115 protein-coding genes (2 of these 115 cut by a window edge) are annotated in these 112974 nt (G+C 73.9%); 83 read left to right on the plus strand and 32 right to left on the minus strand.

Annotated features, from left to right (window positions below):
* From JOE68_RS16875 to JOE68_RS16890, 4 genes are all read right to left on the minus strand, one after another.
* Positions 1-388, minus strand: the start of a protein-coding gene (locus JOE68_RS16875) for an LOG family protein (protein ID WP_204843295.1). 707 nt of this gene lie to the left of the window's left edge; only the first 388 of its 1095 coding nucleotides appear in the window; its start codon is at positions 386-388; its stop codon lies off the left edge, out of view.
* Positions 389-466: 78 nt separating this feature from the next.
* Entirely contained in the window at positions 467-1342 is an 876-nt protein-coding gene (purU, locus tag JOE68_RS16880; RefSeq protein ID WP_204843296.1) for a formyltetrahydrofolate deformylase, read from the minus strand.
* A 94-nt stretch (positions 1343-1436) separates the two neighbouring features.
* Positions 1437-2246, minus strand: coding sequence for a class I SAM-dependent methyltransferase (locus JOE68_RS16885; protein ID WP_204843297.1), 810 nt, complete (start codon positions 2244-2246; stop codon positions 1437-1439).
* Positions 2225-2722: a DUF2505 domain-containing protein gene (locus JOE68_RS16890; RefSeq protein ID WP_204843298.1), complete on the minus strand. Its 498-nt coding sequence runs from the start codon at positions 2720-2722 to the stop codon at positions 2225-2227. The genes JOE68_RS16885 and JOE68_RS16890 overlap by 22 nt, the downstream gene beginning before the upstream one ends.
* Between JOE68_RS16890 and JOE68_RS16895 the strand changes: the two genes are divergently transcribed.
* Entirely contained in the window at positions 2709-3842 is a 1134-nt protein-coding gene (locus JOE68_RS16895) for a UDP-N-acetylmuramate dehydrogenase (RefSeq protein ID WP_204843299.1), read from the plus strand. The genes JOE68_RS16890 and JOE68_RS16895 overlap by 14 nt on opposite strands.
* 15 nt (positions 3843-3857) lie before the next feature.
* Here the strand turns inward: JOE68_RS16895 and JOE68_RS16900 are convergent, their stop codons facing one another.
* Positions 3858-4589 carry an SDR family NAD(P)-dependent oxidoreductase gene (locus JOE68_RS16900; protein WP_204843300.1) on the minus strand — a complete coding sequence of 244 codons (732 nt, stop codon included), beginning with the start codon at positions 4587-4589 and terminating at the stop codon, positions 3858-3860.
* Positions 4590-4669: 80 nt separating this feature from the next.
* On the opposite strand from JOE68_RS16900, the gene JOE68_RS16905 reads away from it, so the two are divergent.
* The 6 genes from JOE68_RS16905 (at position 4670) to JOE68_RS16930 (ending at position 10761) form a co-directional block, all read left to right on the plus strand.
* Entirely contained in the window at positions 4670-5815 is a 1146-nt protein-coding gene (locus JOE68_RS16905) for a L,D-transpeptidase (RefSeq protein ID WP_204843301.1), read from the plus strand.
* 21 nt (positions 5816-5836) lie between these two features.
* Positions 5837-6118, plus strand: a complete 282-nt coding sequence (locus JOE68_RS16910) for a hypothetical protein (protein WP_204843302.1) — start codon at positions 5837-5839, stop codon at positions 6116-6118.
* On the plus strand, positions 6115-7368 hold the full coding sequence (mshA, locus tag JOE68_RS16915) for a D-inositol-3-phosphate glycosyltransferase (protein WP_204843303.1): 1254 nt from the start codon (positions 6115-6117) through the stop codon (positions 7366-7368). Before JOE68_RS16910 ends, mshA begins: the two co-directional genes overlap by 4 nt.
* Positions 7365-7844 (plus strand): type III secretion system chaperone family protein, encoded by a 480-nt coding sequence (locus tag JOE68_RS16920; RefSeq protein ID WP_204843304.1) that lies wholly within the window; start codon positions 7365-7367, stop codon positions 7842-7844. The genes mshA and JOE68_RS16920 overlap by 4 nt, the downstream gene beginning before the upstream one ends.
* A gap of 90 nt (positions 7845-7934) precedes the next feature.
* The gene (locus JOE68_RS16925; RefSeq protein ID WP_204843305.1) at positions 7935-8795 is read left to right on the plus strand and encodes a DUF4349 domain-containing protein; all 861 of its coding nucleotides are present in this window, start codon (positions 7935-7937) and stop codon (positions 8793-8795) included.
* Between the two features lie 403 nt (positions 8796-9198).
* Positions 9199-10761, plus strand: coding sequence for a 4-coumarate--CoA ligase family protein (locus JOE68_RS16930; protein WP_204843306.1), 1563 nt, complete (start codon positions 9199-9201; stop codon positions 10759-10761).
* 350 nt (positions 10762-11111) lie between these two features.
* On the opposite strand, the gene JOE68_RS16935 is transcribed toward JOE68_RS16930, so the two are convergent.
* The 4 genes from JOE68_RS16935 to JOE68_RS16950 form a co-directional block, all read right to left on the minus strand.
* The gene (locus tag JOE68_RS16935) at positions 11112-13733 is read right to left on the minus strand and encodes a tetratricopeptide repeat protein (protein WP_204843307.1); all 2622 of its coding nucleotides are present in this window, start codon (positions 13731-13733) and stop codon (positions 11112-11114) included.
* Positions 13730-13993: a hypothetical protein gene (locus JOE68_RS16940; protein ID WP_204843308.1), complete on the minus strand. Its 264-nt coding sequence runs from the start codon at positions 13991-13993 to the stop codon at positions 13730-13732. The genes JOE68_RS16935 and JOE68_RS16940 overlap by 4 nt, the downstream gene beginning before the upstream one ends.
* Positions 13994-14226: 233 nt before the next feature.
* Positions 14227-16689: a tetratricopeptide repeat protein gene (locus tag JOE68_RS16945; protein ID WP_204843309.1), complete on the minus strand. Its 2463-nt coding sequence runs from the start codon at positions 16687-16689 to the stop codon at positions 14227-14229.
* Entirely contained in the window at positions 16686-16862 is a 177-nt protein-coding gene (locus JOE68_RS16950) for a hypothetical protein (protein WP_204843310.1), read from the minus strand. The genes JOE68_RS16945 and JOE68_RS16950 overlap by 4 nt, the downstream gene beginning before the upstream one ends.
* Before the next feature lie 285 nt (positions 16863-17147).
* Between JOE68_RS16950 and JOE68_RS16955 the strand changes: the two genes are divergently transcribed.
* The 15 genes from JOE68_RS16955 (at position 17148) to JOE68_RS17025 (ending at position 30740) form a co-directional block, all read left to right on the plus strand.
* Complete coding sequence (locus tag JOE68_RS16955) at positions 17148-17342, plus strand: hypothetical protein (protein WP_204843311.1); 195 nt, start codon at positions 17148-17150, stop codon at positions 17340-17342.
* Between the two features lie 156 nt (positions 17343-17498).
* Positions 17499-18245, plus strand: coding sequence for a phosphoglyceromutase (locus JOE68_RS16960; protein WP_204843312.1), 747 nt, complete (start codon positions 17499-17501; stop codon positions 18243-18245).
* 881 nt (positions 18246-19126) lie between these two features.
* Positions 19127-19942 (plus strand): oxidoreductase, encoded by an 816-nt coding sequence (locus JOE68_RS16965; RefSeq protein WP_204843313.1) that lies wholly within the window; start codon positions 19127-19129, stop codon positions 19940-19942.
* A gap of 108 nt (positions 19943-20050) precedes the next feature.
* Positions 20051-21244 (plus strand): sensor histidine kinase, encoded by a 1194-nt coding sequence (locus JOE68_RS16970; RefSeq protein WP_204843314.1) that lies wholly within the window; start codon positions 20051-20053, stop codon positions 21242-21244.
* Complete coding sequence (locus JOE68_RS16975; protein WP_184689154.1) at positions 21241-21921, plus strand: response regulator; 681 nt, start codon at positions 21241-21243, stop codon at positions 21919-21921. Before JOE68_RS16970 ends, JOE68_RS16975 begins: the two co-directional genes overlap by 4 nt.
* 27 nt (positions 21922-21948) lie before the next feature.
* Positions 21949-22971 (plus strand): Ppx/GppA phosphatase family protein, encoded by a 1023-nt coding sequence (locus JOE68_RS16980; RefSeq protein WP_204843315.1) that lies wholly within the window; start codon positions 21949-21951, stop codon positions 22969-22971.
* A complete protein-coding gene (locus JOE68_RS16985; protein WP_204843316.1) occupies positions 22971-24359 on the plus strand; it encodes an Rv0497 family membrane protein in 1389 nt (462 codons plus the stop codon). The genes JOE68_RS16980 and JOE68_RS16985 overlap by 1 nt, the downstream gene beginning before the upstream one ends.
* Entirely contained in the window at positions 24356-25141 is a 786-nt protein-coding gene (locus JOE68_RS16990; protein WP_204843317.1) for a sugar phosphate isomerase/epimerase family protein, read from the plus strand. The genes JOE68_RS16985 and JOE68_RS16990 overlap by 4 nt, the downstream gene beginning before the upstream one ends.
* 40 nt (positions 25142-25181) lie before the next feature.
* Entirely contained in the window at positions 25182-26102 is a 921-nt protein-coding gene (locus tag JOE68_RS16995) for a proline dehydrogenase family protein (protein ID WP_204843318.1), read from the plus strand.
* An 8-nt stretch (positions 26103-26110) separates the two neighbouring features.
* Entirely contained in the window at positions 26111-26917 is an 807-nt protein-coding gene (locus JOE68_RS17000; protein WP_204843319.1) for a thioesterase family protein, read from the plus strand.
* A gap of 112 nt (positions 26918-27029) precedes the next feature.
* Entirely contained in the window at positions 27030-27839 is an 810-nt protein-coding gene (proC, locus tag JOE68_RS17005) for a pyrroline-5-carboxylate reductase (protein ID WP_204843320.1), read from the plus strand.
* A gap of 120 nt (positions 27840-27959) precedes the next feature.
* Positions 27960-28169 carry a helix-turn-helix domain-containing protein gene (locus JOE68_RS17010; protein ID WP_015105423.1) on the plus strand — a complete coding sequence of 70 codons (210 nt, stop codon included), beginning with the start codon at positions 27960-27962 and terminating at the stop codon, positions 28167-28169.
* 123 nt (positions 28170-28292) lie between these two features.
* Positions 28293-28394 carry a 30S ribosomal protein bS22 gene (locus JOE68_RS17015; RefSeq protein WP_015105422.1) on the plus strand — a complete coding sequence of 34 codons (102 nt, stop codon included), beginning with the start codon at positions 28293-28295 and terminating at the stop codon, positions 28392-28394.
* Between the two features lie 148 nt (positions 28395-28542).
* Positions 28543-29580: an NAD-dependent epimerase/dehydratase family protein gene (locus JOE68_RS17020; RefSeq protein ID WP_204843321.1), complete on the plus strand. Its 1038-nt coding sequence runs from the start codon at positions 28543-28545 to the stop codon at positions 29578-29580.
* Positions 29581-29600: 20 nt separating this feature from the next.
* Positions 29601-30740 carry a lysophospholipid acyltransferase family protein gene (locus JOE68_RS17025; RefSeq protein ID WP_307819716.1) on the plus strand — a complete coding sequence of 380 codons (1140 nt, stop codon included), beginning with the start codon at positions 29601-29603 and terminating at the stop codon, positions 30738-30740.
* 25 nt (positions 30741-30765) lie between these two features.
* On the opposite strand, the gene JOE68_RS17030 is transcribed toward JOE68_RS17025, so the two are convergent.
* From JOE68_RS17030 to JOE68_RS17040, 3 genes are all read right to left on the minus strand, one after another.
* The gene (locus JOE68_RS17030; protein ID WP_204843322.1) at positions 30766-31659 is read right to left on the minus strand and encodes an HAD family hydrolase; all 894 of its coding nucleotides are present in this window, start codon (positions 31657-31659) and stop codon (positions 30766-30768) included.
* Positions 31660-31697: 38 nt separating this feature from the next.
* A complete protein-coding gene (locus JOE68_RS17035; protein ID WP_204843323.1) occupies positions 31698-32777 on the minus strand; it encodes a DUF5667 domain-containing protein in 1080 nt (359 codons plus the stop codon).
* Positions 32778-32862: 85 nt separating this feature from the next.
* The gene (locus JOE68_RS17040; protein ID WP_204843324.1) at positions 32863-33516 is read right to left on the minus strand and encodes a sigma-70 family RNA polymerase sigma factor; all 654 of its coding nucleotides are present in this window, start codon (positions 33514-33516) and stop codon (positions 32863-32865) included.
* A gap of 171 nt (positions 33517-33687) precedes the next feature.
* On the opposite strand from JOE68_RS17040, the gene JOE68_RS17045 reads away from it, so the two are divergent.
* The 24 genes from JOE68_RS17045 (at position 33688) to JOE68_RS32255 (ending at position 56792) form a co-directional block, all read left to right on the plus strand.
* Entirely contained in the window at positions 33688-35157 is a 1470-nt protein-coding gene (locus JOE68_RS17045) for an AMP-binding protein (RefSeq protein WP_204843325.1), read from the plus strand.
* Between the two features lie 52 nt (positions 35158-35209).
* On the plus strand, positions 35210-35446 hold the full coding sequence (locus JOE68_RS17050) for a glutaredoxin family protein (protein ID WP_204843326.1): 237 nt from the start codon (positions 35210-35212) through the stop codon (positions 35444-35446).
* Between the two features lie 228 nt (positions 35447-35674).
* Positions 35675-37165, plus strand: a complete 1491-nt coding sequence (locus tag JOE68_RS17055; RefSeq protein WP_204843327.1) for a molybdopterin-dependent oxidoreductase — start codon at positions 35675-35677, stop codon at positions 37163-37165.
* Positions 37166-37245: 80 nt separating this feature from the next.
* Positions 37246-37908 carry a fasciclin domain-containing protein gene (locus JOE68_RS17060; protein WP_204843328.1) on the plus strand — a complete coding sequence of 221 codons (663 nt, stop codon included), beginning with the start codon at positions 37246-37248 and terminating at the stop codon, positions 37906-37908.
* A gap of 480 nt (positions 37909-38388) precedes the next feature.
* Positions 38389-39171, plus strand: a complete 783-nt coding sequence (locus JOE68_RS17065; RefSeq protein ID WP_307819717.1) for a redox-sensing transcriptional repressor Rex — start codon at positions 38389-38391, stop codon at positions 39169-39171.
* A gap of 46 nt (positions 39172-39217) precedes the next feature.
* Positions 39218-40540 carry a glutamyl-tRNA reductase gene (locus tag JOE68_RS17070; RefSeq protein WP_204843329.1) on the plus strand — a complete coding sequence of 441 codons (1323 nt, stop codon included), beginning with the start codon at positions 39218-39220 and terminating at the stop codon, positions 40538-40540.
* Entirely contained in the window at positions 40537-41478 is a 942-nt protein-coding gene (hemC, locus tag JOE68_RS17075; RefSeq protein ID WP_204843330.1) for a hydroxymethylbilane synthase, read from the plus strand. The genes JOE68_RS17070 and hemC overlap by 4 nt, the downstream gene beginning before the upstream one ends.
* Positions 41479-41492: 14 nt before the next feature.
* On the plus strand, positions 41493-43025 hold the full coding sequence (locus tag JOE68_RS17080; protein WP_204843331.1) for a bifunctional uroporphyrinogen-III C-methyltransferase/uroporphyrinogen-III synthase: 1533 nt from the start codon (positions 41493-41495) through the stop codon (positions 43023-43025).
* Positions 43026-43209: 184 nt separating this feature from the next.
* A complete protein-coding gene (gene hemB, locus JOE68_RS17085) occupies positions 43210-44187 on the plus strand; it encodes a porphobilinogen synthase (protein WP_204843332.1) in 978 nt (325 codons plus the stop codon).
* A complete protein-coding gene (locus JOE68_RS17090; protein ID WP_204843333.1) occupies positions 44169-44714 on the plus strand; it encodes a hypothetical protein in 546 nt (181 codons plus the stop codon). Before hemB ends, JOE68_RS17090 begins: the two co-directional genes overlap by 19 nt.
* A gap of 42 nt (positions 44715-44756) precedes the next feature.
* A complete protein-coding gene (locus JOE68_RS17095; RefSeq protein ID WP_204843334.1) occupies positions 44757-45407 on the plus strand; it encodes a hypothetical protein in 651 nt (216 codons plus the stop codon).
* A 198-nt stretch (positions 45408-45605) separates the two neighbouring features.
* Entirely contained in the window at positions 45606-46142 is a 537-nt protein-coding gene (locus JOE68_RS17100; protein ID WP_204843335.1) for a hypothetical protein, read from the plus strand.
* Positions 46139-46537, plus strand: coding sequence for a hypothetical protein (locus tag JOE68_RS17105; protein ID WP_204843336.1), 399 nt, complete (start codon positions 46139-46141; stop codon positions 46535-46537). Before JOE68_RS17100 ends, JOE68_RS17105 begins: the two co-directional genes overlap by 4 nt.
* Positions 46538-46571: 34 nt before the next feature.
* Positions 46572-46850 (plus strand): hypothetical protein, encoded by a 279-nt coding sequence (locus JOE68_RS17110; protein ID WP_204843337.1) that lies wholly within the window; start codon positions 46572-46574, stop codon positions 46848-46850.
* Positions 46847-47374 (plus strand): hypothetical protein, encoded by a 528-nt coding sequence (locus JOE68_RS17115; protein WP_204843338.1) that lies wholly within the window; start codon positions 46847-46849, stop codon positions 47372-47374. The genes JOE68_RS17110 and JOE68_RS17115 overlap by 4 nt, the downstream gene beginning before the upstream one ends.
* The gene (gene mce1N, locus JOE68_RS17120; RefSeq protein WP_204843339.1) at positions 47374-47814 is read left to right on the plus strand and encodes a transport-regulating membrane protein Mce1N; all 441 of its coding nucleotides are present in this window, start codon (positions 47374-47376) and stop codon (positions 47812-47814) included. The genes JOE68_RS17115 and mce1N overlap by 1 nt, the downstream gene beginning before the upstream one ends.
* A gap of 206 nt (positions 47815-48020) precedes the next feature.
* Entirely contained in the window at positions 48021-48353 is a 333-nt protein-coding gene (locus JOE68_RS17125) for a hypothetical protein (protein WP_204843340.1), read from the plus strand.
* Between the two features lie 11 nt (positions 48354-48364).
* Positions 48365-49654 (plus strand): glutamate-1-semialdehyde 2,1-aminomutase, encoded by a 1290-nt coding sequence (hemL, locus tag JOE68_RS17130; RefSeq protein ID WP_204843341.1) that lies wholly within the window; start codon positions 48365-48367, stop codon positions 49652-49654.
* Positions 49655-49659: 5 nt separating this feature from the next.
* Positions 49660-50307 carry a histidine phosphatase family protein gene (locus JOE68_RS17135; protein WP_204846145.1) on the plus strand — a complete coding sequence of 216 codons (648 nt, stop codon included), beginning with the start codon at positions 49660-49662 and terminating at the stop codon, positions 50305-50307.
* Positions 50304-50873 (plus strand): TlpA disulfide reductase family protein, encoded by a 570-nt coding sequence (locus tag JOE68_RS17140; RefSeq protein WP_204843342.1) that lies wholly within the window; start codon positions 50304-50306, stop codon positions 50871-50873. The genes JOE68_RS17135 and JOE68_RS17140 overlap by 4 nt, the downstream gene beginning before the upstream one ends.
* Before the next feature lie 1024 nt (positions 50874-51897).
* On the plus strand, positions 51898-52677 hold the full coding sequence (locus JOE68_RS17145; protein WP_204843343.1) for a cytochrome c biogenesis CcdA family protein: 780 nt from the start codon (positions 51898-51900) through the stop codon (positions 52675-52677).
* Entirely contained in the window at positions 52677-54215 is a 1539-nt protein-coding gene (resB, locus tag JOE68_RS17150) for a cytochrome c biogenesis protein ResB (RefSeq protein ID WP_204843344.1), read from the plus strand. Before JOE68_RS17145 ends, resB begins: the two co-directional genes overlap by 1 nt.
* On the plus strand, positions 54215-55162 hold the full coding sequence (gene ccsB / locus JOE68_RS17155) for a c-type cytochrome biogenesis protein CcsB (RefSeq protein WP_204843345.1): 948 nt from the start codon (positions 54215-54217) through the stop codon (positions 55160-55162). Before resB ends, ccsB begins: the two co-directional genes overlap by 1 nt.
* A gap of 100 nt (positions 55163-55262) precedes the next feature.
* Entirely contained in the window at positions 55263-56792 is a 1530-nt protein-coding gene (locus tag JOE68_RS32255) for a nucleotide-binding protein (RefSeq protein WP_204843346.1), read from the plus strand.
* A gap of 42 nt (positions 56793-56834) precedes the next feature.
* Here JOE68_RS32255 and JOE68_RS17165 read toward each other — a convergent pair whose 3' ends face one another.
* Both JOE68_RS17165 and JOE68_RS17170 read right to left on the minus strand, forming a co-directional pair.
* Entirely contained in the window at positions 56835-57029 is a 195-nt protein-coding gene (locus tag JOE68_RS17165; protein WP_204846398.1) for a hypothetical protein, read from the minus strand.
* Between the two features lie 31 nt (positions 57030-57060).
* A complete protein-coding gene (locus JOE68_RS17170) occupies positions 57061-57279 on the minus strand; it encodes a BldC family transcriptional regulator (RefSeq protein WP_307819718.1) in 219 nt (72 codons plus the stop codon).
* Between the two features lie 150 nt (positions 57280-57429).
* Between JOE68_RS17170 and JOE68_RS17175 the strand changes: the two genes are divergently transcribed.
* Both JOE68_RS17175 and JOE68_RS17180 read left to right on the plus strand, forming a co-directional pair.
* Positions 57430-57897, plus strand: coding sequence for an Lrp/AsnC family transcriptional regulator (locus tag JOE68_RS17175; RefSeq protein WP_204843348.1), 468 nt, complete (start codon positions 57430-57432; stop codon positions 57895-57897).
* A gap of 11 nt (positions 57898-57908) precedes the next feature.
* Complete coding sequence (locus JOE68_RS17180) at positions 57909-58166, plus strand: DUF4229 domain-containing protein (RefSeq protein ID WP_307819719.1); 258 nt, start codon at positions 57909-57911, stop codon at positions 58164-58166.
* On the opposite strand, the gene JOE68_RS17185 is transcribed toward JOE68_RS17180, so the two are convergent.
* From JOE68_RS17185 to JOE68_RS17195, 3 genes are read right to left on the minus strand one after another with little or no spacing between them, the layout of a single operon-like run.
* Positions 58163-58456: a hypothetical protein gene (locus JOE68_RS17185; protein ID WP_204843349.1), complete on the minus strand. Its 294-nt coding sequence runs from the start codon at positions 58454-58456 to the stop codon at positions 58163-58165. The two genes, JOE68_RS17180 and JOE68_RS17185, sit on opposite strands and share 4 nt — an antisense overlap.
* On the minus strand, positions 58453-58773 hold the full coding sequence (locus JOE68_RS17190; protein WP_204843350.1) for a PadR family transcriptional regulator: 321 nt from the start codon (positions 58771-58773) through the stop codon (positions 58453-58455). Before JOE68_RS17190 ends, JOE68_RS17185 begins: the two co-directional genes overlap by 4 nt.
* A gap of 46 nt (positions 58774-58819) precedes the next feature.
* Positions 58820-59812 carry an ADP-ribosylglycohydrolase family protein gene (locus JOE68_RS17195; RefSeq protein ID WP_204843351.1) on the minus strand — a complete coding sequence of 331 codons (993 nt, stop codon included), beginning with the start codon at positions 59810-59812 and terminating at the stop codon, positions 58820-58822.
* A gap of 23 nt (positions 59813-59835) precedes the next feature.
* Here JOE68_RS17195 and cds1 point away from each other — a divergent pair, with 23 nt between their 5' ends.
* Both cds1 and JOE68_RS17205 read left to right on the plus strand, forming a co-directional pair.
* The gene (cds1, locus tag JOE68_RS17200; RefSeq protein ID WP_204843352.1) at positions 59836-60930 is read left to right on the plus strand and encodes an L-cysteine desulfhydrase Cds1; all 1095 of its coding nucleotides are present in this window, start codon (positions 59836-59838) and stop codon (positions 60928-60930) included.
* A 119-nt stretch (positions 60931-61049) separates the two neighbouring features.
* The gene (locus JOE68_RS17205) at positions 61050-61442 is read left to right on the plus strand and encodes a hypothetical protein (protein ID WP_204846147.1); all 393 of its coding nucleotides are present in this window, start codon (positions 61050-61052) and stop codon (positions 61440-61442) included.
* Between the two features lie 13 nt (positions 61443-61455).
* On the opposite strand, the gene JOE68_RS17210 is transcribed toward JOE68_RS17205, so the two are convergent.
* From JOE68_RS17210 to JOE68_RS17230, 5 genes are all read right to left on the minus strand, one after another.
* The gene (locus tag JOE68_RS17210) at positions 61456-61956 is read right to left on the minus strand and encodes a hypothetical protein (RefSeq protein ID WP_204843353.1); all 501 of its coding nucleotides are present in this window, start codon (positions 61954-61956) and stop codon (positions 61456-61458) included.
* 651 nt (positions 61957-62607) lie between these two features.
* Positions 62608-63480 carry a 1,4-dihydroxy-2-naphthoate polyprenyltransferase gene (locus JOE68_RS17215; RefSeq protein WP_204843354.1) on the minus strand — a complete coding sequence of 291 codons (873 nt, stop codon included), beginning with the start codon at positions 63478-63480 and terminating at the stop codon, positions 62608-62610.
* 49 nt (positions 63481-63529) lie between these two features.
* Complete coding sequence (locus JOE68_RS17220) at positions 63530-64771, minus strand: DUF8814 domain-containing protein (protein WP_204843355.1); 1242 nt, start codon at positions 64769-64771, stop codon at positions 63530-63532.
* A 132-nt stretch (positions 64772-64903) separates the two neighbouring features.
* On the minus strand, positions 64904-66013 hold the full coding sequence (gene menE / locus JOE68_RS17225) for an o-succinylbenzoate--CoA ligase (protein ID WP_204843356.1): 1110 nt from the start codon (positions 66011-66013) through the stop codon (positions 64904-64906).
* 7 nt (positions 66014-66020) lie between these two features.
* Positions 66021-66932, minus strand: a complete 912-nt coding sequence (locus JOE68_RS17230) for a 1,4-dihydroxy-2-naphthoyl-CoA synthase (protein WP_204843357.1) — start codon at positions 66930-66932, stop codon at positions 66021-66023.
* Between the two features lie 162 nt (positions 66933-67094).
* Between JOE68_RS17230 and menD the strand changes: the two genes are divergently transcribed.
* On the plus strand, positions 67095-68723 hold the full coding sequence (menD, locus tag JOE68_RS17235; protein ID WP_204843358.1) for a 2-succinyl-5-enolpyruvyl-6-hydroxy-3-cyclohexene-1-carboxylic-acid synthase: 1629 nt from the start codon (positions 67095-67097) through the stop codon (positions 68721-68723).
* A gap of 57 nt (positions 68724-68780) precedes the next feature.
* Complete coding sequence (locus JOE68_RS17240) at positions 68781-70274, plus strand: M1 family metallopeptidase (protein ID WP_204843359.1); 1494 nt, start codon at positions 68781-68783, stop codon at positions 70272-70274.
* A gap of 70 nt (positions 70275-70344) precedes the next feature.
* On the opposite strand, the gene JOE68_RS17245 is transcribed toward JOE68_RS17240, so the two are convergent.
* Genes JOE68_RS17245 through JOE68_RS17255 form a run of 3 tightly spaced genes read right to left on the minus strand, consistent with a single transcriptional unit; the run spans position 70345 to position 73294 of the window.
* Positions 70345-71457, minus strand: coding sequence for a CU044_5270 family protein (locus JOE68_RS17245; RefSeq protein WP_204843360.1), 1113 nt, complete (start codon positions 71455-71457; stop codon positions 70345-70347).
* Positions 71454-72002, minus strand: coding sequence for an RNA polymerase sigma factor (locus JOE68_RS17250; protein ID WP_307819720.1), 549 nt, complete (start codon positions 72000-72002; stop codon positions 71454-71456). The genes JOE68_RS17245 and JOE68_RS17250 overlap by 4 nt, the downstream gene beginning before the upstream one ends.
* Before the next feature lie 44 nt (positions 72003-72046).
* On the minus strand, positions 72047-73294 hold the full coding sequence (locus tag JOE68_RS17255) for an isochorismate synthase (protein WP_204843362.1): 1248 nt from the start codon (positions 73292-73294) through the stop codon (positions 72047-72049).
* Positions 73295-73306: 12 nt separating this feature from the next.
* Here JOE68_RS17255 and JOE68_RS17260 point away from each other — a divergent pair, with 12 nt between their 5' ends.
* From JOE68_RS17260 to JOE68_RS17290, 7 genes are read left to right on the plus strand one after another with little or no spacing between them, the layout of a single operon-like run.
* Positions 73307-73807, plus strand: a complete 501-nt coding sequence (locus JOE68_RS17260; protein WP_204843363.1) for a DUF3592 domain-containing protein — start codon at positions 73307-73309, stop codon at positions 73805-73807.
* Positions 73808-73849: 42 nt separating this feature from the next.
* Positions 73850-74794 (plus strand): 1,2-phenylacetyl-CoA epoxidase subunit PaaA, encoded by a 945-nt coding sequence (gene paaA / locus JOE68_RS17265; RefSeq protein WP_204843364.1) that lies wholly within the window; start codon positions 73850-73852, stop codon positions 74792-74794.
* Entirely contained in the window at positions 74791-75075 is a 285-nt protein-coding gene (gene paaB, locus JOE68_RS17270; protein WP_204843365.1) for a 1,2-phenylacetyl-CoA epoxidase subunit PaaB, read from the plus strand. Before paaA ends, paaB begins: the two co-directional genes overlap by 4 nt.
* Positions 75072-75953, plus strand: coding sequence for a 1,2-phenylacetyl-CoA epoxidase subunit PaaC (gene paaC / locus JOE68_RS17275; RefSeq protein WP_204843366.1), 882 nt, complete (start codon positions 75072-75074; stop codon positions 75951-75953). Before paaB ends, paaC begins: the two co-directional genes overlap by 4 nt.
* On the plus strand, positions 75947-76441 hold the full coding sequence (paaD, locus tag JOE68_RS17280; protein WP_204843367.1) for a 1,2-phenylacetyl-CoA epoxidase subunit PaaD: 495 nt from the start codon (positions 75947-75949) through the stop codon (positions 76439-76441). The genes paaC and paaD overlap by 7 nt, the downstream gene beginning before the upstream one ends.
* On the plus strand, positions 76442-77476 hold the full coding sequence (paaE, locus tag JOE68_RS17285) for a 1,2-phenylacetyl-CoA epoxidase subunit PaaE (RefSeq protein ID WP_204843368.1): 1035 nt from the start codon (positions 76442-76444) through the stop codon (positions 77474-77476).
* A gap of 18 nt (positions 77477-77494) precedes the next feature.
* The gene (locus tag JOE68_RS17290) at positions 77495-78121 is read left to right on the plus strand and encodes a hypothetical protein (protein WP_204843369.1); all 627 of its coding nucleotides are present in this window, start codon (positions 77495-77497) and stop codon (positions 78119-78121) included.
* A 140-nt stretch (positions 78122-78261) separates the two neighbouring features.
* On the opposite strand, the gene JOE68_RS17295 is transcribed toward JOE68_RS17290, so the two are convergent.
* Positions 78262-79086: an inositol monophosphatase family protein gene (locus JOE68_RS17295; RefSeq protein WP_204843370.1), complete on the minus strand. Its 825-nt coding sequence runs from the start codon at positions 79084-79086 to the stop codon at positions 78262-78264.
* 155 nt (positions 79087-79241) lie between these two features.
* Between JOE68_RS17295 and JOE68_RS17300 the strand changes: the two genes are divergently transcribed.
* From JOE68_RS17300 to JOE68_RS17390, 19 genes are all read left to right on the plus strand, one after another.
* Positions 79242-80345: a glycosyltransferase family 4 protein gene (locus JOE68_RS17300; RefSeq protein WP_204843371.1), complete on the plus strand. Its 1104-nt coding sequence runs from the start codon at positions 79242-79244 to the stop codon at positions 80343-80345.
* Positions 80342-81451, plus strand: a complete 1110-nt coding sequence (locus JOE68_RS17305; protein WP_204843372.1) for a glycosyltransferase — start codon at positions 80342-80344, stop codon at positions 81449-81451. Before JOE68_RS17300 ends, JOE68_RS17305 begins: the two co-directional genes overlap by 4 nt.
* Positions 81452-81569: 118 nt before the next feature.
* On the plus strand, positions 81570-82256 hold the full coding sequence (locus JOE68_RS17310) for a demethylmenaquinone methyltransferase (RefSeq protein ID WP_204843373.1): 687 nt from the start codon (positions 81570-81572) through the stop codon (positions 82254-82256).
* Positions 82257-82359: 103 nt separating this feature from the next.
* Entirely contained in the window at positions 82360-83637 is a 1278-nt protein-coding gene (locus JOE68_RS17315) for a geranylgeranyl reductase family protein (RefSeq protein WP_204843374.1), read from the plus strand.
* 347 nt (positions 83638-83984) lie between these two features.
* Positions 83985-84350, plus strand: coding sequence for an NADH-quinone oxidoreductase subunit A (locus JOE68_RS17320; RefSeq protein WP_033428518.1), 366 nt, complete (start codon positions 83985-83987; stop codon positions 84348-84350).
* A 12-nt stretch (positions 84351-84362) separates the two neighbouring features.
* Positions 84363-84911 (plus strand): NuoB/complex I 20 kDa subunit family protein, encoded by a 549-nt coding sequence (locus JOE68_RS17325; protein ID WP_204843375.1) that lies wholly within the window; start codon positions 84363-84365, stop codon positions 84909-84911.
* A gap of 5 nt (positions 84912-84916) precedes the next feature.
* Positions 84917-85705 (plus strand): NADH-quinone oxidoreductase subunit C, encoded by a 789-nt coding sequence (locus JOE68_RS17330; protein ID WP_204843376.1) that lies wholly within the window; start codon positions 84917-84919, stop codon positions 85703-85705.
* A 131-nt stretch (positions 85706-85836) separates the two neighbouring features.
* On the plus strand, positions 85837-87210 hold the full coding sequence (locus JOE68_RS17335) for an NADH-quinone oxidoreductase subunit D (RefSeq protein ID WP_307819721.1): 1374 nt from the start codon (positions 85837-85839) through the stop codon (positions 87208-87210).
* Positions 87207-88004 (plus strand): NADH-quinone oxidoreductase subunit NuoE, encoded by a 798-nt coding sequence (gene nuoE, locus JOE68_RS17340; RefSeq protein ID WP_204843377.1) that lies wholly within the window; start codon positions 87207-87209, stop codon positions 88002-88004. Before JOE68_RS17335 ends, nuoE begins: the two co-directional genes overlap by 4 nt.
* Positions 88005-88017: 13 nt before the next feature.
* Positions 88018-89313 carry an NADH-quinone oxidoreductase subunit NuoF gene (nuoF, locus tag JOE68_RS17345; RefSeq protein WP_204843378.1) on the plus strand — a complete coding sequence of 432 codons (1296 nt, stop codon included), beginning with the start codon at positions 88018-88020 and terminating at the stop codon, positions 89311-89313.
* Positions 89310-91811 carry an NADH-quinone oxidoreductase subunit G gene (locus tag JOE68_RS17350; RefSeq protein ID WP_204843379.1) on the plus strand — a complete coding sequence of 834 codons (2502 nt, stop codon included), beginning with the start codon at positions 89310-89312 and terminating at the stop codon, positions 91809-91811. Before nuoF ends, JOE68_RS17350 begins: the two co-directional genes overlap by 4 nt.
* The gene (gene nuoH, locus JOE68_RS17355; RefSeq protein ID WP_204843380.1) at positions 91808-93166 is read left to right on the plus strand and encodes an NADH-quinone oxidoreductase subunit NuoH; all 1359 of its coding nucleotides are present in this window, start codon (positions 91808-91810) and stop codon (positions 93164-93166) included. Before JOE68_RS17350 ends, nuoH begins: the two co-directional genes overlap by 4 nt.
* Positions 93153-93719 carry an NADH-quinone oxidoreductase subunit NuoI gene (gene nuoI, locus JOE68_RS17360; RefSeq protein ID WP_204843381.1) on the plus strand — a complete coding sequence of 189 codons (567 nt, stop codon included), beginning with the start codon at positions 93153-93155 and terminating at the stop codon, positions 93717-93719. Before nuoH ends, nuoI begins: the two co-directional genes overlap by 14 nt.
* A gap of 17 nt (positions 93720-93736) precedes the next feature.
* Positions 93737-94564, plus strand: a complete 828-nt coding sequence (locus JOE68_RS17365; RefSeq protein ID WP_204846149.1) for an NADH-quinone oxidoreductase subunit J — start codon at positions 93737-93739, stop codon at positions 94562-94564.
* Positions 94561-94860, plus strand: coding sequence for an NADH-quinone oxidoreductase subunit NuoK (nuoK, locus tag JOE68_RS17370; protein ID WP_015105349.1), 300 nt, complete (start codon positions 94561-94563; stop codon positions 94858-94860). Before JOE68_RS17365 ends, nuoK begins: the two co-directional genes overlap by 4 nt.
* Positions 94861-94869: 9 nt before the next feature.
* Complete coding sequence (gene nuoL, locus JOE68_RS17375) at positions 94870-96801, plus strand: NADH-quinone oxidoreductase subunit L (protein WP_346038606.1); 1932 nt, start codon at positions 94870-94872, stop codon at positions 96799-96801.
* On the plus strand, positions 96798-98363 hold the full coding sequence (locus tag JOE68_RS17380; RefSeq protein ID WP_204843382.1) for an NADH-quinone oxidoreductase subunit M: 1566 nt from the start codon (positions 96798-96800) through the stop codon (positions 98361-98363). Before nuoL ends, JOE68_RS17380 begins: the two co-directional genes overlap by 4 nt.
* A 1-nt stretch (position 98364) precedes the next feature.
* Positions 98365-99930 carry an NADH-quinone oxidoreductase subunit NuoN gene (gene nuoN / locus JOE68_RS17385; RefSeq protein WP_204843383.1) on the plus strand — a complete coding sequence of 522 codons (1566 nt, stop codon included), beginning with the start codon at positions 98365-98367 and terminating at the stop codon, positions 99928-99930.
* A 67-nt stretch (positions 99931-99997) separates the two neighbouring features.
* Positions 99998-100951: a polyprenyl synthetase family protein gene (locus tag JOE68_RS17390; RefSeq protein WP_307820040.1), complete on the plus strand. Its 954-nt coding sequence runs from the start codon at positions 99998-100000 to the stop codon at positions 100949-100951.
* A 13-nt stretch (positions 100952-100964) separates the two neighbouring features.
* Here the strand turns inward: JOE68_RS17390 and rarD are convergent, their stop codons facing one another.
* Complete coding sequence (gene rarD / locus JOE68_RS17395; protein WP_204843385.1) at positions 100965-101891, minus strand: EamA family transporter RarD; 927 nt, start codon at positions 101889-101891, stop codon at positions 100965-100967.
* Positions 101892-102087: 196 nt separating this feature from the next.
* Between rarD and JOE68_RS17400 the strand changes: the two genes are divergently transcribed.
* Complete coding sequence (locus tag JOE68_RS17400; protein ID WP_204843386.1) at positions 102088-104976, plus strand: sunset domain-containing protein; 2889 nt, start codon at positions 102088-102090, stop codon at positions 104974-104976.
* An 87-nt stretch (positions 104977-105063) separates the two neighbouring features.
* Here JOE68_RS17400 and JOE68_RS17405 read toward each other — a convergent pair whose 3' ends face one another.
* From JOE68_RS17405 to JOE68_RS17420, 4 genes are all read right to left on the minus strand, one after another.
* On the minus strand, positions 105064-106122 hold the full coding sequence (locus tag JOE68_RS17405) for a 2-oxoacid:ferredoxin oxidoreductase subunit beta (protein WP_204843387.1): 1059 nt from the start codon (positions 106120-106122) through the stop codon (positions 105064-105066).
* On the minus strand, positions 106119-108005 hold the full coding sequence (locus JOE68_RS17410; protein WP_204843388.1) for a 2-oxoacid:acceptor oxidoreductase subunit alpha: 1887 nt from the start codon (positions 108003-108005) through the stop codon (positions 106119-106121). Before JOE68_RS17410 ends, JOE68_RS17405 begins: the two co-directional genes overlap by 4 nt.
* 236 nt (positions 108006-108241) lie before the next feature.
* A complete protein-coding gene (locus JOE68_RS17415; protein WP_204843389.1) occupies positions 108242-109003 on the minus strand; it encodes an enoyl-CoA hydratase in 762 nt (253 codons plus the stop codon).
* Between the two features lie 10 nt (positions 109004-109013).
* Entirely contained in the window at positions 109014-109454 is a 441-nt protein-coding gene (locus JOE68_RS17420) for an Lrp/AsnC family transcriptional regulator (RefSeq protein WP_204843390.1), read from the minus strand.
* Between the two features lie 75 nt (positions 109455-109529).
* Between JOE68_RS17420 and ddaH the strand changes: the two genes are divergently transcribed.
* Together ddaH and JOE68_RS17430 are read left to right on the plus strand one after the other, a co-directional pair.
* Positions 109530-110408, plus strand: a complete 879-nt coding sequence (gene ddaH / locus JOE68_RS17425) for a dimethylargininase (protein WP_204843391.1) — start codon at positions 109530-109532, stop codon at positions 110406-110408.
* A 235-nt stretch (positions 110409-110643) separates the two neighbouring features.
* Positions 110644-110826 (plus strand): hypothetical protein, encoded by a 183-nt coding sequence (locus JOE68_RS17430; RefSeq protein ID WP_204843392.1) that lies wholly within the window; start codon positions 110644-110646, stop codon positions 110824-110826.
* A 47-nt stretch (positions 110827-110873) separates the two neighbouring features.
* Here JOE68_RS17430 and JOE68_RS17435 read toward each other — a convergent pair whose 3' ends face one another.
* Entirely contained in the window at positions 110874-111911 is a 1038-nt protein-coding gene (locus tag JOE68_RS17435; protein ID WP_204843393.1) for a LysR family transcriptional regulator, read from the minus strand.
* A 243-nt stretch (positions 111912-112154) separates the two neighbouring features.
* Between JOE68_RS17435 and JOE68_RS17440 the strand changes: the two genes are divergently transcribed.
* Together JOE68_RS17440 and JOE68_RS17445 are read left to right on the plus strand one after the other, a co-directional pair.
* The gene (locus tag JOE68_RS17440; protein ID WP_204843394.1) at positions 112155-112574 is read left to right on the plus strand and encodes an NADH-quinone oxidoreductase subunit B; all 420 of its coding nucleotides are present in this window, start codon (positions 112155-112157) and stop codon (positions 112572-112574) included.
* On the plus strand, positions 112571-112974 hold the 5' portion of the coding sequence (locus JOE68_RS17445; RefSeq protein WP_204843395.1) for an NADH-quinone oxidoreductase subunit C. 163 nt of this gene lie beyond the right edge of the window; only the first 404 of its 567 coding nucleotides appear in the window; the start codon lies at positions 112571-112573; the stop codon falls past the right edge of the window. The genes JOE68_RS17440 and JOE68_RS17445 overlap by 4 nt, the downstream gene beginning before the upstream one ends.

The following is a 112974-nucleotide window of genomic DNA, read 5'->3' on the forward strand; positions in this document are numbered from 1 at the left end:
TGATGGCGTGGTCGTGCAGGCGCTCGGCGAGGGCGTGCAGCGGGTCCGGGTGGTGGCCCTGCTGCCTGCTGTGCCGGTAGACGCGGGCGTCGGGGGTGTCCGCGTAGGACCCCGGCCGCGCCGGGTCGAAGCCGGCGAACAGCTCGGCGGGCGTGTAGAGCGACGACCGGTACACCGAGTACGGCACGTCCGGGATGGTGGGGAACACCAGCGCGCCCGCCGCGTCGGCCCGCCGCCGCGCCGAGGGCTCCAGCACGCACCCCAGGAACAGCGCGCCGTCCAGCGGGACCCGCAGGTCCTCCCCGCCCAGGTCCAACCCGACGAGCACCGCGCCGCGCAGGTCGGTGGCGGTGCGGACCCGGTCCGGGTCCCTGATCACGGTGCGCACCGGCGAAGCCTACGTCCCGCCGCGCGCCGGGACGGGCCGGTCGCGCGAACGCGGGCGCCGGCCGGCCGCGGTGCGGGGCTAGAAGATGACGGTCTGGTTGCCGTGCACCAGGACCCGGTCCTCCAGGTGCCAGCGCAGGCCGCGCGCCAGCACCACCTTCTCGATGTCCCGGCCCTTGCGCACCATGTCCGGGATGGAGTCGGTGTGGTCGACCCGGACCACGTCCTGCTCGACGATCGGGCCCTGGTCCAGCTCGGCGGTCACGTAGTGGCAGGTCGCGCCGACCAGCTTCACGCCCCGGCCGTGCGCCTGGTGGTAGGGCCGCGCGCCGACGAACGACGGCAGGAAGCTGTGGTGGATGTTCAGCGCCCGCCCCGCCCAGTCCGCGCACAGCTCGGTCGGCAGGATCTGCATGAACCGGGCCAGCACCACCGCGTGCGGCCGGTGCGCGTCCACCAGCTGCCGCAGCTGCGCGAACGCCGCCTGCCTGCCCTCCGGGTCGTTGGCCGGGAACGGGACGTGGTGGAACGGGATGCCGTGCGCCCGCGTGATGCCCGCCAGGTCGGCGTGGTTGCCGATCACCGCCGGCACGTCGACGTCCAGCTCGCGCGACGCGACCCGGCCCAGCAGGTCGTACAGGCAGTGCCCCTCCTTGGACACCAGCAGCACCACCCGCCTGCGCTCGCCGGTGTCGGTGACCCGCCAGTTGGCGTTGGCGCCCAGCTCGCGGGCGAGCAGCCCGAACCGCTCGCGCAGCTCGACCGCGTCGAACGGCAGCGAGTCCGCGCGCACCTCCTGGCGGGTGAAGAACCAGTTCGTCGCCGGGTCGGTGTGGTAGGCGGCCTCGACGATCCAGCCGCCGTGCTCGGCGAGGAACGAGGAGATCCTCGCCACGATGCCGGTGCGGTCCGGGCAGCCGAAGGTGATCACGTAGCGTCGCTCGGGCTGGGGCACGGTGCAGAAGTATCCACCGCCGGGCGGCGCGCCGACCAGCGGACCTGCCGCCGGTCGCGGCCGCGCGGGGCGCCCGGTCGGGCCCCGGACCGGCTCACCGCGGCCGGACGGACTCCCAGGGCACCGTCACCTCGCCCAGCCGCCACCGCCGGCGGCCGTCCAGCACCGGCCAGCCGCGCCGGGCCAGCAGCGCCACGGCCTCCACCCAGCGGGCCCGCGGCCCGAACGGCGCGAACGTCGCCGCGGCGGCCCAGCAGGCGTCCAGCTCGGCCAGCAGCGCGTGCACGCGCTCACCGGGCACGTTGCGGTGGATCAGCGCCTTGGGCAGCCGCTCGGCCAGGTCGCCGGGCGTCTCCAGGTCGGCGGGCAGGCACGACAGCGTGAGCGTCCGCGGCCCTTGGGCCGTCAGCGCGACCCAGGAGCAGCGGCGGCCGATCTCGTCGCACGTGCCCTCCACCAGGACGCCGCCGGGGGCGAGGCGGCCCCGCATGGTCGCCCACGCCTCCGCCGCCTGCTCCTCGGTGTACTGGCGCAGCACGTTGAACGCGCGCAGCAGCACCGGCCGCCGCCCGGCCAGCTCGAAGCCGCCCCGGCGGAACTCCAGCCGCGGCGGGTCGGCCGCGGCCTGCCCCGCGGCGACGCGGTCGGCGTCCAGCTCCAGCCCGAGCACCCGCAGCCGCGGGTTGACCGGCCGCAGCCGGGTCGCCAGCTCGACGGTGGTGACCGGCGACGAGCCGTAGCCGAGGTCGACGACCAGCGGGTCGGCGGCCCCCTCCAGCACGTCCCGGCACGCGTGGCGGACCCACCGGTCGACCCGGCGCAGGCGGTTGGGGTTGGTCGTCCCCCTCGTGGGCAGGCCGAGCGCGCGGGCCCGGCCCGCCGCTAGGCGCGGCGCGCGAGCCATGCGTCGGTGAACTCGGCTTCCTTGTCCAGCAGCAGGGCCACCTGCTCGGCGATCAGCCCCTCCAGCTTGCCGCCCAGCAGCGGGACGCCGACCTTGACCTGGCCGACCAGGGTCAGCTCGCTCCCGCCACCGGCCGCGTCGGCCAGCGTGATCGTCCCGTCCAGCCGGCCCGGCACGCCGTTGAGGGTGACCTCGACGGTCCCGGCGTGCCCGGCCTCGGTCCACGACTCGGCGCGGTCGATCACCAGGTCGCCGCCCAGCACCCCGCGCGCGACCGGCGGCAGCCGGTCCGCGGCGACGCCCTGCTTGAGCTGGTAGGACGTGGTGGCGTCGGTCCGGGTGAACGCGACCAGCTCCGCGCCCACCCCGCCGAGGGCCGCCAACCGGTCGCGCAGGTAGGTCTCGTCCACCAGCGCGGAGAAGACCTCCGACGCGGGCCGGCGGGACGTCGTCAGGTGCTCGATGCGGCGTGCCATGCCGCGGAGGCTACCGTTGACGGCCGTGACCACCCCGCTGTCCGGTGCCCAGGTGCGCACCCGCGTGCCGCTGGCCGAGCGCACCACGCTCCGGCTCGGTGGCCCGGCGGCGCGGTTCGTGAGCCCGACCACCGCCGCCGACCTGGTCGAAGCCGTGCGCGAGCTGGACGCCGCGGGCGAGCCCGTGCTGCTGCTCGGCGGCGGCTCGAACCTGGTGATCGCCGACGCCGGCTTCGCCGGGACGGCCGTGCGGGTCGGCACCCTCGGCCGCCGCCTGGACCCGCTGGGCGACGGCCTCGTGCAGCTGACCGTCGAGGCGGGCGAGGAGTGGGACTCCGTCGTCGCCGAGGCCGTGGCGCAGGGCCTGGGCGGGCTGGAGTGCCTGTCCGGCATCCCCGGCCTGGTCGGCGCGACGCCGGTGCAGAACGTCGGCGCGTACGGCGTGGAGGTCTCCCAGGTGCTGACGTCGGTCGACCTGCTGGACCGGCGCACCGGCCGGGTGCACCAGCGGCCCGCCGACTCGCTGGGGCTGGCCTACCGCACCAGCGTGCTCAAGGGCACCGACCACGCCGTGGTGCTGCGCGCGCGGTTCGCGCTGACCTCGGGCGGCCAGTCCGCGCCCATCCGGTACGCCGAGCTGGCCCGCGTGCTGGGCGTGGCGCAGGGCGAGCGGGTGCCCGCCGAGGCCGCCCGCAAGGCGGTGCTGGAACTGCGGCGCGGCAAGGGGATGGTGCTCGACGAGGCCGACCACGACACGTGGAGCGCGGGCTCGTTCTTCACCAACCCGCTGCTGGACGACTCGACGCTGGCCGGCGTCCTGATCCGCGTCGCCGAGCGCCTGGGGCGGCACGTCGACGTGCCCGCCTACCCGGCCGGCCCCGGCCACCACAAGCTCTCCGCGGCCTGGCTGATCGAGCGCGCCGGGTTCGCCCGCGGGCACCGCGGCCCCGGCGGCCGGGTCGCGCTGTCCGGCAAGCACACCCTGGCGCTGACCAACCGCGGCGGCGCGTCCACGGTGGACCTGCTCGACCTGGCGCGCGAGGTGCGCGACGGCGTGCGGGCGGCGTTCGGGGTGGAGCTGCACCCGGAACCGGTGCTGGTGGGCTGCGACCTGACCTGAGGCCGCGGGCGGCCCTCAGCCCCGGTGCACCCGCGTCGCCGACGCCTGCGCCCGCGGCTTGAGCACGATCTGGTCCAGGTTCACGTGCGAGGGCCTGGTCACCGCGAACGCGATGACGTCCGCCACGTCGTCCGCCGTGAGCGGCGTCAGCCCCGCGTAGACCGCCGCCGCCCGCTCCGCGTCGCCCTCGAAGCGGTTGACCGAGAAGTCGGTCTCCACCATCCCCGGCAGGACCTCCGTCACGCGGACCGGCTGCCCCAGCAGCTCGCCGCGCAGCGTCCGGTGCAGCGCCGACTGGGCGTGCTTGGCCGAGGTGTAGCCGGAGCCGTTGTCGTACGCCTCGTAGGCCGCCACGGAGGTCACCGTCACGACGTGGCCGTCACCGGAGCCGATCAGCGCGGGCAGCAGGCCCTTGGTGACCCGCAGGGTGCCCAGGACGTTGGTCTCCCACATCCACCGCCAGTCGTCCTCGTCGGCCTCCGCGACCGGGTCCAGGCCGCGCGCGCCGCCCGCGTTGTTGACCAGCACCCTGGCCCGCGGGACGGCGGCCACGAGCGCCGCGACCGATGCGGGCTCCGTCACGTCCAGTTCCAGCGCCGTGCCGCCGATGTCATCCGCGATAGTGTGGAGGAGGTCCAGCCGCCGGGCGGCCAGCACGACGTGGAAGCCCTCGGCGGAGAGCCTGCGGGCGGTGGCTTCGCCGATACCCGCGCTGGCTCCGGTGACGACTGCGATGGGACGGGTCACGCCGGTGATCCTAGGTCCGTGACACGGATCACCTGCACCTGACGGTCCCGGTGCGCGTCCTTGGTTCGGGAGGTCGAACTGTGCGCAAGAGGCTCACGGCCCTGCTGCTCGGCGTGGTGTTCCTCGCCGGCTGCTCGGCCAAGGTGGAAGAAGGCGCGGCGCAGCCCCCGGGCGGCGACGCGCCACCGGTGGCGAAGTTCACCACCGCGCCCGCCGACGGCGCGACCGGCGTTCCGGTGAACCTGCCGGTCCGGGTGACCGTCGCCGAGGGCACGATCGACCAGGTCGCCCTGACCAACCCGGAGGGCGAGCAGGTCGAGGGCGCGCTGTCCGAGGACCGGAGGTCCTGGGCGAGCACCGAACCGCTCGGCTTCGGCAAGAGCTACGCCTACACCGGCCAGGCCACCGGCTCCGACGGCAGGAAGGTCGAGCTGAAGGGCGCGTTCACCACCCTCGAAGCGGCCTCCCAGGTGCGCGCCACGCTGTTCCCCGGCGACGACCAGGTGGTCGGCGTCGCGATCCCGATCATGGTGCGGTTCGAGGCCGACGTCGCCGACCGGGCCGCCGTGGAGAAGGCGCTGACCGTCACCAACTCGGCGAACGTCAAGGGCAGCTGGGCCTGGCTGAACCCGCGCGAGGTGCACTACCGGCCGGAGGCGTACTGGCCCGCGGACACCGAGGTGCACGTGGAGGCCAAGCTCTACGGCGTGCACTACGGCGGCGGCGCGTACGGCCGGGCCGACGTGACCAGCGACTTCACCATCGGCCGCAACCAGGTCGTCAAGATCCACACCCCGTCGCACCAGCTCGTGGTGCAGCGCGACGGCGCGACCGTGGCGACCTACCCCGCGTCGTTCGGCCGGGACGCGGACCCGGAGCTGACCACCCCGAACGGCACGTTCGTGGTGATGCAGAAGGACCCGCAGTTCAGCTTCGACAACCCGCGCTACGGCTACACCAACGTGCTGAAGAAGTGGGCCGTCCGGTTCTCCAACCACGGCGAGTTCATCCACGAGAACAACGACAACGCGGCCAACATCGGCAGGAACAACACCTCGCACGGCTGCGCGAACCTGCTGGAGGCCGACGCCAAGGCGTACTACGACAGCGCCCTGGTCGGCGACCCGGTGGAGGTCACCGGCTCGATCACCACGCTGCCCGCGCAGTACGACTGGTACGACTGGCAGATCCCGTGGGCCCAGTGGCAGACGATGTCCGCGCTCTGACCCGCGGGCGATGTGCGCGCGGTGGGAAGCGATGAGTCCGGCGGCGCGTTGGGACTGGGCGTGCTGACTTCACTCCTCACCACCCCCGGCGCGCGGCCGGTGGCCCGCGGGGCGGGCCCCGTCCCCGGTCCGGCCGTGGTGCCGGCGCACGGCTGGACCCCGTCCGGGGAGGTGCGGTCGCACCGGTTCGCCGACCGGCCGTCCCCCCGGCGCCCGGCCTTACCGCACCCGTCCGCCCGGCGCCGGTCGCTCCGGGCGCACGCCGCCGGCCCGGCCGCGCCCACCGCGGAGGTGGCGGCGTGAGGCGGGTCGCGGTGCTGTCGGTGCACACCTCGCCGCTGGAGCAGCCCGGCACGGGCGACGCGGGCGGCATGAACGTCTACATCGTGGAGACGGCGACGCGCATGGCGCGGCGCGGCGTCGAGGTCGAGGTCTTCACCCGCGCGACCGGCTCGGACCTGCCGCCGGTCGCGGAGCTGGCGCCGGGCGTGACGGTGCGGCACGTGGTGGCCGGGCCGTTCGAGGGCCTGGGCAAGGAGGAGCTGCCCGGCCAGCTGTGCGCGTTCACGGCGGGCGTGCTGCGGGCCGAGGCGCGGCACGACCCGGGCCACTACGACGTCGTCCACTCGCACTACTGGCTGTCCGGCCAGGTGGGGTGGCTGGCGCGGGAGCGCTGGGCGGTGCCCCTGGTGCACACCGCGCACACCCTGGCGAAGGTGAAGAACGCCAACCTCGCCACGTCCGACACCCCCGAGCCGCGGATGCGGGTGATCGGCGAGGAGCAGGTGGTCGCCGAGGCCGACCGGCTGGTCGCCAACACCGACGTGGAGGCGCGGGAGCTGGTCGACCTGTACGCCGCGGACCCGGCGAAGGTGGTCGTCGTGCCGCCGGGGGTCGACCTCGACCGGTTCACGCCGGGCGACCGGGGCGCCGCGCGCGCCGCGCTGGACCTGCGGCCGGACGCCGTGGTGCTCGCGTTCGTGGGCCGCATCCAGCCGCTCAAGGCGCCCGACGTGCTCATCCGGGCGGCCGCCGAGCTGCTGCTGCACGCGCCGCTGCTGCGGGAGCGGCTGGTCGTGCTCGTCGTCGGCGGGCCGTCCGGCAGCGGGGTGCGGACGCCCGAGGAGCTCAAGCGGCTGGCCGGCGAGCTGGGCGTGGCCGACGTGGTGCGGTTCCTGCCGCCGCAGGGCGGCGAGGCGCTGGCGCGGGTGTACCGGGCGGCCGACGTGGTCGCGGTGCCCAGCCACAACGAGTCGTTCGGGCTGGTCGCGCTGGAGGCGCAGGCGTGCGGGACGCCGGTCGTGGCGGCGGCGGTCGGCGGGCTGCCGGTGGCCGTGCGCGACGGCGTGTCCGGCCTGCTGGTCGAGGGGCACGAGGCCGGGCCGTGGGCGCGCGCGCTGGGCGAGCTGGCCCTGCACCCCGCGCGCCGGGAGGAGCTGGCCGCCAACGCGGTCGGGCACGCCCACCGGTTCTCCTGGGACCGCACGACTGATTCGCTGCTGGCGGGGTACGCCCAAGCACGGGACGTGTTCCGCGAGGAGGTCGGCACTTGAGCCTGGACGAGATCATCCGGTCCGCCCTGGACGACCGCGAGCTGGTCTACCAGCGCAAGGAACCGGGCAGGTTCTTCGTGACCCTGCCCGGCGCCAAGAAGCTCCAGACCAACTGCTGGCTGGTGGTCGGCCGGCACGCCCTGCTGGTCGAGGCGTTCGTGTGCCGCAACCCGGACGAGGCGCACGAGGAGGTGTACCGGTTCCTGTTGCGGCGCAACACCAAGCTCTACGGCGTGCACTACGCGGTCGACCCGCGCGGCGACATCCACCTGGTGGGCCGGATCGCGCTGCACGCCGTGACGGCCGACGAGCTCGACCGCGTGCTCGGGCAGGTGGTGGAGGCGGCCGACGGCGACTTCAACGCGCTGCTGGAGATCGGGTTCAAGGGCGCGATCCGGCGTGAGTGGGACTGGCGGGTCTCGCGCGGGGAGTCGCTGGCGAACCTCCGGGCGTTCCAGCACCTCGTGGAGCAGTGACCCCGGCCGGTGGCCGAATCGTGATCATCTTTGCGCAACCGGTCCTCCCCGGTGCTCCGTCCACGGGGCAACGGATCACCGGAGGGGAACATGGGCGGACGAGTGGGGCTCGCGCTGGCGCTGGCGGTGTTGGCGCTGGCCGGGTGTTCCGCGGGCGAGAGCAACGGCGGGGCGCCGGCGGTCGCCCCGGCCCCGGCGGAGCGCGCCGACGGGCAGGCCGAGCGCCGCGGCCAGGAGGGGCTGCCGGACCAGGCCGCCGAGCCGGTCGCGCAGGGCAGGCAGCTGGTGCGCACCGCGAAGGTCGAGCTGCGCGCCGCGGACGTCGCGGGGGTGCTGGCCCGGGTCAAGGAGCTGGCGATCGCCGCGGGCGGGTTCCCGGCGCAGGAGAACACCACCGAGGACCGCGGCACGGTCACCCTGCGGGTGCCCGGTGACCGGCTGGACGCGCTGCTCGCGTCGCTGGCCGGGCTGCCGGACGTGGCGGTGGGGCGCCGCGAGGTGCGCACCGAGGACGTGACCGACCAGGTGGTGGACGTCGAGGCCCGGCTGGCCAACCAGCGGGCCAGCGTGGAGCGGGTGCGCGGGCTGCTGGAGCGGGCGGGGTCCACGTCGGAGATCACGGCGATCGAGGCCGAGCTGACCAAGCGGCAGTCCGACCTGGAGTCGCTCCAGCGCCGCCACGACGCCCTCAAGGGGCGGATCGCCCTGTCCACCCTGACCGTCTCGGTGGCGGCCGGGAGCAGCGCGCCCGCCCCGCCCGAGGACGAGGACTTCCTGACCGCGCTGGCCGGCGGCTGGGACGCCCTGGTGGGCGCGGCGGCGTGGCTGCTCGTCGTCATCGGGGCCGCGCTGCCGTTCGCCGTCGTGCTCGGGGCGCCGCTGCTCGGCTACCTCCTCTGGCGCCGCCGCCGCAGGGCCGCGGTGACCCCTGCCACCCGAACGGGTGAGTAAAACCGAGGGAAGCTCTACTCAGGGTGGCCCGGCGCGGGAGCGCGGGGCGGCTTGGGAGAGAGGGGGAGTCGCGAGCTCAAGCCGCCCCGCGTCGGTTCCCCGCTACTCGGGGGATCCGGGCGGGGGGAGCCCGGGAATCCCAGCGGGCCGCGGTTCGACGGGGGGAATGGCGAACCGCGGTGGCGCCTGCCCGGGTCGTTGGAGTGCGTGGGAACCGACCCGGTCCGGCCCTGCCAACTTGGCAGATCGCCGTGGATCACCACAAGAGCCGGCGCTACTCCATTCGAGTGTTATCGATCGGGTTGCGTAACGCCTTCGTGATCAACGCCTTTCCTTGACCCCCGGTGTGCCGTGGCTCACGATGGCGGGATCGTCGTCACCCAGGAGTAAGTGAGGCTGCCGCATGGTCTTCCGCAGTCCGTTCCCCGACGTCGAGGTGCCGGACGTCCCGCTGCACGAGCTGCTGTTCGCCGACCTCGGCGCCCGGGCGGACCGCGTGGCGCTGGTCGACGGCGCGTCCGGGGCCTCCCTCACCTACGCCCAGCTCGCCGGCGCCGTCGACCGCCTCGCCGCGGCCCTCGCCGAGCGCGGCATCGGCAAGGGCGACGTGGTCGGCGTCCTCAGCCCCAACACCCCGCACTACGCGGTCGTCTTCCACGGCATCCTCCGCGCCGGCGCGACCGCGACCACGATCAACGCCCTCTACACGGCCGACGAGGTGGCCGAGCAGCTGGCGGACGCGGGCGCGCGGATGCTGTTCACCGTCTCCGCCCTGCTGCCCACCGCCGCGGCGGGCGCGGCCGGGGCCGGTGTCGACGACGTGGTGGTGCTCGACGCGGCCGAGGGCCACCCCGGTCTGGCCGACCTGCTCGGCTCGACCGGCCCGGTGCCCGAGGTGACCATCGACCCGGCCGAGGACGTGGCCGTGCTGCCGTACTCGTCGGGCACGACCGGGCGCGCCAAGGGCGTCATGCTGACCCACCGCAACCTGGTCGCCAACATCGTGCAGTGCGGCCCGCTGCTCAAGGTCGGCGCGACCACCCGCATCCTGGCCGTGCTGCCGTTCTTCCACATCTACGGGATGCAGGTGCTGATGAACAACGGCCTGTACGTGGGCGCGACCGTGGTGACCATGCCCAGGTTCGACCTGCCCGAGTTCCTGCGCGTCATCCAGGACCACCGCACCAACCGCGTCTACATCGCGCCGCCGCTGGCCGTGGCGCTGGCCAAGCACCCGCTGGTCGACCAGTACGACCTGTCCGGGCTGGACACGATCTTCTCCGGCGCCGCGCCGCTGGACGTCGACCTGGCGGCGGCCGTGGCCCGGCGCCTGGGCTGCCGCGTCGCGCAGGGCTACGGCATGACCGAGATGAGCCCGGTCAGCCACTCGATCCCGGACGGCCGCGACGACATCTCCGTGGGCACCGTCGGCGTCATCGCGCCGAACATGGAGTGCCGCTTCGTCGACCCGGCGACCGGCGAGGACGTGGGTGTCGGCGAACGCGGCGAGCTGTGGTGCCGCGGCCCGAACGTGATGAAGGGCTACCTGAACAACCCGGAGGCCACCGCCGCGACGCTGGACGCCGAGGGGTGGCTGCGCACCGGTGACGTGGCGGTGATCGACGAGCACGGCGCGGTCACCATCGTGGACCGGGTCAAGGAGCTGATCAAGTACAAGGGCTACCAGGTGCCGCCGGCCGAGCTGGAGGCCCTCCTGCTGACCCACCCGGACATCGCCGACGCGGCCGTGGTGGGCGTGCGCGACGAGGAGGGCGAGGAGGTGCCCAAGGCGTTCGTCGTGCCGCAGGCGGGCGCTTCCCTGGACGCGGACGGCGTGCTCTCGTTCGTGGCGGGACACGTTGCGCCGCACAAGAAGGTGCGCGTCGTGGAGTTCATCGAGGCGATCCCGAAGTCGGCGTCGGGCAAGATCCTGCGCAAGGACCTGCGGGCGCGCGAGGGGCGTTGACGGGGTGGGTGGTCGAGGCGGGTCATCGGCTCGATTCGACCTGTGGGAACCAGTGCAGGGGAAGCGGCCTGAGCCGGTGACAGGCCGGCTTCGCGGACACGCCGCCAAGCCGCCGTGTGAACCGACGAGTCGATCGGCACGGCCGCTTGGGGTTGCGCTCCTCCCAGGAGGCTCCCGAGTCCGTGTGACGGGCCACGGCACGAGTAGCGGACTTCTCCAAGAGCGGTTGCCCCACCCGGTTTCGGGCAGCCGGCAATCGCCTTCACGGAAGCGTCTACGCCTTCAACCCACAGACTTGCCCTCGGGCTGCCGGGTTGTTGTGTTGCCACCCTTGATACGAGTGAGGACCGTCAGGAATCGATGGCCGGAGGTTGCTCGCTCTCCAGTTGCTTACGCAGCACCTCTGAACGTTGATGGATTGTGGATGCGTTGGGATCACCAAGTTCGTCCAACAGCACCGCGAGGTTGTTGAGGGACGTGGCGAGGTTGGGCAGGTAGGCGTCAGGGTTGGTCTCGGCCAGCTGCTCACGGATCCCGATCGCCCGCTGTGCCGGTTCGAGTGCCTGTTCGCGTCGTCCCACCTCCGCCAAGCTGATGGCGAGGTTGTTGAGGGACGTGGCGAGGTTGGGCAGGTAGGCGTCGGGTTTGGTCTCGGCCAGTTCGGAGTAGATCCCGACTGCCCGCTGTGCCGGTTCGAGTGCCTGTTCGCGTCGTCCCACCTCCGCCAAGCTGTTGGCGAGGTTGTTGAGGGACATGGCGAGGTCGGGCAGGTGGGCGTCAGGGTTGGCCTTGGCCAGCTGCTCACGGATGTCGACCGCCCGCTGTGCCGGTTCGAGTGCTTGCTCGTGTCGTCCCACCTCCGCCAAGTTGACGGCGAGGTTGTTGAGGGACATGGCGAAGTCGGGCAGGTAGGCGTCAGGGTTGGTCTCGGCCAGTTCGGAGTAGATCCCGACCGCCCGCTGTGCTGGTTCGAGTGCTTGCTCGCGCCGTCCCACCTCCGCCAACCTGTTGGCGAGGTTGTTGAGGGACATGGCGAGGTTGGGCAGGTGGGTGTCAGGGTTGGTCTCGGCCAGTTCGGAGAAGATTCCGACCGCCCGCTGTGCCGGTTCGAGTGCTTGCTCGCGCCGTCCCACCTCCGCCAACCTGTTGGCGAGGTTGTTGAGAAACCCAGCGAGGTTGGGCAGGTGGGCGTCTGGATTGGCCTCGGCCAGTTCGGAGTAGATCCCGACTGCTCGCTGTGCCGGTTCGAGTGCCTGCTCGCGACGCCCCACCTCCGCCAACCTGACGGCCAATTGTCCTAGTTCTGAGGCGTGGTGAGCGAGCGCGGCATGGTCGGCATCGGCGGGTGGCGTGGTGTCGTTGGCCAGGCGGTGGGAGATCAAGACCGCGTCGGTGGCGCGACGGGTGGAGAATCCGGCCGCCAGCACGGCGCGGTCGATCGCGTCCACTTCGGTGGTTGTCAGTGCGGAATCATCGTCGAGCAGGGCCTCGGTCAGCGCTTCGGTGAACTGACCGGGCAGGCGCATGATGACCGGCAGGGCGAACCCTTTCGAGTACCGGCGCACGAGCAGGTCGATCGCGAGGGTCACACGGCGAAGCCCCACCGGGTACCTCTTGCCGGCACCAGGGGTGCTCAGACACCGCGCCAGAACCAGGGTGACGCGGGTGGCGTGCTCGACATCGTGGGTGCCGCACAGAGCCAGTACGAGGTCGCCCCAGTCCGCATCCGAAGCCGCGTCGCCGGCCACGACGAGGAGGTGCGTGTCGGGAAGCCGGTCGGGCCGCGGCGGAGCCCACGCCTCCAACGCCCGATCGGGACCACCGTCATGGCCATCGGGGTAGAGCCCGCTCAGCGCGTGCGCCGCACGGTTGAGCGCCTCCGGGTCCGCGTGCTTCGCCCAGTCCAGGATGCTCAACGCCCGCCGCGCGTCCTCGATCCGCGGTGCCGGGACCAGGTAGGGCGCGAGCAGCAGTTGCGCCAATTCGCGCGCCTCAACCCGTACCTGCCGGTCGGCGAGCGCTCCGCGTACGTGCCGCATCTCGTGCGCCAACAACCCCCTGATCGGATCCCCGTGATCAGCCGGGACATCCCGTCCCCGATGCGCCGGGTCGGTGTCGAGCACCCAGAGCAACGCGTCCGCGAACAGGTCCAGGGTCGTGGTGAACCGCCGGTCCACCGGCGAAGACGGCCGCACCGCCAAGCCCGCGCGATCCGCGAATCGTTGGACGGCATCCGCCCACACCTCCGCCACCTGCTCCCCGGTCAGCGCGTCGGCGATCGATCGCAGCCGCACCACCTCCGGGTCGACCAGCCGCGACCACGCCGGGTCGGAGACCAGGCCCGACCACCAATCGCCCTCACCCCGGCTGAGCAGCAACACCCGCACCGACGGCACGTCCCGCACCAGACCGAGCAGGCGCCGCACGACCAACGGCTCGTTCTCCGCGTAGTCCACCACCAACAGCGCCTGACCACGCCGCACCGGCCCGCTGCCCAGCGCCGCCGCCAACTCCGCCCACCGACGCCGGACCGCCTCCGACTCGACCTCGCCCGAGGACACCGCCGCCAGATCAACGAACCCGGCCAACCACCCCGCCCGCCGCAGCCCCGCGACCAACTGCCCGGCGGTCGTGGTCTTGCCCTGCCCGCCGCGGCCGCACACCAACCGCACCCGCAACGGTCCGCCATCACACCACGCCCGCAGTGACTCGTCCTCCGGGCGAGGGCGGACGCGGATCACCCCGGCATCGGTCCGCAGCCACGACAACGGGCGATCCCCGGCCACCACCGGCTCCGGCACACCGAACAACAACCGCTCCGCACGGCTCCGCCACCACGGCCGGCTCACCCGCACCACGGGGGCCGACGAGCCGTCCAGCGACACCACCACTCGGTTCTTGTCGCCCGTGATGACGAGACCGTCCGACACACCGCCCAGAACAGAGCGGTCCACCCGCGTGGTGTCGGTCAACGCTGAACCTGGTTCCCGTCCCCGGTGACCACCGTGCCCCCCGACACGTCACCGATCACCGACCGCTCCACGTGCGTGCCACCGCCAGGCGCGTCGGCGCCCTGGGACCGGGACGACCACAACGACACACCGGCCGCTGCCAGCGTCAACACCACCACGCCGACCCACGCCCACGGATTGGTCTTCCACTCAGTGGCCAGGTTGATCACCACTGCCAACCCCGACGACACCGCCGCAACCACCAACGTCGGCACCACCACCCGCACACCCCGCGAACGTCCAGCCACCAAACCCCTCCTCCGACCCACTCCCGCGCACCCGCGTTATAGCCCGAAGAGCCCAGAACACACCCGTAACGCAGCGGATAACCACCCATACGGCAGGCAGACCCGTACAGCGCGGAAGTACGGCAACCGGTCCGACGAGGAACGACTTCCGGCGACCAACACCGACCGTCCGGCCTCGACAAAGACCGACTGTGACCTTGCCGCCGCTACCGCGGGCCGGTGGTGTCGTCGGTCGGCTCGGGTCGCGTGTGCAGTCGGGAGCGGGCGGTGGTCAGGCGGTGGTGGGTCGTGGGGGCGTCGGGGTGGGACAGGGCCTGCAGCAGGGTGGCCAGGTTGTGCAGCGCGCCGACGAGGTCGGGCAGGTGCTTGGCGGGGTTGGCCGCGGTCAGCTCCTCGAGCAGGTCCACCGCGCGCCGGGCCGCCGGCAGGGCCTCGTCCCGCCGCCCCACCACCGACAGGAAGCCCGCCAGGTTGGTCAGCGAGCCGGCGAGGTCGGGCAGGTGCCCGTCCGGGTCGGCCGCGGCGAGCCGCTCCCGGATCCCGACCGCGTGCCGGGCCGGTTCGAGGCCCTCCTCGGGCCGGCCGACCTGCACGAGGAAGGCGCCGAGGTTGTGCAGCGACCTGGCGAGGTCGGCCAGGTGCTCCTCAGGGCGGGCCGCGGCCAGCTCCCGGAAGGTCTCCACCGCGCGGCGGACCGGTGCGAGGGCCTCGTCCTGCCGGCCGACCTGCGCCAGGAAGACGGCCAGGTTGTTCAGCGACGTGGCCAGCCCCGGCAGGTGCGCACCGGGGTCGGCCGCGGCGAGCTGCTCCCGGATCCCGACCGCGTGCCGGGCCGCGGTGAGCGCCACGTCCGGCCGGCCCCCCTCCGACAGCCGGCCGGCCAGGCCGCTCAGCGCCGCGGCGAGGTCGGGCAGGTGCTCCTCGCGGCCGGCCACCACCAGGCCGCGGTAGACCTCGACCGCGCGCCGGGCCGCCGCGTAAGCCTCCTGCCGCTGCCCCGCCCCCGACAGGTCGGTGGCGAGCCGGTGCAGCTCGCCCGCGTGGCGGCCGAGCGCGGCGTGGTCGGCTCCCGGGACCGGGGCGGTGTCCCGCGCCAGCCGCCGGGAGAGGAGCACCGCGTCGGCCGCGCGGCGGGTGGAGGGGCCGAACGCCCGCACCGCGCGGTCGATCGCGGCCACCTCGGCGGTGGTGAGGCCGGCCAGGGCCGCGGCCAGGGCGGGGGTGAACCGGCCCGGCAGCAGCACCACGACCGGCAGCGCGTAGCCCTTCGGGTGCTCCCGCACGAGGCGGTCCACGGCCAGGGCGACCCGCCGCAGGCCGTCCGGGTGGTGCTCGGGCGCGCCGGGGGTGGTGAGGCACCTGGCCAGCACCCGCACGACCCGCGCGGCGCGCCCGACGTCGTCGCCGCCGCACAGCCCCAGCACCAGCCCGGCCCAGTCCTCGTCCGACGGGGCCTGCGCCGCCACCACCAGCACGTGGGTGTCCGGGAGCCGGTCGGGTCGGGGCGGCGCCCACACGCCCACCGCCCGGCCCGGGTCGCCGTCGTGGACGTCGGGGTACAGCCGGCCCAGCGCCCTGGCCGCGCGCCGCAGCACCGCCGGGTCCGGGTCGGCCACCACGCCCAGGGCGCCCAGCGCCCCCGCCGCCTCCTCGACCCGCGCCGCCGGCGCCAGGAAGGGCGCGAGCAGCGCCAGCGCCTGGTCGCCCGGCCGCACCGGCACCCGCTGCTCGTCGAGCACGGCGCGCACGTGCCGCAGCTCGTGCGCCAGCAGGCCCCGGACCGGGTCCCCGCCGGCGTCCGCGGCGTCGGCGCCGAGCACCCGCAGCAGCGCGTCGGCGTACAGGTCCAGGGTGGTGGCGAACGCCCGGTCCGGCGCCGTCGGCGCGACCTCGACGCCCAGGCGGGCCGCGAACCGCCGGACCGCGTCGACCCACACCTCGCCGACCTCGGCCGGCGTCAGGTCGTCGGTGATCGACCGCAGCGGCACCACACCGGGGTCGACCAGGCGCGACCACGCCGGGTCGGCGACCAGCGCGGGCCACCAGTCGCCCTCGGTCCGGCTCAGCAGCAGCAACCGCACCGACGGCGCGTCCCGCACCAGGCCCAGCAGCCGCCGCAGCGCCAGCGGCTCGTCCTCCGCGTAGTCCACCACCAGCAGCACCCGGCCGCGCCGCACCGGTCGGCTGCCCATCGCCGCCGCCAGCTCCGCCCACCGCCGCCGCACCGGCTCGGACCCGACCTCGTCCGAGGTCACCCCGGACAGGTCGGCGAACCCGGCCAGCCAGCCCTCGGCCCGCAGGTCGGCCACCAGCCGCCGGGCGGTCGTGGTCTTGCCCTGGCCGCCGCGACCGCACACCAGCCGCACCCGGGACGCCCCGTCGTCGCACCACGCCCGCAGGGCCGCGTCCTCGGCCCGCGGCCGCACCCGGATCACCCCGGCGTCCGGCCGCAACCACAGCAGCGGCCGGTCCCCGGCCCCGACCGCGCCCACCGCGCCGAACAGCAGCCGCTCGGCCCGGCTCCGCCGCCGCGGCCGGCGCACCCGCACCGGGGGCAGGTCCGAGCCGGTGAGCGACACGACCACCCGGTTGCGGTCCCCGGTGATCACCAGGCTGTGCGCGACGTCGCCCAGCACCGCCCGGTCCGCCCGCGCCGCCGGGCCGGTCACCGCCGGACCCGGTTCCCGTCACCGGTGACCACGGTGCTGTCCGAGACCGCGCCGGTCACCGACCGCCCCGCCGACGCGCCGGCCGGGACCGCGCCGCCCCGGGAGCGGGACGACCACCACGACGCCCCCGCCGCCGGCACGACGACCCGCGCACCCACCGACCGACCGGCCAAGACCCCTCCCCGCGCCGCCGCAGCACCGCGCCGGCCCGGCCGCGGTGTCGCGAGCGGCGCCGCGGCCGGGCGCCGAGGCGCCCGTCCGCTCCACCCTGCCACCGCGCGCGTCGCCGGAACAGGAGCCGGTGGAGCGACGAGGACGCCGGAGCGCACCGGCAACCCCACTCGATCAGGGGCGACGGCTTCACACGGAAGTGTTGACCTTCGCGCTTGGGATCGCCGACCCCTCCACGAGCCGACAGCATGACCGGTTGTTCCTGCACATCCACGTTCGGAGATCACATGCGCACGTTCGGCAAGCTCGTCCTGCTCACCACCACGGCCCTCGTCCTCGCGGCGCCGGCCGCGAGCGCCGCGCCCAGCATGGGCAACCTGGACAACGGGGCGAGCCTCAGCAGTGCGGTGAAGCCGTTGATGTCGGTCCTCGGGCCGCTGACCAAGCCGCTGGGCGGCCTCGGTGGCGGTCTCGGCCTCTGACGAGCCGTCGTGGCGGGAGGCCCCCGGCCCGGCGCCGGGGGCCTCCCGCCCGTCAGGGGGAGGTCGTGGGCGACCGCGCCCCGACCGGCGCCGGGTCGCGCGGCGGCGATCACAGCGCGCGGGTGCCGGGCAGTGCCATCTGGCAGGCTTGCGGCCATGGCTGTCGGAACCCTCGTGCTGCTCCGCCACGGCGAGAGCGTCTGGAACGCGGAGAACCTGTTCACCGGCTGGGTGGACGTCCCCCTGTCGGAGAAGGGGGTGGAGGAGGCGCGGCGCGGCGGCGTGCTGCTGCGCGAGGCGAACATCCTCCCCGAGGTGGTGCACACGTCGCTGCTGCGCCGGGCCATCACCACGGCGAACCTGGCCCTGGACGCGGCCGACCGCCACTGGATCCCCGTCCGCCGCGACTGGCGGCTCAACGAGCGGCACTACGGCGCGCTGCAGGGCAAGAACAAGAAGCAGACCCTGGAGGAGTTCGGCGAGGAGCAGTTCATGCTCTGGCGCCGCTCCTACGACACCCCGCCGCCGCCGATCGAGCCGGGCTCCGAGTTCAGCCAGGACGCCGACCCGCGCTACGCGGACCTCGGCCCGGACCTGCCGCTCACCGAGTGCCTGCTGGACGTGGTCAAGCGGATGATCCCGTACTGGGAATCGGCGGTCGTGCCGGACCTGCGCGCCGGTCGGACGGTGCTGCTCGCGGCGCACGGCAATTCGCTGCGCGCGCTCGTGAAGCACCTCGACGGGATCTCGGACGAGGACATCGCGGGGCTGAACATCCCCACCGGGATCCCGCTGCGCTACGACTTGGACGAGGCGCTGAAGCCGGTCACCCCCGGCGGCACCTACCTCGACCCGGACGCGGCGGCGAACGCCATCAAGGCCGTCGCCAACCAGGGCCGCTAGCCTTTGGTCGGAATCAGCCGGAATCATCGGATGCGGCCTGCTGCCTCGATGGCGGCAGGCCGCATTCCGTTCAGCAGCCACAGAACCGCTCCACGCGACGGCACTTCAGCTCTCGCCTCACGCCGCGCTCCGCGCGGCAGCGTCTCAGCTCTCGCCTCAGGCCGCGCCCCGCGCGGCGGCGCTGTTCAGCGCAGCCGTGTGCCTCGTGTTCTCCCCGTACGGCCTGGGCGCAGCCCAATCATGTTTTCCGGGGGGCGTCAAGCACGCTCTTCGCTTGACGCCCCCCGGAAAACATGATTGCCTCCGGCAGGCCGTACGGGGAGAACACGACGCACTTCCCTCCTCCTTGGGGGCCTCTTGGCCGCTCTTCATACTTGGGTCGCGCACCGATCCGGGTGAGATTTGGTGCTGTACCGCCCGAGGCTGAAAAGATTAAAAGAGTCCTCGCCGGACAGGCAGGCCGCCAAGGAGAAGGAAAAGAAACAGCGGTCGTGTTCTCCCCGTATGACCTGTCAAAGACGACCATGCTTTTCCTGGGGGTGCAAGCGAAAAGCGTGCTTGCACCCCCAGGAAAAGCATGGTAGCCCTCCGGGCAGGCCATACGGGGAGAACACGAAGAGACCGGTCTGCACGGGGCGTGCCGAAAAGCCAAAAGCGAAAGCCGAAGTGTTGCAAGTTGTGGGGCAGGGGGCAGGGGGCAGGGGGCAGGGGGCAGGGGGCAGGGGGCAAGGGCAGGGGCGCGGGGCAGGGGCGCGGAGTCGGTGCGGGCCGTGCCGCTCGCCCTGGTGTCGTGCACCGCGACCGCCGCCCCCGACCCACGGGCATGGCAGCATCCTGCCAACGCGGGGCACCGGGCTCCGCGGCCGATGAAAGTCGACGCCATGCTGAACTTGAACCTCAACCGCATCGGGTACGGCGCGATGCAGCTCGCCGGGCCCGGTGTCTACGGTCCGCCGGTCGACCCCGAGAACGCGAAGGCCGTCCTGCGCCGCGCCGTCGAACTGGGCGTCGACCACATCGACACCAGCGACTTCTACGGTCCCCGGGTCGTCAACGAGCTGATCCGCGAAGCCCTGCACCCGTACGAGGGCCTCACGATCGTCACCAAGGTCGGCTACCGCCGCACGCCCGACAAGAGCTGGGTGCCCGCCCACCAGCCGCACGAGCTGCGCGAAGCCGTCCACGACAACCTGCGCGCGCTGGGCGTCGACCGGCTGGACGTGGTGAACCTGCGTGCCGGCGGCCGGGAGGAGGGGTCGGTCGGGGAGCGGTTCGGGGTGCTCGCCGAGCTCCGGCAGGAGGGGCTGATCGAGCACCTGGGGCTGAGCAACGCGGGGCCGGAGCAGCTCGACGAGGCGCGGGCGATCGCGCCGGTGGCGTGCGTGCAGAACAGCTTCAACGTGGTCGACCGGGCGGACTCCGACACGCTGGACCGGACCACCGCGCTGGGCATCGCCTACGTCCCGTTCTTCCCCCTGGGCGGGTTCACCCCGTTCCACCACCGGGTCCTCGACGAGGTCGCCGCCGAGCACGGCGCGACCGCCCGGCAGGTCGCCCTGGCGTGGCTGCTGCACCGCGCGCCGAACGTCCTGCCGATCCCCGGCACGTCGTCGGTCCGTCACCTGGAGGAGAACCTGGCATCCGCCGAATTGCGGCTGTCCGAACAGGACCTGACGCGATTGGACACGATTGGGTGAACTGAAGTCGTCCGCCGGGAGAACATCGGTGCCGGACGGTGTCGCCGGCGTCACGAACCACGCGTGCGCACTAGGCCGCGCCCTCCCTGGCCTGCTTACGATGCCTCCGTGACCGCAACGGGTTACCTCGTCCTGTCGATCGGCGCTCTGCTGATCGGCGGCGCGGCCTTCCTGCTCGGGAGGGCGACCGCGCGCCCCCGATCCGATCGCCCCGCCGGCCTCACCGTCGCCGACCTCATGGCCATGGTGGTCCAGTCCTCCCACGACGGCATCGTCGTCCTCAACGGCTTCGGGGACGTCGTCCTGCACAACGCGCGCGCCGAGGAGCTCGGGGTGGTGCGCAACAACCGGGTGGACGACCGCGCCCGGCGCGCCGCCGAGCTGGCCCGCCAGACCGGCGAGGTGGTCAACGTGGACCTGTCCTCGCTGGAGGTGAAGGGCCGCCAGCCGGAGGCGGTGCACGCCGGGGTGAAGGTGCTCACCGACGGCTTCGTGGTGGTGGACGCCTCGGACGAGTCCGAGGCGGTCCGCCTGGAAGCGACCCGGCGCGACTTCGTGGCCAACGTCAGCCACGAGCTGAAGACCCCGGTGGGCGCGCTCGCGCTGCTCGCGGAGGCCGTCCTGGACGCCGCCGACGACCGCGAGGAGGTGCGCCGGTTCAGCGCCAAGATCATGCAGGAGGCGACCCGCCTGGGCACCCTGGTGACCGAGCTGATCGCGCTGTCCCGGCTCCAGGGCGCGGAGAAGCTGCCCGAGCTGAACCGGGTCGAGGTCGACGTCGTGATCGACGAGGCGATGAGCCGCTCCCGGCTCGCCGCCGAGTCCGCGGGCATCGAGGTCACCACCGACGAGCCCACCGGCCTGGAGGTCGAGGGCGACCGGACGCTGCTGGTCACCGCGCTGAGCAACCTGCTGGACAACGCCGTGGCGTACTCGCCGCCGGGCAGCCCCGTCTCGGTCAGCCGCCGGCTGGTCGCGGGCTTCGTCGAGATCGCGGTCACCGACCGGGGCATCGGCATCGCCGAGGACCAGCAGACCCGCGTGTTCGAGCGGTTCTACCGCGTCGACCGGGCCCGCTCGCGCGCCACCGGCGGCACCGGCCTGGGCCTCGCGATCGTCAAGCACGTCGCCGCCAACCACGGCGGCGAGGTGAAGCTGTGGAGCCTGCCCGGCACGGGCTCCACGTTCACGCTGCGGATCCCGGCGCACCCCGACCGGGACGAGCGCACCGCCGACCTGCCCAAGCCGGAACTGGCCGTCCCCGTGCAGACCGGCGCGGGTGAACCCGGAGGAGAGCTGTGACCAGGGTGCTCATCGTGGAGGACGAGGAGTCCTTCGCCGATCCGCTCGCCTTCCTGCTGCGCAAGGAGGGCTTCACCGCGGCGCTCGCGGCCACCGGCCAGGAGGCGCTGGAGGAGTTCGACCGCAACGGCGCCGACATCGTGCTGCTCGACCTGATGCTGCCCGGCATGAGCGGCACCGACGTGTGCAAGCAGCTGCGCGCCCGCTCGGCCGTCCCCGTGATCATGGTCACTGCCCGGGACAGCGAGATCGACAAGGTCGTCGGCCTGGAGCTGGGCGCGGACGACTACGTCACCAAGCCGTACTCCGCGCGGGAGCTGATCGCCCGCATCCGCGCCGTGCTGCGCCGCGGCGGCGAGTCCGAGGAGCTGTTGCCGCAGGTCCTGGAGGCGGGGCCGGTGCGGATGGACGTCGAGCGGCACGTCGTCACGGTCGACGGCGGCGAGGTCAACCTGCCGCTGAAGGAGTTCGACCTGCTCGAGTACCTGCTGCGCAACGTCGGCCGGGTGCTGACCCGCGGCCAGCTCATCGACCGGGTGTGGGGCGCGGACTACGTCGGCGACACCAAGACGCTGGACGTGCACGTCAAGCGCCTGCGCTCGAAGATCGAGCCCGACCCGTCGGCGCCGCGCCACCTGGTCACGGTGCGCGGTCTGGGCTACAAGTTCGAGTCCTGACCCGCCCGACCGGGTACGGTGCACGCCGTGCGCCTAGGGGTGCTTGATGTCGGGTCCAACACCGTCCACCTCTTGGTGGTGGACGCCCATCGGGGTGCCCACCCGACGCCGATGAGTTCGGAGAAGTCCGTGCTGCGGCTCGCCGAGCAGCTCGACGGCGCCGGGCTGCTCACCAGGGCGGGCGCGGACCAGCTGGTCCGCACCGTCGCGGCGACCAAGGCTTCGGCCGCCCGGCTGGGCTGCGAGGACCTGATGGCCTTCGCGACCTCGGCGGTGCGCGAGGCGGGCAACTCGGCCGAGGTGCTGGAGCGGGTGCGGTCCGAGACCGGGGTCGACCTGGAGGTGCTCTCCGGCGAGGACGAGGCCCGCTACACGTTCCTCGCGGTGCGCCGCTGGTACGGGTGGTCGGCGGGCCGGCTGCTGTGCCTGGACATCGGCGGCGGCTCGCTGGAGCTGGCGGTCGGCGTGGACGAGGAGCCCGAGCAGGCGTGCTCGCTGCCGCTGGGCGCGGGCCGGCTGACCCGGACCCGGTTCCGGCACGACCCGCCGAGCCGGTCGGAGGTCGCCGAGACCGCCGAGTGGCTGGACGAGCAGCTCGCGCCGGTGGCGAAGAAGCTGCGCCGGGTCGGCCCGCCCGACCGGGTGGTCGCCACCTCGAAGACCTTCCGGACGCTGGCCCGGCTGACCGGCGCGGCGCCGTCGTCGGCGGGGCCGCGGGCGCGCCGCGTCCTCACCCAGGCCGGCCTGCGCCAGCTCACCGGGTTCATCTCCCGGATGTCCGCCCACGACCTCGCCGAGCTGGAGGGGGTCGGCGCGAGCCGGGCCCACCAGCTCGTCGCGGGCGCGCTGGTGGCGGAGGCCACCATGCGAGCCCTGTCACTCGGCGAGCTGGAGATTTGCCCCTGGGCGCTGCGGGAAGGTGTCATCCTGCGTCGGCTGGACCACACTGATGGGCCGGACGACGGCGCGGAGCCGGGCGCCGCCCCGGCCCGCGGCCGTCGACCGGGCGACACTGGACGGACTGGCCGCCACGGGGCACGGTGGAGTTGATGAGTCGAGAGAGCGAGTCGGAGCAGACCCAGCGCACCGTCGCGGAGTTGCTCGCCCAGTACGGCGCGGGCTCCGGCGAGGTGGCGCCGCGTCGGCGACGCCGACGTGCCGAGGAGGACGCCTCGGACACCGCTCCGCAGGCGATCATCGACCGGGTCAACTCCGACAGCGGCCGGCTGCTGCCGATCCGCGACGACGACCCGCCCGCGGCCCCGCCGCTGCCGCCGGAGCTGGAGCGCACCGCCTACCAGGAGCCGGTCCGCCCCGAGCCGCCGGCGGTCCGGCCCGAGCCGGCCGGTCGGCCCGACGTCCCGCCCGGCCGCGCCGAGCCCCGCTCCGAACCGCCGCCGGTCCGCGGCGAACCCCGCCCCGACGTGCCGCCGGTCCGCGCGGAACCGCCCGCCGCCGCCCGCCTCGACCCGCCCCCCGGCCGCGGCGAGCCGCCGGTGTCGCGGCCGGCCCCGGCGGCCCGGCCGGGCCCGGCCGACCGCCGCCGCGCGCCCGCGCCGAGCCCTGCCGAGGAGACCCGGCAGGTCGCGCCGATCACCGACGGCTTCCCGGCCGACCACGTCGCCGAGGAGGACTACCAGGGCGAGCAGTACGCGGGCGACGACTACGACTACGCGGGCGAGCCGCGGCCGGCCCAGCCCAAGCCCCCGACCCCCGACGCGGACCGCACGAGCCTGGTCCGGCCCGTCACGCCGCCGCCCGCCGCACCGCCGCCCGCGGTGAAGCCGCCGGTCGCGAAGCCGCCCGCCGCGAAACCGCCGGTCGTGAAGCCGCCGGCCCGCGAGCCGGTGACCGAGCAGCTGCCGCGCATCCCGGACCTGCTCACCCCGAACGTGCCGCTGGAGTCGCTGCCGACCGAGTCGGTGCTGATCGTGCCGCCCGCGCCGCCCGACCTGCCGGAGCCGCTGCCCGACCAGTCGGCCGAGGACTGGTTCGGCGAGGACGACGACGAGGGCGCGCCGCGCGCCGCCGAGCCGGAGAGCACCCAGTTCCACCCCTACGTCGACCTGGACGATGACGACGACGAGGAGGAGGACGGCGACCGCCGCCGGGACCTCGCCGAGGAGGAGCCCGCCGGGCTCGCCGACGTCGACCCGGACGAGCCCGAGGACCGCTCGCCGGGCCGGGAGTGGCTGCTCATGATCGGGCAGCTCGCCATCGGCGTCCTCGGCGGCGCGGCCCTGTGGCTGGGCTTCAGCTTCCTGTGGCGCACGCTCGCGCCCGCCGCGCTGGTCGTGGCGCTGGTGGTGACCGTCGGCCTGGTCATGCTGGTCCGCCGGATCCGCCGCGCCGACGACCTCCAGACCACCATCCTGGCAGTGCTGGTGGGCCTGATCGTGACGGTGTCACCGGCGGCGATGCTGCTGGTGAAGTCTTGATCCCGGTCGGCCTGTCCACCGCCGCCGTCTGGCCGCAGCCCGCGGGGGACGCGTTCACCGCCGCCGCCGAACTGGGCTACGACGGCGTCGAGGTCATGGTCTGGGCCGACCCGACCAGCCAGGACGTCGGCGCGCTGCGGCGGCTGGCCGAGCGCAGCGGCGCGCCCGTGCTGGCCGTGCACGCGCCGTGCCTGCTGATCAGCCAGCGCGTCTGGTCGCCGGACCCGGTGGAGCGCCTGCGGCGCAGCGTGCGGGCGGCGCAGGACCTCGGGGCGCGGACGGTGGTCGTGCACCCGCCGTTCGCCTGGCAGCGCCGGTACGCCGACGGCTTCGCCGACCTGGTCGCGGAGCTGGAGGACGCCACCGGGGTCGCCGTCGCGGTGGAGAACATGTTCCCGGTGCGCCGCAAGCTCGGCCGCGGTCGCTCGGTCCAGGTGACGGCGTTCCGCCCGTCCACCGACCCCACCGACGTCGGCCACCGCAACTACACGCTCGACCTGTCGCACACCTCCGCCGCGCACGTGGACGCGCTGGCGCTGGCCGACCGGATGGGCAGCAGGCTCGCGCACGTCCACCTGGCCGACGGCACCGGCCTGCCGAAGGACGAGCACCTGGTCCCCGGGCGGGGCAACCAGCCCTGCGCCGAGCTGTGCAGCAGGCTGCGCCGTTCGGGCTTCCCCGGGCAGGTCGTGCTGGAGGTCAACACCCGCAAGGCGCGGACAGCGGCCGAGCGCCGCGACCTGCTGGCCGAGTCCCTCGCGTTCGCCCGCCGGCACCTCTGACCCGCTGCTTTCCCCTCCGGGAGGGACTAGGGTCTTGATCGTGAACCCGGTGCGCTCGTTGATCCTCGCCGCCGCGGGCAGCGACGCGGTGCGGCGGGTCGTGTCCACCGCGCCGGTCACCCGCCGGGTGGCGCGCCGCTTCGTCGCCGGCGAGACGCTCGCGGAAGCCCTCGACAGGACCGGGGACCTGGTCGAGCACGGCCTGCGGGTCACCCTCGGCCACCTGGGCGGGGCCGCCGCCGACCGGCGGACCGCCGAGCGGACCGTGCAGACCCACCTGGCGCTGCTGGACCAGCTGCACGACTCCGGCCTGGCCGGCGACGCCGAGGTGAGCCTCCGGCTCTCCGCCGTCGGCCAGGCCCTCGACGAGCGCCTGGCGCTGGACAGCGCGACCCGCATCTGCGCCGCCGCCGAGCAGGGCGGCACGACGGTCACGCTGGACATGGAGGACCACACCACCACCGACTCCACGCTGCGCGTGCTGGCCGAGCTGCACCGCGCGTGGCCGTCGACGGGCGTGGCGCTCCAGGCGCGCCTGCGCCGGACGCCGGCCGACTGCCGCGCCCTGGCCGGTCACCGCGTGCGGCTGTGCAAGGGCGCGTACGCCGAGCCCGCGTCCGTGGCGTTCACCGACCCGCACGAGGTCGACCTGAACTACGTGCGCTGCGCCAACGCCCTGCTGGCCGGCCCCGGCTACCCGATGTTCGCCACGCACGACCCGAGGCTCATCGGCATCGTCGCCGAGCGGGCCCGCTGGCACGACCGGGCGCCGGAGGGCTTCGAGTTCCAGCTGCTGCTCGGCGCCCGCCCCGCCGAGCAGACCCGCCTCGCGGCGGAGGGGCACGTCGTCCGGGTGTACGCGCCCCACGGCGAGCAGTGGTACGGGTACCTGACGCGCCGGCTGGCCGAACGCCCGGCCGACGCGGCGCTCTTCCTGCGTTCGCTGGTCAGCCGTTCCTGAGGAGCCCCGTGTCGTTCTCGCTAGCCAGTGCCGTGCGCCCGCTCGGCGACGGCACGTACACCGCGTCCCTGCCCGCCGAGTGGACCATCGGCCCCAAGCCCCACGGCGGCTTCCTGCTGGCCCTGGCGGCGCGGGCGGCGGTCGGCACGGCGGCGGCGGCCCTGCCCGCCGTGGAGGGCCTGGCCCCGCTGGCGGTGAGCGCGCAGTTCCTGCGCGCGCCCGAGGTCGGGCCCGTGCTGCTGCGCACGGAGATCCGCAAGGTGGGCCGGACGGCGACGGTCGTGTCGTCCGTGCTGGAGCAGCGGGGCCGCGGCTGCGTCGAGTCGGTCGTCACGGTGGGCCGGCTGCCGCCCCAGGCGCCGGACTACGCGGACCTGCCCGACGTGCCGGCCGCGCCGCCGCCGGACGCCGTGGACCTGGCCACGCTGGGCGCGGGCGGGATCTACAAGCTGGGCCGGGTGTGCGACGTGCGGCTGGACCGGGCGGGCGCGGGGTTCCTGACCGGGCGCACCGGCGACCCGCTGGCGCTGACCCTGTGGGTGCGGCCGGCGGGCGAGCGCCCGGACCCGTACTTCGCGCTGGTGGCCGGCGACGTCTCCATGCCGGTGACGTTCAACCTCGGCCGGTTCGGCTGGTCGCCGACGGTCCAGCTGACGGCCCTGCTGCGGGCCGAGCCGGCGCCGGGGTGGCTGCGGGTGCGGGTGTCGTGCAGCGCGGTGCACGGCCAGTGGTTCGACGAGGACGCCGTGGTGCTCGACGCGGCGGGCCGGCTGGTCTGCCAGGCCCGGCAGCTCGCCCTGACCCCGGCCGGCTGAACCCGCCCCGGTCCCCGGCCCGCCCGGTCCCCGCCCCGGCCCGTCCGGTCGGCCGGGACCGGGTGGGGTATCGCGTGGCTGCCGAACGGCCGAGGGTGGCAGGCTTGGCCGCATGACGACGATCGCGGTGTTGGGCGCCGGCAAGATCGGGGAGGCGCTGCTGTCCGGCCTCCTCCGGGGCGGCCGGTCGGCGGGGGAGCTGCTGTTCACCGAGCGGCACCCGGGCCGGGTGGCCGAGTTGACCGAGCGGTACGGGGTCGAGGGGGTGGACGTCGGGGACGCCGCCCGCCGCGCCGACGTGCTCGTCGTGGCGGTCAAGCCCCAGGACATCGAGCCGCTGCTGGACGAGCTGGCCCCCGCGGTCAAGCCGGGCGCGCTGGTCGTGTCGCTGTGCGCGGGCCTGCCGACGAGCCTCTACGAGCGCCGCCTGCCCGAGGGCACCCCGGTCGTCCGGGTCATGCCCAACACCCCGATGGTGGTCGGCGAGGCGATGAGCGCGATCTCCGCCGGCCGGCACGCGGGTCCCGGGCACCTGAGCCTGGTCGAGGAGCTGCTGCGGACGGTGGGCAAGGTGGCCCGCGTCCCGGAGGGCCAGCAGGACGCCGTCACGGCCCTGTCCGGCTCCGGCCCCGCCTACTTCTTCTACCTGGTCGAGGCCATGATCGACGCGGGCATCCTGCTGGGCATCCCGCGCGACCTGTCGGCCCGGCTGATCGTCCAGTCCGCCATCGGGGCCGCCCGGATGCTCGACCGGGACGAGCACCCGGTCATCCTCCGCGAGGCGGTCACCTCGCCCGCCGGCACGACCATCATGGCCATCCGCGAGCTGGAGCGGCACGGCGTCCGGGCGGCGCTGCTGGCGGCCATCGAGGCCGCTCGGGACCGGTCGGCCGAGCTGGGGCGGGCCCACGAGGAGGGCTGATCCCGCCATTGGCCGTCGCACCAGCACCACCTGTCCCGTTACCCTCGGAGGAGCACGTGCGTGTCGAACCGTCGGTGGGGAAGCCGACGGCACGACGCGTGTCGAAGGACGCGGTGATCCATGCCGGAGGACAACGATCGAGCACCCCTGGTCCAGGTCAAGTTCCTGACCGTCGCCGAGGTGGCGCTGGTGATGCGTGTGTCGAAGATGACGGTGTACCGACTGGTGCACTCGGGCGAGCTGACCGCCGTGCGCGTCGGCAAGTCGTTCCGGGTGCCCGAGAAGGCCGTGCACGAGTACCTGCGGAACGCCTACTTCGACGCCGGGTGAGGGCGGGCGCGGGCCGCCGGGTAAACTCACAGGCCGTTCGTGCCTGGTGTCGGCGCGCCCTACCTGACGGGTGTCTCCACCGGCGCGTGGAGACCACCAACGTCTAGTGAGTGAGGACCCCGCATGGGCTCGGTCATCAAGAAGCGCCGCAAGCGCATGTCGAAGAAGAAGCACCGCAAGCTGCTGCGCAAGACGCGGGTGCAGCGTCGCAAGCGCGGCAAGTAAACCCGGCGGGTTTCCCGGTGCCGGCCCCCCGCGCCCGCGGGGGGCCGGCACCGTCTTCCGGGGCCCCGGTCCGGGCGCGCGGCGCTCGCGCCCCCGCTCCGCCGGGTAGCATCCAGGTCGTCGCACGCACCGCCCGGCATGGAGTCGCATGGCGCCCAGGGTCGTCCTCGTCACCGGTTGCAGCCGCTACCTCGGCGGCAACCTCGCCGCGCGGTTCGCCGCGGACCCGGGCGTCGAGCGGGTGCTCGGCGTGGACACCGAGCCGCCCTCGCGCGACCTGCTGCGCCGGATGGGCCGCGCCGAGTTCGTGCGCGCCGACATCCGCAACCCGCTCATCGCCAAGGTCATCGCCACCGCGCGGGTCGACACGGTCGTGCACGCGTCGCTGACCGCGAACCCGGCCGGTCCGACCGGGCGCACGGCGATGAAGGAGATGAACGTCATCGGCACCATGCAGCTGCTGGCGGCGTGCCAGAAGTCGCCGCACGTGCGCAAGCTGGTGGTGAAGTCGACCAGCGCCGTGTACGGGTCGTCCTCGCGCGACCCGGGCGTGTTCACCGAGGACATGGGCCCCAAGGACCTGCCCTCCAGCGGCTACGCCAAGGACGCCGTCGAGGTCGAGGGCTACGTGCGGGGCTTCGCGCGCCGCCGCCCGGACGTGGCCGTGACGGCGCTGCGGTTCACCAACTTCATCGGCCCGCGCATCGACACCGTGCTGACCAGGTACTTCGCCCTGCCGGTGGTGCCGACGGTCATGGGCTACGACGCGCGCGTGCAGCTGCTGCACTCGGAGGACGCGCTGGCCGTGCTGGAGCGCGCCACCCTGCACGACCTGCCCGGCGTGTTCAACGTCGGCGGCGACGGGGTACTCCTGCTCTCGCAGGCGATCCGCCGCGCGGGCAAGCTGCCGCTGCCGGTGCCCAGCGCGGCCGTGCCCACCGTGGGCAGGCTGTTCCGCAGCGCGCGGCTGGTGGACTTCTCGCCGGACCAGATGCGGTTCCTGAACTGGGGCCGCGTGGTCGACACCGGCCTGCTCAAGCGGGAGTTCGGCTTCACGCCGCGGTGGACGACGCAGCAGGCGTTCGACGACTACGTGAACGGGCGCGGGATGCGCCCCCTGATCGACCCGGAGCTGGTGGCCTCGGTCGAGCGCGGTGTGCTCGGCGTGGCGGCCCGGTTCCGGTGAGACGCGCCGAGGAGGTGGACGTGGCAGAGGAGGCGCGGGTCATCCCGCTGCGCGCCCGGGACCGGGACGCGTCCCGACGACCCGTCGCGCCCGTGCCGGCGGAGCCCGGCCCCGAGGCTCCCGACGCCGCCGGACCCACCGAGCCCGGCACCGCCCAACCCGGTGCCGCCGAGCCCGCCGACCCCGGTGCCGCCCAGTCCGGTGCCGCCCAGTCCGGTGCCGCCCAGTCCGGTGACCCCGCCGCCACCGACCCCACCGCCGAGCCCGGCGGTCCGGGGTCCCGCGCCGGGGAGCCCGGTGCGGCGGAGGAGCGGCCCGCGGACTGGGAGCGCGGCCTGGCCCGGCTGCTGGCCTTCGCCCGCCGCCGCCTCCGGGGCGACTACGAGGTCGACGAGTTCGGCTTCGACCCCGACCTCACCGACCACCTCCTGCTGCCGCCGCTGAAGCCGCTGTACGAGAAGTGGTTCCGGGTGGAGGCCATCGGGCTGCACAACGTGCCCGCCGAGGGCGGCGCGCTGATCGTGGCCAACCACTCGGGCACGCTGCCGCTGGACGCCACCATGACCGCCTACGCCGTGCGGGCGGAGCACCCGGCCCACCGGCACCTGCGGATGCTCGGCGCGGACCTGGTGTTCAAGACGCCCGTGCTGGGCGCGCTGGCCCGCAAGTCGGGCCAGACGCTGGCCTGCACCCCCGACGCCGAGCGCCTGCTGCGCTCCGGCGAGCTGGTGGGCGTGTGGCCGGAGGGCTTCAAGGGCATCGGCAAGCCGTTCAAGGACCGCTACAAGCTCCAGCGCTTCGGGCGCGGCGGCTTCGTGTCGGCGGCGCTGGACACCGGCGTGCCGATCATCCCCTGCTCGATCGTGGGCGCGGAGGAGATCTACCCGAAGATCGGCGACCTGAAGGCGCTGGCCAGGCTGTTCGGCTTCCCCTACTTCCCGGTGACGCCGTTCTTCCCGCTGCTCGGCCCGCTGGGCGCCGTCCCGCTGCCGTCGAAGTGGTACATCGAGTTCGGCGAGCCCATCCGCACCGCCGGGTACGGCGAGCACGCGGCGGACGACCCGATGCTGGTGTTCAACCTGACCGACCAGGTCCGCGAGACCATCCAGCAGACCCTGTACCGGCTGCTGACCCAGCGCCGGAACGTGTTCCTGGGCTGATCGCCGCGCGCCGGCCCGGCCCCGCTCAGGCCCGCCGCCGGTACGCCACCCCGGCCGCTATCGCCCCCGCCACCGCGCCCGCGCCGAGCACCGACGGCACGCCGATCCGGGCCGCCTTGCGCCCGGTGCGGAAGTCGCGGATCTCCCAGCCGCGCTTGCGGGCCGTGTCGCGCAGCCCCGAGTCCGGGTTGACGGCCACCGCGGTGCCCACCACCGACAGCATCGGCACGTCGTTCACCGAGTCCGAGTAGGCGGTGCAGCGCCGCAGGTCGAGGCCCTCCTTGGCGGCCAGCGCCCGCACCGCGTGCGCCTTGGCGCGGCCGTGTAGCAGGTCGCCGACGAGCTTGCCGGTGTAGACGCCGTTCTCGCTCTCCGACACCGTGCCCAGCGCGCCGGTCAGCCCCAGCCGGCGGGCGATGATCCGGGCCAGCTCGACCGGGGTCGCGGTGACCAGCCACACGCGCTGGCCCGCGTCGAGGTGCATCTGCGCGAGCGCCTGCGTGCCGGTCCAGATCTTGTCGGCCATCAGCTCGTCGTAGATCTCCTCGCCGAGCGCGACCAGCTCCGACACCGACCGGCCCGCCACGAACGACAGCGCCTGCTCGCGGGACGCCTTGACGCTCTGCGGGTCCTCCCGGCCGCCGACCCGGAACTTGATCTGCTGCCAGGCGAACCCCGCCAGGTCGGAGTTGCGGAAGTACTTGCGGGCGGCCAGGCCCCGCGCGAAGTGGAAGATCGACGCGCCCATCATCATCGTGTTGTCCACGTCGAAGAACGCGGCGGCGGTCAGGTCGGTGGGCGCGCCCGGCGACGGTTCGAGCGCGGGCGTGGCCAGCGCGGCTTCGGCCGAGGCCGCACCGGCCAGTTCGGCGAGCCTCTCGCGCTCGGCCGAGCCCTGCACCACACGCCTTCTCACCACGTCAGCGCCTCCCGCGTCCGATGGGGACAGGGTAGCGATCAGCCGGTGAGGCCGGGCAGCGGCAGCGAGGGCAGGGTGATCGTCGGCAGCCGGACGGGCGGGGTCGTGGCGCCGCTCGACGGCGGGGGCGGCGGGGGCGACGACGGGGGCGGCGGGCCCGGTGTCGTGCCGCCCGTGGGCGGCGCCTGCGCCGGGGCGGTCGTCGTGGCCGGGGCGCCGCCGGTGGGCTCGGTGGCCGCCGGCGGGACCGGCGGGGCGGTGGCGGGCGTGCCGGGCTGCGCCGACGGCGGGGCGGCGCAGTCGCCCTCGGCCGGCAGCGGGCCGATCTCGTCGGCCCGGCCCGGCGCCGCGGTGGCGCACGGGGGGCGGGCGGCGAGGTCGGCGGCGCGCCGCGCGACGCGGGCCAGCAGGTCGAGCGACCGGTCGGCGCGGGCGGCGGCCGCGGCGGGCAGCCTGCCGTGAAGATCACCCAGCCGGGTGGTCTGGGAGGTCGCCCAGTCGCGCAGCGCGCCGAGCGTGAGCCGGTCCGCGCCCGACCCGCGCGCGGCCAGCGCGCGGGAACCGGCCGCGGCGTCGGCGTCGAAGTCGGCCAGCGCCGTGAGGTAGCCGCCCAGCGGGCCGCCGCCGGAGTCGCGGTAGCGGTCGACCAGGGTCTCCAGCTCGGCGACGCGGGCCGCGGCGAACTCCAGGCGCTTGTACCCCTTGGACTCCTCGTCGAAGGTCAGGCCCAGCGAGGCCGACTCGGCGGTGCGCTTGACGCCGTACAGCGCGTCGCCCGGCAGCGCGTCGCGCGACAGCAGGACGCTCATCCCCGCGAGCGAGAGCACCAGGCACAGCGCCGCGACGAGGGCCACCGCCAGCCTGCCGCGCGCACCGCCGCGCGGTGGCCGCCGGTCGGCCGCGGGACCCGGCGGCGGGCTCGCGCCGAGCACCCGCTCCCGCATCCGCGCCCTGGCCGCCTCGTCCGGGCCGCTCGTCGCTGCGGCTTCCCGCAGCAGCGCGACGACCGCCAGCTCGTCGGCGAACTCCGGGTCGGCGTCCCCGGGCAGCGCGTCGACGGCGCGGGCGAACCGCTCGCGCTGCCTGCGACGCCCTAGCGGCGTGATCCCTCTGCCCACCATCCCGCACCGACTCGTGGAGCTCCTGCCCGGACAACGACCCCGGGCGCGCCCGGGTTACGCGGGCGCGACGGCGCGCCGGCGGTCACCGCAGCCAGTTCGGCAGCAGTTGGGCCAGCCGTCGCACCGCCCGGTGCTGCAGCGCCTTGACGGCGCCCTCGTTGCGCCCCATCTTCGCGGCCGTCTCGGCGACGGACAAGCCCTGGATGAACCGGAGGGTGATGCATTCCCGCTGGTCGTCACCCAGTTGGGAGACGCAGCGGAGGAGTTCGGCGTTGGCCGCGCCGGTCAGCACCTCCTGCTCCGGACCGCTGGTGACCTCGCGGCTGTCCGCCGGCTCGGCCGTGGTGACCTCCAGCCGGTAGCGGCTGGACTTGACGTGGTCGAAGACGATGTTGCGGGCGATCGTGACGAACCACGCGCCGACGTCGCGGCCCTGGTAGCTGATGGACCCGATGCTGCGCAGCGCGCGCAGGAAGGTCTCGCTGGTGACGTCCTCGGCCAGCGTCCGGTCGCCCACGCGGAGCAGCACGTACCGGTACACCACGGCCACGTACCGGTCGTACAGCGCGCCGAACGCGTCCGAGTCGCCCGACTGGGCGGCGCGGACGAGGTCCCACGGCTCTTCCGCCGCGTCGGTTCCCACGCTCTCGATCGTGCTGGACCGCCCTCCAGTGCTCCACACCGACCGGAGCCTCCGGTTGATCCCGATGGTGCTCTCGCGCGCCCTGGCGCTCATCGGCTCGCGACACCTCCACAGAGTCGCCGTCCGGGCAGCATACGTGTTGTTACTCCGTAGTAGGTAGCGGTCGACGGGGTCGTGTCCGCGACGCGCTCGGCGGCGCTGGGTGACGCCGCTCGCACGTGACAGACTGCCCAGAGGTCCGTTGTCGTCCACCAGGAGGTCGAGTTGACCGCTTCCGCACGCAACGTCGCAGACCTGGTCCGGGCCTCTGCGCACCGTGGACCCAAGCACGTGGCACTGGTGGATGTCACGACTGCGAACAGTTACACCTGGGCCGAGTTCGACTCGTTCGTGGATCGCGAGGCGCACCGGCTGGTGGCAGCCGGCCTCGAACCGGGTGACCGGGTGGTCGTGCGGCTGCCCACGTGCGCGCAGTTCTGCGCGGCCGTGTTCGGCGTGCTGCGCGCCGGCGGCGTGCTGGTGCCCGCCGGGCCGGGGCAGCCTGCCCGCGAGCTGCAGCGGCTGGTGGCCGACAGCGGCGCCCGGCTGCTGGTCGGCGACGGCGAGGGCGTCGACATCGAGGTGCTGGGGCCGCCGGACCTGGCGCCCGGCGAGCCGTTCGAGGCGGTCCGGTCCGGCGAGGACGTCGCGGTGCTCGGGTACACGTCCGGGACGTCCGGGGTGCCCAGGGGCGCGATGCTGTCGCACCGGGCGCTGCTGGCCAACGTGGCGCAGTGCGCGTCGATGCGCCCCGCGCCGGTCACGGCGGCCGACCGCGTGCTGCTGGCGCTGCCGCTGTTCCACGTGTACGGGCTCGGGCCGGGCCTGCTGCAGGTGGCGGGCGCGGGCGCGACGGGCGTGCTGCTGGAGCGGTTCCACCCGGACGGCGCGCTGACCACCATCCGGGAGCACCGGGTGACGACGGTGGTGGGCGTGCCGCCGATGTACCGGGCGATCCTGGCCCAGCCGGTCGAGCGGCTGCGGGAGGACCTGGCGACCGTGCGGCTGTTCACGTCGGGCGCCGCGCCGCTGGCGCCCGACCTGCTGGAGGCGATGAGGCGGGCCGTCGGCCTGCCGGTGTACGAGGGCTACGGGCTGACCGAGACCGGCCCGGTGCTGACGTCGACGCTGGCCGGCGGGCTGCCGAAGGCCGGGTCGGTGGGCCGGGCGCTGCCGGGCGTGCAGGTGCGCCTGGTGGACAGCGACGGCCGCCCGCTGGACCTCGACGAGGACGAGTCCGGCACCGGCCTGGTGGCGGCCCGCGGCGACAACCTGTTCAGCGGCTACTGGCCCGACGGCGCGCACGGCCCCGACGCGGACGGCTGGTTCCGCACCGGCGACGTCGGCTACCTGGACGGGGACGGCGACCTGCACCTGGTGGACCGGGCGGGCGACCTGATCATCGTCAACGGCTTCAACGTCTACCCGCACGAGGTGGAGCGGGTGCTGGCGGAGCTGGACGGGGTGGCCGAGGCGGCGGCGGTGGGCGTGCCGGACGAGCGGACCGGGGAGTCGGTGAAGGTGGTGGTCGTGCGCGACGAGGGCGCGGACCTCACCGAGGAGACCGTGAAGGACCACTGCGCGGCGCGGCTGGCGAAGTTCAAGGTGCCGACGGTGGTCGAGTTCGCCCCGACCCTGCCGCACTCGCCCACCGGCAAGCTGGCCCGCGCGCGGCTGCGGCTGCCCCTGGCCTGATCCGCGCCGCCGGGGCGGGTGACCTGACCGGCCCGGCTGGGATGATGGTCCGGTGAGCCACCACGTGACGCTGCTGAGCCGGGTCGACTGCCACGCCTGCGAGCAGGCCAGGGCGGACCTGGAGCGCATCTGCGGCGAGCTGGGCGTGCCGTGGGACGTGCGCGACGTCGACGGCGACCGCGAGCTGCGCGCCGAGTACGGCGACCGGGTGCCGGTGATCCTGGTCGACGGCGCGGAGCACGGGTACTGGTCGGTCGAGGAGGACCGCCTCCGCGCCGCCCTCGCCTGACGCCCCCGCACCCGACCGACCCCGCCGGACCACCTCCGCCCGCCCGCCCGGTCCGACCTGCCCGGTGACCGGACCTGGCCCGGTGGCCGGATCTGCCCAGTTACTCGGGCGGCGCTCGCGGCGCGACCGGCCGACGGGTCGCCCACCGGGGTCCGTCCACCGGGGTCCGTCCACCAGGGTTCGCGCGGACGGGTCGAACCGGCGCGGGCCGGGCGCCGAACCAACGGCATGAAGCGTTGGACCGCCGCCCTGACCGGCATCCTCGGCGTGGCCGCCGCCCTCGCGGCCGGGCACCTGGTCGCCGCGCTGGTGGGTCCGACGGCGTCGCCGTTCCTCGCGGTGGGCAACACGGCGATCGACTTCACGCCCGGTCCGCTCAAGGACTTCGCCATCCGCGCGTTCGGCGTGCACGACAAGCTCGTGCTGCTGGTCGGCATGGCGGTGGTCCTCCTCGCGGTCGCCGTCGCCGCCGGGCTGCTGTCCCGCCGCAGCGCGCTGCCGGGGACGGTCCTGGCGGTCGCGCTCGGGCTGGTCGGCGTCGCGGCGGTCCTGCACCGGCCCGACCTGGGGCAGCTCGCGGTGCTCGCGCCGGTCGCGGCGGGCGTCGCCGGGGTGCTGGTGTTCCGGTGGCTGCACGGCCTCGCCGCGCACCCCGGGCGGGCCAGTGCGAGCCGGCGCGGGTTCCTGCTCGCGGCGGGGGCGAGCGCCGTCGCCGGGGTGGCGGGCCGGTTCCTCGGCACGCGGACCGACGTCGAGGGCTCCCGCCGGGCGGTCGGCGACCTCACGCCCGCCGAGCCCGCGCCCCCGATCCCGGACGGCGCGGACTTCGCCGCCGACGGCACGCCCGGCTTCATCACCCGGAACGAGGACTTCTACCGCGTCGACACGGCGCTGAGCGTGCCGCGCCTGCGCGCCGAGGACTGGGTGCTGCGCGTGCACGGCATGGTCGACCGCGAGCTGACCCTCCGCTACGGCGACCTGCGCGACCGCCCGCTGGTGGAGCGCACCATCACCATGACCTGCGTCTCCAACGAGGTCGGCGGGCCGTACACCTCGACCGCGAACTTCGTCGGCGTGCCGCTGCGGGACGTGCTGCTGGAGGCGGGCGTCCGCGCCGGGGCCGACCAGCTGTTCTCCACCAGCGCCGACGGCTGGACGGCGGGCACGCCGGTCGACGTGGTGCTGGAGGAGGACCGCGGCGCGCTGATCGCGCTGGGCATGAACGGCGAGCCGCTGCCCGTCGAGCACGGCTTCCCGGCCCGGCTGGTCGTGCCCGGCCTCTACGGGTTCGTGTCGGCCACCAAGTGGGTGGTCGACCTGGAGCTGACCACGTTCGAGGCCAGGAGCTCCTACTGGCTCGACCGCGGCTGGGGGCAGCGCGCGCCGATCAAGGTCATGTCGCGGATCGACCGGCCCAAGGGGCTGTCCGCGGTCCGGGGCCGGGTCGTCGTCGCCGGGGTCGCGTGGGCGCAGCCGGTCGGCGTCGCGAAGGTCGAGGTGCGGGTGGACGGCGGCGGGTGGCAGCCCACCCGGCTGTCCACCGCCGTGAACGGCTCGACGTGGCGGATGTGGCGCGTCGAGCTGGACCTGGCGCCCGGCGCGCACACCGTCGAGTGCCGCGCCACCGACGGCGCCGGCTCCACCCAGCCGTCGGAGCGGGTGGACCCGGTCCCGGACGGCGCGACCGGGTGGCACTCGATCTTCTTCACGGTCGAGTGATCCACCCGAACCGGATCGCGAGCCGTTTCGAAGGTCTTAGTGACTACCGAGACCGGTAACCCCCAGAGGAGTGATCCGCTGTGCGCAAGAGCAAGCTCGCCATCGTCGGCGCCGTCGCGGCGACCGCCCTGTCCGTCGCGGCCTGCGGCGGGAGCGACAACGCGGCCGGCGGCAACACCACCACCGCCGCCCCGACCACCACCACGGCCGCCATGACGCCGTCCAGCCAGGCGATGGCCGACGGCGTCACCAAGACCACCGACGTGTTCGGCAGCGGCTGCGCGGGCGTCCCCCAGGACGCGTCGGACGAGGGTTCGCTGCAGGGCATGGTCGACGACCCGGTGGCCACCGCCGCCGGCAACAACCCGCTGCTCACCAAGCTGGTCGCCGCCGTCAAGGCCGCGGGCCTGGTCGACACCCTCAACTCGCAGGAGGCCATCACGGTCTTCGCGCCGGCCGACCCCGCGTTCGCCGAGCTGGGTGACGCCAAGTTCACCGAACTGGCGAACGACCCGGCCACGCTGGGCAAGATCCTGCAGTACCACGTGGTCGGGCAGCGCTACGACGCCAAGGGCCTGGAGTCCGCCGGCACCGTCAAGGCGCTGACCAACCAGGAGCTGACGGTCTCCGGCACCGGCGACGCGATGACCGTCAACGGCGCGCCGGTCCTGTGCGGCAACATCCCGACCAAGAACGCGACCGTCTTCGTGATCGGCAAGGTCCTGACGCCCCCGGCGGCGTGACCGGTCGGACCTCGGGCGCCCCCTCCCGAGGTTCACCCGAAGGTGAGCCGAGCGCCGTGTATCCACACGGCCGCTCGGCTCACCTCTTTCCATGGGCCACACCCCACGCCGCGCCCGACCGCCTCGCGCACACCGACCCGGACCCGCGAGGCCGGGGCCGGCGCAGCCCAGCACAGCGCGGTCCACACCGCGAGGCCGCGTCGGTGTGTCGCGACCCGCTCCCGCCCGATCACGCTCTTCGATCGGGCGGGAGCGGGCCGTGACGCGCCGACTTCCAGGCGGCCTCGCCGCGCCGACGAAGTCGGCGCCATCCAACACGGTGACGCGCCGACTTCCGGGCGGCCTCGCCGCGCCGACGGAGTCGGCGCAATCCAACGCAGCCAACTTTGTGCATACGTTCACAAGCGGTACGGTGGAGGCGTCACTCCGCTGGTGGCGGTGCCCGGCGGGTCAGTGCTTCGGATGTCGAGGAGAGCCAGCGTGGTGGGTCGGCGGGGCGAGGGTGACGAGGTCGTGACCACCGCGCCGAGGAAGACCGCGGAACCCGCCGCGGACCCGACCGCCGACGTCCGCGAGCGGGCCAGGGCCATCCCCGAGGCGGCCGTCGCCCGGCTGGCGGTCTACCTCCGCGTGCTGTCCGGGCTGGCCGAGCAGGGCGTGACGACCATCTCCAGCGAGGAGCTGGCGGGCGCGGCCGGGGTCAACTCGGCGAAGCTGCGCAAGGACCTGTCCTACGTCGGCTCGTACGGCACGCGCGGCGTCGGGTACGACGTCGAGGTGCTCGTGAGCCACATCGAGCGCATCCTCGGGCTCACCCGCAAGCACTCCGTCGCGGTCGTCGGGATCGGTAATCTTGGTCACGCGCTGGCCAACTACGGCGGGTTCCCGAGCCGGGGGTTCCCGGTCGCCGCGCTGTTCGACATCGACCCGGACCTCACCGGTGTGCCGGTAGGCGGCATCCCGGTGGACCACATCGACGACATCACGTCCGTCTGCGCCGCGCGCGAGGTCTCGATCGGCGTCATCGCGACGCCCCCGCAGGCGGCCCAGGCCGTTTGCGACCGTTTGGTATCCGCCGGAGTCCAGTGCATCCTGAACTTCGCACCCGTCGTGCTCCAGGTCCCGGACCACGTCGAGGTGCGCAAGGTCGACCTGGCGGTCGAGATGCAGATCCTGTCGTTCCACGTCGCGCGACGGGCTGACGAGGCCGCTGTCGACGTGGTCAACGGCGTCGGTGTGGACGGGGTGGTGATTCGCCCGTGATCGTGCGGGTAGTGAGCCGGACGGCTCCGCTGGGCGTGGTGCCGGCATGAGCGTCCTCGTCGTCGGGCTGTCCCATCGCACCACACCGGTTCCCGTGCTGGAACGCGTCGCCGTCGCCGACCCCGACCTGGGCAAGCTGCTCGACCAGCTGCTCAAGGCGCCCAGCGTGTCCGAGGCCGTGCTGCTGTCGACCTGCAACCGGGTCGAGGTGTACGCGGTGGTCGAGACCTTCCACGGCGGGATGAACGAGGTCGTGGAGGTGCTGGCCCGCCACGCGGGCGCCGAGCCCGCCGACCTCTTCGAGCACCTGTACGTGCACTACTCCGCCGCCGCCGTCGAGCACCTGTTCTCCGTCGCGGGCGGCTTGGACTCGATGGTGGTCGGCGAGGCCCAGATCCTCGGCCAGCTGCGCGGCGCCTACCTGCGCGCCGACGGCGCCGGCGTCGTCGGCCGCACGCTGCACGAGCTGGTCCAGCAGGCGCTGCGGGTCGGCAAGCGGGTGCACGCCGACACCGACATCGACCACGCGGGCGCGTCGGTGGTGTCCGAGGCGCTGACCGACGCCGCCCGCGTGCTCGGCGGGCTCACCGGCCGCACCGCCCTGGTCGTGGGCGCGGGCTCGATGGGCGGCCTGGCCGCCGCGCACCTGCGCCGCGCGGGCATCGGCGAGGTGGTGATCGCCAACCGGACCGCCGCCAACGGCGCGCGGCTGGCGGGCGCGCTGACCGCCGAGGGCGTCGCCGCCCGGTCCACCGACCTGTCCGACCTGACCGCCGAGATCGAGCGGGCGGACGTGCTGTTCGCCTGCACCGGCTCGGTGGACACCGTGGTGGGCGCGGAGCTGATCGGCGACCGCGAGCCCGGCCGGCCGCTGGTCGTGTGCGACCTCGGCCTGCCCAAGGACGTCGACCCCGCCGCGGCGCTGCTGTCCGGCGTGCGGGTGGTCGACCTGGAGACCCTGCAGCGCAGGCTGTCCGACGCCCCCACGGGCCAGGACGCGCTGCGCGCGGCGGAGATCGTGGCCGAGGAGGTCCGCGCCTACCTGGCCGGGCAGCGCTCGGCCGAGGTCACGCCCACCGTGACGGCGCTGCGCAAGCGGGCCGCCGAGGTCGTGGACGCGGAGCTGCTGCGGCTGGACTCGCGGCTGCCGCAGCTCGACGGCGCGGTCCGCGACGAGCTGGCCAAGACCGTGCGGCGCGTGGTCGACAAGCTCCTGCACACGCCGACCGTGCGGGTCAAGGAGCTGGCCGCCGGGCCCGGCGGCGACGGCTACGCCGAGGCGCTGCGCGAGCTGTTCGGGCTCGACCCGCAGCGGCCCGCCGCCGTCAGCACACCCCATTCGACGCGAACCAAAGGTGAGAAGCGGTGAACCGCACCCTGAGGATCGGCACGCGCGGCAGTGCGTTGGCACTCGCGCAGACCGGTCACGTGGCCGACGCCCTGCGCGCCGCCGGCGCCGACGTGGAGATCGTGACCGTCTCCACCCCGGGCGACCGGTCGTCCGCGCCGATCGCCGAGATCGGCATCGGGGTGTTCACCTCGGCGCTGCGCGACGCGCTGGCCAACGGTGAGATCGACGTCGCCGTCCACTCGTACAAGGACCTGCCCACCGCGCGCGACCCGCGCCTGTCGCTGGCCGCCGTCCCGCCGCGCGAGGACCCGCGCGACGCGCTCGTCGCCCGCGACGGCCTGACCCTGGGCGAGCTGCCCGCCGGGGCCAGGGTCGGCACCGGCTCGCCGCGCCGCGCCGCGCAGCTGACGGCGCTGGGCCTGGGCATCGAGGTCGTCGGGCTGCGCGGCAACGTGGACTCCCGCATCCGCAAGGTGGTCGACGGCGAGCTGGACGCCGTCGTGCTGGCCCGCGCCGGCATCTCCCGGCTCGGCCGCACCGCCGAGATCACCGAGACCCTGGAGCCCATCCAGATGCTCCCCGCGCCCGCGCAGGGCGCGCTCGCGGTGGAGTGCCGCGTCGACGACGTCGACGTCGAGCACCTCCTCCAGTCCACCCTGGACGATTCGGCCAGCAGGGCCGCTGTCACCGCCGAGCGGGCCGTGCTGGCCGAGCTCGAGGCGGGGTGCAGCGCGCCGGTCGGCGCACTGGCCGATGTGGTGGAAGACCTCGACGACCAGGGAGCGGTAGTCCTCCGCCTGTCCCTGCGCGGGGTCGTGGCGACGGAGGACGGCGACCTCCTCCGTGCGTCCGCCACCGGTGACTTGACCGCAGCAGAGGAACTCGGCCGCGCGCTGGCCGCCGAGTTGCTCGACCTCTCCGGCCTCGCCGCTGCGCGGTCGGAGGGGCGTAGTTGATGGGGAGTGCCCTGATGACCCGCGCACGCAAGACCCCCGGCCGCGTCGCCTTCGTGGGCTCCGGTCCCGGCGACACCGGCCTGCTCACGTGCCGTGCCCGCGACCTGCTCGCCAAGGCCGAGCTGGTGGTGACGGACCCGGACGTGCCGTCCGAGGTGGTCGCCCTCGTACCGGACGGCGTGGAGACCCGGCCCGCGGTCGGCGACCCGGCCGACGTGGCGAAGGACCTGGTGGCCGAGGCGAAGAACGGCCACGCCGTGGTCCGGCTGGTGGCGGGCGACCCGCTGACGCTGGACTCCGTGGTCAAGGAGGCGCACGCCGTCTCCCGCACGACGATCGCGTTCGACGTGGTGCCCGGTGTCCCGGCGGGCACGGCGGTGCCCGCGTACGCGGGCGTGGCGCTGGGCGCCGTGCACACCGAGGCCGACGTCCGGGGCGTCACCGACTGGGCGAGCCTGGCCTCCGCACCCGGCACGCTCGTCCTGCACGCCACCGCGAGCCACCTCGCCGAGGCCGCGTCCTCGCTGGTGGAGAACGGCGTGGCGCCGCAGACCCCGGTCGCGGTGACCGTCGACGGCACCGGTTTCGGGCAGCGCACCGTGGACACCACGCTGGCGGCGCTGGCCGCCGACGCGGCCGACCTGGGCGGCCCGCTGGTCGTCACGGTCGGCAGCGCCGTCGCCGGCCGCGCCAAGCTGTCCTGGTGGGAGTCGCGCGCCCTGTACGGCTGGCGGGTGCTCGTGCCGCGCACGAAGGAGCAGGCGGGCGCGATGAGCGACCGGCTGCACTCGCACGGCGCGATCCCGGTGGAGGTGCCGACCATCTCGGTCGAGCCGCCGCGCAGCCCGGCGCAGATGGAGCGCTCGGTCAAGGGCCTGGTCGACGGCCGCTACCAGTGGGTGGTGTTCACCTCCACCAACGCGGTGCGCGCGGTGTGGGAGAAGTTCCGCGAGTTCGGCCTGGACGCGCGGGCGTTCTCCGGCGTGAAGATCGCCTGCGTCGGCGAGTCGACGGCGGCCAAGGTGCGGTCGTTCGGGATCATCCCCGAGCTGGTGCCGTCCGGCGAGCAGTCGTCGGAGGGCCTGCTGGCCGACTTCCCGCCCTACGACGACATCCTGGACCCGGTGGACCGGGTGCTGCTGCCGCGCGCCGACATCGCCACCGAGACCCTGGCGGCGGGCCTGCGCGAGCGCGGCTGGGAGATCGACGACGTGACGGCCTACCGCACGGTGCGGGCCGCCCCGCCGCCCGCCGACACCCGTGAGATGATCAAGTCGGGCGGGTTCGACGCGGTGTGCTTCACCTCGTCGTCCACGGTCCGCAACCTGGTCGGCATCGCGGGCAAGCCGCACGCCCGCACGCTGGTCGCGTGCATCGGCCCGCAGACCGCGGAGACCGCCCGCGAGTTCGGGCTGCGCGTCGACGTGCAGCCCGAGGACGCCAACGTGCCCGCCCTGGTCGACGCGCTGGCCCAGCACGCGGCCCGGCTCCGGGCCGAGGGGGCGCTGCCCCCGCCCCGCAAGACCAAGCGCCTGCGCCGGAGCTGACCCGCCGGGCGCCGCCGCGACGCGGCCGCCCGCGGCCGGCCCCACGCCGTTCGCCGAGCGATCGGCCGGGGCCGGCTCCGGCCGGCCGGCGCGGTGGCGCCCCGCGGTGACGAATGGCGCACCGCCCCGCCACGGCCGACCGGCGCGACCGCGCCGGCGAACCACTGCCGAGGGAGTGCCGCCCGTGTTCCCCGCCCACCGCCCACGCCGCCTGCGCACCACGCCCGCGATGCGCCGCCTGGTCAGCGAGACCACCGTGCGCCCGCGGCAGCTGGTGCTGCCCATGTTCGTGAAGGAAGGCGCCGAGGCGCCGGTCGAAATCGCCTCGATGCCCGGCGTCGTGCAGCACTCCCGCGATTCGCTGCGCAAGGCCGCCGTGGAGGCCGTCCAGGCCGGCGTCGGCGGCCTGATGCTGTTCGGCGTGCCCACCACCCGGGACGCGGTCGGCTCCGGCGCGACCGACCCGGACGGCATCCTCAACGCCGCCCTGCGGGACCTGCGGTCCGAGCTGGGCGACAGCACCGTGCTGATGTCGGACTGCTGCCTGGACGAGTTCACCGACCACGGGCACTGCGGCGTGCTGACCCCGACCGGCGAGGTGGACAACGACGCCACGCTGGAGGTCTACGGCGAGATGGCGGTGACCCAGGCGCGGGCCGGGGCGCACGTGGTGGGCCCGAGCGGCATGATGGACGGCCAGGTCGGGTTCATCCGGGCCGCGCTGGACGAGGCCGGCTGCACCGACACCGCCGTGCTCGCCTACTCGGTGAAGTACGCCTCCGCGCTGTACGGGCCGTTCCGGGACGCGGTGGAGTCGCAGCTCCAGGGCGACCGCAAGACCTACCAGCAGGATCCAGCCAACGCCCGCGAGGCGCTGCGCGAGGTCGAGCTGGACCTCGCCGAGGGCGCCGACATGGTGATGGTCAAGCCCGCCCTGCCGTACCTGGACGTGCTGCGCGCCGTGCGGGAGGTCTCCACCGTGCCGGTCGCGGCCTACCAGATCTCCGGCGAGTACTCGATGGTGGAGGCCGCCGCGCGCAACGGCTGGATCGAGCGCGAGCGCACGGTGCTGGAGTCGTTGACGTCGATCCGGCGGGCCGGCGCGGACGTCGTGCTCACCTACTGGGCGGTGGAGGCGGCGCGGTGGCTGGACCGGGGGTGAAGCGGGCGGCCGTCGTGCCGCCGCGGCTGGTGGACCTGTCGCGCTGGCTGTGGATCGGCAGCGCGGTGATCGGCCTCGGCCGGTTCCTGGTGCAGCTGGCCGACCGGGAGATGCTGATCGAGCAGCTGCGCCGGGACCGGGCGACGGCGGGGCTGGGGCAGGACGAGCTGGACGCGGCGGTGACCGGCGGTGTCGTGTTCGGCCTGCTGATGGGCGGCCTGCTGGTCCTGGTCTACGCGCTGCTGGCCAACCGGATGGCGGGCGGGCGCAACTGGGCGCGGGTCGTGCTGACCGTGTTCGGCGGCGCGGGCATCCTGCTCGGCGTGTTCCGGCTGATCGCCGTGGTGTCGGGCTTCGCGGCGGCCTCCGGCCTGGTCATCAGCCCCGTGGACTTGGCGTTCGGCGTGGTGACGATGGTGGTCGACGCGGTGGCGCTGACCCTGATGTACCTGCCATCAGTTTCCGGGCACTTCAGATCACAGCGTTCCGTCAGCGCCGGACCACCACAGGTAGCTAACGGATTGTGATTTCAGGTCGACGCGGGCAGCCGGTGCTCATACGGTCCGCGCATGACCACTCCTCAGGACCCTTACGGCCAGCAGGGTGGCCACCCCCACCAGGGCGGTGGCCACCCGCAGCACGGAGGCCCCCAGGGCTACCCGCAGCAGGGCGGGCCGCAGGGCTACCCGCAGCAGGGTGGGCCGCAGGGCTACCAGCAGCAGCCCGGCTACCCCCCGTCCGCCCCGCCGCTGTCGGACAGCGAACTCGCCCGTCCGGCGCGGCCGAAGTCGGTCGACACCGCGTTCATGCTGTGGATGGTCGCGGCCGGCATCGGCATCGTGTCCAGCATCCTGAACTTCTTCACCGTCCAGGCGCTGTACGACGAGCTGCTCAAGGACACCTCGCCCGAGCTGCGCGGTTCCGTCGCCGAGCCCGGTTACGGCAGCGCGATCTTCAGCCTGGTCCTGTTCGCGCTCTGGGTCCTCGTCGTGTTCCAGATGCGCAACGGCGCCAACTGGGCGCGCATCGTGCTGGCCGTGCTCGGCGGCATCGGCGTGATCGGCGGCCTCGTCGGGCTGCTGACCATCGGCGTGCTGTTCAGCATCGGCATCCTGGGCGCGCTCCAGGCCCTGCTGTCGCTGGCCTCGCTGGTGGTGACGATCGGCGCGCTGATCTTCATGTTCAAGTCCGACGCGAACTACTACTTCAAGAAGAGCTGACCCCCGACCGGTGCCGGTCCGCGCGCCGGGCGCGGGCCGACGCCGGTGGCGGGCGCCGCCGTCCACGGACGGGTGACGGGGTCCGTCGACCGAAGTCGCGCGGCGGTGTCGACCTTCGTCGACAACCCGACGGCGATCCGTCGCGCGCGGGCCCGTCGCGGTGGACAGCGCCCTTGCGCGGTTCTAGCGTTCCGTGCTGTGACAACCCCTCAGGATCCCGACCGCGGGCAGCAGCAGCCGCACATCCCCCCGCCCCCTCCCCTGAGCGAGTCCGAGCTCCAGGGCACGCACGGCGGCGCCGCGGCGCTCCCGGCGCCCAAGGAGGTCCGGATCTCGTTCTGGATCTGGATCGCCGGCGCCGTGCTGTCGGCGGTCGGCGGGCTGCTCGCCCTCACGCAGCGGGACGAGGTGGCCCGGGTGCTGCGCGGGACGCCGCAGTTCGCCGACGCCCCCCAGGCCGAGCTGGACGCGGCCGTCGCCGCCTCCGTGCTGTTCTCCATCGTGTTCGGCCTGGTGATCGCCGGCCTCTACGTGCTGTTCGCGTTCAAGGTGCGGGCGGGGCGGAACTGGGCCCGCGTCACGCTCACCGTGCTGACCGCCCTCGGCCTGCTGTCGCTGCTGCTCGGCGCATCGGTCTCCGGGCTGCTCACGTCGCTGCTGAGCGTCATCGCCGTGGCGCTGCTCTACACGCGCAACTCCAGGGCCTACTTCGACTCGGTGAAGCGGGCGGGGTGACCGGGCCGGCGCCGTCCGCGCGGGTGGCGGTGGCGCTGTGGTACGCGCTCGGCGTCTTCGGCGTGCTCAACGCGGCCTACCTGTGGGCCCGGCGGGGCGCGCTGGAGGACGCCGCCGCGCGGGGCGGGCTCGACCCGTCGGCCGTGACGGGGCTGCTGGTGCAGATCACGGTCGCCGCGGTGGTGTTCGGCGCAGGCTACGTCGGGTTCGCCCGGTGCCTGCGGCTGCGCAAGCGGTGGGCGCGGGGCGCGGTCACCGCGGTGGCCCTGGCGCACGTGCTGTGGCTCGCGCTGACCGGCGGGGCGCAGGCCAACCTGGTCGTCCTGCTGCTCCTGGTCGCCGGTTCCGCGTTCACGTGGCTGCGCGGTACGGCAGAGTGGGTGGGGCAGCAGTAGAGCTGTTCCCGCAGCTTCCCCGCCGGAGACGCGCATGTCCGAGCCCGACCCGCACGCCTCGCCGCCCCACCGGGTCGACCCGCCCGGTCGGGCGGCCACGCCGCCCGCCGACGGCTCCGCGCCGGCGCTCGCCCACCCCGGTGCGCCCGCCCCGCGGCGGGCGGCGACCCCGACGGCGCGGCCGGCCGATGCGCCGCCGGTGCTCGCGCCGGTCCGCGCCGCCTGGCCGCCGGCGCCCCTCGCCGCGGTCGCCCCGGGCTGCGGGGCGCTGTCCCCGTCCGACACCTGCTCCGAGGCGGTGAACCCCCGGTGACCCAGCCACCGTTCAACCCGTTCGACCAGCCGATGCGGCCGGTCAACCTGCCGCAGCCGGGGCCGCAGCAGCCCGTCGGGCACCTCGGCCAGATGCGCGGCGTCGACCAGCTCACGACCACCGTCGTGCGCCCCGGTGTCGTGGTCGGAGCCTTCGCGCTCTGGCTGGTCGCCGCCGCGGTGTGGCCGGTGGGCACGGTGGTGCGGGTGCTCGCCGAGGAGGGCAGCTTCGCCGGCTTCGGCCCGGTGATGACCCTGTTCACGACCGGCTGCCTGGCCGTGGGCGGGGTGTGCGGCGCGATCGCGTTCTTCCGCGGCAGCCACCAGGCGCGGGTCGCGCTGTGCGTCGGGTACTTCGTGCTCGGCATCCTGGCGGTGGCGGCCCTGGTCGTGGCGGCGCGGGACGGCGACACCGGGCCGGCGGCCTGGGCGGTCATCGTGCTGCGGGTGGCGACTCCCGCCGCGGCCGCGGTGCTGAGCTTCCTGCCCGGTTCCCGGCACTACTTCGCGGGGAGCCCCGGCTAGTGGACCAGCCAGTCCTGTACGCCGAGCCCGGCGCGTCCCGGTGGCCGCTGCTGTGCGGGCCGGTGTTCGCCCTGCTCGGCCTGGGCGCGGAGGCGCTGACCGGGGCGGTGTGGGTGTTGCTGTGGCTGTTCGTGGCGGTGGCGCTGTTCGTGCCGACCCTGCTGTGGGTGCAGGGCCGCCGCAAGGTCCGCGGCGTCCGCCTCACGCCCGTGGCGCTGCACCAGGGCCGGGAGGAGCTGCCGGTGCGCGACATCGCCGAGGTGTCCGGTGTGGAGCCCCGGGCGGGCGCGACCGTGCTCGGCGGCGGCTGGGCGCTGCCGCGCGGCACGGAGCCGGTGCCGATCCGGCTGACCGACGGCGCCGTGGTGCTCGGCTGGGCCCGCGACGCCGACGCCCTGCGCACCGCCCTCGACCGGCTGCTCGTCCACCGGGCGCCCTGATCCGTCCTGTCGGGACGGCGGAACCGTCCCGATCGGACGCGGGGTCCGTCCCGATCGGGCGCGGGGTCCGCCCCGATCGGGCGAGGACTGTCCCGATCGGACGCGAAGTCCGTTCCGAGCGGGCCGGGGCCGCGTGACCGCCGGCACGCCGTGCGCCGCGGCGGGCGGGGGGTCGTGACGGGAACGACCGTGAGAGGCTGACCACCGTGACAGCCGCCACCCCCGCCGCCAACGCCTCCGGCGCGCCCGCGCCGAGGCTGCACCAGCCCAAGCGCGCCCTCGTCGCGGTCGGCGAGGTGGTGGTCGCCGCGGGGCTCGTGCTGCTCGCGGTCTGGTGCTGGAACCGGGGCGTGCTGCGCCACAGCTACCCGGTCGAGGGCCGCGCGCCGCTGGAGTCCACCCGGTACCTCGGCAACTGGATCGGCGCGGCCGTCGGGCTGGGCACCGCGGCGGGCGTGCTGGTGCTCGACGCCGCCCGGCAGACCGTGCTCGCCCTCCGCACGCGTGGTCGGGAAGAGGCCGCCGAACCGGACGTGTGAGACTGGGACTCGTGACTTCCACGCGATCCCAGGCACTGTTCGAGCGCGCGGCGACGGTGATCCCCGGTGGCGTCAACTCCCCCGTGCGCGCCTTCCACTCGGTCGGCGGCACACCCCGCTTCATGGTGCGCGGCGAGGGCCCCCACCTGTGGGACGCCGACGGCAACCGGTACGTGGACCTGGTCTCCTCGTGGGGACCGATGATCCTCGGCCACGCCCACCCGCGGGTCGTGGAGGCCGTCCGCGCCGCCGCCGTCCACGGGCTGTCGTTCGGCACGCCCACCGAGGGCGAGATCCAGCTCGCCGAGGAGATCGTCGCCCGGGTCGCGCCGGTCGACCAGGTGCGGCTGGTCAACTCCGGCACCGAGGCCACGATGAGCGCGATCCGCCTCGCCCGCGGCTTCACCGGGCGGCGCAAGGTCGTCAAGTTCGCCGGCTGCTACCACGGCCACGTCGACGCGCTGCTCGCCCAGGCGGGCTCCGGTGTCGCCACGCTGGGCCTGCCCACCTCGCCCGGCGTCACGGGCGCGCAGGCCGCCGACACCCTCGTGCTGCCCTACGACGACGTCGAGGCCGTCAAGGCCGCGTTCGCCGAGAACCCGGGCGAGATCGCATGCGTGATCACCGAGGCGGCGGCGGGCAACATGGGCGCGGTCGCGCCCCGGCACAACGCCGAGCTGCGCGAGCTGTGCCACGCCAACGGCGCCCTGCTGGTCATGGACGAGGTGATGACCGGCTTCCGCGTCTCCCGCTCGGGCTGGTTCGGCCTGGAGAACGTGCCCGGCGACCTCTACACGTTCGGCAAGGTCATGTCCGGCGGCCTGCCCGCCGCGGCGTTCGGCGGGCGCTCCGACGTGATGGCCAGGCTCGCCCCCGCCGGCCCCGTCTACCAGGCGGGCACGCTGTCGGGGAACCCGGTGGCGGTCGCGGCCGGCCTGGCGACGCTGCGCGCGGCCACCGACGAGGTCTACCTCGCCCTGGACGCCAACGCGTCCCGGCTCGGCGCGCTGTTCACCGCGGCCCTGACCGAGGCGGGCGTGCCGCACCGCGTGCAGTTCGCGGGCAACCTGCTCAGCGTCTTCTTCACCGAGGACGCGGTCACCGACTACGCGGGCGCGCAGGCCGCCCAGACCTGGCGCTTCCCGCCGTTCTTCCACGCCCTGCTGGAGCGCGGCGTCTACCCGCCGCCCAGCGCGTTCGAGGCGTGGTTCGTCAACGCCGCCATGACCGAGGAGGACTTCGCGGTGATCGCGGACGCCCTGCCCCACGCCGCCCGCGCCGCCGCGGAGGCCACGCGGTGACCCGGATCTCCGCAGGCGGCGGTGGCGCGCGGACCGTGGTGCACCTGCTGCGCCACGGCGAGGTGCACAACCCGACCGGCGTCCTGTACGGCCGCCTGCCGGGCTTCAAGCTCTCCGAGCGCGGCCAGAAGCAGGCCCTGGTCGTCGCCGAGCACCTGCACGACCGCGACATCGCCCACGTCGTCGCCTCGCCGCTGGACCGGGCGCAGCAGACGGCCTCGCCGATCGCCGACTCGCACCGGCTGGAGCTGGCCACCGACGACCGGCTGATCGAGGCGGACAACCGGTTCGAGGGCCTGAAGGTCGCCGTCGGCGACGGGGCGCTGCGCTCGCCCCGGCACTGGCCGAAGCTGGTCAACCCGTTCCGGCCGTCCTGGGGCGAGCCGTACCTGGAGATCGCGCACCGGATGTTCGGCGCGGTGCAGCGGGCGCGGGCGGCGGCCGAGGGCCACGAGGCGGTGTGCGTGTCGCACCAGCTGCCGATCTGGACGCTGCGGAGGTTCGTCGAGGGCAAGCGCATGTGGCACGACCCGCGCCGCCGCGAGTGCTCGCTGGCCTCGCTGACCAGCCTGGTCTTCGAGGGCGAGGAGCTGGTGCGGCTGGTCTACACCGAGCCCGCCGGCGCGACCGACCCGAGGGTGACCGGCGCGTGAGGCGGCTGCTGCTGGTGCTGCTGGTGCTGGTCGCCGGTTGCTCGACCGGTGACGACGCGGTGATCGCGGGTTCGGAGTTCCAGCTCGTCGCGCCCGCCGGTCAGGTCCGCATCCGCTACGAGGCCGACCAGCGCAAGGTCGTGAAGGGCCTCACCGGGCCGTCGGTGATGGAGGACGGCAAGACGGTGAGCCTGGACGACTACGCGGGCAAGGTGGTCGTGGTCAACATCTGGGGCTCGTGGTGCCCGCCGTGCCGCACCGAGGCCCCGGAGCTGCAGAAGGTGCAGGACGAGACGGGCGCGCTGGGCGTGCAGGTGCTGGGCGTGGCGGTGAAGGAGTCCTCCGCCGAGGCCCCCCGCGACTTCATGGGCAACCGACAACTGCGCTACCCGTCGATCAACGACGAGTCGGGCCGTTCGCTGCTGGTGTTCAAGGGCCTCCCGCCGAACACCGTGCCGTCGACCTTCGTGCTGGACAAGCAGCACCGCGTGGCGGCGGCGTTCCTCGACGGCGTCATCGCCACCGACCTGGTCCCCCTGGTGAAGGAACTCGCCGCCGAGAGCTGACCGCCCGGCGGCCGGACCACCCGGCCGCGTGCGCCGGACCCGACCCGTCGCACGCGGCCGACCCCACCACACCCGCACCCACATCCACACCCACGCACCAGGGCAGCACTTCCCCTCTCACGGCCCCGGCTTCCGCTTTTGCTTTCGGTCTTCGGCACGCCCCGTGCAGCCCGGCGCTCTCGTGTTCTCCCCGTATGGCCTGCCCGGAGGGCTACCATGCTTTTCCTGGGGGTGCAAGCACGCTTTTCGCTTGCACCCCCAGGAAAAGCATGGTCGTCTTTGACAGGCCATACGGGGAGAACACGACCGCTGTTTCTTTTCCTTCTCCTTGGCGGCCTGCCCGTCCGGCGAGGACTCTTTTAATCTCTTCAGCTGAGATCCGTACCGCACCTCATATAACCCGGATCGGTGCAGGTCAGAGGTAAGAAAAGCGGCCGAGAGGCCCCCAAGGAGGAGGGAAGTGCGTCGTGTTCTCCCCGCACGGCCTGCCGAAGGCAATCATGTTTCCTGGGGGGTGTCAAGCGAAAAGCGTGCTTGACACCCCCCAGGAAACATGATCGGGCTGCGCCCAGGCCGTACGGGGAGAACACGAGGCACACGGCTGCGCTGAAGCGCCGCCGCGCGGAGCGCGGCTTGCGGCGAAAGCTGAAGCGCCGCCGCGCGGAGTGCGGCCCAGTCGCAGCTAACGCGGCTCGGGTGTCTTTTCCTGCGAAGCGCTCATCCTCGCGTCCCGCCCGACGAGGTTGGTCCGCGTCGTCCGCGCCGGCGGCCCGGCCCGGCCCGGTCCTGCTCGGCCCGGCCCTGGCTCGGCCTGGCCCGGCCCGTCACGGCGTCACGCTATGAAGTGCGTCACTCACTCACAAGAGGTGGAACCCGGACCTGGACAACCGACCTTCAGGGCATTTCGCCCATCGGAAGGTCCCTGGCCGGCGCGTTCCCCACCCGTTCGTGGCAGCCCCTCGGGGAGGCGGCCTCATTCCACCCAGTGACGGGCTCTCAGGATCCCGTACCTACTCTGTCCTCCGTGAACCCCACGACCGAGCTCGCCGTTTCCGGGCCGCTCGTCCTGGCCGCAGCCGTGTCCGTGCTCGCGGGCGTGATCTCCTTCGCCTCCCCGTGCGTGGTGCCGCTGGTGCCCGGGTACCTGGCCTACCTCGCCGGCCTGGTGGGGGCGGAGGCGCCGGCCGTCGAGGACGGCGAGGACCGCAAGACCGGCCGGTGGCGGGTGGCCGGCGCGGCGCTGCTGTTCGTGCTCGGGTTCACGATCGTGTTCGCCCTGACGTCGTTCGTCGTCCTGGGGCTGAGCACGGCCCTCTACCTCGACGCCGACGTGTTCCAGCGCATCGGCGGCGTCGTCACCATCGCGATGGGCCTGGTGTTCGTCGGCCTCGTCCCGGCCCTGCAGAAGGACGTCCGCCTGCACCGCACGCCGCGCGGCGGCCTGATCGGCGCGCCCCTGCTCGGCGGGGTGTTCGCGCTGGGCTGGACGCCGTGCGTCGGACCGACGCTCGCGGGCGTGCTGGCGCTGGCGCGCAGCACGGAGGTCGGCTCGGCCACGGCGCGCGGCGCGGTCCTGGTGGTCGCCTACTGCCTCGGCCTCGGGCTGCCGTTCGTGCTGATCGCGCTGGGCGCGCGGTGGGCGGTGCGGATGACCGGGTGGCTGCGCTCGCACGTCCGCCAGGTCCAGGTGTTCGGCGGCTCGCTGCTGATCGCGGTGGGCGTCGCGCTGGTCACCGGCCTGTGGGGCGAGTTCGTGTTCTGGCTGCGCGACGCCGTGGTCAACGACCTGAAACTGCCCCTGTGATGCGCTCGCCCACCGCTTTCCTGCGCAACACGTGGCGCGGGCTCACCGCCATGCGCACGGCGCTGACCCTGCTGTTCCTGCTCGCCCTGGGCGCGATGCCCGGCGCGCTGCTGCCGCAGCGGTCGCTGAACTCGCAGAAGGTCGCCGAGTACATCACCGAGAACGGCTGGTGGGGCCGGCTCCTCGACGACCTCCAGTTCTTCGACGTCTACGCCAGCTACTGGTTCTCCGCGGTCTACGTGCTGCTGTTCGTGTCGCTGATCGGCTGCCTGCTGCCGCGCACGTGGGAGTACTACAAGCAGATGCGGGCCAAGCCCGTGCTCACCCCGCGCAACCTCGGCCGGCTGCCGCACCACGCGTCGGCGGACCTCGCCCTCGCGCCGGAGGCCGTCGTGGCGCGGGCGCGGCAGCGGCTGCGGGGCTGGCGGCTGGTCGAGCGCGCGGAGGAGGGCGGCGCGCGCACCGTCAGCGCGGAGCGCGGCTTCCTGCGCGAGACCGGCAACCTGGTGTTCCACTTCTCCCTGCTGGGCCTGCTGGTCGCCTTCGCGCTGGGCAAGATGTTCGGCTACGAGGGCCAGGTCATCGTGCAGGCCAACGGCGGCCAGTTCTGCAACTCCGGCGTGTTCAACTACGACTCGTTCCGGCCCGGCCTGCGGGTCGACGGCACGGACCTCAACCAGTTCTGCGTGCGGGTGAACGACTTCGACGCCACCTACCTGCACAACGGGCAGGCGCAGACGTTCCACGCCGACATCGACTTCCAGTCCGGCGCGGACCTCGTCAGCGGCACGTGGCAGCCGTACCCGCTGCGGGTCAACAGCCCGCTGCGCACCGCGGGCGACCGCCTCTACCTGCTGGGCCACGGCTACACGCCGCTGTTCACCGTGACCTTCCCCAACGGCGCCACGCGCACCGGCGCGACCCAGTGGCGGCCGGTGAACGAGGTGACGCTGGCCTCGGAGGGCGCCACCAAGTTCGACCCGCCCGGCGTGACCGACACCGAGCAGCGCCGCACGCGCCAGCTCGCCATCACCGGCCTGCTCGCGCCCACCGCCGGGTTCCGGGGCGAGCTGCTGGACTCGGTGTTCCCCGAGGCGCGCGACCCGGCGGTGGCCGTCGACGTCTACCGGGGCGACCTCGGCACCGACTCCGGGCGCGGGCAGTCGATCTTCTCCATCGACGAGGAGATGGTCTCCGAGGGCAAGCTCGTGAAGGTCGCCCGGCAGAACCTGCGGCAGGGCGAGTCCGTCACGCTGGACGACGGCACGGTCGTCCGCTTCGACGGCGTGCAGGACTGGGTGTCGCTCCAGGTGTCCCACGACCCGACGCAGACCTGGGTGCTGGCGTTCTCGGTGCTGGTCATCCTCGGCCTGGGCGTGTCGCTCACGATCAAGCGCCGCCGGGTGTGGGTGCGGGCGACGCCGCAGGAGGACGGGCGTACGGTTGTCGAGGTCGGTGGCCTGGCGCGCACCGACCAGGCCGGGTACGGCGAGGAGTTCACCGCCCTGTCCCGGGACCTGCTCAAGGAGGAGGGCTGATGCCGGTCAACGAGACGCTGGCGACCTACAGCGACTGGACCTACGGCGCGGCCGTGGCCGTGTACGTGATCGCCGCGGTGCTTTACCTGTGCGAGCAGGCTTTCGCCAGGAACCGGCCCAGGGAGCGGGACCTCGTCGCGGCCGGCACGCAGGTCGCGGGCACCGCCGAGGACGGCACGTGGACGCCCGGCCTGGTGGTGCGCGAGCGGCCGTCGCGGGCGGAGCGGCTGGGCCGCATGGGCGTAGCGGTCACGCTGCTCGGCGCGCTGCTGCACGGCGCCTCCCTCGTGCTGCGCGGTGTCGCCACCGAGCGCGCGCCGTGGGGCAACATGTACGAGTACACGTCGCTGCTGACGTTCGCCGCCGTGGTCGGCTGGCTGGTGCTGATGCGCCTGTTCCCGGTGCGCCGGCTCGGCGGGTTCGTGCTGGTGCCGATCGGCATCCTGATGTTCCTCGGCGGCACCGCCCTGTACGCCGAGGCCGCGCCCGTGCAGCCGGCCCTCCAGTCGTACTGGCTCGTGGTGCACGTGTCGGTGATCTCGGTGTCCAGCGGCCTGTTCCTGCTGCCGGGCGTGGCCAGCGTGCTGTACCTGCTGAAGTCCTCGGGCCGCGCGCGGTTCGCGAAGCTGCCCGACTCCGAGGTGCTGGACCGCCTGGCCTACCGCAGCACGGTGTTCGCGTTCCCGCTGTTCACGCTGGGCATCATCTGCGGCGCGATCTGGGCCGAGGCGGCGTGGGGCCGGTTCTGGGGCTGGGACCCGAAGGAGACGGTGTCCTTCGTGGCGTGGGTGGTCTACGCGGCCTACCTACACGCGCGGGCGACCGCCGGGTGGCGCGGGCGCCCGGCCGCCTGGATCAACTCGCTGGGCTTCGCGCTCACCGTGTTCAACCTGTTCTTCATCAACCTGGTCACGACCGGATTGCACTCCTACGCAGGTGTCGGTTAGACCTCGAACCCAGTGTCGTGGAACCGCTGCCGGCCGACTACCGTCGCAATCGCGAGGTCGGGGAGGGCTCGATCCGCTTTGCTCAGGGAGGACCCCAGCGGTGACCGGTCGCTACGAGAGTCCTGAGTCGTCGTGGCAGCCGCCGGCGGGCGCGGAGGGGCAGCAGCCCGACCCGGACCAGTCGGGCGGCAACCCGGTGGAGCCGGCGTCGGGCGCCCACTACGTCGAACCCGCGACGGCCTACATCGAGCCGGCGGCGCCCGGTCCGACGTCGGGACCGGTGACCGGACCGCCCAGCGGCGGCTTCCCCGCGCAGGGCACGCCGTCCGGGCCGTACCCGACCGCGCACCAGTCCGGCCCCCACCAGGTGGGCGGTCAGTCGGGGCAGTACCAGGTGGGCAACCAGTCCGGCGCCTACCAGGTCGGGAACCAGTCGGGCGCCTACCAGGTCGGCAGCCAGTCCGGCGCTTACCAGGTGGGCGGTCAGTCGGGCGCCTACCAGGTGGGCGGCCAGTCCGGCGCCTACCAGGTGGGCAACCAGTCGGGTCCGTACCCGGTCGGCCCCGGCCAGTCCGGGCCGTACCAGGTCGCGGGGCAGTCGGGGCCGCACCGGTTCGACCCGAACCGGCAGCAGTTCCAGGGCCCGTTCCCGAACAACTTCCCGCAGAGCGTCCAGCCGCCGCAGGCCCAGCAGTCCCAGCAGGCCACCGCGCACGAGGTGTCCTCTCAGCAGCTGATCAAGCGGGCCAAGCGCCCGCCGCAGTCCGGCTGGCGCAAGACGCTCCACGCCATGACCGGCGGCCTGGTCAACCTGGGCGAGAGCCCGGCGGACGTGCGGCGGCGGGAGCTGATCGGCCGGATCAACCAGCCGCTGCGCGGGTGCTACAAGATCGCGATGCTCAGCCTCAAGGGCGGCGTCGGCAAGACCACGACGACCACCACGCTGGGCTCCACGTTCTCGTCGCTGCGCGGTGACCGGGTCATCGCGGTGGACGCCAACCCCGACCGCGGCACGCTGGCGCTGAAGGTGCCGCGCGAGACCACGGCGACGGTGCGGCACCTGCTGCGCGACGCGTCGCGGATCACCAAGTACAGCGACGTCCGCGCGTACACGTCGCAGTCGCCCAGCCGGCTGGAGATCCTGGCCTCCGAGCAGGACCCGGCGGTCTCCGAGGCGTTCAGCGACCAGGACTACCTGCGCACGGTGTCGCTGCTGGAGCTGTTCTACAACATCGTGCTGACCGACTGCGGCACCGGCCTGATGCACTCGGCCATGAAGGGCGTGCTCGACCAGGCCGACTCGCTGGTGCTGGTGTCCTCCGGCTCGGTGGACGGCGCGCAGACCTCGGCCGCCACGCTGGACTGGCTGGAGGCGCACGGCTACCGCGACCTGGTGGCCAAGTCGGTCGCGGTGATCAACTCGGTGCGGCCCGGCTCGGGCAAGGTCGACCTGGACAAGCTGGCCGCGCACTTCGCCCAGCGGTGCCGGGCGGTCGTGCGCATCCCGTTCGACGCGCACCTGGAGGAGGGCGCCGAGATCGAGCTGGACAAGCTCGGCCCGGAGACCCGGCTCGCGCTGCTGGAGCTGGCGGCGACGGTGGCGGACGACTTCCCCAACAAGGTCAGCTGACCCGCGGGGCGCCCGGGGCCCCGGTCGAGGCCCCGGCGCGCGTCACTCCTCTTCCGGGCGCTTCTTGCTCTGCTCACCCAGCTTGCGCAGGAACTCCGGGTCGTCGTCCGGTGCGACGACGCGGCGGCTGGGTGCGTCGACCCGGTCCGGCCCGAACGCGCGCCACAGCAGCACCGCGATGGTGAGCGCACCGATCAGCGCGAGCACGTAGAGCATGGACGCCACCTCCTTTGCCACGAGATTACCCGTGCCCCGGAGGTGAACGGGGTCATCGCCGCACCGGTTCGGTCGCTTCCGTGGTCAACTGGGAGAGCAGGGCCTGCACCTCGGACTCCCGGAACCTGCGGTGGCCGCCGGGCGTGCGGATCGAGCCGATGCGGCCCGCGGTGGCCCAGCGGGTCACCGTCTTCGGGTCCACGCGGAAGAGGTTGGCCACCTCGCCCGGTGTGAGCAGCCGTTCCCCCTGGTGTCCCTGCGTCACGGTCACGGTCTTCCTCCCCGGTGCCGAACAGACCTACCGGACGCATCGTGGCATCCCGACCTTCGGGTACTCGAACGCTTGGGTGATGGTAAAGAGGTAGTAAGGGACGAAGCGCGCGGTTCGGACATCGGCCCGGGTGGCCCTAGGCTAGGCCCGGTGGACGCACTCGATCGCCAGATCATCGCCGCCCTCCGGGTGAACGGCCGAGCCACCTACGCCGACCTGGGTCGCAAGGTCGGCCTGTCGGCCTCCGCCGTCCACGAGCGGGTCGGCAAGCTGGAGGCGACCGGGGTCATCGTCGGCTACCACGCCGCGGTCGACCCGAGCGCGGTCGGCCTGGGCGTGACGGCGCTGGTCAGCATCCACCCCACGGACACCGCGGACGACGACGAGGTGGCCCTGTCGCTGGGCGAGCTGATCGAGGTCGAGTCCTGCTACCGGGTGGCGGGCGACGAGTCGTTCATCGTCAAGGTCCGGGTGGCGACCGTGGACGACCTGGAGCGGGCGCTCGGCCGGCTGCGGCGCATCAGCGGCGTCGCCCGCACCCGGACCACCGTGGTGCTGTCCACCCGCTTCGAGGGCCGCCCCAACACCGCGGCGGGCGCCCCGGAGGGCAGCGCGTAACCTGGGTAACCGTGCACCTGGGTCGTGATGTGGCGCTGTACGTGGGCGCGCGGTTGGGCATGGTCGCCGTGGTGACCGCGGTGCTCGTGCTGGTCAACGTGCCGTTGCTGGTCGCCCTGGCGGTCGGGGTCGTGGTCGCCCTGCCGATCTCGCTGTTCGTGTTCCGCGGGCTGCGGACGCGGGTGGCGCGGGGGCTGGACGAGCACCAGGCCGCGCGGCGGGCCGAGCGGGAGAAGCTGCGCGCCCAGCTGCGCGGCGACGCCGGCTAGACGAGCAGGACCATCCCGCCGGTGAGGTTCGCCAGGAGCAGGACGGCGAGCACGGCGAGCAGGCGCCTGCTCTCGCGCAGGCGCAGGGCGACCGCGAGCACGGCGACGGGCGTCACGAGCGGCCTCGTCCGGGCCACCCGCAGCGCGCCGAGCGCGACGCCCAGCGGCGACAGCCCCAGTTCCCGCGCGCCCAGCACGTCGGCGCGCCACTGCTCCAGGTAGCGGGTGCGGTCGTCGGGCTGCAGGAACGCGGTGGCGCAGCCGACGAGGAACCAGGCCAGGCGGGTCATCGGCCGGCCTCCGCGCCCAGGGCGGGCCGCGCGGCGCGGGCGGTCCCGGCGCGCCGCGCGCACACCTTGACCGCCTCGCGGGCGCCGTCGGCGGTGAGCACGTACAGCCGGCGCCGCGGGCCCCGCCGGTCGGTGTCGTCCTCCCAGCTCGACGTGACCCAGCCGGCGCGCTCCAGGCGGTCCAGCACGGGGTAGACGCTGCCGGACGGGCGCCCGGTCAGCTTGACGATCTCCAGGCCCCAGCGGGGGTGGTCGCCGTCGAGCAGCGCTCCCAGCACGTCCGCGGTGGCCTTGCCGATCCGCTCCAGTGGTTCCACGGCGCTATCCTACCTATGTAGAACAAGCGCGTCCACGGGTTCCGGGTCAGAGCCGGAACACCTCGGCGGCCTCGGCCGCCAGGCGCTCCACGACGTCGGCCAGCTCCAGGTCGGACAGCCAGTGCCCCGGGATCTCCCCGGCGCCGTCCCGCGCGCCCAGCAGGTTCCCGCACAGCGCGCCCGTCGAGTCGCTGTCCCCGGAGTGGTTCACCGCCAGCAGCAGCCCGTCCGCCAGGCTCCGCGCCGCCAGGGCCGTGAGCACCGCGATCGCGAGCGCCTCCTCGCCCACCCAGCCCCCGCCGAGCGCCGTCTCGATCACCTCGGGGGTGGGGCGGACGCCGCGCGTGCCCATCTCGACGGCCAGGTCGAGCAGCACGAGCTGCTCCTCGTGCCCCTCCCACCGCTGGAGCTCGTCGCGGGCGACGTCCAGGGCGCCCGCCAGGTCCGCGCCCGCCAGCAGCTGCTGCACCAGCACGGCCAGCACGCCCGCCGACAGGTAGCCGCTGGGGTGGCCGTGGGTGAGCGCGCCGGTCGCCGCGGCCAGCGCGAACACCTCCCGCACGTCGTCGGACCACAGGGCCACCGGCGCGGCGCGCATCACCGCGCCGCAGCCCTTCGAGTCGTTGATCGGCGACTCGACCGTGCCCAGCGCGCCGGACCGCAGCGCCGCCAGGCACGTGGCGCCCGGCGCGCGCTGCTGGTGCAGGCCGGGCACGTCCAGCAGCCACCCGTCGGGGGCCACCTCCGGCCCGCCCTGCGTCCGCAGCCAGCGGCGGTAGGCGACGCGCACCTCGTGCACCGGGTCGCTGCCCCGCCGCCGGGCCAGCACCAGGCCCTCCAGGGTGAACAGCGTCATCTGGGTGTCGTCGGTGATCGCGCCGGGCCTGCCGTACGCGGGGGCGTAGTCGGTGAGGCCCGCCGGGCCGAACCGGCCCCGGATGCGGTCGACGCGGTCGAACTCGATCGCGCCGCCGAGCGCGTCGCCGACGGCACCCGCGAGCAGGCAGCCGCGCAGGGAACCGCTCACACGTGAGGTCACGTCGCAGAACGTATCGTGCCGGCGTGACCTTTTCGGTAGACCGGTGTAGTTCCCGGACCAGGGAGTGGGTGTGCGAGGCGGTCTCGATCATCGAGGCCGACGCCAACCGCAGCGCCGACACGCACCTGCTGCACTTCCCCCTCCCGCTGGAGTGGGGGATCGACCTCTACCTCAAGGACGAGTCGACCCACCCCACCGGCTCGCTCAAGCACCGCCTCGCGCGATCGCTGTTCCTCTACGCCATCTGCAACGGCTGGGTGGTCGGCGGCACGCCCGTGATCGAGGCGTCGTCCGGCTCGACGGCCGTGTCCGAGGCGTACTTCGCGCGGCTGCTCGGGCTGCCGTTCATCGCGGTCATGCCCCGCTCCACCAGCCCGGAGAAGGTGGCGCTGATCGAGCGGCAGGGCGGCCAGTGCCACTTCGTGGACGAGCCGGGCGCGATCTACGACGAGTCCAGGCGGCTCGCGGCCGACCTCGGCGGCCACTTCATGGACCAGTTCACCCACGCCGAGCGGGCCACCGACTGGCGCGGCAACAACAACATCGCCGAGTCGGTGTTCCAGCAGATGTCCCTGGAGGCCGCGCCGGAGCCGGAGTGGGTCGTCGTCGGCGCGGGCACCGGTGGCACCAGCGCGACGATCGGCCGCTTCATCCACTACCGGAAGCTGCGCTCCCGGCTGGCCGTGGTCGACCCGGAGCACTCGGTGTTCTTCGACGCGTGGCGCGACGGCGACCCGGGCAAGGCGGGCGGGCGGGGCTCGCGGATCGAGGGCATCGGCCGGCCGCGCGTGGAGCCGTCGTTCGTCGGCCAGGTCATCGACCGGATGATCAAGGTGCCGGACGCGGCGTCGATCGCGACGATCCGGCACGTCGAGGACGTCCTCGGGCGGCGGGTGGGCGGGTCCACGGGCACCAATCTGTGGGGCGCGTTCCAGCTGATCGCGGAGATGCGGGCGTCGCGGTCGCGCGGCAGCGTGGTCACCCTGCTGTGCGACGGGGGAGAGCGGTACGCGAACACCTACTACGACGACGGGTGGGTGGCCGCGCAGGGCATGGACCTCGCGCCCCACCTGGCGACGCTGACGCGGTTCCGGGCGACCGGGACCTGGTCGGCGTGAGCCCGGGACCACGGGTCGGGAAGTTCGGTGTGCCGGGGAACGCGGGGCGGGCGCGCCGCGTCGCAGCGTCGACCGGTGTGCCGGGCCGGTCGGCGGGTCGGAAGGGGAAGGCCGTGAGCATGTGGCGCACCGCGGAAGTGCTGACGGCGGAGGACGTGCTCGCCAAGTCGGTGGCCGCCGCCGACAAGGCGATGCGCGACGCGGCCGAGCTGCGCCGCCCGACCCGCGAGCCCTCGGCGGAGGACGTGCGGCGCGTGATGCTGTTCGCCAAGTCCGCCGAGGCGTCGCCCGAGCTGCAGGCGCTGCAGCGGCGGATCGCGGCCGGGCACCTGAGCTGGCGGCAGGTGCTGCTCGGCGAGGCCGCGGGTGACCGGGGGGTGCGCGCGGCGCTGGAGAAGGACCGGGAGCGGTTGGCCGCGCTGTGCCGGGGGGAGGAGCGCCGGGTCGAACCGCCCCGCCCGCAGCGGCAGGACGACGAGGAGCCGATGACCTTCACCGAGGACGCCTGGTAGCCCTCCCGCCCGCTCAGGGCAGCAGCGCGTACGGGGGCTCCAGCCGGGGGTCGGTCCACCGCAGCGCGCTGGCGCAGGCGGCGGCGTCCTCGCGCCGCAGGGTGAGGGTGATCCGTCGCAGGGGCCGCTGCACGGGGATGTCCAGCTCCGCCTGCCGGTCGTCGTCGGTCAGCGTCCCGCCGGTGCGCTCGTCGGTGACGACGGTCCAGGAGATGCGGCTGCCGGGGCAGTCGGGGTTCTCGTGGGTCAGGGTCCCGGTGACGGTCCTGATGTCGGAGCGGCTGGGTTCCCAGGTGGTGGTGACGGTGCGCTCGCCGTGCGCGGGCAGCCGCCAGAGGTAGGACGACGTGTCCGGGCAGTTCGCCATCCCCGCCTCGTCGAAGGCGCACGGGTGGTCGGCGGCCTCCTGCTCCGGAACGGCGCCGCCGCTGTGCGTCATCCCCACCGGCGCGGTCCACACCGCCGTCGCCAGGCCCAGCCACGCCAGTGCCAGGAAACCGATGAACTTCCCCATGTCGGCCCCCTGCGACACGCGCGGCGCGGCTTGCGGCGGTCCTCGGCCCCGTCCGCGCGGGCGACCGGCGGGCGGGGTCGCGACCTCCAGTGTGGCCGGTTCCCCGACGCCGCGACAGTGACGCCGACCGCCGCTACCCGGATGGGCTCAAGGCCCGGGTCTGCCGCCCGTCGAAGCAGGGGCGGGACCTGTGCGGCCTCGCGCGGTGGGGTCGCGCGGCCGGGTTCGCGCGGTGGGTTCGCGCGGTGGGTTCGCGCGGTGGGTTCGCGCGGTGGGTTCGCGCGGTGGGGCCGCGCGGTGAGGCACCTGAGGTGGGGTCCGTGGTGAGGCATCCGCAGTGAGGTTCGGGCGATGGGGCATCCGCGATGGGGTTCGCGCGGTGATGGGGCTCGCGTGGTGGACCCGCGCGGTGGGGTTCGCGTTGTCAGGCTCGCGTGGTGGGGCCGAGCGCCCCGCGATGAGGCTCGCGGAGCAGGTCCGGACTCCAAAGGGTCCCGGCGCGGGCCGGGCACCGCGGACCTGGCCGGGAATCGGTGCGGGCTGCGCAGGCGTCCCCCTGAGGGGAACGCCCCTGCGCATACCCAACCACGTGGGTACGACGGTTTTCGGGCAGTGGGCTGAGGGTGGGCCCGGGGGTTGTGGGCGGGGGTCTCAGTCCAGGACGAGGGCGGCCGTGGTGATGACCGACCACAGCAGCATCGCCAGGCCCGTGTGCTGGAGCACGGGGATCAGCTCCCGGCCCTTGCCGCCCTTCGCGACCCGGCGCGCGCCCAGGATCACCAGGGGCAGGGCCAGGAACGCCGCCAGGGCCTCGGGCGCCCGCAGGCCGATGGCCAGGGTGATGAAGAACGGGATGGTGACCAGGGCCAGGTAGAGGCGGCGGGAGTCGCGGTCGCCCAGGGTGGTGGCCAGGGTGCGCTTGCCCGCCTGGAGGTCGGTCGGGATGTCGCGCAGGCTGTTCGCGATCATGACGCCGGTCGAGAAGGCGCCCGTCGCGATCGCGCCGCCGATGCCGATGCCGGTGATCTCCCCGGTCTGCACGTAGAGGGTGCCCAGCACCGCCGCCGGGCCGAAGAAGAGGAAGACCGCCAGCTCGCCCAGGCCCGAGTACCCGTACGGCTTGCGCCCGCCGGTGTAGAACCAGGCCGCCGCGATGCACACCGCGCCGAACGCGACCATCCAGTACCGGCCGCTGAGCACGACCAGCGCCACCCCGGCCACCGCCGCCGCGCCCAGCGCCGCGAAGGCCGCCGCGCGCACCGCCCGCGGGTTCGCCGCGCCCGAGCCGACCAGCCGGAACGGCCCCACGCGGTGCGCGTCGGTGCCCCGGATGCCGTCCGAGTAGTCGTTGGCGTAGTTCACGCCGACCTGCAGCGCGACCGACACGAACAGCGCCAGCAGCGACCAGAGCGGGCGGAAGCCGTCGACGTGGTGCGCCGCGCCCGCGCCCACCAGGACGGGCGCGACGGAGTTCGGCAGGGTGCGGGGACGGGTCCCCGAGATCCACTGGGCGACTGTGGCCATGTCGACATCCTCCGACATGGACCCCCGCCGGCCCCTGCCGGGTGCGCGGTCAGCAGGCGGGCGCCTCCGCCACCCCGGTCACGTAAGCCTTCGCCACGTGCTTGTCCGCCGCGATCCGGTACCAGACGTCCGAGGTGCCCTGCGTGCCCGTGACGGTCTGCCCGACCAGCTGGCACTCGACGCGGACCTGAGCGTAGTTCGCCGCCAGGCCCACCTGGGCGGTGGTCGAGTCGGGGCCGCTGCGCACGTTCAGCGGCTCCCCCTCCGTGCGGACGAAGCCGGCCGGGCCCGCGCCGGTCCACAGGTAGGTCACGGTCACCCAGTCGTTGCCGGTGAGCTGGAGGCCGTCCCAGAACGTGCCGTCGGCCAGGTCGACGCCCGCCGGGTTCGCCACCTCGCGGCCGAACTCGTCCTTGCCGTCGTTGTACCCGCTCTGGTGCGCGGCCTGGGCCTGCGGCGTGCCCTGAGGGAGGTCCGCCCACGTCTCGCGGGTGTCGGCGGGGCTCCAGTAGTCGTCCTTGGTGTTCCACGGCCCGATGTCCCAGACCGGGGCCCACTCGCAGCGGCCGGTGGAGGCGCACACCCGGACGCTGTAGGCGCCCTCGGCCTTCGCCGAGAGGCCGCGGCGGGAGGGCAGGGCGACGAAGTGGTCCCGCTCGACGATCACGTGCCCGTTGGCCGTCGTGCCGCCCACCAGGCCCTCCCGCGTGGCGTAGACGCGGTAGGTCAGCTCGCCGGCCTGGGTGGCCGTCACGCCGGTGGCGGACGCGGTGAGCGCCAGCCCGTCGACCTCGGGGCCGACCGCGCCGGCGCGGTCGCCGGTGAGCGCCAGGCGCACCTGCACGCGGTCGACCGCGGTGGGCAGGGTGGCGGGCGCGCCGGGGCGGGCCTGCGCCCAGCCGGTCCACCGGCCGTCGCCGAGCGCGCCGCGCACGTCGACGGCCACCTCGGCGCCGGCCGGCACCCGGCCGCGGACGGTGGCGGCGACCGCGTCGGCCGGCGCGGCCAGGTCGTGCGGGGCGAGCAGGAGGAAGCCGGTGCGGATCGGCGCGCGGGCGCTCGCGGGGCTCGGCGCGGCCGGCGCGAGGACCACCGCGCGACCGTTCCAGGTGACCCCGACGTCGTCGCCGTCCACGCCGGACAGGTCGGCCTCCCACGCCTCGGCGCCCCGGGCCGCGCCGGTGCGGTGGGCGGGGTCGGGCGGGGCGGCGTGGACCGGGACGGCGGGCGCGGCGGCGGTCAGCACCGCCACCACCGCCGCTGCGGTCGGCAACAGGTGGCGCCTCGTCATCGTGGCACTCCTCGTCCCGACGGGTGGGGCGGAGGGCACCGCTGCGCGGGACCACCCGTCACGGCTGGGGACAGAGCCAAGCGCGCGGGCGCGTCGGCTGTCAACGGGCCGGACCGTTCGTGTGAAAACTTTTCACCCAATCGAGCGGGCCACGGCCGCCCGGTCCACCTTCCCCGGTCCCCGCAGCGGCAGCTCGGGCAGGAAGACCAGCCGCTTGGGCGCCGCCGAGCGGCCCACCGCCGCCCGGACGGCGTCGGCGAGCGCGCCCGCGTCGGGCGGGGTCCGCGGGTCGGCCGGCACGACGGCGGCGGCGACGGCCTGGCCCCACTCCGGGTCCGGCACGCCCACCACGCACGCCTCGTGCACGCCGGGCTGGGCCGCCAGCACCCGCTCCACCTCGGTCGGCGAGACGTTCTCGCCGCCGCTGACGATCACGTCGTCGGCCCGCCCGACCACCTCCAGCCGGCCGTCGGCCCACCGCCCCAGGTCGCCGGTGCGGAACCACTCGCCGAACGGCTCGCCGCCCTGGTAGCCCAGCGCCAGGACCGGCCCGGCCAGCTCGACGCGCCCGTCGACCAGCCGCACCCGGACGCCGTCCAGCGGGACGCCGTCGTAGACGCACCCGCCGGAGGTCTCGCTCATGCCGTAGGTGGTGACGACGCGGACCCCGGCGGCACGCGCCCTGGCCAGCAGGGACGGCGGCGCGGCGGCCCCGCCGACCAGCACCGCGTCGAACTCCCGGACCGCGGCCAGGCCCGGCCCCTCGGTGGCGACCAGGCGGGCCAGCTGGGTGGGCACCAGGGCGGTGTAGCGCGGGCCCGGCCCGGCCAGCACGGCGCGGGCGGCGGTGGCGAACCCGGCCGCGCGGAAACCCCCGGCCAGGTCCACGACCCCCGGCTCGGTGCCGGCGACGGCCGAGCGGACGAGCACCTGGACGCCCGCGATGTGGGTCGTGGGCAGCGCCAGCAGCCACGTCCCGGGCCCGCCCAGCCGGGCGTGGGTCAGCTCGGCCGACGCGACCAGGGCGGACGCGGGCAGCAGGACCACCTTCGGCTCGCCGGTGGACCCCGACGTCCCGACCGCCAGCGCCGCGCCCCCCTCCCAGCCGCGCAGGGGCGGCAGCGGCCGGCCGGGCGGCAGCGAGGCGACCAGCGGCCGGCCGGGCGGCAGCGGGTCGCCGGGCGCGAGGTGGGCGGGCAGGGCCGGGGCCAGGGCGCGGCGCACGTCCTCCAGGGTCGTCATCGGCGCCTCAGTAGTAGTACGGGTAGTCGGACCAGTCCGGCGGGCGCTTCTCCAGGAACGCGTCCCGGCCCTCCACCGCCTCGTCGGTCATGTAGGCGAGGCGGGTGGTCTCACCGGCGAACAGCTGCTGGCCCACCAGGCCGTCGTCGATGAGGTTGAAGGCGTACTTCAGCATCCGCTGCGCGGTCGGCGACTTGCCGTTGACGCCCTCGGCCCACTCCAGGGCGGTGGACTCCAGCTCGGCGTGCGGGACCACCGCGTTCACCGCGCCCATCCGCTGCATCTCGGCCGCGCTGTACGCCCGGCCCAGGAAGAAGATCTCCCGCGCGAACTTCTGGCCCACCTGGCGCGCCAGGTAGGCCGAGCCGTAGCCGCCGTCGAAGCTGCCCACGTCGGCGTCGGTCTGCTTGAACCGCGCGTGCTCCTCGCTGGCCAGCGTGAGGTCGCACACCACGTGCAGGCTGTGGCCGCCGCCGGCCGCCCAGCCGGGCACGACCGCGATGACCACCTTCGGCATGAACCTGATCAGGCGCTGGCACTCCAGGATGTGCAGCCGGCCCGCGCGGGCCGGGTCGACGGTGTCGGCCGTCTCACCGGAGGCGTACCGGTAGCCGCTGCGGCCCCGGATGCGCTGGTCGCCGCCCGAGCAGAACGCCCAGCCGCCGTCGCGGGGTGACGGGCCGTTGCCGGTGAGCAGGACGCAGCCCACGTCCGGGCTCATCCGGGCGTGGTCCAGCGCGCGGTACAGCTCGTCCACCGTGTGCGGGCGGAAGGCGTTGCGCACCTCGGGGCGGTCGAACGCGATGCGCACCGTCCCCTGGTCCACCGCGCGGTGGTAGGTGATGTCGGTGAAGTCGAAGCCTTCGACCTGCTTCCAGCGGGTCGGGTCGAACAGCTCGGAGACGCCGTGATCTGCCACGGCACGGACAATAGGCCCGGCCCGAACCTGAGAGCAGCCCAGGCCGCCGGTCGGCCCGGTCGGCGCGTTCGCGCAGTGTGCGAGCCCGACGACCATGATCCGAACTGCTGTTCGACTCAGCAAGCGGAATCACCTGTTCGTGGACTGAGCGACAATGTTCGGGTGAACCCGTCCACCGCGCAAGCCAGGGTGCTTGTCGACGAACTCGTCCGCAACGACGTCCGGCACGTCGTGCTGAGCCCCGGCTCGCGCAACGCCCCGCTGTCGTTCGCCTTGGCCGAGGCCGCGGCTGCCGGGCGGCTCACCCTGCACGTCCGCGTCGACGAGCGCAGCGCCGGGTTCCTGGCGCTGGGCCTGGCCAAGGGCAGCGGCGAGGTCACGGCCGTGACCTGCACCTCCGGCACCGCGGTCGCGAACCTGCACCCGGCGGTGCTGGAGGCGCGGCACGCCCGCGTCCCGGTCATCGCGCTGACCGCCGACCGCCCCGTCGAGCTGTACCGCACGGGCGCCAGCCAGACCGTCGACCAGCAGCGCGTCCTCGGCGTCGACACCCTCCAGTTCCCCATCGCCGAGCGCCGGCGCGGCCAGAACGGCCTGTGGCGCTCCCTGGTCTGCCGGGCCGTCGCCAACGCCCGCGACCAGGGCCCGGTGCACGTCAACGTGCCCTTCCGGGAGCCCCTGGTGCCGGACGGCGAGGAGTGGGTCGAGCCGCTGGACGGCCGCCCGTTCGACATGCCCTGGACGCGGGTGGCCGCGCCGGTGCGCAGCTCGCTGCACCCCGCCGACCACCTCGGCCCGCGCACGCTGGTCGTCGTCGGCGACGGCGTCGACGGCGGCGAGGGCATCACCGACCTCGCCGAGCGCGCGGGCTGGCCGGTGATCGCCGAGCCCACCGGCCACGGCCTGCGCCACGGCACCCTGCTGCTCAACGCCGGCGAGCTGCCCGATGAGCTGAAGCCGGACGCCGTGGTGGTGGTGGGCCGCCCGACGCTGTCACGCGGAGTGATGAAGCTGATCGCCGGCACCGGCGTCGTCCACGTCCTGTCCGACGCGCCGGACTGGCCCGACCCGCAGTTCGCCGCCACGCACACCTCGATCGGGTTGGCGCCGGGCGAGCACGAGGTGGACCACGACTGGCTGACCGCGTGGCAGCACGCCGACAAGGCCGCCGCCGACGTGGTCGACGAGCTGCTGGCCAGGCAGCCCTGGCCGACCGGCCTCCAGGTGGCGCGGGACCTGGTCGCGGCGCTGCCCGCGCACACCGACCTGTTCCTGGGCTCGTCCAACCCGGTCCGCGACGTGGACCTGGTGGCCGCGCCCCGCCAGGACGTCCGGGTGCACGCCAACCGGGGCGTCGCGGGCATCGACGGCAGCGTCTCCACGGCCGCCGGCATCGCCCTGACCCGCGGGCCGACCGTCGCCCTGATCGGCGACCTGACGTTCCTGCACGACGCCAACGGCCTGCTGATCGGCCCGGGCGAACCGCGCCCGGACCTGACCGTGGTGGTGCTCAACGACGACGGCGGCGGCATCTTCACCCTGCTCGAACAGGGCGCGCCGCAGCACGCGGACGCGTTCGAGCGGGTCTTCGGCACCCCGCACGGCGTCGACCTGGCGCACCTGTGCGCGGCGCACCACGTCCCGCACACCGCCGTCGGCGACGCCGAGGAGCTGGCCCGGGAGCTGACCGTCCCGCGCGGGCTCCGGGTCGTGGAGGTCCGGGCGGAGCGCGCCGGGCTGCGCGACCTGCACGCCCGGCTCAGGTCGGCGGTGTCAACGGCCTTCCAGTAGCCGGGAACCTACCTACGGGGGTACAGCGCCCCCCGGGGCGGAGTTAGCTTCGCCCCCATGTCCCTCAGAGCGAAGCTCACGCTAGGCACCGCCACGGCGGCTTCACTGCTGCTGCTGGCGGGCACCGCCTCCGCCGCGGAACCGGGCGCGCCGGGCATCGGAGACCCCTACTACCCGAACGCGGGCAACGGCGGTTACGACGTCTCCCACTACGACATCCGGCTGAACTACCGACCGTCGGACGACAACCTGTCCGGGACCACGACGATCCTGGCGAAGGCCACCCAGGACCTCACCCGGTTCAACCTCGACTTCGCGCTCGAGGTCGCCTCCGTCCGGGTCGACAACCGGCCGGCCCGGTTCACCCGGAGCGGCGGCGAGCTGGTCGTCGACCCGAGGGTCCAGGTGCGCAAGGGCGCCGACCTGACCATCGTCGTCACCTACTCCGACGTCCCGTCCAGCCGCGTCGTCGACGGCTTCACGGGCTGGAAGCGCACCGCCGACGGCGCGGTCGCGATCGACGAGCCGGACGTCGCGCCGTGGTGGTTCCCGAGCAACAACCACCCGACGGACAAGGCGACCTTCGACGTCTCGGTGGCCGTGCCGGACGGCGTCGAGGTGATCTCCAACGGCCTGTTCGGCGGGACCGCCAAGCAGATCAACGGCTGGACCCGCTGGCGCTACCGCAGCCTCAAGCCGCAGGCCACCTACCTCGCGTTCGTGGCGATCGGCCAGTTCGACGTGCGCCAGTCCACCGCGCCGAGCGGCCGGCCGGTGCTCAACGCGTACTCGGCGGACCTCGGCGAGGACGACGGCGCGGCCAGGGCCAGCATCGAGCGCACCCCGGAGGTCACCGAGTTCCTGGAGGGCAGCTTCGGCCCCTACCCGTTCGAGGCGGAGGGCGGCGTGGTCACGCCGGGCATCGGCTTCGCGCTGGAGAACCAGACCCGCTCGACCTACTCCCCGGCGTTCTTCCGGCGCGGCGCGAACACCTACGTGGTGGCGCACGAGAGCGCCCACCAGTGGTTCGGCGACTCGGTGTCGGTGCACCGCTGGCGGGACATCTGGCTGAACGAGGGCTTCGCCAGCTACGCGGAGTTCCTGTGGTCGGAGCACGTGGGGGAGGGCACCGCGCAGGAGAACGCGCAGTACACCTACGACCTCTACCCGGCCGACAGCCCCTTCTGGCAGGTCCTGCCCGGTGACCCGGGCGCGGCCGACCAGTTCCACGGCGCCGTCTACGACCGGGGCGCGCTGGCCGTGCACGCGCTGCGGGTCGCCGTGGGCGACGAGGACTTCTTCACCATCCTGAAGCGGTGGACGCAGGCCAAGCGGTACGGCAACGCGACCATCGAGCAGTTCGTCGCGCTGGCCGAGCAGGTGTCCGGTCAGCAGCTGGACGAGCTGTTCCGGACGTGGCTGTTCACCAAGGGCAAGCCGGCCGCCGCGCCCGGTGGCGCGACGTTCGCCGCCGAGGCGCCCGTGGCGGAGCCGAAGTCGTTCAAGAAGATCCGCGAGACGCACGAGCTGCTCGCCGGGCACGCGCGCTGAGCCCCGGCGCGCGGGGCGCCCGTGGCCGCGTCCCCCCGAAGGGACGCGGCCACGGTCCTCGCAGGACGGGTCAGCCGGTCTGGCCGATCCCGTCGACGACCTTGGTCGTGATCGAGCTGTACCCCGTCACGGTGCCCGGGGCGATCCACGGGTAGTGCGGCTGCGGGCCGGCCACGGTGCGCTCGCCGATGAACTCGCCGGTCGCCGGGTCCACGATCAGGTCGCGGCGCTCCTTCTCGTCCTGGATGCCGATCGCCACGCCGGTCCGGCCGTCCAGGGTGACCGCCTGGTCGTGGACCTGCACCCCGTCGAGCAGCGCCAGCGCCCGGTACCAGGAGGCGCGCAGGTCGGCGGGCATCAGGCCGGCGCGCAGCAGCTCCACGCCCCAGTGGAACATCGTCGCCGGGGCCGAGCCGCGGTGCGCCGTGGCGGTGCGCAGGTACTCCACGACGGCCTGCGGGTCGCGCGGCAGCGTGGTGTAGAACTCCGGGTTGTCCCAGTCCGTCGGGTCGCCGCAGAGCTTCGTCGGCTGGGAGGCGGGGAAGAAGTCGCCGCACTTGCCCCGCCGCTCACCGGTGTCGGTGTCCAGCGCTTTGGGCTCGGGCGCCTCGGACCGCGGGACGTTGCCGCCCAGCCACTCCAGGCCCGGCAGCCAGCTGCGCCGCTCCAGCCAGTCCTGCGACTGGTCCTGCGGGATCCACACCTCGCGGGCGGTCTCCTTCAGGTACGTGAAGCCCCGGGGGGACTGGTCGGGGTCGCCCGCCGGCGCGCCGAACTGCGTGCCGTGCGCGTTCCAGGAGTGCGCGGAGATGTAGCGGTACTGGCCGGGCGCGAGCACCGGGTCGACGGCCTTGATCGCGTCGGCCGCGGTGTTCAGGGCCTCCTGCGCGGAGATCAGCCGCACCTGCGGCGCGGAGGTCGCGGTGGGCGTCCCGGCCGCGACGTCGTCGCCCCGCCGGGGCGCCTCGGCGCCGTTGGTCGCCACGACCCCGACGACCAGGGCCGCCGCCGCGGCGGCGGAGACGGGCAGGAGCCACCGCCGGGAGCGGCGACCGGTGCGCTGCGGGCCCTGCTCCGCGGCGGCGGCGGCCAGCACGCGGGCCCGGACGTCGTCCAGCGGCGCGTCGGCGGTCCGGGCGGCGTGGTTGATCCGGTCGAGGGCTTCGTCGAGTTCGTGCGTCATCGGGTCTCCTCGGTGAGCAGCGCCTGGAGCCGGGCGCGGACCCGGTGCAGGCGGGAGCGGACGGTGCTGGCGGGCTCGCCGAGCGCCTCGGCGACCTCGGCGGGGGACAGCCCGGCCCACGACGTGAGCAGCAGGACGTCGCGGTCCTCCTCGCGCAGGTCGGTCAGCGCCCGCGCGATCACCCGGGACGCCCGTTGCGCGTCCACCCGGTCGGCGACGAACGCGCCGTGGTCGGGCTCGGGGCGGCCGACGGCCCGCAGCCCGGCCCGGTGGCCGCGCACCTCCTTGCGGACGTGCTCGCGCACCAGGTTGGTGGCGATGCCGTAGAGCCAGCCCTTGATCGGGGCCTGCTCGGGGTCGTAGCTGTGCCGCCGCCGCAGCGCGACCAGGAACGTCTCGGCCACCAGGTCGTCGGCGGCGGACTCGCCGACCCGACCGGCCAGGTACCCGCGCAGCTGCCGCGCGTGCGCGTCGAACAGCTCGGCGAACACGCCCGCGACGTCCGGCCCGCGCAGGTCCGGCGGTTTCTCCAGTGCTGTGGTCACACACCGGTTGGCCGCGGGACCCGCCGGCGTCCCGGTGTCCTCGGTCACAGCCCTTCGAGGGCCTCGCGGAGCGGGCGCGTCTTGGCGTGCGCCTCCCGCACCTCCTCGTCCGGGTCCGACCCCGCGACCACGCCGCAGCCGGCGAACAGCCGCGCCGTGCGGCCCTCGACCAGCGCGCAGCGCAGCGCGACGCCCAGCTCCCCGTCGCCGGCGGCGTCGACCCAGCCGACCGGGCCCGCGTACCGGCCCCGGTCCAGGCCCTCCAGCTCCGCGATCGCGGCCACGGCCTCGGCGCGCGGCGTGCCGCCGACGGCCGCCGTGGGGTGCAGGGCCGCGGCCAGGCGCAGCAGCGACGGCGCGGCGCGCGGGTCGCCCGCCTCGCGCAGGGCGCCCACGACGTCGCTGGACAGGTGCGAGACGTTCGGCAGCCGCAGCACCGAGGGCCCGTCGACCGACAGCGACCCGCAGAACGGCCGCAGCGCCCCGGTCAGCGACGCCACCGCGTGCTCGTGCTCCTCGCGGTCCTTCGCGGAGGCCAGCAGGGCCGCCGCCAGCTCGTCGCCGGTCGCCCCCTCGCGCGGCCAGGTGGTGCCCGCGAGCACCCGCGACTCGACCACCGCGCCGGAGCGGCGCAGCAGCAGCTCTGGGGTCGCGCCGACCAGCCCGTCCACCGCGTACGCCCAGCACCGCGGGTAGCGGCGGGCCAGGCCGGCCAGCAGGAAGCGCTGGTCGATCGGGGCGTCGGCGACCGCCAGCAGGTCGTGCGCGAGGACCACCTTGGCCAGCTCGCCCGCGCGCATCCGCCGCACGGCGGCGCCCACCGCCTCCCGGTACGCCGCCACGGGCAGCCGCCCGTCGGAGTACCGCACGGCCGAGGGCCGCCGCACCGGGTGGACCGGCGCGGCGGCGGCGGCGCCGATCGTGGTCACCCAGGCGCGGCCGGCCCGGACGCCGACCACCACCTCGGGCACCACCAGCACCGAGTGGCCGGGCCGGTCGGCGAAGGCCAGCGAGGCGAACGCCACGGGACCGGTGCCCGGCGCGCCCACCTCGTCGGTCACGTCGAGCCCCGCGGCGAACTCCCGCCACCAGTCGTCGGCGGCGGCGAACCGGTCCGGCCCGGACACCTCGAAGCGGGCGGCCTCGCCCCAGCCGACCAGGCCGGACCCCTCGCGCACCCAGGCCAGCGCCCCGGTCGGCGCGGGCAGCCTGCCCAGCAGGCCGGCGACCCGCGCCGGCCGGGTGCGCACGGGCAGCCGGCGCCGGGCCCGCGGGAGGGGAGCTGTGGTCACGCGACCGAGGGTATGGACTCGCCCCTGAGATTCCGCGCCCGGCCGGCCCTAGACTCCTCAGCTGTGGTGGACAACGCGGCGCCCGGCCCGCTGGGCAGGATCGGCGGCGGCCGGCGGTTCGGGCTGCCGGCCGTGCGGGCGCTGCTGGTGCTCGGCGCGGTCGTGACGCTGATCGGCGTGGTGCTGCTGGCCGCGTGCCTGCGCAACGACCTGGCGATCGAGAAGAGGCTCGGCCGGGCGACCGCCGAGGTGGTCTCGGTGTCGTTCCAGCGCACGGTGGTCCGGTTCGCGACGCCGGACGGCGCGGTGCACAGCCCGGAGCAGGGCGTGCTGTACCCGGACGGGCTGGAGCCCGGCCAGCTGGTCCGCATCGAGTACGACACCGCCGACCCGGAGCTGGCGCGGGTGGCCGAGCGCACCTGGGCGCTGGCGATCCTGCCGATCTCGACGTTCCTGCTCGCCGTGTGGGCGGTGCTGCTGCCGCTGGTCTGGTGGATCCGCCGGCGCTTGTGACACTTGTTCCCGAATACCGCCTCCGGATGTAACATCGGTCGCATGGACCCGGAGGCGGAGTTCGAGCGCGCCGTGGCCGCGGAGCAGCGCGTGGAGCCGCGCGACTGGATGCCCGACGGCTACCGCAGGACGCTGATCAGGCAGGTCGCGCAGCACGCGCACTCGGAGATCATCGGGATGCAGCCCGAGGGCAACTGGATCAGCCGCGCGCCCTCGCTGCGCCGCAAGGCGATCCTGCTGGCCAAGGTCCAGGACGAGGCGGGCCACGGGCTCTACCTCTACGCCGCGACCGAGACGCTGGGCGCGGACCGCGGCGAGCTGACCGAGAACCTGATCTCCGGGCGGCAGAAGTACTCCTCGATCTTCAACTACCCCACGCTGTCCTACGCCGACGTCGGCACCATCGGCTGGCTCGTGGACGGCGCGGCGATCTGCAACCAGGTGCCGCTGTGCCGGACGTCCTACGGCCCGTACGCGCGGGCCATGATCCGGATCTGCAAGGAGGAGTCCTTCCACCAGCGGCAGGGCTACGAGCTGCTGATGACCATGATGAGCGGCACCGACGCGCAGCGGGCCATGGTGCAGGAGTCGGTGGACCGGTTCTGGTGGCCGTCGCTGATGATGTTCGGCCCGCCGGACTCGGAGAGCGCCAACACCGAGCGCTCGATGGCGTGGCGGATCAAGCGCAACACCAACGACGAGCTGCGCCAGAAGTTCGTCGACATGACCGTGCCGCAGGCGCGCAGGCTCGGCGTGACGCTGCCCGACCCGCAGTTGCGGTGGAACGCCGAGCGCGGGCACCACGACTTCGGCGAACCGGACTGGGACGAGTTCCGGCGGGTCGTCGGCGGCAACGGCCCGGCCAACGCCCAGCGCGTCGCGCACCGGCGCAAGGCGCACGAGGACGGCGAGTGGGTGCGCGCCGCCGCCGCGGCGCACGCCGCCAAGCGCGCGACCGCCGCCCGGCCCGGGGGAGGTGCGGCATGAGCTCGTCCTGGCCGCTGTGGGAGGTGTTCGTGCGCGGCAAGCGCGGGCTCAACCACGTGCACGTCGGTTCCCTGCACGCGCCGGACGCCGAGATGGCCGTGCGCAACGCGCGCGACGTCTACACGCGGCGCAACGAGGGCGTGTCCATCTGGGTCGTGCCGGCCGCCGCGATCACCGCGTCGTCACCGGACGAGAAGGACCCGTTCTTCGCGCCCAGCGGCGACAAGGTCTACCGGCACCCGACGTTCTACGCGATCCCCGAGGACGTGCCGCACCTATGAGCTTCGACAACGCCTACGAGTCGCTGATCGACCACGAGGACGCGCACTGGGCGTTCGGCACCGGCTTCTCCGAGGCGCTGCCGGGCGTCGACCGCGCGCTGCCGCCCGACCTGGCCGGGGAAGACCTGTTCGCCTACTGCCTGATGCTCGGCGACGACGCGCTGGTGCTGGCGCAGCGGCTGGCCGAGTGGTGCTCGCGCGCGCCCGAGCTGGAGGAGGACGTGGCGCTGGCCAACATCGCCCTGGACCTGCTCGGGCAGGCCCGGCTGCTGCTGACGCGCGCGGGCGAGGCCGAGGGCGCGGGGCGGGACGAGGACGCGCTGGCCTACCTGCGCGACGAGCGCGACTTCCGCAACGTGCACCTCGCGGAGATCGAGTGCGGCCCGACGGCCGGCGGCGACTTCGCGACCACGATGGCGCGGCTGCTGGTGTTCTCGTCGTGGAAGGTCGCGCAGTACGGGCGGCTGCTCGCGTTCCCCGACCCGGTGGTGGCCGCGGTCGCCGCCAAGGGCCTGAAGGAGCTGGCCTACCACCGCGACCACGCGGCGCAGTGGGTCGTGCGGCTGGGCGACGGGACGCCCGAGTCGCACGAGCGGGTGCAGGCCGGCGTCGAGCGGGTGTGGCCGTACGTGGCCGAGCTGTTCACCGCGCACCCGGTGGAGCTGCGGCTGGGCGTGGACCCGGCACGACTGCGCCCCGAGGTGGACGACGTGCTGGACGCGGTGTTCGCCGCCGCCCTGCTCCGCCGCCCGGAGCCGGTGCCGGCCGCGCGGGTCGACGGGCGGGCGGGCCGCGACGGCGTGCACACCGAGGCGATGGGCTACCTGCTGGCCGAGCTGCAGCACGTGCACCGCTCGCTGCCGGGTGCGACGTGGTGACCGCGCTGGAGGTCGCGTCGCGGGTGCGCGACCCGGAGCTGCCCGTGCTGACCCTGGCCGACCTGGGCGTGCTGCGCGACGTCGTGGAGGAGGGCGGGCGGGTCCTGGTGACCATCACGCCCACCTACTCGGGCTGCCCCGCCGTCGAGGAGATGGGCGCGGACCTGCGGCGGTCCCTGCGCGCGGCCGGCTACCGGGACGTCGAGGTGCGGCTGTCGCTGGCGCCCGCCTGGACCACCGACTGGATCAGCGAGGACGGCCGGCGCAAGCTGGCCGAGGCGGGCATCGCGCCGCCGGCGCGGATCGGGCCGCGCGCCGCGGGCGGCCCGGTGCCGCTGAACCTGGCGCCGCCGGTGCGGCGGGTCGCCTGCCCGCGGTGCGGGTCGGCGCGGACCGAGGAGCTGTCCCGGTTCGGGTCGACGGCGTGCAAGGCCCTGCGGCGGTGCGCGGACTGCGCGGAGCCCTTCGAGCACCTCAAGGAGATCTAGATGGCGCGGCCGGTGTTCCACGAGCTGACCGTGGCCTCCGTCGACCGGCTGTGCGAGGACGCCGTCGCGGTCACCCTCGACGTGCCGGCCGGCCTGGCGGACGAGTTCGCGTTCCGGGCCGGGCAGCACCTGACGCTGCGCATCGGGCAGGAGCGGCGGTCGTACTCGATCTGCGCGCCGGAGGGCTCGCCGCCGCGGATCGGCGTGCGGCGGGTCGCCGGCGGGCTGTTCTCCGAGCACCTGGTCGACCGGGTCCGGCGCGGCGACGTGCTGGAGGTCCTGCCGCCGCAGGGCGGGTTCACCCCCGTGCCCGCGGCGCACCACGGCCTCGTCGTCGCCGGCTCGGGCATCACGCCGGCGCTGTCCATCGCGGCCACCGTGCTGGCCGACGGCGCTCGGGTGACCCTGCTGTACGGCAACCGGCGCGCCGACACCGTGATGTTCGCGGAGGAGCTGGCGGACCTCAAGGACCGCTACCCGGCGCGGCTGCAGCTGGTCCACGTGCTGTCCCGGGAACCGCGGGACGTGGAGCTGTTCAGCGGCCGGCTGGACGCCGCGAAGCTCCGGGCGCTGTTCGCCACCGTGGTGCCGTTCGCGTCGGTCGACCAGTGGTGGCTGTGCGGCCCGCACGGGATGGTGCGCGACGCGCGGGACGTGCTGTCGTCGCTGGGCGCGGACCCGTCGGCGGTGCACCACGAGCTGTTCTACGTCGACGAGCCGCCGCCACCGCCGCGCCGCGCCGAGGAGGTCCTGACCTCGGCCGCCGAGGGCACGGTGGTCCTGGACGGCCGGACCACCGCGGTGCCGCTGCCGCCCGACGTGCCGATCCTCGACGCGGCCCAGCGGGTGCGGTCCGACCTGCCCTTCGCGTGCAAGGGCGGCGTGTGCGGGACGTGCCGGGCGCGGGTCGTCGCGGGCGAGGTGGACATGCGGCGCAACTACGCCCTGGAGCCGCGCGAGGTCGCCGCCGGCTTCGTGCTGACCTGCCAGTCGTTGCCGGCGTCACCGGCGGTCACCGTCGACTTCGACGCCTGATCTGGCACCATGCCCGACATGGGGCGATCGGTGCTGCTGGGTCTGCTCATCGGCACTTTGGCGATGGCGTCGTTCATGGTGCTGGTGCTGACGGCCTCCGGGACGAGTTCGCCCGACCCGTCGTCCCTGGTCGACTTCGTGGCGATCGGCTTCGTGTCCGTGCTGCTCGGCGGCGTGCCCGGGACCCTGGTCGGCCTCGTGGTGGGCGCGGTGCGGACCAGGAACCGGCGGCCCGTCCTGCCGCACGTCCCGCCACCCCCGCCGCCGCTGCCGCCGCCCGCTCCCGCCGCGGTGCCCGACCGGTGGGCGGCGCTGGTCGCGCGGGCCGAGCTGGCGGTGCGGCGGGTGCACGCGGTGGTCGCCACCGTGCCGCCGTCGGCGGCGCGCGAGTGGATGGTGCGGATCGCCGCGCAGTTCGACGGGGAGCTGGGCGGCGTGCGGCGCGTCGCCGACCTGGGCCGCGCCCTGGGCGCCGACCGCGACCACCCGGTGTCCGCGCGGCTGCACGCGGTCGTGCGGGACTTCACCGCGTTCGAGGACGAGGTGGGGCGGGTGGCCCTCCAGATGTTCAGCCGGCCTTCGCTGGACGCGGTGCGGGTGCACCTGGAGATGCTGGAGCGCCAGCTGCCGCACCTGAGCGACTAGGCCGAATGCCGCCGGTGGGCACTTCCACCCCGTGGCCGGCCCCGGACAGCGCGAAGCCCGGCAACCCGTCGTCCGGCGGGTGAACCGGGCCCACTTCCGGCCCCTACTGGGACCGGCGGGGTGATCCTACGGCACGGCGGCTAGCGGGCCATCGAGGACTGCCACCACTCCAGGACCTCCTCCGCCACCTCCGGCATGGCCACCAGCAGGCCGTCGACCGGCAGCGACGCGCCCTCGCCGCGCCGGTCCAGCACCGCCGCGCCCGACTCCACCGCCAGCGCCACCGCCCCGGCCACGTCCCACTCGTGGTAGCTGTGCAGCACGGCCGCCGCCGCGTGGCCCAGCGCCACCTGCGCCACCGCCAGCGCCTTCGACCCGAGCACCCGCACGCCGGTCCCGGACACGGCCGCCCGCGAGATGAACTCGCCCATCCCCGGCCACGGGCCCGTGCGGGTCATCTCCGTGCAGACGATGGAGCTGACCGGCTGCCCCCCGAGCTTCACCGGCGTCCCGTTCGCCCGCATCCCGCGCCCGCGCGCGGCGGCGTAGATCTGCGCCCGGTACGGGTCGGCCACCACGCCCACCACCGGGCCCCAGCGGTCCACCAGGGCCAGGCTGTACGCGCACCACGGCACGCCCGCGACGTAGTTCGCCGTGCCGTCCACCGGGTCGACCACCCAGCGGAACCCGACCTCCGGGGCCACGTCCGCGTCGGTGTCCTCGCAGAACACCGGGATGTCGGGGAACTCCGCGGTCAGCACCCGCCGGGTGTGCCGCTCCAGGGTCCGGTCGGTGTCGGTCACCCAGTCGAACGGGGACGTGCCGTCGGCGGGGCGGGCGCCGCGGCCCGCCGTCGCCATGATGACGTCGGACGCGTCGTTGGCGAGACGGCCCGCTGTCTCCAGCGCGATCGACACCAGTCCGGGATCGACGGGCTGAGCGGGTCGGGACGACAAGACGGTCATGCCGCACTAGTGTCACCGCTCCTGGTGTCCGCGACGCGTCCACCAGGTGAAGCGATGACGATCTCCGGGTCAACGTCAACCGCGACGCGAGGAGTTCCGCCGGCGTTCCCCGATCCGTCACGCCACCGTGTCCTGGGCACCGCAAGGTGATCGACGTGCGCGTAGCGATCGTCACCGAGAGCTTCCTGCCCCAGGTCAACGGGGTGACCAACTCCGTCCTGCGGGTGCTGGAGCACCTGCGCTCGCGCGGCCACCGGGCCCTGGTCGTCGCACCCGGCGCGGGCGCCGACCGGCACGACGGCACACCCGTGGTGCGCGTCCCGGCGGTGGACCTGCCGCGGTTCAGCTCCCTGCCGGTGGGCGTGCCGACCCGCCGGGTGCTCACCGCCCTGGCCGACTTCCGGCCCGACGTCGTGCACCTGGCCAGCCCGTTCGTGATGGGCGCGCGGGGGCTGTCGGCGGCGCGCCGGCTCGGCCTGCCCACGGTCGCCGTCTACCAGACCGACGTCGCCGGGTTCGCCGGGCACTACGGCCTCGGCCTGACCGCGCGCGCCGCGTGGCGGTGGACGCGCCGGTTGCACGCGCAGGCCGACCGCACGCTCGCGCCGTCGACGTGGGCGGTGGACGCGCTGCGCGAGCACGGCGTGCCGCGCGTCCACCGGTGGGGCCGGGGCGTGGACGTGGACCTGTTCGCGCCCTCCCGGCGGGACGACGCGCTGCGCCGCGACCTGGCCCCCGACGGCTCGCTGCTGGTCGGGTACGTGGGCCGGCTGTCGCCGGAGAAGCGGGTCGACCGGCTGCGGGTGCTCAACGACGTGCCCGGGGTCCGCCTGGTGGTGGTGGGGGAGGGGCCGGAGGAGGCCGCGCTGCGCCGCGAGCTGCCGGGCGCGGCGTTCCTCGGGTTCCGGGGCGGCGCGGAGCTGGCGGCGGCGTACGCGTCGCTGGACGTGTTCGTGCACACCGGCCCGCACGAGACGTTCTGCCAGGCCGTGCAGGAGGCGCAGGCCAGCGGCGTGCCGGTGGTGGCGCCCGACGCGGGCGGGCCGCGCGACCTCGTGCGGCCCGGCACCGGCTACCTGTTCGCCGACGACGACGGGTTGCGCGAGGCCGTGCTCGAACTGCGCGACCCGCTGCGCCGCAAGCGGTTCGGCGTCGCGGGCCGCCGCTGGGTGCGGGGCCGCACGTGGTCGGCGGTGTGCGACGAGCTGCTCGACCACTACGCGGCCGTCCTGGCCGTGCCGGAGCGGCGCGCTGCATGAGGATCGTGCAGCTGGCGAACTTCTACGGTCCCCGCTCGGGCGGTCTGCGCACCGCCCTGCACCACCTGGGCGCCGGGTACGCGGCGGCGGGGCACGAGGTGGTGCTCGTCGTGCCCGGCCCGGCGCACGCGGACGAGCGGCTGGCGCCCGCGGTGCGCCGCGTCACCCTGCCCGCGCCGCGCATCCCGGGCACGGGCGGCTACCGGGCCGTGGACCCGTGGCGCGTGCGCGCCCTGCTGGAGCGTCTGCGCCCCGACCGCCTGGAGGTCTCCGACCGGTTGACGCTGCGCGGGATGGGCCGCTGGGCGTCGGCGCGCGGGGTGCCCAGCGCGGTGATCTCGCACGAGCGGCTGGACCGCCTGCTGGAGCAGTTCCTGCTGCCGCCCGGCTGGGCGCGGTGGGGCGCGGACCGGGCGAACGCCCGGATGGCCGCCTCGTACGACACGGTGGTGTGCACGACCGACTTCGCCCGCGAGGAGTTCGACCGCATCGGGGCCCGCAACGTGGCCCGCGTGCCCCTGGGCGTGGACCTGCGCACCTTCACCCCGGCCCGCCACGACCGCTCGCTGCGGGCGGAGCTGGCCCGCGGCGCGGACGCGCTGCTGGTCCACTGCGGGCGGCTCTCGCCGGAGAAGCACGTGGAGCGCAGCGTCGACACGGCCGCCGAGCTCCACGCCGCCGGCCACCGCGTGCGGCTGGTCGTCGCCGGTGACGGGCCGCGCCGGGAGGCGCTGGAGCGCCGCGCGGCGGGGCTGCCGGTGACGTTCCTGGGCTTCGTGGGCGCGCGGGCCGCCGTGGCGGACCTGCTGGCGACCGCCGACGTCTCCCTGGCGCCGGGCCCGCACGAGACGTTCGGCCTGGCGGCCCTGGAGGCGCTGGCCTCGGGCACCCCGGTGGTGGTGTCGGCGTCGTCGGCCCTGCGCGAGATCGTGCGGCCGGGCTGCGGCGCGGCCGTGCCGGACCACGCGCCGGCGTTCGCCGGTGCGGTGAGCGCCCTGCTGGACGACCCCGAGCCGGCCCGCCGCTCCGCCGCCCGCGCCCGGGCGGAGGAGTACCCGTGGCAGGCGGCGGTGGACGGGATGCTGGCGGCCCTGCGCGTGGTCTGAGGCCGCCGGGCCCGCTGCGGCGGCGGGCGCCGCGGCCGGGGAACCGCCCGGTCCCGGGGCCGCCGCGGCGGGGCGGGCGGGGATGCCGCGGCGGGTGGGCGTCACCTAGTCTTTCCCCATGTCGCGCGCAGGTCTGGACAAGAACCCCCGCGAGGTCGCCGAGATGTTCGACGGCGTGGCCAAGGGCTACGACCGCACGAACTCCGTCATGACCCTGGGGTTCGACCGGCGCTGGCGGGAGTGGAGCAGGCGGGTGCTCGACGCCCGCCCCGGCGAGCGGGTGCTGGACCTGGCCGCCGGCACCGCCGTCTCGACCGTCCGGTACGCCTCGTCGGGCGCCTGGTGCGTCGCGGCCGACTTCTCGCTCGGGATGCTGCTGGGCGGCGCGCACCGGCCGGTGCCCAAGGTCGCCGCCGACGCGCTGCACCTGCCGTTCGCCGACGGGGCGTTCGACGCCGTCACCGTCTCGTTCGGCATCCGGAACTTCACCGACACCGAGGCGGCGCTGCGGGAGATGGCCCGGGTGGTCCGGCCCGGCGGGCGGCTGGTGGTCTGCGAGGTCTCCACGCCGACGTTCCGGCCGTTCCGGTTCGTCTACCAGCGCCACCTGCTGCGGGTGCTGCCGTTCATCGGGCGGTTCGTGTCGTCCAACCCCGACGCCTACCACTACCTCGCCGAGTCCATGCGCGCCTGGCCGGACCAGCGGGCGCTGGCCGAGGTCATCGCCAGGGCCGGCTGGGACGACGTCGCCTGGCTCAACCTCACCGGCGGGGTGGTGGCCCTCCACCGGGCCACCAAGCCCTGACCCGCGGCGCCCGGGAGGCCGTCCGGGGCCGGGAACGCCGCCTCTCAGCAACCCGCAAGTAGACTCGGCCCCGACTTTGTGAATCCATGCACAAGGAGCGGGGATGACGACTCCCAGCCGCCGCGGGGCGGGCGAGGACGCCGAGGTGATCGTGGTCGGCGCGGGCCCGGCGGGTTCCACCGCCGCCGCCTACCTGGCCCGTGCGGGCCTGGACGTGCTGCTGTTGGAGAAGTCCCGGTTCCCCCGCGAGAAGGTCTGCGGCGACGGCCTGACGCCGCGCGGCGTCAAGCAGCTCGTCGACCTGGGCGTGGACACCCGCGAGGAGGCCGGCTGGTTGCACAACCGGGGCCTGCGGGTCGTCGGCGGCGGGGTCACGCTGGAGCTGGACTGGCCCGACCTGGCGACGTTCCCGCCCTACGGCGTGGTCCGGCCCCGGCAGGACTTCGACGAGATGCTGGCCGGGGTCGCGCGGCAGGCGGGCGCCCGGCTGCACGAGGAGACCACGGTCACCGGCGCGCTGACCGAGGGCGGCCGGGTCGTCGGCGTCACGGCCAAGGCCGGCCCGGACCGGCAGCCGGTCACCTACCGCGCGCCGGTCGTGCTGGGCTGCGACGGGGTGAGCGCGCGGCTCGCGCTCAGCGTCGGCATCCAGAAGGACGACGCCAAGCCGATGGGCGTCGCGGTCCGCCGCTACTACGCCAGCCCCCGCACCAAGGACGACTACCTGGAGTCGCACCTGGAGCTGTGGGACCGGGCCAACGACGTCCTGCTGCCCGGCTACGGCTGGATCTTCGGCATGGGCGACGGCACGGTGAACGTCGGCCTGGGCATCCTGAGCACCTCCAAGGCGTACGGGACCACGGACTACCGGGCCCTCCTGCGGTCCTGGCTCGACGGCACGCCCGAGGAGTGGGGCTTCCGCGAGGAGAACGCCACCGGCCGCATCGGCGGCGCAGCGCTGCCGATGGGCCTCAACCGCAAGCCGCACTACCGCGACGGCCTGCTGCTGGTGGGTGACGCGGGCGGCATGGTGAACCCGTTCAACGGCGAGGGCATCGGCTACGCCATGGAGTCGGCCCGGATCGCGGCGGAGACCGTGGTGCAGGCGCTGGCCCGCACCGGCCGCAGCCGGGAGCGCGCGCTGCACGGCTACCCGGTGCGCATCGAGCAGGCCCTGGGCAGCTACTACCGGCTGGGCAACGTCTTCAGCCGGCTCATCGGCCACCCGACCATCATGCGCACCGCCACGAAGTACGGCCTACCTCGCAAAACGCTGATGAAACTGGTCCTGAAGCTGCTCGCCGGCCTTTACGACCCGAAGGACGGGGACTCGTTCGACCGCCTCATCACGGCGGCCACGAAACTCACCCCAACGGCCTAATCGACCTACCCCTGACTGCAGCAGCGCCGACATCCGTGTCGGCGCTGTTCCGTTTCGGATGTGTCCCGGTTCACGCGGTAGCCCGTCAGGGGTCCTCCAGCGCCGCCAAGTGCCTGGTCAGGCGTGTGCAGGGGGTGCCCGTCACGCCTCTGTGTGACGTTCTACACTGGCCCGTAGGTCTTGTGAATCAGTTCACAACCGGCTGAGATGCCTTGTGAAGTGTTTCACAAGCGACCTGCGGATTGTTAGGCGCGCCTAACTTCCGGAGGACGCCGGAACACCCCTTAGGGTGCGCAACGGTCGGCGGTGCACCACCACCGCGACACGCGAGGAAAGGACGACGGAGAGTGCTGGACCCTTACCTCCCCCTCGTATTGATGTTCGCCCTCGCCGCGGCCTTCGCGCTGTTCTCCGTGACGGCCGCGCCGTACATCGGTCCCCGCCGCTACAACCGCGCGAAGCTCGACGCGTACGAGTGCGGCATCGAGCCGTCACCCCAGCCCGTCGTGGGCGGTGGCCGCATGCCGGTCGCCTACTACCTCACGGCGATGCTGTTCATCCTGTTCGACATCGAAATGGTGTTCCTCTACCCCTTCGCGGTCTCCGCGGACCGGCTCGGGCTGTTCGGCCTGGTGGAGATCGCACTGTTCGTCGCGACGGTCGGCTTCGCGTACGCCTACGTGTGGCGGCGCGGCGGCCTCGACTGGAACTGAGGGGGAAGACCCGTGGGTCTCGAAGAGAAGCTCCCGAACGGCATCCTGCTCGCCAGCGTGGAGAAGCTGGTCAACTGGACCCGCAAGTCCTCGCTCTGGCCTGCCACGTTCGGGCTCGCCTGCTGCGCCATCGAGATGATGACCACCGGCGGTCCGCGCTACGACCTCGCGCGGTTCGGCATGGAGGTCTTCCGAGCGTCCCCGCGCCAGGCCGACCTGATGATCGTCGCGGGCCGGGTGACCAACAAGATGGCCCCGGTGCTGCGCCAGATCTACGACCAGATGCCCGAGCCGCGCTGGGTGCTCGCCATGGGCGTGTGCGCCTCCAGCGGCGGCATGTTCAACAACTACGCGGTGGTGCAGGGGGTCGACCACGTCGTGCCGGTCGACATGTACCTGCCGGGCTGCCCGCCGCGGCCGGAGATGCTGATCGACGCGATCCTCAAGATCCACGCCAAGATCATGGACGAGCCGCTGGGCGCGAACCGCGCCGCGCTGCTGGCCGAGTCCGGCCGCACCACGCAGCTCATCCCGTCCTCCCAGCGGTTTGCGAAGAAGTGAGCGGCATGGCTGACGACAAGCACGAGGCCGAGCGGGCTCCCGGCGCGGGCAACCCCGACTCCAACGGCAAGTCCGAGGCGCTCAGCTCGGCGAGCATGAGCGAGGCCCAGCACGAGGAGCACCTGGCGCGCGGCGGCGTCGTCGCGGGCAGGTCGCGGCAGGGCATGTTCGGCGCCAGCGGCTCCGGCGACACCTCCGGCTTCGGCGGCCTGCGGCTGCCCGCCCACGTCGCCGCGCCCAGCGAGCGGCCCTACGGCGGCTGGTTCGACGAGGTCGCCGACGAGCTGCTGGCCGCGGCGCACGAGCGGGGCCTGCCCGCCGACACCGTCCAGCAGATCACCGTCGACCGCGGCGAGATCACGTTCTACCTGCGCCGGGAGCACCTGGTCGAGGTGGCGCGGATCCTGCGCGACGACCCGGCGCTGCGCTTCGAGCTGTGCAGCTCGGTGTCCGGCGTGGACTACGGCGTGGGCGCGCCGCAGCGGCTGCACTCCGTCTACCACCTCACGTCGATGACCTACCGCCGGCGCATCCGGCTGGAGGTCGCGGTCGACGTGGAGGACCCCCACATCCCCAGCGTGGTCGCGGTGTACCCGACCGCGGACTGGCAGGAGCGCGAGACCTGGGACATGTTCGGGATCGTCTACGACGGGCACCCCGGCCTGACCCGCATCCTCATGCCGGACGACTGGGACGGCCACCCGCAGCGCAAGGACTACCCGCTCGGCGGCATCCCGGTGGAGTACAAGGGCGCGGAGATCCCCCCGCCAGACCAGAGGCGGTCCTACTCATGAGCGAACAGCGAACCGAAGATCCGCTTGCGGGGTCGAACATGCAGTCCGAAGATCCGCTCGCGGGATCGAGCGCGCGAACCGGGGAACCGCTCGCGGGATCGAGCGCGCGGTCCGGGGACCGGCTGTCCGACGTGACCACCGGCACCGGCACCGACGACGCCGGCCGCGACAGCGACTCGTACGGCGCCAACCACCAGGCGGACCCGTACGCCTCCTCCCGGCAGACCACCGAGGGCACCGTCTACACGGTGACCGGCGGCGACTGGGACGAGGTGCTGGCCGACGCGGCGGGCGACGAGCGCATCGTCATGAACCTGGGGCCGCAGCACCCGTCGACGCACGGCGTGCTGCGCCTGGTGCTGGAGCTGGAGGGCGAGACCGTCACCCAGGCCCGCAGCGTCATCGGCTACCTGCACACCGGTATCGAGAAGAACGTCGAGTACCGCAACTGGACGCAGGGCGTCACCTTCGTGACGCGCATGGACTACCTGGCGCCGCTGCACAACGAGGCCGCCTACTGCCTCGCCGTGGAGAAGCTGCTCGGCGTCACCGCGCCGGAGCGCGCGCAGACCGTCCGCGTGCTGCTGATGGAGCTGAACCGGATCAGCTCGCACCTCGTGGCGCTGGCCACCGGCGGCATGGAGCTGGGCGCGCTGACCGGCATGACGGCCGGCTTCCGCGAGCGCGAGGAAGTCCTGCACCTGCTGGAGTTCCTGACCGGCCTGCGGATGAACCACGCCTACATCCGCCCCGGCGGCCTGGCGCAGGACCTCCCGGCCGACGCGCCGCAGCGCATCCGCGAGTTCATCAAGGTGATGGACTCGCGCCTGCCGGACTACGACAAGCTGCTCACCGGTCAGCCGATCTGGCGCAACCGCCTGCAGGGCGTCGGCTACCTGCCGGTGGACGCGTGCCTCGCGCTGGGCGTCACCGGCCCGATCCTGCGCTCCGCGGGCCTGCCGTGGGACCTGCGCAAGGTCGAGCCGTACTCGGGCTACGAGAACTACCAGTTCGAGGTGCCGACCTCGAACGAGGCCGACTCGTTCGCCCGCTACCGGCTGCGGGTCGCCGAGATCCACGAGTCGCTCAAGATCATCCGGCAGGCGGTGGACCGGCTGGAGCCCGGTCCGGTCATGGTGGAGGACGCCAAGATCGCCTGGCCCGCGCAGCTGACCATCGGCGCGGACGGCATGGGCAACTCGCTGGAGCACGTCCGCAAGATCATGGGCCAGTCCATGGAGTCCCTGATCCACCACTTCAAGCTGGTGACCGAGGGCTTCCGGGTGCCGCCCGGCCAGGTGTACGTGCCGATCGAGTCGCCGCGCGGCGAGCTGGGCTACCACGTGGTGTCCGACGGCGGCACCCGGCCGATGCGCGTGCACGTGCGCGAACCCAGCTTCGTGAACCTCCAGTCGATGCCCGCGATGTGCGAAGGCGGCATGGTCGCCGACGTGATCGCGTCGGTGGCCTCTATCGACCCGGTGATGGGTGGTTGTGACCGATGAGCACTCCCGAGAACGTCCTCGCCGCGTCGCCGCTCGACCCGGTGTCGACCGAGCGGCTGGTGCAGGAGACGCCGGCGCCCGACGTGTTCGGCCCGGAGACGGCGGAGCGGGCGCGGGCGATCATCGCCCGCTACCCGCAGGCCCGGTCCGCGCTGCTGCCGATGCTGCACCTGGTGCAGTCGGTGGAGGGGTGCGTCAGCCAGGCCGGCATCGCGTTCTGCGCCGGTCAGCTCGACCTGTCGCACGCCGAGGTCAGCGCGGTCGCGACCTTCTACACCATGTACAAGCGCCGCCCGTGCGGCGAGCACCTGGTCAGCGTCTGCACCAACACGCTGTGCGCCGCGCTCGGCGGTGACGCCATCTACGCGCGGCTGCGCGAGCACCTGGGCTCCGACGGCCGCCCGCTCGGCCACGAGGAGACCTCGGGCGAGCCGGGCGCGCCGGGCTCGATCACGCTGGAGCACGCCGAGTGCCTGGCCGCCTGCGACCTGGGGCCGGTGCTCCAGGTGAACTACGAGTTCTACGACAACCAGACCCCGGAGAAGGCGCTGGAGCTGGTGAAGTCGTTGCAGGCCGGGCAGAAGCCGCACCCGACGCGCGGCGCGCCGCTGACCGACTTCCGGCAGGCCGAGCTCCAGCTCGCGGGTTTCTTCGAGGGCCGCGAGGCGGACCTGGACGGCCCGTCGGCGGCGCCGGAGACGGTGCGCGGCGCCGCGCTCGCGGCGGACCGCGGCTGGACCGCGCCGGCGATGCCGGACGACGCAGAGTTCCCTGCCCTGCCGGACAAGAAGTAGGGGGAGGCCGACCGTGGTCGACGACCTGACTCCCGTCCTCACCAAGCGCTGGCTGTCGCCGCGCTCGTGGACGCTGAAGACCTACGAGCAGCTGGAGGGGTACACGGCGCTGCGCAAGGCGCTGACCGCCCACCCGGACCAGCTGATCCAGCAGTGCAAGGACTCCGGCCTGCGCGGCCGGGGCGGCGCGGGCTTCCCGACCGGCCTGAAGTGGGGCTTCATCCCGCAGGGCGACGGCAAGCCGCACTACCTCGTCATCAACGCCGACGAGGGCGAGCCGGGCACCTGCAAGGACATCCCGCTGATGATGGCCGACCCGCACTCGCTGATCGAGGGCATCATCATCACCTCGTACGCGATCCGGGCGAACTTCGCCGCGATCTACGTGCGCGGCGAGGTGCTGCACTGCATCCGGCGGCTCAACGCCGCCGTGCAGGAGGCTTACGCGGCGGGCTACCTGGGCAAGGACATCCTCGGCTCCGGCTTCGACCTGGACGTGGTCGTGCACGCCGGCGCCGGCGCGTACATCTGCGGCGAGGAGACGGCGCTGCTGGACTCGCTGGAGGGCAAGCGCGGCCAGCCCCGGCTCAAGCCGCCGTTCCCCGCGACCGCCGGCCTCTACGCCTCGCCCACCGTGGTGAACAACGTCGAGACCATCGCCTCGGTGCCCTACATCGTCAACGGCGGCGCGGACTGGTTCCGCACCATGGGTCGCGAGCGGTCGCCGGGCCCGAAGATCTACTCGCTGTCCGGCCACGTCGAGCGGCCCGGCCAGTACGAGGCGCCGATGGGCACGACGCTGCGCACCCTGCTGGACATGGCGGGCGGCATGAAGGACGGCATCCCGCTGAAGTTCTGGACGCCGGGCGGCTCGTCCACCCCGCTGTTCACCGCCGAGCACCTCGACGTCCCGCTGGACTTCGAGGGCGCGGCGGAGGCCGGGTCCATGCTGGGCACCACCGCGCTGCAGATCTTCAACGAGACGGTGTCCGTGCCCTGGGCGGTCATGAAGTGGACCGAGTTCTACAAGCACGAGTCGTGCGGCAAGTGCACGCCGTGCCGCGAGGGCACCTACTGGCTGGTCCAGATCCTCCAGCGGATGAACCGCCACGAGGGCACGCCCGAGGACATCGACACGCTGCTGGACGTCTGCGACAACATCCTGGGCCGCTCGTTCTGCGCGCTCGGCGACGGCGCGGTCAGCCCCATCACCAGCGGCATCAAGTACTTCAAGGACGAATTCCTCGCGCTGTGCGCGACGAACTCCGCCAAGCACGAGCAGGCGGCCCTGGCAGGAGCAAGCGCATGACGATCGCGCCCGACAAGAGCACCCCGACGGGATCGAGCGCCGTGGCCGTGCCCGAGGGGCACGTCAAGCTCGTCATCGACGGCCTGGAGGTCGTCGCGCCCAAGGGCGAGCTGCTGATCCGCACGGCCGAGCGCCTGGGCATCGTCGTGCCGAGGTTCTGCGACCACCCGCTGCTGGACCCGGCGGGCGCGTGCCGGCAGTGCCTGGTGGAAGTGGAGATGGGCGGCCGGCCGATGCCGAAGCCGCAGGCTTCCTGCACCATGACGGTCGCCGACGGCATGGTGGTGAAGACCCAGCTGAGCTCGCCGGTGGCGGACAAGGCGCAGCAGGGCGTGATGGAGCTGCTGCTCATCAACCACCCGCTGGACTGCCCGGTCTGCGACAAGGGCGGCGAGTGCCCGCTGCAGAACCAGGCGCTCAAGCACGGCCGCGCGGACTCCCGGTTCCACGAGCGCAAGCGGACGTTCCCGAAGCCGATCCCGATCAGCACGCAGGTGCTGCTCGACCGCGAGCGGTGCGTGCTGTGCCAGCGCTGCACGCGGTTCTCGGCGCAGATCGCGGGCGACCCGTTCATCGAGCTGCTGGAGCGCGGCGCGCAGCAGCAGATCGGCGTGGCGCAGGAGAAGCCGTTCCAGTCCTACTTCTCCGGCAACACCATCCAGATCTGCCCGGTGGGCGCGCTGACCTCCGCCGCCTACCGGTTCCGCGCCCGGCCGTTCGACCTGGTGTCGACGCCGGGCGTGTGCGAGCACTGCGCCTCGGGCTGCGCCACCCGCACGGACTGGCGGCGCGGCAAGGTGCAGCGCCGCCTCGCCGGCGACGACCCGGCCGTGAACGAGGAGTGGACCTGCGACAAGGGCCGCTTCGCGTTCCGCTACGCCACCGCCGAGGACCGGATCACGCGGCCCCTGGTGCGGGACGCCGACTCGGGCGAGCTGCGCGAGTCGTCCTGGACCGAGGCGCTGCGGGTCGCGGCGACGGGCCTGGCGCGGGCGCGGGACGGCCGGGGCGCCGCGGTGCTCGCGGGCGGTCGGCTCACCGTCGAGGACGCCTACGCGTACTCGAAGTTCGCCCGGATCGCACTGCGCACCAACGACGTGGACTTCCGCGCCCGGCCGCACTCGGCGGAGGAGCTGGAGTTCCTCTCCGCCGCGGTGGTCGGCTCCGCGCCGGACAACGGCGGCGTGACCTACCGGGACGTCGAGGGCGCGCCGGCCGCGCTGCTGGTGGCGTTCGAGCCGGAGGAGGAGTCGCCGATCGTCTTCCTGCGGCTGCGCAAGGCCGCCCGCGCGCGCCGGACCAAGGTGTTCCACCTGGGCCAGTTCACCACGCCCGCCGTGGAGAAGACCTTCGGCACGCTGCTGGCCTGCGTGCCCGGCGGCGAGCCCGCCGCCCTGAACGCGCTGCCCGAGCACGCCGCCGACGTGGTGGAGGAGCTGGGCAGGCCGGGTTCGGTGATCCTGGTCGGCGAACGCGCCGCCGAGGTGCCGGGCCTGTTCTCGGCGGTCGCGGCGCTGGCCGGGCGGACCGGCGCGAAGGTCGCCTGGATCCCGCGCCGGGCCGGTGAGCGCGGCGCGCTGGAGGCGGGCCTGCTGCCGACGCTGCTGCCCGGCGGCCGGCCGGTCGCCGACGACGGCGCCCGCGCGCACGTCGAGCAGGCGTGGGGCCTGGCGGCGGGCGCGCTGCCCACCGGGCCGGGTCGCGACACCACCGGCATCCTCACCGCCGCGGCGGGCGGCGGGCTGGACGCGCTGGTGGTCGGCGGCGTCGACCCGTTCGACCTGCCGGACCCGGCGCTGGCCGAGCGCGCGCTGGCCTCGGTCGGCTTCGTGGTGAGCCTGGAGCTGCGGCACAGCGCGGTCACCGCGCACGCCGACGTGGTGCTGCCGGTCGCGCCGGCCGTGGAGAAGTCGGGCAGCTACCTCAACTGGGAGGGCCGCCGCCGCCCGTTCGACACCACGCTGGAGGGCACCGGCGCGCTGCCCGACGGGCGGGTGCTGGACACGCTGGCCGTCGAGATGGACGCCGACCTGTTCACCCAGACCCCGGCCTCGGCCGCCGCGGACCTCGAACGCCTCGGCCGCGCCGCCGCCCCGACCGGGCGCGGCGCCCCGACGGTCGCCGCGCCGCTGCTGCCCCAGCCCAAGGCCGGCCAGGCCGTCCTCGCGACCTGGCGCCGGCTGCTGGACGGGGGCTCGCTGCAGGACGACGAGCCGAACCTCGCGGGCACGGCGCGCCCGGTGGCCGCGAAGCTGTCCGAGGCCACCGCGCGGCGCCTGGGCGTCGAGTTCGGCGCCGAGGTCACCGTGGCCACCGACCGCGGCGCGGTGTCGCTGCCGGTCGAGGAGGCCGACCTGCCCGACGGCGTCGTGTGGCTGCCCGGCAACTCGGGCCCGGCCACCGTGCGGCGCACCCTGGCAGCCGGCCACGGCAGCGTGGTGGCGGTCTCCGCCGCCCCCGCCGCGACGGACACCACCCCGCCCGGAGGCAAGGCATGAGCACGGCACAACTCCTCGCCGACGACCCGCTCTGGCTGGTCGTCGTCAAGGTCGTCGGGATCTTCGCGTTCCTCGTCGTCATGACCCTGTTCATGATCAACTGGGAGCGCAAGGTCGTCGCCCGGATGCAGCAGCGGCCCGGTCCCAACCGGGTCGGGCCCGGCGGCTGGCTGCAGTCGCTGGCCGACGGCCTGAAGCTCGCGTTCAAGGAGGACATCCGCCCGGTCCTGGCGGACAAGTGGGTGTACTTCCTGGCCCCGGTGATCTCCTGCATCCCGGCGTTCGTCGCCTTCTCGGTGATCCCGCTGGGCGGCCAGGTCAGCATCTTCGGCGAGCAGACCGCGCTGCAGCTGGTCGACCTGCCGGTGGGCGTGCTGGTGGTGCTGGCCTGCTCGTCGCTGGGCGTCTACGGCATCGTGCTGTCCGGCTGGGCCTCCGGCTCGCCGTACCCGCTGCTGGGCGCGCTGCGCTCGGCCGCGCAGGTGATCTCCTACGAGATCGCGATGGGCCTGTCCATCGTCGCGGTCGTGATGAGCTCGCACTCGCTGTCCACCGCGGACATCGTCGGCACGCAGAGCGGCACCATCGCCTGGGGCGCGCTGCCCGCGTGGAACGCGATCCTGCTGCCGGTCAGCTTCGTCATCTACCTGATCTCCATGGTCGGCGAGACCAACCGCGCGCCGTTCGACCTCCCCGAGGCCGAGTCGGAGCTGGTCGGCGGCTTCCACACCGAGTACAGCTCGCTGAAGTTCGCGCTGTTCTTCCTCGCCGAGTACGTGAACATGGTGACCGTGTCGGCGCTGGCCACCACGCTGTTCCTGGGCGGCTGGCAGTTCCCGCTGGTCGGCCCGGACCACTTCCTCAACAGCGGCTGGTGGGGCCTGCTCTGGTTCGTGGTCAAGACCCTCGGGTTCCTGTTCCTGTTCATCTGGCTGCGCGGCACGCTGCCCCGCCTGCGCTACGACCAGTTCATGCGGCTGGGCTGGAAGTTCCTGGTCCCGATCGCGCTGTTCTGGTTCGTCGCGGTGGCCTTCACCCGGTACCTCAACCAGGAGAAGCAGGCGGGCAACACCAGCACGACCATGATGCTGACCGTCTTCGGCGTGGTGCTCGCGGTGATCCTGCTGATCGCCTTCCTGCTGCCGGACAAGCGCGAGCAGCACGACCCGAACGCCGTGCCGGTGACCGGCGGCGGGTTCCCCGTGCCGCCGCTGGACCTGGAAGTGCCCAAGTCGCCGCCGCGCCGGCAGGTGCCGGTGGCCGAACTGCCGAGGGCCGGCGGCGACGCCGGCCGCACCGCGGAGCCCGCAGCGGTTACCGCTTCAGCGAAGGAGGCCGGCGATGGGGATGCTTGATCCCGTCAAGGGGTTCGGCGTGACCTTCGGGACGATGTTCAAGAAGGTCGTCACCGAGGAGTACCCCGAGGTCAAGAAGGTCACCGCGCCGCGGTTCCACGGCCGGCACCAGCTCAACCGGCACCCGGACGGGCTGGAGAAGTGCGTCGGCTGCGAGCTGTGCGCGTGGGCCTGCCCGGCGGACGCGATCTTCGTCGAGGGCGGTGACAACACCGAGGCCGAGCGCTACTCGCCCGGTGAGCGCTACGGCGCGGACTACCAGATCAACTACCTGCGCTGCATCGGCTGCGGCCTGTGCATCGAGGCGTGCCCGACCCGGTCGCTGACCATGACCAACGAGTACGAGCTGGCCGACGACGACCGGCAGAAGCTGATCTTCACCAAGGAGGACCTGCTCGCGCCGCTGCTGCCCGGCATGGAGCAGCCGCCGCACCCGATGCGGCTGGGCGAGGACGAGCAGGACTACTACGTGAACGGTCCGCAGCTGGCCCGCCGCGCCGGCGTGCCCGAGGGCGCGGTCGTCGAGACGGGACCCGAGGAGGCCCGCAGGTGAGCGCGTTCCTGACGTTCCTGGCGCAGCCGCCGGAGCCGGTGCAGCAGGCGGTGGACACCGTGACCACCGGCGAGGCCGCGGCCTTCTGGGTCCTCGGCCCGCTGGCGCTGGCCGGCGCGCTGGGGATGCTGTTCGCCCGCAACGCCGTGCACTCGGCGCTGTGGCTGGTGCTGACCATGCTCAGCCTCGGTGTGCTCTACATGGTCCAGCAGGCGCCGTTCCTCGGCTTCGTGCAGATCATCGTCTACACCGGCGCGATCATGATGCTGTTCCTGTTCGTGCTGATGCTGGTCGGCCGGGACAGCTCGGACTCGGTGGTCGAGGTGCTGCGCGGGCAGCGGCTGGCCGCCGTCGTGCTCGGCATCGGCTTCGCCGGCCTGGTGGTGGGCTCGCTGGCGCGGGCGCTGACCGACGTGCAGCCCGCCGGCCTGGTCCAGGAGAACACCCAGGGCGGCGGCAACGTCGCCAACATCGGCGAGATGCTGTTCACCGACTACCTGTTCCCGTTCGAGCTGACCTCCGCCCTGCTGATCACGGCGGCGGTCGGCGCGATGGTGCTCGCGTTCACCTCGCGGGCGGGCAAGGACGCGAAGAAGACCCAGCGTGAGCTGGTCGAGGAGCGCTTCCGCGGCGACCGCGTCGGCTCCCTGCCCGGCCCCGGCGTGTTCGCCACGGCCAACTCCGTGGCCACGCCGGCGCTGCTGCCGGACGGCTCGGTCGCCGCCGAGTCCCTCTCGGACCTGATCGAGACGACCGCGAAGGAGCGCCTGGACGACGACGTCGCCGAGGTCTCCGGCACCGGTCACCAGGCCGACGCGCACGCCCTCAAGGGAGAGCAGTCGTGACCCCGACCTACTACCTGCTGCTGTCCGCCCTGCTGTTCAGCCTCGGCGCGGTGGGCGTGCTGGTGCGGCGCAACGCCATCGTCGTGTTCATGTGCGTCGAGCTGATGCTCAACGCGGTGAACCTCAGCCTCGTCACGTTCGCCCGGATCAACGGCGCGCTCGACGGCCAGGTGATGGCGTTCTTCGTGATGGTCGTGGCCGCCGCCGAGGTCGTGGTCGGGCTGACGATCATCATGGCGATCTTCAAGACGCGTCGCTCGGCCTCGGTCGACGACTCCAACCTGCTGAAGTATTAGGGGACACCGGTGACGGAACCTGTTGCCGCCAGCGGGATCGGCAGTCTCGCCTGGTTGTTGCTAGCCCTGCCCGCGTTCGGCGCGCTGGTGCTGCTGCTCGGTGGCAAGCGCACCGACAAGTGGGGCCACCTGCTGGGCTGCGCCACCGTCATCGCGGCGTTCGTCTACGGCGCGGCGCTGTTCTTCGACACCCTCGGGCAGGAGGGCGGGCGCACCAGCGAGCTGCACCTGTTCGACTGGGTGCCGGTCAACGCGCTCGACGTCGAGTTCGGCCTGCGCATCGACCCGCTGTCGCTGACCTTCGTGCTGCTGATCACCGGGGTCGGCGCGCTGATCCACATCTACTCGATCGGCTACCTGGCGCACGAGGGCGGGCGGCGGAAGTTCTTCGCCTACCTGAACCTCTTCGTCGCGGCGATGCTGCTGCTGGTGCTGGGCAACGGCTTCGTGACCCTGTACTTCGGCTGGGAGGGCGTCGGCCTCGCCTCCTACCTGCTGATCGGCTGGTACCAGCACAAGCCGGAGGCGGCCAGCGCCGCGAAGAAGGCGTTCCTGATGAACCGGGTCGGCGACCTGGGCCTCGCGATCGCGATCTTCATCCTGTTCAAGGAGCTGGGCACCACCCAGTACACCGAGGTGTTCGCGCGGGTCGGCGAGCTGTCCGCGGCCGAGGTCACCGCGGTGTCGCTGCTGCTCCTGCTCGGCGCGTGCGGCAAGTCCGGCCAGTTCCCGCTGCAGGCGTGGCTCCCGGACGCGATGGCGGGCCCGACCCCGGTCTCCGCCCTGATCCACGCGGCGACCATGGTCACCGCCGGCGTCTACCTCATCGCCCGGTCCAACCCGATCTACAACGCCTCCGCGGACGGCCGGCTGGTCGTCATGGTCATCGGCGCGGTCACCCTGGTCATCGGCTGCGTCATCGGCTGCGCCTACGACGACTTCAAGAAGGTCCTGGCGTACTCCACGGTCAGCCAGATCGGCTACATGATCCTCGCCGTCGGCCTCGGCCCGGTCGGCTACGCGCTGGGCATCATGCACCTGCTCACGCACGGCTTCTTCAAGGCCGGGCTGTTCCTCGGCGCCGGCTCGGTCATGCACGGCATGAACGACGAGGGCAACATCCGCCGGATGGGCGGGCTGGCGAAGAAGATGCCGATCACCTTCGCCACCTGGGCCCTGGGCTACCTCGCGCTGATCGGCTTCCCGTTCCTGTCCGGCTACTTCTCCAAGGACGCCATCATCGCGGCGGCGTTCAGCGAGCCGGGCTGGCGGGGCTGGGTCTTCGGCGGCGCGGCGGCGCTGGGCGCGGGCATCACCGCGTTCTACATGACCCGCCTGCTGATCCTGGTGTTCCTGGGCAAGCCCCGCTGGGCGGACCTCAAGAGCGAGGACGGCCGCGACTACCACCCGCACGAGTCGCCGCTGTCCATGACGGCGCCGATGATCGTGCTGGCGTTCGGCTCGATCGGCGCGGGCTTCTTCTTCCAGGCCGACCACAACCTCGCGGGCTGGCTCACCCCGTCGCTGGGCGAGCTGCAGGAGCAGCACGGGGTGCTCTCGCACGGCGTGGTGAACTTCCTGGTGCTCGGCCTGTCCGCGCTGGGCGTGCTGGTGGCGTTCCTGCTGTTCGGCCGCCGGCCGCAGCCGGTCACCCGGCCGGAGCGGGTGTCGTTCCCGGTCCGCGCCGCGCGCGCCGACCTGTACGGCAACGCGCTCAACGAGGCGCTGTTCGCGCGGCCGGGCACCTGGCTCACCCGCGCGCTGGTGTTCGTGGACAACAAGGGCGTGGACGGCCTGGTCAACGGGTCGGCCGCGCTGCTGGGCGGTAGCTCGGGCCGGCTGCGCAGGCTGCAGACCGGGTTCGTGCGCTCGTACGCGCTCTCCATGCTCCTGGGTGCGATCTTCGTCCTGGGCGCGCTGCTGATGGTGAGGTTCTCGTGAGCTGGACGCTGATCGCGCTGCTCCTGCTGCCCCTGGCGGGCAGCGTGGTGGTGGCCTTCCTGCGGCGCAACGACCGGGTCGCGAAGACCGTCGCGCTGGCCGTGTCGCTGGTCGAGCTGGTGATCGCCGCGCTGGCGTGGGTCGGCTACGACCCGTCGTCGACCGAGCGGCTGCAGCTGACCAGCTCGGCCGACTGGATCCCGGCGTTCGGCGTGCACCTGTCGTTCGGCGTGGACGGCATCGCGCTGGTGATGATCGCGCTGATCGCGTTCCTGGTGCCGGTCGTCATCGGCGGCTCGTGGTCGGACCGGCTGCCCGAGGGCCGCAGCGCGGGCGGGTTCTTCGCCCTGCTGCTGGCCATGGAGACCGGCATGGTCGGCGTGTTCGCGGCCACCGACGTGTTCCTGTTCTACGTGTTCTTCGAGGCCGTGCTCGTCCCGATGTACTTCCTGATCGGCCGCTTCGGCGGCCCGAACCGGCAGTACGCGGCGATGAAGTTCTTCCTCTACTCGCTGCTCGGCGGCCTGATCATGCTCGCCTCGGTGATCGGCGTGTACGTGGCGGCGCAGGACCGGCTGGGCTCCGGCACGTTCGACTGGGCGACCCTGGTCACCGTCACCCGCGACCTGCCGCTGTCCACGCAGATCTGGCTGTTCCTCGGGTTCTTCGTCGCGTTCGCGATCAAGGCGCCGCTGGTGCCGCTGCACACGTGGCTGCCCGACGCGGGCGCGGAGGCCCCGGTCGGCGCGGGCGTGCTGCTGGTCGGCATCCTGGACAAGATCGGCACGTTCGGCTTCCTGCGCTACTGCCTGCCGCTGTTCCCGCTGGCCAGCCAGGAGCTCGCGCCGCTGGTGCTGGTGCTGGCCGTGGTGGGCATCCTGTACGGCTCGCTGCTGGCCGTCGGCCAGTCGGACATGAAGCGGTTCGTCGCCTACACCTCGATCGCGCACTTCGGCTTCATCGCGCTGGGCATCTTCGCGTTCAGCTCGCAGGCCGGGGCGGGCGCGGTGCTCTACATGGTCAACCACGGCATCTCCACCGGGATGCTGTTCCTGGTCGTCGGCATGGTGATGGCCCGCGGCGGCTCGCGCCTGATCGAGGACTACGGCGGCATGGCGAAGCTGACGCCGGTCCTCGGCGGCCTGTTCTTCGTGGCCGGCCTGTCGTCGCTGGCGCTGCCCGGCACCAACTCGTTCGTCAGCGAGTTCCTGGTGCTGATCGGCTCCTACCCGAACCAGCCGGTCTTCACGGTGCTGGCCGCGGTGGGCATGGTGCTGGCCGCGCTCTACGTCCTGTGGCTCTACCAGCGGGTGTTCCAGGGCCCAGTGCGCGGCACCGCGCTGGTCGGGGCGACCGGCGGACCCGGCGCGGTGGTCGACCCGGAGCGCGCCGCCGTGCGCGACCTGGGCAAGCGGGAGCTGGCGGTGCTCGCGCCGCTGGTGGCGCTGATCTTGGTGCTCGGGTTCTACCCGAAGCCGGTGTTGGACGTGATCACCCCGTCCGTCGGGGCGACGCTCAGCGAGGTCGGGGTGGCCGACCCGGTCGCGCAGGAAGGCAAGTGACGTGACGTTCCTCGCTCAGCTCCAGCGGCTAGAGGCCCCGGAGATCGACTACCTCGCGGTCGCGCCGATCCTGGTCGTGCTCGGCGCGGCCTGCCTCAGCGTCCTGGTCGAGGCGTTCCTGCCCAAGGCGCAGCGGTGGGCGAGCCAGGTCGTGCTGACCCTGGCGACCATCGTCGCGGCCGGCCTGGTGCTCGGCCTGTACGCGGGCGCCGAGGACACGCCCGACCAGGGCAAGGTCACCCTCGCGGGCACCATCGCCGTCGACCAGCCGGTGATCTTCCTGTGGGGCACCCTGCTGCTGCTCGGCTTCGGCGCGGTGCTGCTCATCGCCGACCGCTCGGTCGAGCCCGGCGGCGCGTTCGTCGCCGACGCGGCCATCCGGCCCGGCACCGTCCAGGACCGCGCCCAGGCGGGCCGGTTCGGGATGCAGACCGAGGTGTTCCCGCTGACGCTGTTCGCGCTCGGCGGGATGATGGTGTTCGTCGCGGCGAACGACCTGCTGACGATGTTCATCGCGCTGGAGGTCCTGTCGCTGCCGCTGTACCTGATGTGCGGCCTGGCCCGCCGGCGGCGGCTGCTGTCGCAGGAGGCGGCGGTCAAGTACTTCCTGCTCGGCGCGTTCGCCTCGGCGTTCTTCCTCTACGGCGTGGCCCTGCTGTACGGCTTCGCCGGCTCGGTGAAGCTCGCCGACATCGCCACCGCGACCGCCGGCACCAACCGGTCCGACACGCTGCTCTACGCGGGCTTCGGCCTGCTGGTGGTCGGCCTGCTGTTCAAGGCTTCGGTCGGCCCGTTCCACGCGTGGACCCCCGACGTGTACCAGGGCTCGCCGACGCCGATCACGGCGTTCATGGCGGCGTGCACGAAGGTCGCGGCGTTCGGCGGCATCCTGCGGGTGCTGTTCGTGGCGTTCGAGAAGTCCAGCTGGGAGTGGAACGGCGTGCTGTGGGGCGTCGCCATCGCGTCCATGGTCATCGGCGCGGTGCTCGGCCTCACCCAGACCGACGTGAAGCGGATGATCGCCTACTCGTCGGTGGCGCACGCGGGCTTCCTGCTGATCGGGTCCATCACGCTGACCGACGAGGGCCTGTCGGGCACGATGTTCTACCTGATGGCGTACGGCTTCACGACCATCGCCGCGTTCGGCGTGGTGTCGCTGGTGCGCAACGCCGACGGCGAGGCCACCCACCTGTCCCAGTGGGCGGGGCTGGCCAAGCGGTCGCCGATCACCGCCGCGGTGTTCACGTTCCTGCTGCTCGCCCTCGCGGGCATCCCGCTGACCAGCGGGTTCATCGGCAAGTTCGTGGTGTTCGCGGCGGCGCTGCGCAGCGGCATGGCGCCGCTGGTGGTGATCGCCCTGGTGGCCTCGGCGGTGGCCGCGTTCTTCTACCTGCGGGTCATCGTGCTGATGTACTTCAGCGAGCCGGCCTCGGACGGGCCGACGGTCAGCGTGCCCGGCGCGTTCACTACGGTGGCCATCACGCTGGGTGCCGCGGTCACCCTCGTGCTGGGCGTCTGGCCGGCTTTCGCCCTCGATTGGGCGGGTGCCGGCGGGTTCATCTTCTAGTGGTACGTAGGCTTCAGGCGTGACCAGTAGCGAGCGGGCGGGGACGGGGTTCCGGTTTTCGGACCCCGTGCTCGCGGAGGTGGTGCAGGCCGGGCTGGCCGAGGTGGAGGAAGTCCTGCACAAGGCGGTGCAGAGCGAGTTCCACCCGGTGACCGAGACGTCCCTGCACCTGGTCGACGCGGGCGGCAAGCGCATCCGCCCGCTGTTCACCATCCTGTCCGCGCAGTTCGGGACCACCTGGGACCGGGAGAGCGTCGTCAAGGCGGCGGCCGTCGTGGAGCTGACCCACCTGGCCACGCTCTACCACGACGACGTGATGGACGAGGCCACCATGCGCCGCGGCGCGGCGTCGGCCAACGCCAAGTGGGACAACAGCATCGCCATCCTCACCGGCGACTACCTGTTCGCGCACGCGTCGGCCCTGGTCGCGGACCTGGGCACGGGGGCGGCGCGGATCATCGCCGAGACGTTCTCCGAGCTGGTCACCGGCCAGATGCGGGAGACCGTGGGCCCGCGCGGGGGCGAGGACCCGGTCGCGCACTACCTGACCACCATCGCCGAGAAGACCGGCTCGCTGATCGCCACCGCCGCCCGGTTCGGCGCGATGTTCTCCGACATCGCGCCCGAGCAGGTCGAGGCGCTGCAAGCCTACGGCGACGTCATCGGCGCGGCGTTCCAGATCTCCGACGACGTCATCGACATCGCCAGCCCGTCGTCGGAGTCGGGCAAGACCCCGGGCACGGACCTGCGCGAGGGCGTGAAGACGCTGCCCATGCTGTACGCGCTGGCCGACGAGCCGGACTCGCGGCTGGCCCGGCTGCTGTCCCGGCCCCTGACCGACGACGCCGAGGTGGCCGAGGCGCTGGAGCTGCTGCGGGGCTCCTCCGGGCTGGCGCGGGCGCGGCGGACGCTGGACGACTACGCGGCGCGGGCGCGGGCCACGCTGCACGGCCTGCCGGCGGGCGCGGCGCGGGACGCGCTGGAGTCGGTCAGCGAGTACGTGGTCAACCGGACGCGCTGACCGCGCCCGGCGCTCACTCGACGGGCGCGAGCAGCCGCTGCCTGCGCCGCGACCGCAGCGCGTCGGCGGTGAACACCGCCAGCGCCACCCAGACCAGGGCGAACCCGAACCACCGCGACGGCGGCATCGGCTCGTGCATCACGAACACGCCCCACGCGAACTGCAGGACCGGGGCGAGGTACTGGAGCATCCCCATGGTGACCAGCGGCACGCGCCGCGCGCCCGCGCCGAACAGCACCAGCGGGACGGCGGTCACCAGACCGGTCGACACCATGAGCAGGGCGTGGCCGACGCCGTGGTCGTGGAACGTCCCGGCCGGGCCCAGCCAGACCAGGTAGCCGACCGCGATCGGGGCCAGCACGACGCCCTCGGCGGTGAGGCTCCCGGTCGCGTCCAGCGGCACCGTCTTCTTCAGCAGCCCGTACAGGCCGAACGAGCAGGCCAGCACCAGCGACATCCACGGCAGCCGCCCGTAGTCCACCGCCAGCACCACCACGGCGGCCAGGGCGACGGCGATGGCGGCGCACTGCGCCCGGCGCAGCCGCTCCCGCAGCACCAGCACCCCGAGCAGGACGCTGACCAGCGGGTTCATGAAGTAGCCGAGCGCGCCCTCCACGACGTGACCGGTGTTGACGGCGTGGATGTAGACGCCCCAGTTGACCGCGATCAGCACGGACGCGGCGGCCACCATCAGCCAGCCGCGCCGCGACAGCGTGCGCAGCCCCGCCCAGCGGCCGAGGACGGCGGTGATCAGCAGCATCACCAGCAGCGACCACGCGATGCGGTGCGCGAGGATCTCCACCGCGCCGGCCGGGGCCAGCAGCGGCCAGTAGGCGGGCACGACGCCCCACAGGAAGTAGGCCCCGACGCCGAAGGCGACACCCCGGTTCGTGTGGTTGGTTTCCCCCGTAGTGGCGGTGGAGTTCGTCAACGGCGGCACAGGGGGTTACTCTACGCCGCACGTTTTCGCAGCTCAGTCGCTCCGGGTGGGTCGCGGCGCCCGGGTGGCAGGACGTCCGGGCAGTCGCACGCGCCGGGACGGCAGGTCAGGGTAGTTTTGCACCGCTTCCGCACCGGGTAAGGGACGGGCGGGGCACGTCGGGGTGTGACAGGACTGCGCAGTGGGAGGGTCTCCCGTGGGTTCGCTCTTCGGGCAGGTGTGGCTGTGGAGCCTGCTGTCGTTCGTGGCAGGCGCCGCCCTGACCTGGCTCGTGCTGGTCCGCCCGGTCAAGAAGGAGCTGGCGGACCTGCAGGAGCGCCAGGCCGCCGCGCCGCGCGAGACGCCCGCCGCGCCGCCGCGCGACGACTTCGACCACTGGCACGTCGAGCACCGCAACCCGGTCGAGGACCTGCTCCCGGACCGGTCGCCGCGCCACGGCGCGGCGGTCGGCCCCGGGTCGGTCGGGCGCGACGACCGGCCGGGGGAGCCGGCCGACGAGCACCGCCCGCCGGTCGAGCCCGAGGAGCGGCCCGCGTTCGCCGGGTCCGCGCAGCGGTCCGGGCCGGTCGGCCTCGCCGGGGCCGAGCGGCGGGGCGACCTCGCCGAGCAGCCCGGGTTCGCGGGGGCCGGCGCGCCGGAGCACCGGGACGACCCGGCCGAGCGGTCCGACTCCGCGGAGGTCGGGCAGCGCGGCGGTCAGGCCGGGCCCGAGCGGCGGGATGACCTCGCCGGGTTCGGGCGGCGGGACGACCTCGCCGGGTTCGAGGAGGAGCAGCCGCGCAGCCTGGTCGAGCGCTTGGCCCCGGAGCCGCCCGCCGACGGGGTCGCCGACGGGGTCGCCGACCAGCCCGTCGACCGGTCCGCCGAGGAGACCCACCTGTTCCCGCCCGCGGCGGCCGAGGCCCCGGAGCCCGCGGCGCACCCGGAGGCGGACGGGTCCCGGCCGCGCGCGGCGTGGCACGAGGAGCACCCCGCCGCCCCGGAGGAGGACCGGGACGGGGGAGAACCGGAACGCCCCGCGGCGCAGACCACGCTCATCCCGGCCACGGCGCTGGCGCGGGCCATCGCCGAGGTGGACGGCCGCGCCGACGAGCAGCGGCCCGCCGGGACGGCGTGGCGGATCGAGGACGCCGACCACGGCCCCGACGCCGACCGGCCGCCGGCCGCCGACCGGCACGAGCACGGGCGCGACGCCGAGGACGCCGAGCAGCCGGTGTGGACCCCGGCCGAGCCGCCGGCCGCCCGGCACGCCGACGAGCCGCCGCGCACCGACGAGCAGCCGCTGCGCACCGACGAGCCGGAGCCCGCGTGGCGGGCCGAGGGCGCCCAGCGCTGGCCGGACCACGACCTGACCGGCGAGTACCCGGTGATCCGGGCGGAGCTGACCTCGGACGACCTGGAGCCGCCGGCGTTCCGGCCGGGCCACCACGGCGGGCACCCCGAGCAGCCCGAGCAGTTCTCCTCGCACCTGGAGTCCCTGCGCGCCGAGCAGTTGCGGCAGGAGGCGGAGCGGTCCGCGCCGCGCACGGAACTCCTGCCGCCCGTCGACGCCGAGCCGCCCGCCGGGACGCGCCCCGACCCCGCTCCCGGGCACGCCGAACCGGCCGCCGACGCGCCGGTCGACCCGCGCGCCGACGCGCGCTTCGAGCCGCCCGCCGAACCCACGGCGTACTTCGAGCCGCCCGCGCCGGCGCCCGAGCCCGCGGAGCCCGAACCGCGGGCCCGCGGGTTCGCGCGGCCCGGGAACTCGGAGCACACCGCGTTCGTCCCCTGGCGGGCGACCCTCCTGGACGACGAGCCCGCGCACCGGGAGCCGGAGCCGCAGCACGCGGGGCCGGAGCCGCAGGAGCCCGCGTTCACGCCGCGGTTCGTGGACTCGGGGCCGCTGGTCGTCGAGCCCCCGCACCGGGAACCGGAGCCCGAGGCAGCCGAGCAGCGCGCGCCGCAGCACAGGGAACCGGAGACCGAGCACGCGTCGCAGCACCGGGAGCCCCAGCACGTCGAGCCCCAGCACGTCGAGCCCCAGCACGTCGAGCCCCAGCACGTCGAGCCCCAGCACGTCGAGCCCCAGCACGTCGAGCCCCAGCACATCGAACCCGCAGCAGCTGAGCCCACGCGCACCGAGCCCGAGCACGCCGAACCCGAGCGCGCTGAGTCCGAGCACGCCGAACCCGAGCGCATCGAGTCCGCGCACGCCGAACCCGTCCACGCTGAACTCGCGCACGCCGAGTCCACGCGCGTCGAGCCTGCGCACGCCGAACCCGAGCGCGCCGAGTCCGCGCACGCTGAGCCCGCGCACACCGAGCCCGAGCGCATCGAGCCCGCACACGCGCACTCCGACCCGACGGGCGGGCGCGTGGAGTCGCAGGAGTCGGTGTTCACGCCGCAGTTCGTGGACTCCGGGCCGCTGGTCGTCGAGCCCTCCCCGCAATCGGCCGAGCCGCTGCCCTCGCGGGCCGACCGCGCCAGGCCCGCCGCCCAGGCCAGGCAGGCGCAGGCCAGGCAGACCCCGGCCAAGCCGGCCCGGACCAGGGCCGAGGAGCCGTCCCGTCCCCGCTCCCTCTTCGAGCCCCTGCTCACCCCCGAGGACGCCGAGGACGAGCCGCCGGCCCCGCCGAAGCCCGCCGCGCCGTCCAACGACCAGCCGTTCGTCCCCCGGCTGGCTCCGGAGCTGCTCGCCTCCTCCGGCAGCGGTCTCCCGCAGCGGCCCACCCGACCGGCGAACAGCCCGCGCACCCCGCCGCCACCGCCGCCCGCGCCCAAGCCGATCAGCCCACCGCCGCCCCGCCCGGTCCGCCCGCGGCCGGTCGGCTTCAGCCCCAGCACCGGCGGTCGCCCGACGGCCGGCACGACCACCCGCTACCAGCAGCCGGAGGGCTTCAACCCGCGGTCGCCGTTCGGTCCCGGCTCGGTGCTGCCGAAGTCCGACGGCATGGCCCCGGCGCCGGACTTCCAGGTCAAGGCGACCCTCACCGGCCGCCGCTACTTCACCGACGAGTCGGCCAACTTCGGCGAGACCAGGGCGGACGTCTGGTTCCGCACGGTCTCCGACGCGGAGAAGGCCGGTTTCCGCCCGGCGCCCTAGCCGGGCCCCGGGGCGGGAACGCGGAAGGGCCCCTGTTCCGGAATCCGGAACAGGGGCCCTTCGCGTCTGCCCGGGAGCGGGGTGCGCCTACGCGACGACCGTCCAGGTGTCCTTGCCGCGCAGCAGACCGGCCAGGTCGGGGGCCTTGGCCGCCTTGGCCTCCTCCACCTGCGCGCGGGCCGCGTCGTCGTACGTGGTGCGCGCGACGTTGCGGAACACGCCCGTCACGGTGTGCTGGAGGTCCTGCGTCGACAGGCGCGACAGCGCGAACGCCAGGTTCAGGTCCGCCGCGTCGTGCACGACGACCTCCTCCGGCCCGACCTCCGACGACTTGGCCACGGCCAGCCCGAACCCGTCGCGCACGACGGCGTACTCGCCGCCCGCGCCGAAGGTGATGGGCTGCCCGTGCACGACGTTGATGATCCGCCGCGCCGCCTCGTCGGCGTCCTTGAGCACGTCGAACGCGCCGTCGTTGAAGATCGGGCAGTTCTGGTAGATCTCCACCAGCGCCGAGCCCCGGTGCTCGGCGGCCTGCCGCAGCACCTCGGTCAGGCCGGCCCGGTCGGAGTCGACCGCGCGGCCGACGAACGTCGCCTCCGCGCCCAGCGCCAGCGACACCGGGTTGAAGGGGTGGTCCAGCGACCCGACCGGCGTCGACTTGGTGATCTTGCCCGCCTCGGAGGTGGGCGAGTACTGGCCCTTGGTCAGGCCGTAGATCCGGTTGTTGAACAGCAGGATCTTCAGGTTCACGTTGCGCCGCAGCGTGTGGATCAGGTGGTTGCCGCCGATGGACAGCGCGTCGCCGTCACCGGTCACCACCCACACCGACAGGTCCGGCCGGGCCACGGCGAGGCCGGTCGCGATGGCCGGCGCGCGCCCGTGGATCGAGTGCATCCCGTAGGTGTTCATGTAGTACGGGAACCGCGAGGAGCAGCCGATGCCCGACACGAAGACGATGTTCTCGCGCTTGAGGCCCAGCGTGGGCAGGAACGACTGGACGGCGTTGAGCACCACGTAGTCGCCGCAGCCGGGGCACCAGCGCACTTCCTGGTCCGACTTGTAGTCCTTGGCCTTCTGGGGTTCCAGGGCGGTCGGAACGCCGGTGAGACCCCCCAGGACCGGCAGACCGAGATCTGTCGTAGTCACGCGGACACTCCCTTGATCACGTCAGCGAGCACGTCCTGCAGCTCTTCTGCCTTGAAGGGCAGGCCCTGCACCTTGGTGTAGCTGATGGCGTCCACCAGGTACTTCGCCCGCAACAACAACGCCAGTTGGCCGAGGTTCATCTCGGGGACGACGACCCGCTCGTACCGGGACAGCACGTCGCCGAGGTTCTTCGGGAACGGGTTCAGGTGGCGCAGGTGGGCGTGCGCCACCGGCATCCCCAGCTTGCGCACGCGGCGGGCCGCGGCGCCGATCGGGCCGTAGGAGGACCCCCAGCCGACGACCAGCACCTTCGCCTCGCCCGACGGGTCGTCCACGACCACGTCCGGCACCTCGATGCCGTCGACCTTGCGCTGCCGCAGCCGCACCATGAGGTCGTGGTTGGCCGGGTCGTAGGAGATGTTGCCGGTGCCGTCGGCCTTCTCCAGGCCGCCGATGCGGTGCTGGAGCCCCGCCGTGCCGGGCAGCGCCCACGGCCGGGCCAGCGTCTCCGGGTCGCGCAGGTAGGGCCGGAACTCGCCGTCGGGCCCGTTGGGCTCGGTGGCGAACTCCACCGACAGGTCGGGCAGGTCGTCGACGTCGGGGATCAGCCACGGCTCGGAGCCGTTGGCGATCGCGCCGTCGGACAGCAGCAGCACCGGCGTGCGGTAGGTCAGCGCGATGCGCGCCGCGTCGAGCGCCGCGTCGAAGCAGTCGGCGGGCGAGCGGGGCGCGATGACCGGCACCGGCGACTCGCCGTTGCGGCCGAACAGCGCCTGGAGCAGGTCGGCCTGCTCGGTCTTGGTGGGCAGGCCGGTGGACGGCCCGCCGCGCTGCACGTCGATCACGACCAGCGGCAGCTCGGTCATCACGCCCAGGCCGATGGTCTCGGACTTCAGGGCGATGCCGGGGCCGGAGGTCGAGGTGACGCCCAGCGCGCCGCCGTAGGACGCGCCCAGGGCCGCGCCGATGCCCGCGATCTCGTCCTCGGCCTGCAGCGTGGTGATGCCGAAGTTCTTGTGCCGGGACAGCTCGTGCAGGATGTCCGAGGCGGGCGTGATCGGGTAGGTGCCCAGCACCACCGGCAGCCCGGACTGCTGCCCGGCGGCCACGATCCCGTACGCCAGCGCCGTGTTGCCGGTGATCTGCCGGTAGGTGCCCAGGTCGAGCTTGGCCGGGGCGACCTCGTAGGTGACGGCGAAGGACTCGGTGGTCTCGCCGTAGTTCCAGCCCGCCCGGAACGCCAGGACGTTGGCCTCGGCGATGTCGGGCTTCTTGGCGAACTTCTCGCGCAGGAACCGCTCGGTGCCCTCGGTCGGCCGGTGGTACATCCAGGACAGCAGGCCCAGGGCGAACATGTTCTTCGCCCGCTCGGCGTCCTTCTTGCCCAGGCCGGTGTCCTCCAGCGCGCCGATGGTCAGGGTCGCCATGGCGACCTTGTGCACCTGGTAGCCCTCCAGCGAGCCGTCCGCCAGCGGGTCGGCGGCGTAGCCGACCTTGACCAGGTTGCGCTTGGTGAACTCGTCGGTGTTGACGATCAGCATCCCGCCCTGGGGCAGGTCGCCGATGTTGGCCTTGAGCGCGGCCGGGTTCATCGCGACGAGCACGTCGGGGCGGTCGCCGGGGGTCAGGATGTCGTAGTCGGCGAAGTGCAGCTGGAAGCTGGAGACGCCCGGCAGCGTGCCCTGGGGCGCCCGGATCTCGGCCGGGAAGTTCGGCAGCGTCGCGAGGTCGTTGCCGAACGCCGCCGCCTCCGAGGTGAACCGGTCGCCCGTGAGCTGCATCCCGTCACCCGAGTCGCCGGCGAACCGGATCACCACGCGGTCGAGCTTGCGGACCTCGGTGCCACCGGCTGGCGCGGCACCATTACCAACGTCGGTAGTCATGTCCTACGCCGATCCCTCTCTTCGCCCGCCCGGGGCAAGTCGCCCCGTCCCCTCCGCGAGGGTAGTCGTGCCCGCACCCGGGCCGGTCTCCGCTGTACCACTCTGCGGGACGGTTGGTTCCACCTGGTGTGACGGTTGCCGAACGCCCGGAGACGCCCGCACCGGCAGGTGTACCCGGTGGTAACTGTTACCGGGAATTATAGGCAACCCGAGGGGCGCCCAGGGGCCGCGCGGGCTCAGCCACGGCCGCTGATCCGCGCTTTCGCCGCGGCGAGCTTCGCGGCGAACTCCGGCGTGGCGATGGAGGCGGCCTGCCGCGCGAGCTCCACGTCGACCGCTTCGGGGTGGGCGTCGAGCGCCGCCGTCGTCCGCATCGTGGACTTGGTGGTGCGGACGAGGTCGCGCGGCGCTTCGGCCGAAGCCTTCGCCAGCTCGACCGCGGCGGCGACCAGTTCGTCGTGCCCGCCGTCCACCCGCTCCCACGCCAGGCCCAGCCGGACGGCCGCGTCGGCGTCGGGCGCCCGGCCCAGCAGCGTCATCGCGGCCGCGGCCTGCGGCCCGACGAGCCGCTGCAGCATCCACGTCATCCCGCCGCCGGGGTGGATGCCCAGCTGGAGGAACCGGGCGTCGAACCGGGCCTCGGGGCCGACCAGCCGCACGTCGCAGGCCAGCGCGAGGTTCAGCCCCGCGCCGACCGCCGCGCCGCCCACGGCCGCGATGGTCGGCAGCGCGCAGCCGGCCACCGCCAGGAAGCCCGCGTAGATCCGCCGCAGCCCCTCCTCCCGCGCCTCGCCCAGCGCGCTCAGGTCCGCGCCCGCGCAGAACGCCGGCGGCGCGCCGGTGACCACCACGGCGTGGACGCCGTCGTCCCGCTCGCAGGCCCGGACGGCGTCGACGAGTTGGTCGGACAGGTCGAGCGTCAACGCGTTGCGCCGCTCCGGGTCGTGCACGGTGATCACGGCGACCCGGTCGGAGCGCTCCAGCAGCACCTCGGACATGGGCGCGACTCTAGGGCGCGGGCGGGCGGTCCAGCAGCCGGGACAGCACCACGGTCGACACCGTCCGGTCGATGATCTCCACCGCCCGCAGCCGCTCCAGCGCCGTCTCCAGGTGGTGGATGCTCGCCGCGCGCAGGTGGACGATCGCGTCGGCCGCGCCGGAGACGGTGTAGGCGGCCATCACCTCCGCCATGGGTTCCAGCCGCTGCTTGATGTCGTGCGGCGCGACGTTGCCCCGGCAGTGCACCTCGACGAACGCCTCGGTGCCCCAGCCGAGCTGCTCGGGGTCCACCACGGCGGTGAACCCGCGCAGCACCCCGGTGTCGAGCAGCTTGTCCACGCGCCGCTTCACGGCCGGCGCGGACAGCCCGACCTCCTTGCCGATGTCGGCGTAGCTGGAGCGGGCGTTGGCCATCAGGCACGAAATGATCCGCTGGTCGATGGAGTCCACACGCAACATTCTGCACCAACAGACGCAATATCGCGGCATTGTTCGCTGGTCAGGAGCCTATTTACCCTTCGATCCATGACTTCGGTTTCCCTCCTGGGCCCCGGCGACGAGCCGATCGTGCTGGACGCCACCGCGCCGGCCGCCCCCGTGCGCGTGCCGACCACCCGCCGGTACCTCATGTGCCCGCCGGAGCACTTCACGGTCGCGTACTCGATCAACCCGTGGATGGACCCGGCCCGGCCGATCAGCACCGAGCTGGCGATGGCGCAGTGGACGGCCCTGAAGGAGACCTACCAGCGCCTGGGGCACCGGGTGGAGGTCATCGAGCCGGCGCCGGGCCTGCCCGACATGGTGTTCTCGGCCAACTCGGGCACCGTCGTGGAGGGCCGCGTCCTGGGCTCCCGCTTCCGCACCGAGCAGCGGGCTCCCGAGGCCGAGCTGTTCCGCCGCTGGTTCGAGGCCAACGGCTACCCGTCGGTCGTGATGCCGGAGCACACCAACGAGGCCGAGGGCGACCTCGTCTGGACCGGTCGCTACCTGCTGGCCGGCAGCGGCTTCCGCACCGACCCGTCGGCCCACGCGGAGGCGCAGGAGGTGCTGGGCGTGCCGGTCGTCTCGCTCCGGCTGGTCGACCCGCGCTACTACCACCTCGACGTGGCCCTGTTCGTGCTGTCGGAGGACCTGGTCGCCTACTACCCGGAGGCTTTCTCGCCGGGCAGCCGCCGGGTCCTGCGCCGGCTGTTCCCCGACGCGGTCCTGGCCACCGCCGAGGACGCGGCCTGCCTGGGCCTGAACGCGGTGTCCGACGGCCTGCACGTCGTCCTGCCGGTCGAGGCGACCCACCTGGCCGACCGGGTGGCCGAGCGCGGCTTCGAGCCGGTGTTCGTGGACGTCTCGGAACTGCGCAAGTCCGGCGGCGGCCCCAAGTGCTGCACGATGGAACTGCGGGACTGACCCCGGCCGGGCTCCCGCGCCGGTCGGCCCGGACGACCTCGGCCGACCGGCGCGGACACCACCGGGCACCGGTCCCGGCGGGAAGCGCGCGAGCGGCCGGCCCCGTCGCGCGCGCGTAGCAGGTCGGCCCGCGATCCGGTGGTCCGTCACCCGAGGGGCTGACCGGGCTGGCGGGGCGGGGCGCGGCAGTGCTCCGATCGACGGCACTTGCCGTCGACCAGGTAGGGAGCGCGCCATGAACGACCTCGACGACCGGCGTCCGTCGCCGCAGCCCGAGCAGCAGGACCGGGAACGGGTCGGGACGCCGGCGCCGCTCAGCGGCCTGGAGTGGCTGGTCCGGCAGGTGCAGCGGCAGCGCCGCCGCCGCCCGCGGCACGCCGTCGACCAGCCCGCGCCGCCCGCCGCCCCGGAGCGCTAGCCCCGGCCCCGGCCCCAGGATCGGGACCGGACCGGTCCCGGGGCCGGCTAGTCGGAGACCTCCTGCTGGAAGGCCGCCCAGAGCAGGTTGAGCGGGTGGTCGGACGGGAACTTCGCCCGCTCCTCCTTGCGGGCGAAGACCCCGACCAGCCGCTCCAGGACCGGCTTCCGGTCGTTCTCCAGCTCCACCACGCGCAGGCCCGAGCCCTCGCGCAGCTCGTTGTTCGCGGCCACCACCCCCAGGCCGGACGTGACGATCATGCAGCCCTCGACCAGCCCGGAGCGCAGCAGCGACATCCCGTACTGGATCTCGTCGATCTCCGCCGCGATGTCCAGCTCGTTGCGGTAGTCCGGCCCGAACCAGCCGCGCAGGAACTCGGCGATCAGCCCGTCGCCCGGCACGACCAGCGGCAGCTTCGGCAACTCCCCGGTGCCGATGCGGTCGCCCAGCCGGCTCGTCGGCAGGTTCGTCAGCAGCGCCAGCCCGCCGCGCCGCCACTCGATGACGTCGAAGTCCGCGAAGTCCGAGCCGCCGCCCGCCGTCGTCACGACGCTGCCGCAGACGATGTCGACCTCCTTGCTCTCCAGCTTCCGCCAGATGTCCTTGGTCCGGATGTGCACGACCTTCAGCTCCACGTCCCGCCGCCGGAAGTCGTCGGCCACGTGGTGCCACGCCTTCGCCAGCGAGTCGAGCATGAACCGCGTGGTGCCCACGGTCAGCGTGGTGCCCAGCTTGCGGCGGCACTCGTGAATCGAATCGAGCCAGTCGCTCAGGGTCTGCTTCGCCAATTCCACCAACGCCTCGCCGGTGGGGGTGATCAGGACGTCCTTTCCCCGGCCCTGCTTGACGACCAGCGGCTCGCCGCAGAGCGACTTGAAGTTGCGGTTGAGCGTGTCGAGCTGCTTCTGCACGCTGGACTGCTCGCGGCCCAGCGCGCGCGCCGCCCGCAGCGCCGAGCGGGTCTCGTGCACCGTGATCAGGGTCCTGAGCTGGTCGAACGTGGTGTCCAGCAGCAGTGGCGAGGTGTGCAGGAGCCTGCTCAGCTGGTTGCCCGCGGGGAGCAGCAGTCGGGCCGAGGTGGACATCGGGGCCTCTCGGGTCGGTGCGGAGTGATCTACCGATTAGTTGTACTGAACCTGACCACAGTTTGCGGCGAAATTATCCGAAGAACTTGACGCGATTCCCTGGACAGGTATGCGCGGTCCGTAAGAGACTTCTGCCGCAACCAGGCGGGGGTTCGCCTGGGAGCAATCAGGGGGGAGTATTGGGGGGTTGGGGGCCCGCCGGGCGGCAGCCGGGCGGGCCCCCACGTATTAACCTCATGCGGTGTGACGGTTTCCACCCTGGACTGGGGCACGACGTACAAGGTCACCGTGCTCGACCTCGGGCTCGCCTGCTGCGGCGTCGAGGTCATGGCGGCGCTGGAGGGCGACCGGCCGCACGACCTGGCCGCGCTCGGGGTCGACGTGGCGCACGCCGCCGGCGAGGCGCACGTGCTGGTCGTCTCCGGGACGGTCACCGACGCAATGTTGCCCGCAGTGATCGCGACGTACCAGGAGATGCCGGAACCGCGTTACGTGCTCTCCGTCGGCGCGTGCAGCAACACCGGCGGGCCGTACTGGGACTCCTACAGCGTCACCAAGGGCATCGACCAGGTGCTGCCGGTGCACGTGGCCGTCCCCGGCTGCCCGCCCCGCCCCGAGGCGCTGCTCGACGGCCTCGCCGCGCTGCACCGGCTCGTGTCGTGACCGCCGCCTCCGCCGAGCTGGCGGCCCGCATCCCGCACGCCACCACCCGCGCGGCGTTCGGCCAGACCACCGCCCACGTGCCGGTCGAGCACTGGCTCGCCGCCGCGACGGCGGCCCGCGACCTGGGCTGCACCGCGTTCGACTGGCTCGGCGCCGAGGACGCGGGCCGCCCCGGCGCGTCCGGCGTGCGCCACGCGGTGCTGCTGCACGTGCTGCACCCGGGCACCCGGCAGGGCGTCCTGCTGCGCACCGAGGTGGGTGACGAGCCGCTGCCCAGCGTGGCCGGCCTGTGGGCGGGCGCGGCGTGGCACGAGCGCGAGGCCGCCGAGATGTTCGGCCTCGCCCTGACCGAGCCGGTGCGCCGGCTGCTGCTGCCCGACGCGTTCGACGGCCACCCGCT

The organism is Saccharothrix algeriensis (assembly GCF_016907655.1).
Taxonomy (GTDB): Bacteria; Actinomycetota; Actinomycetes; order Mycobacteriales; family Pseudonocardiaceae; genus Actinosynnema; species Actinosynnema algeriense.

Excerpts from the sequence above, each read along its gene's own strand:
- JOE68_RS17240 (WP_204843359.1), top strand. The coding sequence starts at position 68,781 with ATGTCCCTCAGAGCGAAGCTCACGCTAGGCACCGCCACGGCGGCTTCA.
- nuoH (WP_204843380.1), top strand. The coding sequence starts at position 91,808 with ATGAGCACGGCACAACTCCTCGCCGACGACCCGCTCTGGCTGGTCGTC.
- JOE68_RS17070 (WP_204843329.1), top strand. The coding sequence starts at position 39,218 with ATGAGCGTCCTCGTCGTCGGGCTGTCCCATCGCACCACACCGGTTCCC.
- JOE68_RS17415 (WP_204843389.1), bottom strand. The coding sequence starts at position 109,003 with ATGTCCGAGGTGCTGCTGGAGCGCTCCGACCGGGTCGCCGTGATCACC.
- menE (WP_204843356.1), bottom strand. The coding sequence starts at position 66,013 with ATGACGACCCTGGAGGACGTGCGCCGCGCCCTGGCCCCGGCCCTGCCC.
- JOE68_RS17330 (WP_204843376.1), top strand. The coding sequence starts at position 84,917 with ATGGCTGACGACAAGCACGAGGCCGAGCGGGCTCCCGGCGCGGGCAAC.
- JOE68_RS17295 (WP_204843370.1), bottom strand. The coding sequence starts at position 79,086 with ATGACCGTCTTGTCGTCCCGACCCGCTCAGCCCGTCGATCCCGGACTG.
- paaA (WP_204843364.1), top strand. The coding sequence starts at position 73,850 with ATGGACCCGGAGGCGGAGTTCGAGCGCGCCGTGGCCGCGGAGCAGCGC.
- JOE68_RS17290 (WP_204843369.1), top strand. The coding sequence starts at position 77,495 with ATGGGGCGATCGGTGCTGCTGGGTCTGCTCATCGGCACTTTGGCGATG.
- JOE68_RS16965 (WP_204843313.1), top strand. The coding sequence starts at position 19,127 with ATGCTGAACTTGAACCTCAACCGCATCGGGTACGGCGCGATGCAGCTC.
- paaE (WP_204843368.1), top strand. The coding sequence starts at position 76,442 with ATGGCGCGGCCGGTGTTCCACGAGCTGACCGTGGCCTCCGTCGACCGG.
- JOE68_RS17015 (WP_015105422.1), top strand. The coding sequence starts at position 28,293 with ATGGGCTCGGTCATCAAGAAGCGCCGCAAGCGCATGTCGAAGAAGAAG.
- proC (WP_204843320.1), top strand. The coding sequence starts at position 27,030 with ATGACGACGATCGCGGTGTTGGGCGCCGGCAAGATCGGGGAGGCGCTG.
- ddaH (WP_204843391.1), top strand. The coding sequence starts at position 109,530 with ATGACTTCGGTTTCCCTCCTGGGCCCCGGCGACGAGCCGATCGTGCTG.
- JOE68_RS16890 (WP_204843298.1), bottom strand. The coding sequence starts at position 2,722 with ATGGCACGCCGCATCGAGCACCTGACGACGTCCCGCCGGCCCGCGTCG.
- JOE68_RS17040 (WP_204843324.1), bottom strand. The coding sequence starts at position 33,516 with ATGAGCGCCAGGGCGCGCGAGAGCACCATCGGGATCAACCGGAGGCTC.
- JOE68_RS17110 (WP_204843337.1), top strand. The coding sequence starts at position 46,572 with ATGTCCGAGCCCGACCCGCACGCCTCGCCGCCCCACCGGGTCGACCCG.
- JOE68_RS17205 (WP_204846147.1), top strand. The coding sequence starts at position 61,050 with ATGTGGCGCACCGCGGAAGTGCTGACGGCGGAGGACGTGCTCGCCAAG.
- nuoE (WP_204843377.1), top strand. The coding sequence starts at position 87,207 with ATGAGCACTCCCGAGAACGTCCTCGCCGCGTCGCCGCTCGACCCGGTG.
- JOE68_RS17305 (WP_204843372.1), top strand. The coding sequence starts at position 80,342 with ATGAGGATCGTGCAGCTGGCGAACTTCTACGGTCCCCGCTCGGGCGGT.
- JOE68_RS17260 (WP_204843363.1), top strand. The coding sequence starts at position 73,307 with ATGGACTCGCCCCTGAGATTCCGCGCCCGGCCGGCCCTAGACTCCTCA.
- JOE68_RS17080 (WP_204843331.1), top strand. The coding sequence starts at position 41,493 with ATGACCCGCGCACGCAAGACCCCCGGCCGCGTCGCCTTCGTGGGCTCC.
- JOE68_RS17010 (WP_015105423.1), top strand. The coding sequence starts at position 27,960 with ATGCCGGAGGACAACGATCGAGCACCCCTGGTCCAGGTCAAGTTCCTG.
- JOE68_RS17350 (WP_204843379.1), top strand. The coding sequence starts at position 89,310 with ATGACGATCGCGCCCGACAAGAGCACCCCGACGGGATCGAGCGCCGTG.
- JOE68_RS17055 (WP_204843327.1), top strand. The coding sequence starts at position 35,675 with ATGAAGCGTTGGACCGCCGCCCTGACCGGCATCCTCGGCGTGGCCGCC.
- JOE68_RS16885 (WP_204843297.1), bottom strand. The coding sequence starts at position 2,246 with ATGGCTCGCGCGCCGCGCCTAGCGGCGGGCCGGGCCCGCGCGCTCGGC.
- JOE68_RS16925 (WP_204843305.1), top strand. The coding sequence starts at position 7,935 with ATGGGCGGACGAGTGGGGCTCGCGCTGGCGCTGGCGGTGTTGGCGCTG.
- JOE68_RS17220 (WP_204843355.1), bottom strand. The coding sequence starts at position 64,771 with ATGACGAGGCGCCACCTGTTGCCGACCGCAGCGGCGGTGGTGGCGGTG.
- JOE68_RS17245 (WP_204843360.1), bottom strand. The coding sequence starts at position 71,457 with ATGACGCACGAACTCGACGAAGCCCTCGACCGGATCAACCACGCCGCC.
- JOE68_RS16985 (WP_204843316.1), top strand. The coding sequence starts at position 22,971 with ATGAGTCGAGAGAGCGAGTCGGAGCAGACCCAGCGCACCGTCGCGGAG.
- JOE68_RS16955 (WP_204843311.1), top strand. The coding sequence starts at position 17,148 with ATGCGCACGTTCGGCAAGCTCGTCCTGCTCACCACCACGGCCCTCGTC.
- JOE68_RS17310 (WP_204843373.1), top strand. The coding sequence starts at position 81,570 with ATGTCGCGCGCAGGTCTGGACAAGAACCCCCGCGAGGTCGCCGAGATG.
- paaB (WP_204843365.1), top strand. The coding sequence starts at position 74,791 with ATGAGCTCGTCCTGGCCGCTGTGGGAGGTGTTCGTGCGCGGCAAGCGC.
- JOE68_RS17215 (WP_204843354.1), bottom strand. The coding sequence starts at position 63,480 with ATGGCCACAGTCGCCCAGTGGATCTCGGGGACCCGTCCCCGCACCCTG.
- JOE68_RS16895 (WP_204843299.1), top strand. The coding sequence starts at position 2,709 with ATGCGGCGTGCCATGCCGCGGAGGCTACCGTTGACGGCCGTGACCACC.
- JOE68_RS17315 (WP_204843374.1), top strand. The coding sequence starts at position 82,360 with ATGACGACTCCCAGCCGCCGCGGGGCGGGCGAGGACGCCGAGGTGATC.
- JOE68_RS17430 (WP_204843392.1), top strand. The coding sequence starts at position 110,644 with ATGAACGACCTCGACGACCGGCGTCCGTCGCCGCAGCCCGAGCAGCAG.
- JOE68_RS17210 (WP_204843353.1), bottom strand. The coding sequence starts at position 61,956 with ATGGGGAAGTTCATCGGTTTCCTGGCACTGGCGTGGCTGGGCCTGGCG.
- JOE68_RS17435 (WP_204843393.1), bottom strand. The coding sequence starts at position 111,911 with ATGTCCACCTCGGCCCGACTGCTGCTCCCCGCGGGCAACCAGCTGAGC.
- ccsB (WP_204843345.1), top strand. The coding sequence starts at position 54,215 with ATGCCGGTCAACGAGACGCTGGCGACCTACAGCGACTGGACCTACGGC.
- resB (WP_204843344.1), top strand. The coding sequence starts at position 52,677 with ATGCGCTCGCCCACCGCTTTCCTGCGCAACACGTGGCGCGGGCTCACC.
- nuoI (WP_204843381.1), top strand. The coding sequence starts at position 93,153 with ATGGGGATGCTTGATCCCGTCAAGGGGTTCGGCGTGACCTTCGGGACG.
- JOE68_RS16960 (WP_204843312.1), top strand. The coding sequence starts at position 17,499 with ATGGCTGTCGGAACCCTCGTGCTGCTCCGCCACGGCGAGAGCGTCTGG.
- JOE68_RS17185 (WP_204843349.1), bottom strand. The coding sequence starts at position 58,456 with ATGACCCGCCTGGCCTGGTTCCTCGTCGGCTGCGCCACCGCGTTCCTG.
- JOE68_RS17410 (WP_204843388.1), bottom strand. The coding sequence starts at position 108,005 with ATGACTACCGACGTTGGTAATGGTGCCGCGCCAGCCGGTGGCACCGAG.
- JOE68_RS17020 (WP_204843321.1), top strand. The coding sequence starts at position 28,543 with ATGGCGCCCAGGGTCGTCCTCGTCACCGGTTGCAGCCGCTACCTCGGC.
- JOE68_RS17095 (WP_204843334.1), top strand. The coding sequence starts at position 44,757 with ATGACCACTCCTCAGGACCCTTACGGCCAGCAGGGTGGCCACCCCCAC.
- JOE68_RS16930 (WP_204843306.1), top strand. The coding sequence starts at position 9,199 with ATGGTCTTCCGCAGTCCGTTCCCCGACGTCGAGGTGCCGGACGTCCCG.
- paaC (WP_204843366.1), top strand. The coding sequence starts at position 75,072 with ATGAGCTTCGACAACGCCTACGAGTCGCTGATCGACCACGAGGACGCG.